Below are 115,343 nucleotides of genomic sequence, written 5' to 3' on the forward strand. Positions count from 1 at the left end.
TAATTAAGCCGAGAAGCCACCCATTGGGTGGCTTTTTTGCGTTGGAGGTTTGAGCAACCCGATGCGGGAACGTTGAATCGCGGACATACCGCAAAGACAGTCAAGTCCTCGCTGAGGGAGAGTCGATGGCCGTTTAAACATTGACAATGACTCCATCAAAATACGCAAACAACCATACAAATAATGGTAAGCAACTGGCAAAAAATGATTTGAAGGCAGTAATTTGAACCGATAACCTTTAACTTTCGATACGGGGGAAGTTCATGTGGATGGATTGTCCCGATGAATAAACTTGTTCGATATAAGATGGCGAGTAATAGCGCACTTATTAGTGTGAAAGAATAGTAGGCTTATCTTAATGATGGGGAGTAGAAATATTAGTTAGATTTATATTATAGTTGCATTAATTATATGAATCTACTTGTAGATATAAAGTCGTAAGCAATAGCTTAATTATTAATTGGGATACTTAATCTTATTTAATAATTTATGTATTACTATTTTTATTAAGATCGGGTTAAAACAATTACTTAACTAAATTTTAATAAAGGGTACTTCTCTAATATTTTCTTTAGCCAAGGCGTAAATTGTTCCGAATTAGTATTAACCTCATGATTTAACTGATGAATATTAATCCAGCGAGTTGCTGCAACTTCATCTGCGTTAGGTTCAAAATCAGCATCATAATAACCGATAAAAAGATGATCATATTCATGTTCAATAAGACCACCACTGACTTTAGCATGATAGATCAATGAGTCAACATGGTTTAGCTCAGTTGTGAAGCCTAGCTCTTCTTGAAGTCTTCTTTGCGCAGCTTTTAATGTATCTTCGTTTGGTTTTGGATGGCTACAACAAGAATTGGCCCATTGTCCTGCGGAGTGATATTTATGAAAAGCACGTTGCTGAATTAATAACTCACCATTTTTATTAAATATAAAGACTGAAAAAGCACGATGTAATTTTCCTAATTGATGTGCGAGTAATTTTTCCATGGTACCAATAGGAACATCATTTTTAGTAACAAGTATTAAATCATCTTCCATAGTCAATTATTCTCATTGTATTATTCTCGAATGAAGATTCTATTATAATTAAAAAAATAAATTTGTAGAATTGAGCTATTAACGTGCTTTAATTCTAATTTATGATTTTTGTTAATTAATGAGATAGAGATCATAGCTATATAATTTGATGGTATAGCTATGATATTCGCTAAACTCATTTTTGTTGTAATACCCACACGGCCGCTTCAACTCTTGATTTTAAGTTTAGTTTCTTGAGCAGATGTTTTACATGTACTTTCACTGTACTTTCTGCGATATCTAATTTACGAGCAATCATTTTATTAGATAGTCCATGAGAAATAAGTTCTAAAATATCAGATTCTCTTGGTGTTAATGCACTGATATTACTATCATCTGTAGCCTGATTATCTCTTAAAGATTCCGCTAGTACGGATGTCAATGTTGGGCTAACAACCATTTTGCCACTTGCGGCTTCTTTAAGCGCAATAATTAATTCTTCAGGTTCCATATCTTTAAGTAAATAACCATCAGCACCTCTTTTTAAGGCATTGACGAGGTCATCACCATAATTTGAGACAGTAAATAGAATGATCCGACCTGACAGTTCTCGTTTTCTTAATTCATCAAGTGTTTCAAAGCCATTCATTCCTGGCATATTAAGATCAAGTAGGATTAAGTCAGGATCTTGTTCTTCAGCTATTTGTATACCTGTTTTTCCATCGCCTGCTTCCCCAATCACCAGCAAAGAAGGCTCTAAGCTTATCAGTTGTTTTACACCACTTCTAAGCATAGGATGATCATCAATGAGTAAAATTGTTGATTTTTCGTTCATTATATTCGTATTTTCCATCAAAGAATTGCTCCAGTAAATTTAAGCATCAGATAAAGGGAAAGTCACCTTAACTTCAGTGCCTCCAAGTTCTCTCGGGGTTACATAACACTGCCCATTAAGGGTTAGGGCTCTTTCTCTCATAATAATTAAGCCATAATGATTAAGTTTGTCAGGAGATGAGTCAATTCCTGCGCCATCATCATTTATTGTTATCGTCACAATACCTGCATTTTGACTTAAAGAAACATCAGCCCAGTTTGCATTTGCATGCTTCAAAATATTGCTGAGGGCCTCTCGGATTATTTGTATTATATGTATTGATTGGTGCGGTGATATACTTTTTGCAGGGATATCATAGTTTAATTTTATATTAAACTTCATTCTTTCGCTGAATTCATTGATAGTGCTTTCAAGAGACGGTAATAACCCCGGCTCAGTAAGTTTTAGCCTAAATGTAGTTAATAATTCACGAAGCTGGCTATACGCAGTATTAATTTCTTGGCGCATCTCACTGAGTAATTGTTGAGGCTTTTCTGGTAGAGGTTCTGGTTGTAATTGTAGATAGCTAATTTGCATTTTTAAACATGATAACGATTGGGCGATAGAATCATGTAGCTCTCTTGCGATAGCGGAACGCTCATCCATGATAAGTAATTGTTGTTGTTGTTCTATTTGATGCTCCATAGCTAACATGCCCGAGATTTGCTTAACTAACATTAAGACCAAATTATTTTGTTCATCAGAAAGTATTTGGGTTTTTTCTATTTCTCCCGTAATTACACCATAACGGTGGATGTTATCTGATAGCTCCCATTGCAATGTTTTAGGGTAAGTAATAATTTCACGTACGCGAAAAGGATTTTTCTCAGCGTCAATAAACTCGGTGGATTCATCATCTAACCCAGTGGAAGCACAGCATATTTCATGAAAATATTCTTCATTGCTATCTTCATATAACCGTAAACTCAGATTTTTTAAAATAGTAATATTTTCGAGTTCGATAAGTACTTTTTGTAATCTTAAATATAGCGGTTCAGATGAGTGAAGCATTTGGTTTGATTGATATAGGTATGATAAAACTCGATTTTTTGTTATCAAATCAGCGGTTTTTTCGGCAACACGCGCTTCAAGTTGATGGTAGCTTTGAGCTAGCTCATCAGACATTTGATTAAGCGTTTCTCCTAATGCATTTAATTCATCTTGTCGATTATTTTTTGGATAACGTTGGCTAAAATCTTTTTGCCTAATGGCGTTGACCATCGTTAGCAACGTCATCCATGGATAATAAATTTTTCGTCTGAGGTGCCACATTGTACCCATTAGCAATAAGAAAACTAAGCTAATAAAAATTAACTGTGTCATCGCAACATAAGCAATTTTTTTCTCAGTTTTTTCATCAATATTATGGACTAGCTCATCAAGCTTATTTACGAATGAAATAACCTCATACCTCGCATCGTTTGCAGTAGATGCTTGCATTAGGGCGGGCCGCAGTTTATTTAGCCAAAATTCATGTAATTCATTAAATTGAGGTGTTAAATTTTCAATTTTTACGACTTGAGTGAGCTCAGGGCTAAGTAAATCACTTTCTAGGTCATTAAGATATTTTTGATTTTGACTATTAAGAGGGACAAGGGATAGTAGCCTATAGCTTTGCATACGTAAGGACCCCGACTTATTTATTGCGTGCGCATTGCCTTGTACACTAATTATCATGCGGTTTGAGATGGTCATTCCAATGATCCCAAGGATCGCAATTAATAGCATTAATCCGATAACTTGGTTGATAATTGAAAATCGACGATACAGTGTCGGCATTTTTTTTCCTTCAAAACAAATCAGGTGATTATTCTTTTTGTCTATCTTACCTACATTGTTAATAAACTAGACTAAATTAAATATACTACTTTAGTATTAATTAAGAGTATTTAATTGTTATCAAAGTGACATGATTTTAGAATTAAATCACATTCAAATACTCTCTTATATGTTGATATTTATACTGTTATATTGTGACGTAACTAGCTAATATTACTATGGTTACGAGTGTTTTAATGTGAAATTAATGTGAACAACTTTTGATTTAGATCACTTTGATCATCAGTAAATTAGCAAAAGCAGTCAACAATTAATGAAAATGAAATAAGAAGGATGAATTATAGGGCGAGATTAACGAATGGCACTTATGTTTATCGGTGAAATAGCTATCGTTATATATTGTTTATTATAGCGAAAGTTATTCACTGATATTTTATTCTTCTTCGGAAATTAAAAGCTAAACGATAAACACACCCTATTTTAAATTAAATGGGGTGTGTTATGTATTTTATTTTTTTACTTTCAATCAGCGTTTGATTCGCTTGATAATTGTCATGAGAGAAACAATAAATAGCCCTACAATTAGGCCAAAAACTAAATTTATTAATGACGGTAAGATAAATTGCATCGTATTACCAATGATTGGTGTAAGAGTTGATAGTAGTGCAAGTTCCTCAATCCATTCATAAATATAATGAATGCCATGGGTAAGTATACCACCACCGACCATAAACATAGCCGCAGTTCCTACGATAGAAAGCGTTTTCATCAGGTAAGGGGTAATATAAATGAGTCCATTACCAAATTTAATTAGTAATTTTGTTGTTTTTTTCTGTAAATAAAACCCTAAGTCATCTAATTTTACGATACCTGCGACTAAACCATAAACCCCGATGGTCATTACAATGGCGATTATAGATAACACGGCAACTTGGTTGATAAAGGTGGTTGAAGAAACTATGCCTAATGTAATTGCAATAATCTCTGCGGATAAAACGAAATCGGTTCGAACTGCTCCTTTGATTTTTCGGCTTTCAAATTCAGCTAATTCTTCCGGAGATAAGGTGCTGTTTTGGGATATCTGTGAATGATTTTTTTCATTAGGGTGAAGGTACTTATGAGCGAGTTTTTCAGCGCCTTCAAAACAAAGATATGCTCCCCCAATCATAAGAAGAGGGGTTATTGCCCAAGGCATAAATGCGCTAATTAATAATGCGAGTGGTACCAAAATGAGTTTATTGATGAAAGAACCTTTAGCTACTGCCCACACGACAGGAAGTTCTCTATCTGCACGCACACCAGTGACTTGCTGAGCATTCAGTGCCAAGTCATCACCGAGAACACCAGAGGTTTTTTTTGCCGCCATTTTTGTCATGACAGAAACATCATCTAAAACTGCTGCAATATCATCGAGTAAGGCGAGTAAACTACTTCCAGCCACAGAGGTATCCTTTATTATTTATTTAAAAAGTATTTAATGTTAATTAGGTTAAATAATCGATAATTAGTTCACTGCCATTTGAACTAAATATTGCATTAAAAAAGCCATAACCTGCAATGATAGTCATATCCGCTAGATTATGATTTTTTTATGAAGATGGAACCAATATAAATTCTTCTTTTCTAATTAATTAGTTTTAATCAGTTATACTGTTAAAGTAGCGTGTTTTTAATCAATAATTAATGCTAAGTAGTTTTGTATTTAAGTAATTTTCATCAGTTGATTTATTTATAGGGTTAATAAATGTCTTCTCAACCAGTCTTGAGCATCGTTGTTGCAGTTTACAATGGCGAAAAATTTCTACCCCATTTTTTTGATAGCTTAATCGCTCAAAAATTAGAAAATTGGGAACTCATTGTTGTTAATGATGGTTCTAATGATAACAGTGAAGATGTCATACGACAGTATGAAGATAAATTCAGTAATATGAAGGTATTATCTCAGGAAAATCAAGGCGTTTCCGTCGCTCGCAATACAGGTATGGTTGAGGCTGCGGGGAAATATATAACATTCCCTGATATTGATGATGAAATTAATCCTAAAATGTATGGGCGCCTGTTAGAGATTGCACTCGCGAGCGATTTAGATGTTGCGACTTGTAATGGGACATATATTTATACGAATGGTGATGCACCAAAAGCGATTTTTCCGCCAAATAAACTGCCCTCAACTGGTGTAATCAGTGGACCTGAATGGTTAGAGCGTGGGTTAAACTCTCGTAAGTTTTTGCATGTGACTTGGTTGAATATCTATCGCCTTGATTTGTTGCGTGAACACAATTTTTACTTCGAACCTAAATTACATCATCAAGATATCCCTTGGACCACCGAGCTTTTATTAGTTTCTAAACGCGTTCAGTTTATTAATGAGCAATACTACAGTTATTTAATCCATAACCAGTCAGTCTCTCATTCGCTCAATGGCGATGAAAGATCTGTGCGTAAGATAAATACTTATCTGAAAATCATTGATATGTTGCTAGCTATTTATAAGCGATATCCAGAGCAAGTGAAACAAGCACCAGCTTGTTTATGGCAGGTGGGTAAAGAAGGTTTAGGTATCACTCAGGCACTGTTAGCTATTCAATCACCTCAAATTCAAAAAGAGATGGTGCAAATATTTTTTGATAAAGGTTATTGGGATATTGTTTGGCAACATGCTACGACGATAAAGCTCAAATGGCGTTTGATTAGACGTTACTCTAAATTGAAAGCAATATTAAAAAACTAAAAATTAGCCTATCATTATGGCGTTATAACATATTGATAGGCCGTCTAATTTACTTGTCTAAGTATTTAAGTGCGTCGATGAACATCGCCCAGAGTTGAGGATTATCGAGTTTTATTGCCACTTGCGTATGGCAATTTTCTGCTGGTGTGGCACGAAAATCAGTGACTGTCATGCCTGTAGTTAATGTGCCTTGTAACTCAATATTTACCGGCGCTATACGAGTTTCTATGAGTGACGGGTTAATCACATAAGCAACAGCGCAGGGGTCGTGTACTGGCGCGTGGTCACTGTAACCATTACGTTTACGATAGCCTTCAGTGTAATAATTCAGCGATTCAATCACAAATTGGCTAATGGGTGTTTTCAGGTTGGCAATATCAGTCATGATTTGATCGTTGGGTTTGGCTTGATGTGTTAAATCTAAACCAATCATCGTGATAGGCCATTTTTCATTGAAAACAATATGTGCCGCTTCTGGATCAATTGCGATATTGAATTCGGCAACTGCAGATTGATTCCCCGTATGATAACCGCCTCCCATCAATACCACTTCTTTAACTAATTCGACAATTTCTGGGGCTTTACGAACGGTAAGGGCAATATTCGTTAGTCCACCTATAGGTACCAGAGTGACTGTTTTGGGTGGGTGTGCCTTAAGCGTATCAATGATGAGATCAACAGCATGGCGCTTATCAAGAGGCATTGTAGGCTCTGGGAGGTGAGTCCCATCAAGACCACTAATACCATGAACTTCTGCGGCATTTTGAATCGCGCGAACTAATGGTCGTGGACAACCTGCGGCAATCGGTATTTGTTTAGCTCCAACCAGTTCAAGAATTGCTTGTGCGTTGTGCGTCACTTTTTCTAAGGTTTGATTGCCAACTACCGTTGTAATGGCGAGTAGCTCAATAGTTGGGGTTCCTAATGCTAATAAAATTGCCATAGCATCATCATGGCCTGGGTCGCAGTCTAAAATGATTTTATGCAAAGACATGACATCTCCTTGTATAGAAATAATAATATTTGTTAACTATCAGAATAGATTAAGAAATAGCGAACATCTTTCCTGTGACTTGCATCTTGTTTAATCATTGTCATCTAAATACTTGGTAACAAAATGTTAATACTTTAGGATGATACTGTGATTTGATTAACATATTAATAACAATAGGTTTGAGCTTATTTGGAAAATATGTTTTTTATATTCTTTAGACTGAAATGAATAATTCGCCTGTAGCTTATTTTTAATAAATTAATGAAATGGAGGCAGAATGGAAAATTATCTGAATAAATTACCCAATGTGATTGATTCTGTTGCAACAAACCAATTTTATCCTAATTTATTATCATGGTTATCTTGCTTTATCAAATTTGATAATGCGATTATTTATTCTTTTGAAAAGGGAACTCCTCCTCGTTTTCTTTCTAAAATTGAACGGCACAATAGTGATAGTGTGAATCGTATTTATCAGCGAGGCGCTTATTTGATGGACCCTTTTTATCAAGAAATTCAAAAAGGTGGCGATTCAAAGGTATTAACATTGAATGAACTAGCACCTAAAGGTTTTTATCATACCGATTACTATCTTAATTTTTATCGTAAAACGGGGTGGCGTGATGAAGCCGGTTTATTACTTGAGATTTCTACCGACAAACAATTAGGTATTTTTTTTGGTAATGAGGAGCAGCCTTTTTTCTCTGGTAAGCATGATGGCTCTGCTTCATTAAAAGAGACTTTTGATATTATTCGTAGTATGGCTCGCTTGCATAAAGATGTTTCACCCAATGCGGTTTCTAGCTATTACCGTTATAACGATATGCAAACGCGATTTGGGTTAACACCTAGAGAGTGTGAAATTGTTGAGCTCATTCTCGAAGGTAAGGGCTCTCCTTTGATCGCTGAATTACTTTTTATTAGCTTAGGGACAGTAAAAAATCATCGTAAAAATATTTATCAAAAGTTAGATATTAATTCTCAAGTTGAATTATTTAGTTTATTTATGAATCGGGCTGAGCAATAACGTAAAAAATCACTGATACTGCTATTGATTATAAATCAATTTATTACAGTAAATCCTTTCTTTATCCTCCTCATATATCTGTAGTCAATTTATTATTACTTTTGTTAATTATTAATATAAAAACAATTTATAACAAATTGATTTAAATCTGAATTTTATTTGATTTTTGCCATTTTATTTACAATGAAATATTGTGCTATGTCACAAATGTTAATGATATGTTTAGAATATCCCTAAAGGGCTATGTAAATGTTAACTAAAGGTTAAGATAATCAAGATTAAAGCAAGAGACTAAATAAGGTGTTCGTTATGAATAACCAAATAGAATCATTAACTTATTATGCGGCTACAAAAAAATATGATCTTCGCTTTCCAACACTGAAAGAAGATCTTGATGTTGATGTTGTTATTATTGGTGGTGGTTTTTCGGGTATTAATACGGCACTTGAATTGTGTGAAAAAGGTATTACCAATATTGCAATTTTAGAAGGTCGACATCTTGGCTACGGCGGTACTGGACGTAATGGCGGGCAAGTGATGGCTGGTATCGGTCATGACTTAGATGCAATAAAAAAGCATGTGGGTTCAGAGGGTTTAGAAACTATTTTTAAACTCAGCAATATGGGCGCAGGGATCATGCGAGAGCGTATTGCAAAGTACAATATTGATGCCGATTTTTGCCATGGCTACGCCTATTTAGGTAGTAATCAGCGCCAAGAAAAAACTTTACGCAGTTGGCTTACTGATTTCAAAGCTGTTGCACCAGATGAAGAAATTGAATTTTATACAGGAAGCGATCTCAAACAAATTATCGGTTCTGATGCTTATACTTGTGGGATTAAGCATATGGGCGGTGGCCACGTTCATTCATTGAATTTGCTATTAGGTGAAGCAAAGGCGGTGACGGAATATGGGGCTAAAATTTTTGAAAATAGCCAAGTATTGAACGTTGAGTATGGTAATACGGTCACGGTTCGTACAGCAATGGGCTCCGTTCGTGCGAAAAAAATGCTTTGGGCTTGTGATTCATTTCTTAATGGTCTTGAACCGACTCTTTATCCAAAAACAATTAATACCTATGCTTATCAATTAATGACAGAGCAATTATCTGATGAACTAATTGAGCGGATTAGCCCAATTCGTGGTGCTTATAGTGATATTCGTCCTGTTATTGATTACTACCGTGTTACTAAAGAAAACAGGCTACTATTTGGTAGTTCAACGCATTTCCTTGAATATATTCCTTCAGATTTAAAGGCTTGGAATCGTCACTTGATGTTAAAAATTTTCCCTTACTTAAAGGATGTGAAAATTGAATTAGCATGGGGTGGACCAATGGCTTGCAGTGCAAATTTATTTCCTCAGATTGGTTCAATACCTGCACATAACAATGTGTTTTATGTGCAAGGTTATTCAGGGTTTGGGGTGACGCCTAGTCAAATTGTTTGCAAAGTACTTGCTGAAGGAATGGTCGAAGGATCGCATCGTTATGACTTAATGAGCTCGATTCCTCATGCCAATATTATGGGTAAGGATAGCCTGCGTAATGTCATTGTATCGATGGCTAAAATATTGCATCAAACATCAGGTTATTGGCAAGGTCGCCGTTAACCTATTGCTTTTTAACGTATTTTATAAACATATCATTTAATCGATTAAAAAGGTGAAAATCATGATCAATCCATTATTGTTAAACCAACCACTTCCTGAGCTGTTAAATATTGGCAGCGTGACTAATTTAGGATCTGTGGTTGTCGAAGGCGATCCTCAAGCAAGTGTTGCGATGATCCATGGTGAACCTACTGATAACTTGAGTTGTGGTATTTTTGCTTGTACCAAAGGTAAATTTAAAATGGTTTATCCATTTGATGAAATGGCAACGGTACATGAAGGTTCGGTGAAATTAACGGATGTTAAAACAGGCGTTACTGTGGAATACCATAAAGGCGATTCTTGGTTTGCTGCTAAAGGCACGGAAGTCTTGTGGGAAATTAACGCTGAACGTTTTGTTAAACACTACCTAGCCTGCGTAAATGCCTAATTAATTTATATCAAGTGGAGTGAAAACGATGAGCGAGTTAACCCTATTACCGAAAGTAAGTGAATTTCTAAAGCGTCAACATGGACATTTTATCGACGGTTTACCTATTGAGGGCAAGGGGACTGCTTTTTTTGATGTCGTTAATCCCGCCACTGAACAGGTTATTGCAACCGTAAAAGAAGCAACGTTAACGGAAGTGGATGCGGCAATGAAAGCTGCGCACGTTGCGCTTAAAGGGATTTGGGCAACGACAACGCCAATGGAGCGAGGTAATTGCCTAAATCGCCTAGCCGATTTGTTGGATGCTAATTTAGAAGAGTTGGCTCAGTTAGAAACCCTTTGCTCAGGGAAAACCATTCAGCTTTCTCGTTTTTTAGAAGTTGGTTCAGCTGCTCAATTTTTGCGTTATTTTGCAGGGTGGGCGACAAAAATCAGCGGTGAGACACTCAATGTGTCCTTGCCATCATTTAATGGTGAAAAATATTCTGCGTTTACGCAGCGTGAGCCAGTTGGTGTCGTTGCAGGGATCATTCCTTGGAACTTCTCCATTATGATTTCCATCTGGAAACTTGCTGCGGCCTTAACTTGTGGTTGTACGATTGTTTTAAAGCCGAGTGAGTATACGCCATTAACTATGCTGAGAGTCGTTGAATTAGCGAAAGAGGCCGGTATTCCTGATGGTGTGATTAATATTATTAATGGTGGTGGCCGAGAAGTTGGACCTGCATTAATCAATCATCCATTATGTTCGAAAGTGACATTTACGGGCTCTGTACCAACAGGACTTGCCGTTGGCCGAACGGCAATGGAAGGCAAACTAACGCGTGTTACCCTTGAGTTGGGTGGAAAAAATGGTGCGGCCTTCTTAGCTGATTTACCCGTTGAAAAAATAGTTAATGGCATCATAGAAGCGGGCTATTTAAATCAAGGTCAAATTTGTGCCGCGGCAGAACGGTTTTATATTCCCTCTAAATTAATTGATGAAGTACTTGGGCTATTAAAAGCGCGTTTATCGATGATGAAAATTGGCTCTCCGCTTGATGAAACAACAGAGATGGGACCGTTAGCCAATAAAGCTCATTATGAAAAAATCTTGGGGTTATTTGAAAAGGCTCGCCAAGATGGCAGTGAAATTATTTATGGTGGTGAGGCTATTGCTGGTGCAGGTTATTTTGTTCCGCCTACGATTATTCGTGCAAATAGCCCTAATGATGTACTAATGAAAGAAGAAACCTTTGGCCCGGTGGGGACATTTTTAAGTTATGACGACGAAGACGAATTAATTGAACTGATGAATAGTACTCCATTTGGTTTAGCGGCAAGTGTTTGGACTAACGATTTAAGCAAAGCAATGCGTATGATTTCACGTATTGAAGCTGGTACGGTATGGGTAAATATGCACACGTTTCTTGATCCTGCGGTTCCGTTTGGCGGTGTTAAATCATCTGGGATAGGGCGTGAATTTGGTAGTGCCTTTATTGAACATTACACTGAATTGAAATCTGTCATGGTGCGCTACTAGTCTTAATTTTTTAATTTATTGGTTAACTATTTCCCGACATTACTGTCGGGATTTTTGTTTTACAAATCATGACAGGGACATTTGAATTATCGGCTCTATTATCGATGCAGCAGGCGGTCGTTAACTTACCTAAAATGAATTATCTTGATGAATGATAAAGCCTGATGAGACTAATTCTGTGCGATTAGAGACGTTAGCCTTGGCGAAGATATTCCTTAAGTGAGTTTTCACGGTAGAGAGCGATACACCGAGCAATAATGCGATGCGCTTGTTGCTAGCACCTTCTCGAACTAAGTGAATAATTTCTTGCTCTTTTGGGGTATAAGAAACTAAAGAGTCAGGTAATACATCAAAAGTCATCAATTCGGCAACGGGGAGGATGGCATTCAATCTCATCACTTCTTGCTGTGTAAACGGGCAATCTCTTAATACTGAAATTCCTGCGATGATTTTATTTTTTCGTCGAATGAAAATTTCTGCCATATCCGTTAAGTTGTTTGGTTGCATGAAATCATGAAAAAAGGCCTGATTTTGTTGTTTCATTTCAGGGCCCATTCTTACCAAGCGTAGATCGTCACCTCGAAAATTATCCGGATGCAATGGATCCAGCTGATGAAAGTATTTTAAATAATCCTGATGCATACGAGGCGGGATACCATAAAGCACATGATTATTTGGTTGCCAGTGTTCATTGACAAGATAATAAACCGACGCCGAAATTGGAATAATATGCGCAATGGTATTTAAGCAACAGTCGATCAATGTTTTTTGATGATGGCTAAATGGGATTGAAATCATTATATGCCCTTGGGTATCGTTATATCACTATCATGCCGCGAATAATCGTTAACATAAAATAAACATGTTAATAACGTGAGCTCGATTACACAATTTGAAACTGGTTATTTTACAGAAAAACCTGTTTCTCTGCGATTAGGTATATTTTGCGGATTATTTATTAATATATTAATGATGTGATTGTTTGTTATATATTGATATCTAATTAATTATTTGTTTTTTGGAATATGTGGTAGGTACTTTTTGTATTGAATTAATAGCTAGTCCCCTCTCTCTGGGTATCGTTCTTTAGGACGATAGCGACATGTTTGTGCTTATTTCTATAGTGAGTAATTAATTACTATATTTTTACAATTAATTTACAATTGTTGCGGTGTTCTGAAAAAGAGAGGGATACAAAATGAATTTATCCTCAAAACTATCATCACATATTGAAAAAGGTAAAGTTGGCTTTCCCACTACATTGGCGAGTTCTGTGGGAGTCATCATGGCCAGCCCTGTTATTTTAACCGTTACCAGTGGTTTTGGTATTGGGGGCGACACCTTTGCTTTAGCCGTATTATTGAGTTTTATTATGATGCAGGCTCAGTTAACGACATTTTCTGAAGCTGCTGCAATTTTACCAACTTCAGGCTCAGTGTATGACTATATCTCATGTGGTATGGGGCGATTTTGGGCAATCACTGGGGCGTTGTCTGCTTATCTCATCGTGCATGTTTTTGCTGGAACGGCAGAAACTATTCTTTCAGGTATTATGGCACTGGTGAATTTTGAGAGCCTTAATACAGTATTGGAAACCAATAATTCGTCTTGGATGGTTGGTGTTGGGTTAGTGATTGCATTTGGGCTGTTAAATGCTTTTGGTATTGAAGCGTTTGGTAAAGTGGAAGTGGTACTGACCTTTGCGATGTGGAGTACCTTGGTTATTTTCAGTCTTTGTGGATTACTGATGCCATTTCATGTTTCTGTGGATGGCTGGTTTGGGCAAGAATTGAATATTTCCGACCCATCTCTCGTATTAAGTTTTATCGGTATGGCGATGTTCATGTTTGTGGGGTGTGAGCTAGTCACTCCAATGGCACCCGAAATTAAAAATTCAGCGAAAGTGATCCCACGAGCGATGACGATAGGATTATTCGGTGTAGCGACCTGTATGTTTTTATTTGGTGCCGCGTTAACCAATCAAGTCGAAAATGTCATTGTAGATCCTCAAAGTCACACGAGTTTGTTGGAAACGCCGATGGCGATACCTGCATTTGCAGGGCAAGTGATGGGCGACTTTGGTAAATATTGGATAGGTATTGCATTATTATTAGCTGGCGGTGCGACGATCAATACGTTAATGGCTGCTGTGCCTCGTATTTTATATGGTATGGCACTTGATGGGGCATTGCCGCGTATCTTTGCTTATCTGCATCCACGTTTTAAAACGCCTGTATTTGGTATTTTAGTAGCAGTGCTGATTCCTTGTTTACATGCATTTGCAATTCAAGGGGATTTGGATCGTATCATTCCTCTTGTTTTAGCGGCGGTTTGTTCTTGGGGAACGGCTTACTTATTGGTAACGATCTCTGTTGTGCTATTACGTATTCGACGCCCTGACTTACACCGTGCATACCGTTCACCCTTCTTTCCATTACCACAAATTATTTCCAGTGTAGGGATTATCATTGCCATTATTTATATCACGCCACCGGGTATGAATAAGTCAGATGTTTATGTGCCTTTTGCGATTATGTTAGGGCTGACAGCGAGTTATGCATTGATTTGGACGGTTTTTGTACAAAAAGTGAATCCATTTAAACCCGTTGATGTTGAATTAGTGCTTTCAAATTCGTTTTCTGATGAAGAATTAGAGGGGGTACAACTTGAACCATTACGCAATCTCGCCTAAATATTCATTTTGGCAAAAAATAGGTTTATTGGGTAAGAAACGTCTACCAATAGGTTATCAAGCAGGTTTAACCTTAAATAAGGTAGAACGAGATGTTTCATCTTACCAATGTGAATTTGCATTGGGAGGGGGAGCGCTAGCGGTGCTTCTCATTAAACCACAAGACGAACTGATTATCGAAGTGACTGAACGTGTCAAAACATTATTTATGGCTTTTATTGTTTATAGTCATTTTACGGTCTCTGGGGCTTGTGATAATACGATTGAAGCGCGTATTAATGTTAAGACGACAGGAAGTATGCGTAAGAAATCGATACGCTATGTTTCCAAACAGGTTGATGGATTAGCGATTATTGATTTACTAAATGAATATCCCATTATTCAACAGACGCTTGAAGAATTGGATTTTAATTATTGTCATATTGAACTTAAAGATGGTTTTTGGCGTTGTGTGATAGAGCCTTTCACCGCCTCTGAAATGGTGAGTCGAATACCGGCAACGCGTCGGTATTTACGATTAACTCAACAGCAACGTCATCGCTTACTCAGTGCATTGCAGCTTGTTAGTCAATTGATGAGAAAAAGATTCCCAACATATTGAATTTAATGTCAAATAATATCGTGAAGCTGAATTTTCACTTTTATGACAATCACCTTCATGATTATCATTTTTATAATAATTATATTTTTATCGACATAAAAGCGTCATCCAACTGTCATTTGGTTCCTTTAGGATGCTTGTCATTATTCGAAGCAGTTACTTCTTTATCTTCTTTTATTGGCAAGGAAACAGTTATGACAGGTAATTTTATGAAATCTATTTTGGCCGTCACTGTAAGTGCATTGATTTTAGGTAGTGTTATTCCTGCGGTTGCTGCCGAAAAAAATGATGCAGTTTCTGAAAACCGCGCAGCACAAGGTGATATTACAAAGTTTGGTGGCGCTCGACGCCTTGCAACAGAACAAACTGACATCATGAAAGCGGCACTTCATAACGGACAAGCAAAAAATGTTATTTTGTTTATTGGTGATGGAATGGGCGACTCAGAAATTACTGTCGCACGTAATTATGCAGAGGGCGCGAGTGGTTTCTTTAAAGGAATCGATGCGTTACCTATTACAGGCCAATATACGCATTATGCGTTAGATAAAAAAACGCAAAAACCTGATTATGTTACAGATTCTGCTGCCTCTGCTACATCATGGTCTTCTGGTGTTAAAACCTATAACGGTGCATTAGGCATTGATGTTTTTGGTAAAGATCACGAAACCTTAATTGAGATTGCTAAGCGTCACGGTAAAGCAACAGGTAACGTGACAACATCTGAAATTCAAGATGCTACACCAGCAGCGCAGTTTTCTCATGTGTCAGGCCGCAAATGTTATGGACCAGAAGAAACAACTGAGAAATGCGCCACGAATGCGTTAGAAAATGGTGGTCGTGGTTCTATCTCTGAACAGTTATTAGTGACACGTGCTGATGTAACTTTAGGCGGCGGTGCTAAAAGTTTTACACAGCAAGCTAAAGCTGGTGATTACAAAGGTAAAACGCTAGAACAGCAAGCTGTCGAGCGTGGATATAACATTGTTCGTGATGCGAAATCGTTGGACGCTATCAAAGAAGCTAACCAAAACAAACCTGTTTTAGGTTTATTTCATGACGGCAATATGACTGTAGCTTGGGAAGGTCCAAAAGCAATTTATCAAGGCAACTTGAAAAATGAACCGTTGGAATGTAAACCAAATCCAAAATTAAACCCTGATGCACCTACATTGGCACAAATGACTGAAAAAGCGATCAATTTGTTAGAAGTCAATCCAAATGGTTTCTTCTTACAAGTAGAAAGTGCTTCTATCGATAAGCAAGATCATAAAGCGAATCCATGCGGTCAAATCGGTGAAACGGTTGCCCTTGATCAAGCTGTACAAGTAGGCTTAGATTTCGCTAAGAAACACGGTGATACATTGGTTATCGTTACAGCTGACCATTCACATTCAAGCCAAATTATTCCTGAAGGAACGAAATCAACAGGTTTGACTCAAGCGCTAATCACTAAAGATGGTTCGGTGATGGTGGTGAACTACGGTAACTCTGAAGAAGATGATTCACAGGAACACACTGGTGCTCAATTGCGAGTTGCTGCATATGGTCCACATGCTGCTAACGTGATGGGTCTAACTGACCAAACAGATTTATTCTTTACCATGCGCGATGCGATGGGATTGAAACAGTAATACCAACCCTGTAGTACATATAGTACAAATTCTCCGTGACAGGATGTTACGGAGAATTTTTTATTTATGGTTTATATTTATTTATAATTTATATAAGTCACCAGTACTTCTTCCTTCTAGTTGCTGGTGTTTTTTTATTGGACACTTTAGCTGCAAATTGAGTGAAATTATTTCAAAAAATTAAGATTGAATTTTGCTAAAAACGAGATATGATTGATAATCATTATCATTTAATAGGTTGAATCGCTATGCCAACTACTCTCTCAAAAGCAACTGGTTTAAGGCGTATAGGCGCAGGTATATGGGGTGTTTTCACCGTAATATTGTTGAGCATTGCATATTTGCTCAGCAGCATCGGGTTAGAAAACCTAAAAATCGTAATGATAGTGATGATGGTTGCAACTGCGGGAATGCTATTTAATCGTGGTTCTCGACGATTACTGATTATTCCTGCTGTTATTTCATTACTGTGCTTTTTAATTGCTTTTGTCTTACAGAGCTCAGCACCCTAGTACATAAACAAAGAGAATTAGGTATTAGAAAGAATATTAGAAATCAAGAATGAATTATCCAATTTTAATGTTAAGAGCTGTATATCGGTAAGAATATATTGGTGCAAAATAGAAACTTGAATTATAGGGTTCTTGCTCACTAGAGTTTGTAGCTTATTGAATCCGTTGTTTTATAACCCTTCAATGATATGTAGTTAAAAACATACTGTTTATTAGTAATCAAATGTCTACAACTTATTTATAAACAAATAAAATGGTATATAAGTATTGCTGTTTACTTATCTCGATGTATTTATCGTAAAAATAATGGCCAGCGTATAAAGCTGACCACTTAAGTATTTAATGATAATTAAAAATGTGTATTGATTAGCGCTTGGTTGATTGGTAAACCTTGAATTTACCTGTTTTAGCTAGTAGTTCATGACCGCCAAAGGCTTTATCTAATAGTTCAGGGTAGGGTAAGAAAGCATTGGCTACAATACGGAAATGGCCACCTTTTTTTAGGTACTTAGGTGCTTGTAAGATCATCGCTTCTACCGCGCTATAGCTCGTATTCAAACCATCATGGAAAGGTGGGTTTGACAATATCCAATCAAATTTATCATCGATATCAGAATACACATCACTGGCGAGCACTTTACCGGTGAGTTTATTTGCTTCAAGAGTTGCAATTGAAGAGGCGATAGCGGATGCACTCACATCACTTAAGGTTAGCGTAACATCTGGGTTTTGTGTCCCAATTACGGCGGCTAATACGCCATTACCACAGGCAATATCGAGTATATTACCGCTCATTGGGTTAGTTAGAGTCGAGAGCAGTAAATCACTACCAATATCGAGTTCTTCATGACTAAATACACCTGGAAGAGCATGAATTTTGACGTTATCAATTTGATAACCGCGCCACCAGCGCTTAATATCAAAAGTAGTCGGCTGTTCTAATTCTCCATGATATAGACCACAGCGCCGAGCAGAGTCAATTTTTTGCAGTGTTGAGATGCCTTCCATGATGGATTCAGCACTTTTAACGCCACTCCGGTTTTCACCGACGACAAAAATTTGGCTACCAGCAGCAAGATGCGTACAAAGGTCATCTAATTGAAAACATGCTTCTTGCTTATTTTTTGGCCAGTAATAGATTAAGGTATCACAAGGCTGGATAAATTCTGCGGGAGTTGTTGCAGAAAAAAGTGCATTATCACCGATTAACGGCTGTAAATTTTTCCAGCGATGGAACTGGTTAGTGAGAACACGTACACTTGCGGCTTCAAGAATAGCGGCAAATTCATCCTGAATGTCACCAGCCAAAATGACATGACGATCGGTAAAATGTTCGAGATGGCGTTGTAAAACTTCGCTGGCAGGTGTCAGTAATGACATATTCTGTCAATCTCCTAAAATGATAAATAATTCACGCTACCTTACCAGAAAATAGAGAAATAGCATTGCTCTGTTGGCGCTATTAATCCCCTTTGATAAGATGTGGTTGTTAATAAATAGCGACTGGAAGAAAAATGACACGACGCGACAAGCTTTTAGAGCAAATGGGGATCACTCAATGGGTGGTGAGAAATCCGACTGTGCTTCGCGGTGAACGTGGTGTAAGGATACCAGAATCGACTAAGCTTATTATTATTACTGATGAGAACCTTGATTTAAATAGCCGTTTGCTAAAAGATATTTTTTTGACAATGAATGTCTCTTCGGCAGATGTGGTTTGTATTAATTCAGAGCAGCTAAACTTAATTCCAACACCAATAACAATTCCTTGTTGGACACTCGGTAGTGAAGCTCAGCCTGAAGGTTCAAAAATCACGTTTATTTCACCTGTTTTGTCTGAGTTGATGGTAAGTCGTGACGCTAAACAGGCACTATGGAAACAAATTTATCAAAATGATGAAAATTTCAACACTAAAACAATCTGATCTTGCGACAGCCTTCTTAATTGAGAAACTAAGCCATGATTTCCCCTGGACTGAGCGTGTTTTTTATGGGAATCAAGGGGAAAAGTATCATAATCTTAAAATTTCTATTAATAATCAAATTGTTGGTTATGCGATAACTCAATATGTTCTAGATGAGGCAACACTATTTAATATTGCTATTCATCCCGATTATCAAGGCAAGGGTTATGGTCGTTTGTTACTTGAGAAGCTCATTAGCGACCTAATTGCAAAGGGTATTCTTACGCTATGGTTAGAAGTCAGAGAGTCTAATGCCTCTGCTTTGCATCTGTATGATAAACTTGGTTTTCATCAAGCTACTGTGCGTAAAGACTATTATCCCGCGAAAAAAGGTCGTGAAGATGCGTTAGTTTTAGCATTGACCTTGTTTGAGGATAACTTATTTAAAGACAACGAATTTACAGATAAATAGTTTAAATATTCGCTATTGATTAATTCCTTTTTTTAAACATGAAACCATGGTGAACTGTGAACGATGCAGTGTCGTGGTTTTTATTACTTATTGATTTATCTTTGTATTTAATATGTATTTATTTCAAAAATGCTATTTAATAACTCATTCAAATTTACATGATGTCAATGTATCTAGAGATTATTTTCAATAAAAACTGCGTAAATTAGCGCTGTTTCTAATACTTCTAAAATAAACAGCATAAACGTCAGAGATTTGATGCCAATTAGGTAAAACGCGGATAAGCTGGTCTGAATGTAGCTAAATATATTCATTTATCCGAGGTTTTCACTATGTCATCGTTCAATATAGCCGTGATTCCTGGCGATGGAATTGGTACTGAAGTTATTCCTGAAGGGTTAAGAGTTTTAGAGGCCGCAGCGCGTAAACATAATATAAAACTTAATTTTACGCATTTTGATTGGTCATGTGAAACTTACCACCGTACAGGACGCATGATGCCTGAAGATGGCTTAGAACAATTGAAAAAATTTGATGCTATTTTCCTTGGCGCTGTCGGATTTCCTGGTGTGCCTGATCATATTTCTTTATGGGGTTTGTTACTGCCGATTCGTCGTGCCTTCAACCAATACGTTAACTTGCGTCCTGTGCGTTTATTTGAAGGAATAAAATCACCTTTAGCTGATAAAAAACCGGGTGATATTGATTTTTATGTCGTGCGCGAAAATGTGGAAGGGGAATATTCAGCGATTGGCGGCATTCAATATGAAGGTACTGAAGATGAAATGGTTTGTCAGCAAAGTATTTTTACCCGTAAAGGCACAGACCGCATTTTAAAATATGCCTTTGAGTTAGCGCGTTCTCGTGACAAAAAACATGTAAGCTCGGCGACAAAATCGAATGGTTTGTTCCACTCAATGCCATATTGGGACAGCCGAGTGGCCGAGATGGCGAAACAATACAGTGATGTGAAAGTTGATCAATTCCATATTGATATTTTCGCGGCAAATCTAGTCAGAATGCCTGAGTATTATGATGTAATTGTTGGGTCTAATTTATTTGGTGATATTTTGTCTGATTTAGGACCCGCTTGTACTGGCACTATTGCTATTGCACCTTCTGCTAATATTAACCCTGAAAAGCAATTTCCATCGATGTTTGAACCCGTTCATGGCTCAGCGCCAGATATCGCAGGTCAAAACATTGCTAATCCAATCGGTACAATTTGGGCCGCAGCCATGATGATGCAGCATTTGGGCTGTCCACAAGTACATGACACTATTATGGCAGCGGTTGAAACTGCCATTAAAGAACGCCGTAATTTAACTCGTGATATGGGCGGAAATGCAAGTACTCAGGCTCTGGGTGAAGAAATTGCTCAGTTGATATTGGCTTGATTTTTTTGATCGCGAATTAAAAATTAGAATCAAGTTACGCTGAATCTAGATATTGTTTTTTTACAGTATCTAGATGCTTTGATTGTTTATAACCCCAAGATCTGCGAAAATATCCGCCAATTACGATTAACAAGACGGATTTGCTAAGCTAAGAGCCAAGTTTTGCCTCGCCTAATGCATGTACAAATCTGTATACAGATGAAAAGACGGTTAAATGACAGATCAGAATTTTCTACATGAAGTGAGCACGCGTAGGACGTTTGCTATTATATCTCACCCCGATGCGGGTAAAACAACTATCACTGAAAAGGTGCTATTGTTTGGAAACGCAATTCAACGTGCGGGGACAGTAAAAGGGCGTGGTTCTAATCAGCATGCAAAATCTGACTGGATGGAAATGGAAAAGCAACGTGGTATTTCAATCACCACATCTGTAATGCAATTTCCATATCATGATTGTCTGGTTAATCTTCTCGATACCCCAGGTCACGAAGACTTCTCTGAAGATACTTATCGTACATTAACGGCGGTTGACTGCTGTTTAATGGTGATTGACTCGGGTAAAGGGGTTGAAGATAGGACGCGTAAGTTGATGGAAGTCACTCGCTTACGTGATACACCAATTTTAACTTTCATGAATAAGCTCGACCGTGATATTCGTGATCCAATGGAATTGCTCGATGAAGTTGAAAACGAGCTAAAAATTGCGTGTTGTCCTATTACTTGGCCTATTGGCTGCGGTAAATTATTTAAAGGGGTTTATCATTTATTACGTGATGAAACCATTTTATATCAAACTGGACAGGGTCATACGATTCAAGAAGTTCGTATTATCAAAGGGCTAAATAATCCCGATCTTGATGTTGCCGTGGGTGATGATCTGGCTAAACAGCTGCGTGATGAACTTGAATTAGTTCAAGGCGCTTCTCATGAATACGATCACGACGCTTTCTTGGAAGGGGAATTAACTCCTGTTTTCTTCGGGACTGCACTTGGTAACTTTGGTGTTGATCATATGCTTGATGGCTTGGTTAAGTGGGCTCCTTCACCGCAACCTCGTCAAACTGATGTGCGTGAAGTGAAAGCAACAGAAGAAAAATTCACTGGGTTTGTATTCAAAATTCAGGCCAATATGGATCCGAAACACCGTGACCGTGTTGCGTTTATGCGCATCGTTTCTGGCACCTATGAAAAAGGCATGAAATTACGCCAAGTTCGCATCAAGAAAGATGTGGTTATTTCCGATGCGTTGACCTTTATGGCTGGTGACCGTTCTCAAGTAGAACATGCCTATGCAGGAGATATTATTGGTCTGCATAATCACGGAACTATTCAAATTGGTGATACCTTCACACAAGGTGAAGATTTGAAATTTACTGGTATTCCTAACTTTGCCCCTGAATTGTTCCGCCGTATTCGTCTACGCGATCCGCTGAAACAAAAACAATTACTTAAAGGTTTGGTCCAACTATCTGAAGAAGGTGCTGTTCAGGTCTTCCGTCCATTGACCAATAATGATCTGATTGTTGGTGCAGTGGGTGTGCTTCAGTTTGATGTTGTTGTATCTCGACTGAAAAGTGAATACAACGTCGAAGCCATTTATGAAACCGTTAACGTTTCAACTGCGCGTTGGGTTGAATGTGATGACGTGAAGAAATTTGAAGAATTTAAGCGTAAAAATGAGCTGAATTTAGCCTTAGATGGCGGTGATAATCTATCGTATATTGCACCAACGATGGTTAATCTTAATTTGACTAGCGAACGTTATCCCGAAGTTAAATTCCGCAAGACTCGTGAACACTAATTATTCGCGGTATCATACATTGCAATAATGCATTTTCGAGTGACCCACTATCAAACAATTCATTGATAGTGGGGATCTAATAGTGATCTCTCCTTATATCAATCATCTAAAAAAGAACTTCTTCCTATTTAAGCTTTAAATTTATCAAGAATATTCTGTCTTTATATTATTTAACTTTATTTTTCGCGTTTTTTTACTTAGGCTATATTATTGGCTAATTAATAACAGAGAAAGGAAGGTACCTATGAAAAAGACAACGCTATTACGCTCACTTGGGGTAATTGGGTTGAGCTGGGCATTGTTTGCTTGTAGCTCATCGTCAGATAGCGCCTTGAAAAAGCAAGCATCCGAAACATGGGATAGCGCCGCTAAAACGGTTGATATGGCGGGCAAAGATACGGGCGAGGCTATTTCAACTGGGGCTAAAAACACCGACCAATATATGGATGACTCTGCTATTACCGCTAATGTGAAAAGTAAACTATTATCCACAAGCGGTATACCAAGCAACAGTGTCTCTGTTAAAACGATTGATAAGGTTGTGTATCTGTCAGGTTTTGTTAAATCAGATGACCAAATCAATAAAATTGTTCAGGCTGTATCGACAATCAAAGGCGTCAAATCTGTTCAAAATGGTTTAGTTGTTGCTAATTAATTACCTTTAGAATGTGATAATGCCTCAAAATGCTGCATACTTATTGTTCAATTTAGTTAAAATGGGCTTTCATTGAAAGCTCATTTTTGTGTAAGTTACGATATAAGTCATCACTTTCATTTGAATCATTTTATTGAATAAATCATAGAAAGTTTCGCATTGTATTTTTAATACAAATGCAATGTAGCGTATTGCCAAAGGGTATTTATGGGAAAGCACGTATCAGTTACACTGGGCACAATTGAGCCTCTGGCGTTTTTTGATGAAATCAATTCAGGGAAAACTGCGCTTATCTGTGAAGGTGGTGGGCAGCGTGGTATTTTTACCGCTGGTGTACTGGACGAGTTTCTTATCGCAGGCTTTAATCCTTTTGATTTGATGATTGGCACTTCTGCGGGAGCACAAAATCTTTCTGCTTATATATGCGGGCAAGCTGGGTATGCGCGTCGTGTGATCACCCGTTATACAACGAACCCTCTATTTTTTAATCCACTGAGATTTATTCGTGGTGGACATCTTATCGACCTTGATTGGTTACTTGATACCATTGCCAAAGAGTTCCCTTTGCAGATGGATATTGGACTTGAAAAGATAAAATCAGGGCGTGAGTTCTATATGGGGACTAGCCGGAGCGATGATTTTTCAGCTGAATTTTTACAACCAGACGCTGATTCATGGCTTGATATTATTCGAGCATCAAGTGCTATTCCCGGTTTTTACCGCGATGGTGTCGAGCTTGCCGGCACGTTATATCATGACGGCGGAATTAGCGCGGCTATCCCAGTAGAGGAAGCTTATCGTCGCGGTGCAGATACGATTGTTGTTGTTAGGACGGTTCCTTCCCAAATGTATTTTACGCCAGAATGGGTAAAAAGAATGACTCGTTGGCTAGAAGGCGATAACAGCAACTTGCAACGTATGGCGGCAATGCTAAAAGTTCATCTGAAAAGTTACCGTAAAACGCAAGAATTTATTGAAAATCCACCAAACGATGTTCAGATATTTGAAATTTATCCACCAACGCCGCTTAAAAGTAGTGCATTGGGGAGTCGAATTGGCTCTTTGAATCAGGATTATCATACAGGAAGGCGCTGTGGGCGTTACTTTATTGCTGCTCTTGGTGCTAGTTTTGATAAACATGATTCTACTAATAATCGTTTCAGTCGGTTCATTGAAAAAAATATTTCTTATGAGCCACTAGATGATATTCCAGAACAAGATGATTTAGTGCCTGCATTAGCCAGAGAAGCAATAGATTCTATTGAGTCACAAGTACTGCAAACAAGTGAACATCGTGATGGATAAGCTTTTAAATATTGCATCTCAAAAATTTATTGATACACATTGTCATTTTGATTTTCCGCCATTTAACCCGTTATGGTCTGATAGTTTGCAGCTCGCCAATCAGGCAGGGGTGAGCGATATCATCATTCCAACCGTTAGTTTAGATAACTTTGAACGAGTCTGGGAATTAGCTCATCAATACTCAGTATTGCATGCTGCAATGGGATTTCATCCGTTATATTTAAATGTGTTTAAAGATGAGCATTTAGATGTGCTCACCGATTTTCTTAATCAAAAAAGTAATAAATGTGTCGCTATTGGTGAAGTGGGTCTTGATCTTTATATGCAAGAACCGCTATTTGAGCGTCAGAAGTTGGTTTTATCGGCACAATTAAGATTGGCCAAACAATTTGATTTACCCGTTATTCTGCATTCGCGTAAAAGTCATGACCAATTGGCCGCCATGCTTCGTCGTTTAGATGTGCCTGCTAAAGGGGTTGTACATGGTTTTGCTGGAAGCCTTTCTCAAGCGCAGGCCTTTGTTAAATTAGGGTATTATATCGGTGTGGGCGGCACGATTACTTATGAGCGTGCAAATAAAACTCGCCAAGTTATGGCTGAATTGCCCCTAACGTCTCTTTTATTGGAAACCGATGCGCCTGATATGCCTGTCTCGGGCTTTCAGGGGGAACCCAATCGACCTGAGCGTATTGCTTTAATTTTTCGTTCTTTGTGCGAACTACGGCACGAATCTCCAGACGAAATTGCGCACCAACTTTATATTAACAGTTTAGCGTTATTTCATCTGAAACAATGAATGGCAATACCGACATATAATTACCATGGTGAATTATTGTTTTGATTGGTTTTTTATGGAATAAGTGAATTTTTTGAATGCTTTAATGATACCAAGTTATTATCATTGATATAGCGAGTTTTGAGCTAAAGAGTACTCATCGTTTGAACATTACCTTATTTAATCCATGTAATAATTGCAGTTTTCTGTTTTATACTCGCTGCAATGGACATCATTTAATCCTTAATTCCTTGTAGAAAGGCATTTGGCCTTCCGCTTTTATTTAATTCAGTTATATTCTTTTTGGGGTTTTATATCCAATTTCAATTTTTCAACTATTCTTAGCTAAGCTAATTAATGATGTAGTAAGGTATCAAAAAGCCATTTGAGAGAATCAAGTTGAAGCTAAATAGCGTATAATGGCGATCTGATTCACACTTTTTATTTTAATAATGTAACGTTCAGTCGATTAATGTGATTTGTAGCACATAAATTAGCGCTGTTCCATGGTCAAATAGAGGCAAGTAAGCTGCTAATGGAACTGCTAGTTCTTAGAGTAACGTTACTCTAGGGTATCGTGCGGTGAGAAGGATCTCAGCTGCTTAGCTCGGAAAGAGTCCGGCTAGCATCTTTATGGAACAAGCCCGCTCGCCAACAAAGAACGTGTCGTTCTGAAGATAAACAACGTTGGAGAGTTATATGACTGATTTAAATGCGGCTGCGCAACGCGCACTGAACCTGATGGATTTAACCACTTTAAATGATGACGATACTGATGCTAAAGTCATTGCATTGTGTCATCAAGCTAAAAGCCCAGCAGGTAATACCGCTGCTATTTGTATTTACCCTCGCTTTATTCCTATTGCTCGTAAAACTTTACGTGAGCAAGGTACACCAGATATTCGCATTGCAACAGTAACCAATTTTCCGCACGGTAATGATGATATTGAAATTGCAGTAGCGGAAACTAAAGCAGCGATTGCTTATGGTGCAGATGATGTTGATGTGGTATTCCCATATCGCGCTCTGATTGCAGGTAATGAAAAAATTGGTTTTGATTTAGTGAAAGCTTGTAAAGAAGTTTGCGCTGCTAACAACGTATTACTGAAAGTTATTATTGAAACAGGCGAGCTAAAAGATGCGGCATTGATCCGTAAAGCGTCAGAAATTTCAATCAAAGCAGGCGCTGATTTTATTAAAACTTCAACAGGAAAAGTGCCTGTAAATGCAACGCTAGAAAGCGCCGAAATCATGATGCAAGTTATTCATGATATGGGTGTGGCTAAAACGGTTGGTTTTAAACCAGCTGGTGGCGTGCGTACTGCTGAAGAAGCTGCACAATACTTAGCATTAGCAGGTAGAATTTTAGGTGATGACTGGGCCGATAGCCGCCATTTCCGTTTTGGGGCATCAAGCTTACTGGCGAGTTTATTAAATACTCTCGGCTTTGATACTAAAAAATCAAGCAGCAGTTATTAATCACCATTGCAATTTTACGCGCGCTATTATTCGCTATTAAAGTTGATAGCCGCGTAGTTATTGCCGATAAATTCTATTTGAATTGAGGAGTATATCGTGTTTTTAGCGCAAGAAATTATTCGTAAAAAACGTGATGGTAAGTCATTAAGTGAAGAAGAAATTCGCTTCTTTATTAATGGCGTGCGTGATAATTCGGTCTCAGAAGGTCAAATCGCTGCATTAGCGATGACGATTTATTTTAATGATATGACTATGCCAGAACGTGTCGCATTGACACTGGCTATGCGTGATTCAGGTACGGTACTGAATTGGAAATCATTAAATCTCAATGGCCCATTGGTTGACAAACATTCAACTGGCGGTGTCGGTGACGTAACTTCGCTTATGTTGGGACCAATGGTGGCGGCTTGTGGCGGTTATGTGCCGATGATTTCGGGGCGTGGACTAGGCCATACAGGTGGTACGCTGGATAAACTTGAAGCTATTCCAGGTTTTGATATTTTCCCTGATGATGCGCGCTTTCGTGACATCATTACCAATGTCGGCGTGGCGATTATTGGTCAGACAAATTCTCTGGCTCCGGCGGATAAACGCTTTTATGCGACGCGCGATATTACCGCAACCGTTGACTCTATTCCTTTAATTACGGCGTCAATCTTAGGTAAAAAACTTGCCGAAGGTCTGGATGCATTAGTTATGGACGTCAAAGTCGGTTCTGGCGCATTTATGCCAACCTACGAAAAATCAGAGCAACTGGCTGAATCTATTGTTCAAGTGGCTAATGGCGCAGGTTGTAAAACAACAGCCTTGTTAACAGACATGAATGAAGTACTGGCCTCAAGCGCAGGTAATGCAGTTGAAGTTCGTGAAGCGGTACAGTTTCTAACAGGTGAATATCGCAACCCACGTTTGTATGAAGTGACCATGGCTCTTTGTGTTGAAATGCTAGTATCAGGTTCACTGGCTGCCAACCGAGAAGAAGCGCGCCAAAAATTACAAGCAGTGCTGGATAACGGTAAAGCAGCTGAGATCTTTGGTCGTATGGTTGCAGCACAAAAAGGTCCAAGTGATTTTGTTGAAAATTACAGCAAATATCTACCAACAGCAGTGCTAAACAAAGCTGTTTATGCGCCAAAAGACGGTATCATCACACAGATGGATACCCGTGCGCTCGGTATGTCTGTTGTAACTTTAGGTGGAGGACGTCGTAAAGCGACAGATCCTATCGATTATAGCGTTGGTTTAAGTGATATCGCGGCTTTAGGCACTAAAGTTGATACGCAAACACCTCTTGCAATTATTCATGCTAACAGTGAAAAAGCATGGGAAGAGGCAGCTAAAGAAGTCCGTGATGCGATGATTATTGGTGATAAAGCGAGTGAAACAACACCAATGGTGTATCGTCAAATCAGCGAATAGACAATTTAGGTTCAAGCAGGTGTAAAGGCTTGCTATACCGCAGGAGAATAAATATGAAACGCACATTTATTATGGTTTTAGATTCCTTTGGGATCGGTGCTGCACATGATGCAGATAAATTCGGCGATGTAGGTGCAAACACACTTGGTCATATTGCAGATGCATGTGCTCGTGGTGAAGCTGATATTGGCCGTAAAGGTCCATTGCATTTACCTAATTTAACTAAACTCGGTTTAGGTAAGGCAGGGGAAGAATCTTGCGGAACATTCCCAGCAGGTCTTGATCCTAACGCAGAAATTATTGGTGCATACGGCTATGCGAGCGAAATTTCTTCAGGTAAAGACACTCCGTCAGGCCACTGGGAAATCGCGGGTGTACCTGTGTTATTCGATTGGGGCTATTTCAGTAATGAAGAAAATAGCTTCCCACAAGAATTGCTTGATACATTAGTTAAAAGAGCAAACCTTCCGGGTTACTTGGGTAACTGTCACTCATCAGGTACCGTTATTCTTGATCAACTGGGTGAAGAGCATATGAAAACCGGCAAACCGATTTTCTATACCTCTGCTGACTCTGTATTCCAGATTGCTTGTCATGAAGAAACGTATGGCTTAGACAAACTGTATGAGCTGTGTGAAATTGCACGTGAAGAGCTTACCAAAGGCGGCTACAACATTGGTCGTGTCATTGCGCGTCCATTTGTTGGCGACAAAGCGGGTAACTTTGCACGTACAGGTAACCGTCATGACTTAGCCGTTGAGCCACCAGCACCAACAATGTTGAAAAAATTAGTTGAAGAGAAACAAGGTGAAGTAGTTTCTGTTGGTAAAATTGCTGATATTTATGCCCATGTTGGCATTACCAAAAAAATCAAAGCAACCGGACTTGATGCGCTGTTTGATGCAACAATTGAAGAAATGAAACTGGCTGGCGATAACACTATTGTTTTCACGAACTTTGTAGATTTCGACTCATCTTATGGTCACCGTCGTGATGTTGCAGGCTATGCTGCGGCGCTCGAATTATTTGACCGTCGTCTACCAGAACTAATGAAACTAGTTAAAGAAGATGACATTCTTATTTTAACTGCTGACCATGGTTGCGACCCAACTTGGCCGGGTACTGATCATACACGTGAGCACATTCCTGTTCTCATTTATGGTCCAAAAGTAAAACCTGGTTCTTTAGGTCATCGTGAAACTTTCGCGGATATTGGTCAGACTGTGGCTAATTATTTTGATTTATCACCAATGGATTATGGTAAATCAATGCTCTAAGCATTTAGATTTTAAATTAAGGTGGGAGACCACCTTAATTATTTTAATTAAATTTATTATTTAAAGGGAATAAAAATGGCTACTCCACATATTAATGCTGAAATGGGTGATTTCGCTGATGTTGTTCTGATGCCAGGCGACCCATTACGTGCGAAGTATATTGCAGAAACCTTCCTTCAAGACGTGCGTCAGGTGAATAACGTACGTGGCATGCTAGGTTTTACTGGTACCTATAAAGGCCGTAAAATTTCTGTCATGGGTCACGGTATGGGTATTCCTTCTTGCTCTATTTACGCGAAAGAACTGATTACTGATTTTGGTGTGAAAGTGATTATTCGTGTTGGTTCATGTGGCGCAGTGATGGATGACGTTAAGCTTCGTGATGTTGTTATCGGTATGGGGGCATGTACTGACTCTAAAGTTAACCGTCTACGTTTTAAAGATCACGACTTTGCCGCTATTGCTGACTATGATTTAGTGCACAATGCAGTAGAAGCTGCAAAAGCGAAAGGTTCTAATGTCCGTGTGGGTAACATTTTCTCTGCGGATCTTTTCTATTCGCCAGATCCTGACTTTTTCAAAGTGATGGAAAAATACGGTATCTTAGGTGTGGAAATGGAAGCTGCGGGTATTTATGGTGTTGCTGCTGAGTTTGGCGCACGTGCACTGACAATTTGTACTGTTTCAGATCATATTAAAACTGGCGAGCAAACTTCATCAGAAGAGCGTCAAACTACATTTAATGAAATGATTGAAATTGCATTAGAATCAGTGCTGTTAGGCGATAAATAATTTTTTATTCGAACCTAAATTATTTTGTAAGAATGCCACGTTAAGCGTGGCATTTTTTATGGCGCAAATAAGATATGATTGAAGTTAGTCCCAAAATGGGATTTAATATTGAGTAAGTCCCATTTCGGGACTAAGCTAGCAAGATGAAAATCATCTCTATAAAAGCGCTAAAAGACTTTTGGGTAAGGTATCCTGAGTCAGAACAACCTCTGAAGGCATGGATAGATGAAGCAATTAAGGCAAATTGGAAAAACCCTTCAGAAATCAAAGGAATGTATCGTAGCGCAAGTATTTTGAAAAATAAGCGAGCGGTATTTAATATAAAAGGAAATTGTTACCGGTTAATTGTGGCTATTGCATATCAGCGTGGATGGATATTTGTTAAGTTCATCGGAACTCATAAACAATATGATAAAGTTGATGCAGAAACGGTGGATTTGGAGTCATGATAATGAAAATTAAACCCATCAGAACAGAACAAGATTATGAAGCGGCTCTGCGAGCGGTTTCTCCGATGTTTGATAATGAGCCAGAGCTAGATACCCCAGAGGGGGATTATTTTGAGGTGATGTGTTTACTCATAGAAGAATATGAAAAGGAGCATCATCCTATTGAGGCGCCAGATCCTATCGAAGCAATAAAATTTCGTATGGAGCAACAAGGGTTGACGGTTAAGGACCTTGAATCTGCGATAGGTAAAGCAAACCGAGTATATGAAATTTTGAATGGAAAACGTAATTTAACGCTTCCAATGATCCGCCGGTTGCATTGCCAATTTGGTATTCCATTACGTAGTTTAGTGGGTCTCTAATATTTCTTAATAATAGTTTTATGCCACACTTAGCGTGGCATTTTTTATGGCTTAAATTTTAAGCTCGTTTCTTGATGCGGCTCATCATGACTGCATCAACATATTGCCCATCACGAAAAGCGTAGTCACGCATTTTCCCTTCAAGCTCAAAGCCGAATTTTTCATAGAGTCCAACACCGCTCTCATTGGTGGCAAAGACTTCTAGTTCGATACGGTGGATGTTCAGCCAATTATCACAGTAATCGACCATCACTTGCATTAGCTGAGAGCCGATACCTTTACCTTGATGCGCTTCACTGACTGTAATGCCAAAAGTCGCGACATGTTTACGTCGAGCTTGACTGGCTTGGTTAATTACTAATAGCCCAACGACCTTATCATCAAGCATGGCAACAAATTGAGTGACGAGCGGATCATTTGCCCCTAATCGCACTTCCCAGGTTTTTTCTGTTGGGTAAGGTAGCTGTAAGGTATTGGCATAGGCCGAATAGTCGGCGTGCATTTGAGTGATAGAGGGAACATCGTTCAAGGTTGCTCTGCGGATGGTTACGTTATTCATTGTATATATCTTATTTATTTTATATGTAAGCATTAATACATCAAGTATTAGCCTTGTCAATGATATGAATTAAATAATATTATTTTCAGCATCAAAAATATGAATATCGCTATTTGATATCACTATTTTATAAGTGTCTATATTATTTTTTTAATAGCTCTTAAATTAAAGGAAATAAAGTATGGGTTTTTATATTAGTAGACATATAACAGAATCTGATACATTACAAATAATGATTAATAAAAAAATTAATAATAAGAAGGTAAAAGATGAAACATTAAATAAAATGGCAAAAAGAATAGAGTTCATTACACAAAAAAATAACAATCTTCCTTTCAAGGATGAGCTTGTTAAGGCTAGTGATGCATTAACTAAGTTTAAATGCGTTCCTGCCAAAATTAAGATACAAAAAATGATTGATGATACCTTAGCTAAAAATGTGAGTAATGGCATATCGTTAGATAATAAAGTAAGCGATTCTATCACTGATTGTATTAATGAATCTTCCAAAGAATTGGATGCTATAATAGATAGTATTCCTACTATAGATAAAAATAAAGATATAAATGGCAAAAATCATTTAATTAAAGAGAGTGATGAAATAAAAGATATTTTCTTTAAAAAAAGATTTAATGATGATATTTCTGCCAAAACATGCAATGAAATTGAAAAAAGAATTGAAATAATTAAAGGTAAAAAAAATAATGATGAAATGATATTTGAAATTAGTACTATAAAGAGTTACTTAATTGAATGTGAATTATCTAGTAATATACATGAAAAAATAAATAAAATATTGGACAAATATTTAGAGTTATTAATGAAAAAACAAAGAAATAATTTAGTAGTTGATAAATTATTAAAAACAGAAGTAATAGACAATATGCCTGAAAATGGCGTAGAGGCAACAGTTACGGAAGACCAATTACCACCGGTAGATGTTTTAGAAGATGTCTTAATCTCAACCTTGAAAAACAGCCATTACTCAGATAAAGCTATAGAAAAAGTCAAATGTCATATAAAGAAAATAAAGGGTAATGAAGGGATTAAAAAAAGAATATATAATATTTTAAAACTTTCAACAGAACCAAGTGATGTTGAAAGTTGGAAGTATAAAGATGAGTTAATTATTTTAAATTTGAAAAAATCAAATGAACTACTTAATTATGAGGTTGGAATTCAGTATGAAAAAAAACTTCATCCTAAATCTAGAACAATATCAACATCAACATCAACATCTGATTTACATAAAATACAGGAAAATAAAAATGTCGATGATATTAGGGATATGGCTTTATTAGCGATTGATAATAAAGGACGCATAAGGGAATTACCTAATTACATTGAAAATAAACTTAATGAAATTAAAAATAAAGATACAATTAATATACTTAAAGATGCTAGAGTTACATTATTAAAAGGAGCCGCATATCAATATGATAAAAATCCTGATATTAGTAAGATATTGGAACTGGCTTGTGCTAAAAATATAATTTCAGAGCATAGAGTTTCTTTCGGTGAGAAAATTACTAATTCATTAAGTGATGTTGGCAACAGAATACGGAAGGTTTTTTTTAATTTTATTTCAGGAGTAAGAAGTATTTGGCATAATCCAACGGAACACTAATTATTCTGTTATTATTTAGCCAACAGTTTGATATTAACTATTGGCTAAATAACATTATATTTTAGTTTCTACGGCGTCATCATAAAGACTTTACTGTTTTGCCCTAAATATTGACGTGCTAAACGGTTAATATCTTCTACTGACAATTGACGGATAATCCCTTGTTCTTGGTTTAACCGTTGATATTGCTTATCATCAGAAGCTATTTGCGTCAGAGCTTCAGTCCAATAACCCGAACTATCTGTGACTTGTGCATTTTCAGTCAGCCAGATATTTTTGGCTTCTGTCAGTTCTTTTTCTGTAATACCTGATTGGCGTATTTGCGAAATAGTTCTCTGTGAAATTTGGATCATCTCATCAGCACGTTCTGGGGAGGTGGTAAAATTCAGGCGAGCAAAATAGTAAGGTTGTGGTTTTTTTGCCAACATCTGTGAAAAACCGAGGGCATAGATACCACTGGCTTTTTCACGTAATTCACCGCGTAAACGTTGACTGACAACAGTATCAAGAAGCTGCATGGCGAGCTGATCTTGCTGTGTCCATTGCGCAGGCGCGGCAAATTGCATACTCACCATACTTTTATCACTGCTACTGATGGGATAGCGTTTATCAAAGCTTGCCATTTTTGGCATGATCCCTTGATCTCGCCAAGTTAATTTTTGGTTACTGGCGGGGATAGATGCAACCCATTGTTCTAATAGTGGTTTTAATTCACGAGTATTGACGGCACCTGTGATCACCAAAGTCATATCTGCGGTTGAAGTCAACAGCTGGCGATTTGCTTGCTGTAATTGCTGCGCAGTGAATTGATTCCAACCACCTTTTGGATTAATTACTAGTAATTCGCCATGGTTGTAGCTTTCCAAATTAATATTATCGAGGAAAGTACGTTCAACCGGTGTTTTTGACAGGTTCAATGCAAAGGATTGTTTTTGTTGCTCCAGTTTTTCACCGCTAAATTGTGGCGCAGTTAGCTTCAAGTGCAACAGTTGTAATGTGGTTTCTAAGTTATCGACTGGCGTTTTACCACGATAACCGTGGGTAAGTAGTTCACTATAAGGACGCAGCGAAATCTGATTTTGTTTTGCCAGTAATGCGAGATCACGGGCACTGTAATTGCCGTAACCACTACTTTCAGGTAATTTCAACGCCCAGTCTGTCAGCCCTGCGGTTTGTGCAGTTTCTAAAGAACGGCCACCCGGAAGTTGTAAATTGAATTGAATGTCTTCTTTGAGATTTTTATCTGCTTTAACAATTACCTGAATACCATTACTTAATGTCCAGTGCTCTGTTTTCGCAACGGGCAGTGAAGACTGTTCAACGATAGACCCTTTTACAACGCTCGGTAATTGCAATTGAATCGCTTGGGAACGCAGGGTAAATGGTCCTGGAGTGCTTTGACGAATGCGCTGCCACTGGGCATTAAACGCGGCATTGTCTATTGCTGCGGCATCAGTATCAGGTCCAATTAACGCCAAACGAGGAGAGGCGATTTGCAGAAATTTAGCGATATGCTGCTGTAAGTCTTGTGGCTTAATGTCTTTCATCAACTGATAGCTATTATCGAGCTGTTGGCGCTTGTTCCACATTGGCATATCGTATTCAAGAGCGGTAGTCACTTGGCCTGCAAGATATTCATTACTGTAGCGCTGTTCAGAAGCGGCTTGCTGACTCAATTTTTTTAACATGGCTTGTTTGACACTATCGAGCTCTTCTTGTGTGACAGGCTCTGTAGCAAGTCGCTGTAATTCAGTAAACAGGATCTCGGTTGCTCCGGTGTAATCATTCCCTTTAGGGTGAATAATCATTAATTGTTGTAGGCGTTGATTATCTAACATTGCCCCTTGTTCATTAATACTGATTGAGGGGATCAAGCCGTTATCAACCATTACTGAGAAACGTTGATTTAAAATGGCGAGCCATAGGTTATCGAGCAAGTCATCAGTTTGACCAAGGCGGGTATTTAATGGTGCGCTGACGTCTTTTTGCAGGGAAAACTGTACGTAGCGAGCGCCTTGCTCTTTATCAAATACTCCCTGAACTAACATATTGGTTGAGCCTGCAAAGGTTTTCCATTGCGGATCGTCTTGTGAGATTTTTTCAGGTTTTGGTAATGCAAATAGGGTATTAACTTCATTGCGTACTGATGATGAATTAAAATCACCAATAACAATCAAAGTCATGCGCTGAGGTTGATACCATGTTTGATAGTAATTTTTGGCTTGTTCAATCGGGGCTTGGCGAACAACATCTAATGAGCCGATAGGGTTGCGATTAACATAGCGACTGCCGTGGTAGCGTAGTTTTTCAAGACTATCATTGATGCGAAATCCCATACCTTGGCGTAGGCGCCATTCTTCAACAATGACAGGGCGCTCTTTCTCAAAAGCCTCTTGATCGAAAGTCATGTTAGATGCCCAATCTGCCATTACCTGTAAACTTGTTGTTACTTGTGCTGGTGTTGCTTCCGGTAATGAAAGCTTATACAGAGTGGTATTTAGACTGGTAATTGCATTAACATGGCTACCCAGTTTTAATCCCTGTTGCTCAAGTTGCTTAAAGCCGGTTGTACCTGGGAAATGTTTAGTACCTTTAAAGGCCATGTGCTCAGTAAAGTGCGCTAAACCGAGCTGTTGCTCATTTTCTTGTATCGAACCGCTATTAACCAATAAACGTAATTCAACACCCGGTTGACTACGTTGCAGCAGGTAAACTTGTAATCCATTATCTAATTGATAATGTTGAATATCGCTACGAACGGGCAAAAGAGTCTGTGAGTTTTTACTGATAGAACTGCTCGCGCAGCCTCCTAGCAGCAGACCAATAAATGTCGCTAACGTGATTTTACGAAGCATATTCTGGTGTTCCTGTTGATAAGTGGGCATTAAATTCAGATAGATCAATTTGCTGTTCAGCCAGTGAGGAAATAAAGCGTTGATGGCTGACTAAAACAATCGCACTTTCATGAAGTTGTGCCTTTAATAAAGCGATTAATTCTAATGCGCTATTTTCATCAAGGGCGGATGTGGTTTCATCTAAAAGTAACAATTTAGGGCGATTGAGTAATAAACGAGCAAACATAATACGTTGTTGCTCACCACCGGAAAGTCGGTTATTCCAATCGGTTTCTAATGTAAGTTGATGATGAAGTTTTTCCAGCCCAACTAAGGTCAGTGCATATTGAAAATCAGCAAGGCTAAATTTAGAAATAGCTTGTGGATAAGCTAATAAACTATCTAAGCGGCTAATAGGTAAATAAAGGCGTTGTGGTATCCACATTACGCTATTGGTTCGTGAAATATCACCAGAGAAAAATGGCCAATGACCACTTAGCGTACGTAACAATGTCGATTTACCGATGCCTGAACGACCTGAAATTAACGTCAATTCACCTTGTTTAGCGATTAAGCTAACATGATTAATTAGTTGTCTATTGTCGGCCGTTGAAACGGTTAAATTGGCGCTTAAAGGTATTGAGTTTTCTTGAATTTTGACTTCAGAATTTTTATCATTTTCCAGTAAAATCACAAAATTATACAGACGTGAAACCGTCGCTTGCCATGCTGCAATTTCTTTATAAGCAAAAATAAACCAACCTAACGACGTTGCCACGCTGCTGAAGGCTTGGCGTAATTGCATCAAGCCACCTAACATAATTTCACCCGCAAGAAATTTAGGAAGTGCTAATAAAACAGGTGCTAATGCTGTAACTTGTTGATATCCCACCGTGTAAAATGACAGATTTCGTTCACAGCTGATTAAGCGATTCCAGTTACCAATGATTTCACTAAAGCGACCCATCAGCTCTTTTCTATCTTGATTTTCACCGCGTTGACCTGCGATAGCATCGCCGTGCTGGCGGCAGTTAATCAATGAACTACGATAGTCTGCTTCGCGACGTTGTTTATCCATATGTAAACGACGCAGTGGAAATCCAATCCATTGAGTTAGTGCAATACCAATAATGGTGTAAATAATACAAGCCCAAAACATATAACCCGGAATGGTCCAATCACTGCCAGAAAAAGTAAATGTCAGACTACCTGATAGTGTCCATAAAATTGCGGCAAAGGATACAAGGGTTAACATGGAATGTAAGAAAGTGACTAATAAATTTAAGGTAGATTCCACTAATAAGCGGATATCTTCTGCAATACGTTGGTCAGGGTTATCAGGCTCTTGGGAAGTGAGCCTGAGCATGTAGTGCTTGCTGTTAGGGGAAAGCCAGCGACCAAGGATGAGTTCAGTCATGCCTTTACGCCAGCGAATAACAAGCATTTGCTTGAGGTAATTTCCCATTACTACTACGAATATAAGCCCACTGACCAATATCACAAAGTATTGCAATAGCCCATATAGCGCTTGTCCATCAAGCTTTTGCAGTGAGTTATAAAAGTCACCATTCCACGCATTCATTTTGACGTTGAACCAAACCGATGTCAGGGTCAGGCCAAGAGAGGCGAAAAGGAGTATCCAGCAGAAAAGGGCAGCACGCTGCCCCCAAAAAGGTTTAACTAAATAGAAAAATTGTTTTAGTGTCTTCATGACGCCTATTTCTTTTTTGTTGTTGCTCACATTGTTATTTTTGTACTGAATTAAAGGTCGTAATTAACCTGTAACCAGAACTGACGGCCTGCATCGTAAGATTTCAAGGTTCTATCTTCGAATACAAAGCGGTCGGCAATATTTTTATTATTCAACACATTATTGACTTCAACAGAGAAACCAAAGCCATAGGCGAAGTCAGGTTTCCAGCCGAGGCGAGTATCCCATGTGTATTTGCTAGCAAAGTTTTGCTTAGTGTATTTACGTATTTGACCCACTTCAGGATCGGAATAGTAAGAGTTGTCATAGCGAACGGCTTGGCTACGTGCTCCCCACCATTGCAGGCGGTTATACCAAGTCACATCATATTCATCCCAGACACTGGTTAACTCTAAATTGAGCTTAATAGGTGAGTTGAAACTGGTTGATGGTAGTTTTGAGGCATCAATAACTTTACCGTCGTACCAGACTTTATTCAGATTAACTTTATTGGCTGGATCGTAAGCAGTATAACCCGCATCTTTCGGTGTGTTACTTTCGCTTTGTTGCCATGTAAAGGACGCGGTCATGACATGAGACGCATCTGCCCATTCCCACGGCTGGGTGTTACTTGTTGATAATGTGACTGTATCGTGTGAACTGCGGCCACCGTTATCAAAGGTACGGATATTTCGTGTATTTGGATCTCGTGGGTTATCGTATTTAGTCCGATTTCTGACTTCGTCATAACCTTCGCGGTGTACGTATTGTAAGCGCCATGTGGTGGATAAAATTTCTTGTTGTAGAGCGAGGGTTAACTCATCGTTATAAGGGGTTTTGAGTGACTCAAGTCCCTCATAATCTTTTTGATTATCCCAGCTATTATTATTTGGATTCATTGAACATGGGTTATCTTCATCACCCCAACAGTTTTGCATGCCACCATTTTGTGCACCATATAGTGCATAAGTGAGCATAGAACGACCATAATAGCGGTTAGCGCCCGCAATTATTTGTGTTTTACTATCACCAAAAACATCATAGACGCCACTTAAACGAGGGGCAATATTGGTGCGGTTAACAAAGTCATCACGGTCAAGGCGAATACCTGGGCGAAGAGTTAATTTGCCATATTGAATGCTATCGTCGAGAAATATTGCGTAGTTAGTGTAATCAGCGGAGTAGGAGCCAGCACGAAAACGATTAATATTACTTAAGTGACCAGTATATACATCGTTTTCATCAAGATCACCGGAGTAGGTGTAACGGAAGTAATCATTATCACGCAGATAGGTGCCTTTAGTATAATTAACTTCAGCACCCATTGTCGGCTGGTGCATTAACCCCAATCCATCTTCTTGCTGATTAAAGCGCATTACAGTTTTAAGGCCATGATTTTTTTGTTTGGATTCTAAATCACCAAGGCCACCGCTATTTCGTTCAATCATCTGCCAGTTTGCATCGAAAGCGCGAACAGTTAGCGCATATTTTTGGTCATTTTTGCGATCATCTTTTAAATCTTGGGTATTGGCGGTAACTTCTAATTGACCAAGATCCAATTGTTGTTTGAATACCGCAGTAAAACCAAGCCCATCATGAGTTGAATCATATCCAGAGTTACTCACGGAAGATGAAAATAGACGGCTGTCGTAAGAGGCATAGTTTGCGGATAAATCTAATGAGCTCTTCTCGGATAAATCAACTGAATATTTTAAGAAGTAGTTATCTGAGGTGCGACGTTGATTTTTCTTACCTGAATCTGAAAAAATGGGTTCGATTGAATTATTTTCAAGGACAAATGCCTCTCCGCCAGTTACCGTCATCGGTATTGTTGAACTACGGCGTGATGCAGAGAAAACTAACCCTGAATTTTCACTCACACCAAGCTCGAACCAACCACCAAAATCACTTTTGTCGAAGCGGTTTTGGAAACGGGCGGGGTTAGCTGTATCATTTTTAGTTGTATCAATGCCTTGAGATGAATCGTGGAATAAATTGTTCCAACCAGAGCGCGTTAAACGATAATAAGCATGGGCACTATTTTCACCCTGCCAGCGGCGGCTATTAACTTCGACCGTTCCGCCCGTAAATCCACCGAATTCGACAGGAATATTATTGTCATATACCGCCATGCTATCAATCAGGCGACTATCAATGTAAATCCCTTGATCTCCACTGCTTAGGCGAGTTGACGTTTCCCCCAGACCACTGTCTGCGGGGTCAAAGTCATTGTTGAAACTGACGCCATCAAGGCGATAGGCATTTTGGTAGCTACTAGAACCATGAATGGAAATACGGGAAGGTTTTATTTCCCCTTGGTTCATAGAGTTACTATCATTATTGGCAAATTGTACGGCTGGGTTTGTCTTCATCAAATCAGTAATATTGCCGTCACCGGTATTTTTCTGACTGATTTCTTCTGAAGTTACGTATTGTGGGGCTGACATCACATCCGTTGTCGGGTGGTTTTGTACCACACCAGAGACTTGTGTTTCAGGAAGAACCAATGTGCCTTGGTTTAAATTCTGAGGACGAATAACGAACACACCATTTTCATTAACCAGTTCTAGCCCGCTACCGATGAGTATTTTTTGTAATGCGGTTTGCGCGGTATAGTTGCCTGATAATGCAGGTGCTCGTAAGCCATTGAGTTGGCTTTTATCATAAAGTAACTGTAACTGTCCTTGAGTACTGATTTGTGAAACCGCAGTGGCTAGCGATTGTTCCGGTAATGAGAAAGACTGTTCTTGCGCAATAGCGGATTGGCAAACTATTGCGCTACTGACAGCCATCGACAGCGCAAGTGGTTTTAACCGACCTTGTGTAAACTGAATAGACATGCGTATCCCTTATTCTTAAGCTGCACAAAAAGTGTGCTGAAAATTGCCAAATAAAATAACAACTGCTTAAGAAGAGGGTGAAATGAGAATTATCCTCACCTGCAAATGAAAATATTTTTCATTTATTTTTTTTGTTCTGGATAATCAATATATTATCTTTATCTTTATAAACGACTTCAACGGGTAATAGCGATGGAAGGGCTTGGAAAAACTTTTCTGGTTGGCGTAAATTGATACGGCCAGAGATTTTACTGTTGGCGAGGGTTGGGGGTGATAGCTCAATATTAGCTGAAGAGTAGGCATGAAGTTCACGTAAAACATCTGCAAGCGGCTTATCAATAAAGACCAATTCACCGAATCGCCATCTGGCAATATTTAACGGCTCGATATTATTGCGAGTAATTTTGCTGTTGATACCTGCGCTAGTGGCGCTTTCGCCAGCTAATAGATAAATTGCTTTTTGATCATTCGCACTTTGAAAGCTCACAATGCCTTGACTGACATTGACGGAGACTTGCTGGCCTTTTTTATCGACTTCAAATTCAGTTCCTACGACTTGAATTCGTCTTTCGTTTGTCTGAATAACAAAAGGGCGATAGGGGTTGGATTTTACTTTGAAGTATACATTTCCTTCATCTAAATAGAGATTTCGGATCTGTGTTTCATAGGCAACTCGAATACGTGTCTGGCGATTAAGAAAAAGCTGCGAGCCATCAGATAACGTCACTTCTTTTGGGGAGTCAGTGGCGACGAGAGTCATATTGTTGAGCAACATGGCGGGCAAATGGCTATAAGGTAAAAACAAAATCGCTGCAATAAAAAAAGCCGCGAGTGTATTTCCAAGGGGACGCCATAAACGAAAAAAATGACGTTTTGGGGATATCAACTCCACAGAAGTAGGACGCGGCATTGCATCAAAGTCACGCCAAATACCTGCGATAGCATCATAGGCTTTGGCGTGTTCAAGAGATGCACTCAGCCACAATTTGAACTGCGTTGACTCTAAGGTGGTTATGCGCTGGCTGTGCATACGAGTAAACCAAAGCGCCGCCTCTTCATCAATACGTTCCGCGTCATCTGACTTTTGCGAAGGGGTCTGTGTCATTAATTATTGTTGCCCTGATTATCAAGGTGTTTTTTACAATGTACTAACGCAGCCGCGATGTGCTTTTCAACCATACTGATTGAAATTTCCATGCGTTCTGCAATCTCACTTTGAGACAATCCATCAAAACGGTAAAGTAAAAAGGCTTCTCTACGACGAGGTGGCAGTAAATCAATGGCTTCGCCAAGTCTTTGTATACGTTGTTGATGTTCTAATATTTCACTGGGATCTTCTTGCGTTTGTTCAAAACTGTGTTCAAAGCCAATATCATCGATAGAGGTTTCTGATTTACTTTGGCGTTGATTACGGCGCCAGTGGTCAATCAAAACATGATTGGCAATTTTGAACAAATACGCACGGCTCTCTTTTATCGGAGATTGCTCTTTACGATTAAGCCATAGTGTAAACACATCCTGTGATAAATCATCTGCATCATTGCTGTTATCTAGCCGATTGCGGAAAAAGCGGACAAGTTGGCTATAAGTTGACTGATATGCACCGCTAATTTTTCGGGCAAGGGATTTATCATTCGTCATTTTGCTGGTGTCAAAATAGTGAAAGAACACAATTAATGTGTCGTTAATAATCTGCTCAGATTACTTTATCTATTAAATCAATAAGTTATTTTAATTATTATAAATGCAGTAATAATAATGAATATCATTTTTGTTTGTATTATGCCTATAATCTACAAAAAATAAAGTCGTGAGGCAAAATATGAGCAGTATTGCGGGCAAGTTAGAAAGCCCGATTTTCCGTCCTTTGGGCGGTTTGTTTTTAAGTATTCTTTTTCATGGAACGCTAGCAGTGATTTTAGTTGGCTGGTTCACGTCAACAATTCCAAAAACAGGGGTATTGCCGCCTGCCATTTCGTTGCAGCTTGGCGTGTACCAACTGGAGCAACATGCAGAACCCGAAGTTAATCATGCACCTAAGCAGCAGATGGTGACTCGTGAAGAAACACTGCCTGAAGTAGTTGAGAAGATAGATAAATTGCCACAGACGCCCCTTGTGGATAATGGTACTTTGACCAAAGTCAGCGAGAAAAAACGCCCACCCAAAAAGAAAATTCCACAGGAAAAAAAGGTTTTTGAAGATGCCCCTGTGACCACTCAAGAGTCGGCGGTTACATCAATGCCTACCTCGGGGAGCGCATCAAGTAATAGTGCTAATTTTTCGAGTAATTCTTCTGCGGCAGTGAGTGGTCAACAAAGTTGGCATAGTGAAGTTCATCAACGATTAGCTAAAGCCAAGCGTTATCCAAGAGCAGCTCTACGTTTTCGTTCAACGGGGGTTTCTCAAGTCAAAGTTACGGTTGATAGTAAAGGCTTAGTGATTAACGCCAGTTTGATGAATTCATCAGGTACTAAAGTGCTTGATAAAGAGGCCTTGGCAACTATCTCACGTGCAGCGCCTTTTCCTATCCCACCAGAAACATTGCTGATCGATGGGAAAGTTGAATTTATCGCGCCTATTGTGTTTGATACCAGCACTATCTAATCAGGGGGCAACCCCCTGTTTAGTCGCTAGAAGATGACGGTTTAGTGGGTTTTGTTTTTGGTGGCGATTTTCTTGGGTTGTAAGGTCTTGGGTCTTTTTTACGTCTTAAATGAGGCGTTCTTTTCGGCGGTGCTTTTTTATCGCCTTGTTCCATATTGTCAGCCTCTTCATCACTTTCTTCATCATTGGCTTCATTACTGACCACTAAAGGTAACGGCAGGCTTTGGCCTTTCTTTTTCTTTAAGCGAAATAGTGTGTTTGCTAAGACAAAACCAATGCAAAGCGCCAATAAAATAAAAATACGTAGGACATTTGTACTGTTATCAGCTTGCTGAATTTCGGCGTTGAGTAGCTCGGTATCAATCGTTAGACGTAAGTGCCCTTTGGGTTCTTTATCTCCAAGAATAGGTACGACTAATTGATACTGAAAATTTTGTAGTGATTGATTACCGTCAATCGCGAGTCTTTCTCGAACAGTGGCAGGTTCTCCGACTTGCGTAATTAAGGTGCCGCTGGCGCTGTAGATACTGGCATCTAAAATGTATTTATCTTTTGCCACGTTATTTAAATTGGCATTAATTCGCTCTAAATTAAAATCTTTGCTGCCGGGAACAATATAATCGGATAAGCTGAAAGCCACCTGCTCTGCTAAAACATGAGTTAACTGCTTGAATTGTTCAACTCTGCTTTGGTTTTGGCTATAACCTAAGTATGAAACGCCATGCATAAGCAAGGTCACTAACGCAATGCAAATAACAATAATCACTGTTTTGTGTCGCTTAAAGGTAAGTTTCATTAGGCATCGCACTCTTTGTTTATTTTCTGGCTCTATGTTGCCAGAGGTTATGCAGATAGAATAGTTTTGTAACACATTTTTATTATAAAAAGTTATGTCGATTACAGGAGCTAATTTTCATGTCAACGAGTTTGACCTATTGTTATTTACCCGATGAAATTCAAAAATGGCCTGGTTTGCCGCTATCCCTCAGTGGCGAAGAGGTAATGCCTTTAGATTATCGCGCAGGTGACAGTGGCTGGTTATTATATGGTCGTGGTTTAGATAAGGCACGTATTAGTAATTTTCAGCAGCGTTTAGGTATTGCGATTGTTATCGTTTCTTCTTGGCGTATTGATGATTATCAAGTCGTTAGAATTGCCGGTAGCATTACGCCTAGGATCAAAAAGCTCGCCGATGAATGTTTATTGGATGTGGTGCCATTAGGTTTAATTCCTCGTTTACGTTCACCAGGTATCTTGTTGATGGACATGGATTCAACGGCAATCCAAATTGAATGTATCGATGAAATTGCACGAATTGCGGGCGTGGGTGAACAAGTTGCAGAAGTGACTGAGCGGGCAATGCTTGGTGAGCTTGATTTCACTGAAAGTTTAAGAGCACGAGTAGGTTTACTGCAAGGTGCAGACGCATCAATCCTTAATCAAGTGCTAGAAACACTGCCTTTAATGCCCGGGCTGACCAGTTTAGTGCGTAAATTACAAGCAATGGATTGGCATATCGCTATAGCCTCAGGTGGTTTTACTTTCTTTGCTGATAATTTACGTCAACAACTTAAACTCGTCGATGCCGTTGCCAATCAACTCGAAATTAAAAATGGTAAATTAACGGGTAAAGTTAAAGGGCCAATTGTTGACGCCAAATTTAAAGCGCAGGTATTGGTAAAGTTGGCAGAACGTTTAAATATTCCAATGGAGCAAACCGTTGCCATAGGCGATGGTGCTAATGACCTGAAAATGTTACGTAAAGCAGGGCTTGGGATCGCTTATCACGCAAAGCCAAAAGTATACGCAAGGGCGAAGGTTGCTATCCGTCATGCAGATCTTATGGGGGTGTTGTGTGTGTTAAGTGGTGGGCTCAAGCACGAGGAACGCTAAAATACTCGTCATAATTCATGCTGTGGCTGTGTTGGCTGCACTCGGCTACTCGGGTCACATACTTGTGTATGCTCCCCGAGCTATCCTCGTTTGCCGCCTTGCCACAACATGAATTATTTAGAGTATTCGTCATACTTTGAGCTGTGGCGTTGTTGGCTGCACTCGGTTACTTGGGTCATATACTTGTGTATGCTCCCCGAGCTATCCTCGTTTGCCGCCTTGCCACAGCATGAATTATTTAGAGTATTATTGTAAATTTATTTAAAAATCAAAAAATTAAGTTTAAGAGTGTAAATGGTTTTCAAGAGGAGTTAGTCGTGGCTAAAGGTGTAAAAAGAGCGTTTGTTTGTAATGACTGTGGGGCGGATTATCCCCGCTGGCAAGGGCAGTGTAGTGCTTGTCAGGCATGGAATACCATTACGGAAGTGCGCCTAGCCTCAAGTAACGCCTCATCCCGAACTGAACGTTTAACGGGATATGCAGGAAATTCAGCTGGTATAAGCAAAGTTCAGAAATTATCTGAAATTAGCTTGGATGAATTGCCGCGTTTTACGACGGGATTTAAAGAATTTGACCGAGTGCTCGGTGGTGGTGTGGTGCCGGGAAGTGCCATCCTAATTGGTGGTAGCCCGGGTGCAGGTAAAAGTACGCTATTATTGCAAACCATGTGCCTGCTTTCGCGTGAAATGAAAACCCTGTATGTCACGGGGGAAGAGTCACTTCAACAAGTTGCTATGCGAGCGCATCGTTTAGGGCTACCAACTGACTCGGTCAATATGCTGTCTGAAACCAGTATTGAACAAATTTGCTTAACAGCGGAGCAAGAGCTGCCTAAATTGATGGTTATCGACTCAATTCAGGTGATGCACATGGCTGATATTCAATCATCGCCAGGAAGTGTTGCACAGGTGAGAGAAACCGCGGCTTATTTAACGCGCTTCGCTAAAACACGCGGTGTGGCAATCATCATGGTCGGTCATGTGACTAAAGATGGTTCATTGGCTGGACCTAAAGTGCTTGAGCACTGTATCGACTGCTCCATTATGCTTGATGGCGATGCAGATAACCGTTTTCGGACACTGCGTAGCCATAAAAATCGTTTTGGTGCGGTGAATGAGCTCGGTGTTTTTGCCATGACTGAGCAAGGGCTGAAAGAGGTGAGTAACCCATCAGCGATTTTTTTGAGTCGTGGCGATGAAGTCACATCAGGTAGCTCTGTGATGGTAGTTTGGGAAGGCACAAGACCATTGCTGGTGGAAATCCAAGCGTTGGTTGATCATTCCATGATGTCGAACCCACGTCGGGTGGCTGTTGGGCTTGAACAAAACCGATTAGCCATTTTACTGGCGGTATTACACCGTCATGGTGGTTTGCAAATGTCAGACCAAGACGTCTTTGTGAATGTGGTCGGTGGGGTTAAAGTGACAGAAACCAGTGCTGATCTCGCCTTATTACTTTCTTTAGTATCGAGTTTTCGCGACCGGCCATTGCCGAGAGATTTAGTGGTCTTTGGTGAGGTAGGGCTGGCAGGTGAAATTCGACCAGTACCAAGCGGACAAGAGCGTATTTCAGAAGCGGCAAAACACGGCTTTAAACGTGCGATAGTACCTCATGCCAATATGCCTAAAAAATTACCGCCAGATATGAAGGTGTATGGGGTGAAGAAGTTAGCAGATGCTTTGACTGTAATGGATGAACTCGATTAATCCTATACTCTACTCGTCAGACTTCGCGCTGTGGCAGTGTTGGCATCATTCGCCTAGCCACAATACGAATTATTTAGAGTGTATCCAAATAGTATTTTTTGAATGTTTATTTTTAGCGTATTGAATTATATTAAATATCTTAGGCTGGTGTGCTTTGAATATAACTGAAATTTGGATTTTTTTTTGAGTAAAAGGAAATTAAATGGCTGATTTTGACTATCTGAAAAATGCAATTAAGCGAGCTGGTTATACATTACAGCAAGTTGCTGATGCGACAGAGATGACCAAAGGCTATCTCAGCCAATTAATCAATGACAAGATAAAAAGTCCTAGCGCGCACAAAATTGATGCACTTCATCGCTTTTTAGGATTGGAATATCCGAATAAACAAAAAACAATTGGTATCGTTGTCGGGAAATTCTATCCTCTGCATACAGGGCATATATATTTGATCCAGCGAGCTTGTAGCCAAGTGGATGAGCTACATGTGATCCTGTGCCATGATGAACCGCGTGATAAAGATTTGTTTGTTAATAGTTCGATGTCACAGCAACCAACTGTGAGCGACCGCCTGCGTTGGCTATTACAAACTTTTAAGTATCAAAAAAATATTCATATTCATTCATTTGATGAGAAAGGGATTGAACCCTATCCACATGGTTGGGAAGTGTGGAGTGATGGCATGAAAGGTTTTTTGAAAAAACATAATATTAATCCAAGTTTTATCTATTCAGGTGAACAGAATGATGTGCCACGTTATAAAAAATATCTGGGTATAGAAACAATTTTAATTGATCCTGAACGCAGTTTTATGAATATCAGCGGTAATCAAATTCGTCAGGCGCCATTTCGCTATTGGGATTATATTCCAACAGAAGTTAAACCATTCTTTGTCCGTAAAGTGGCGATTTTAGGGGGCGAATCTAGTGGTAAATCTACGTTGGTAAATAAATTAGCCAATATTTTTAATACCACCAGTGCGTGGGAATATGGCCGTGATTATGTATTCAGCCACTTAGGTGGTAACGAAATGGCATTGCAATATTCTGACTATGATAAAATTGCATTAGGTCATGCACAATATATTGATTTTTCTGTTAAATATGCCAATAAAGTTGCTTTTATTGATACTGATTTTGTTACCACTCAAGCTTTTTGCCTACGTTATGAAGGCAAAGAACACCCATTTGTTCAAGCATTGATTGATGAATATCGTTTTGACTTGGTTATTGTGCTAGAAAATAATACCCCATGGGTGGCCGATGGTTTACGCAGTTTAGGTAGTGATAACGACAGGCAAGAATTTCAGTCATTACTGATTGAAATGTTAGAGAAAAATAATATTGAATATGTTCGTGTTGAATCGCCTGATTACGATTCACGTTTCTTAACCTGTGTATCATTAGTTCAGCAATTATTAATGCTGGATGATTGAACGAACACATTTAAATTTGAGAAATAGATTAAAGCGGCTTAATTCTAAGGCTTTTGATTATCCAAAATGTCCTGAAATGAATGATAAAGTAATCGAATCTTTATTAATCGCGAATATTATCCGCTTTAACCTAAATCTTTATATTGAATGTATGATCAAATTAAGACCAAGCTTGCTGACGTTGGCGGTGACGCACATATGGTAAAATTGAAACCAATGCTAATACTGCTAATACTGCACCAATCCATAAGCCTGAACGCAAACCATAGCCATTTGTAATCGCTAAACCACCAAAGTAAGATCCTCCCCCTAAGCCAATATTAATGACTGAGGTATGCACCGCATTGACCATCGGACCTGGGTGCGCAACGCTGACAATTCTTGCCATCATTGCAGGGTTCATTGGGACACCAGATAATCCAATTAAGATTATTGAAATAATTGCCACGGTTTTATATTCGGCAAAGATTGCAAAAGCGAACAAGGAAATGCTTAATATGGTGAGCCCGACGAGCATGATCTGAAGGCTGTAATTATGTGCTAATCGACCTGTGATCATATTACCCACGATGTTTGAAAAACCAAATGCCATCAAAATAAAGGGAGCGGCTTGCATACTAAATCCAGAGATATCGACCAAAACGGGGACGAAATAACTAAATGCAGCAAAGCTTGCACCTAAAATCAAGCAACTTGTTACACAGGCTTTCCAGTAAGCTTTATTTTTAAAGGCCTTGAGTTCTTCCTCCATTTTGACTTTCCCACCACCGGATACTTCAGGTAAAAGACGTTCCAGAGCGATGAGGCAAATCAAAACCAACACAGCGACTAAGCCGAAAGTAATACGCCAACCCCACTGTTGGTCAATCATCGTTGCAAGAGGGACACCAAACACATTGGAAATCATAAAGCCACCAATCACGATAGCGGCAGCGCGAGGGCGGTCATAATTTGGCACCATGGCCATACTAGTGGCGAGTGAGAGGCTCAAGCAACCTGCACATAATACGCCCGTGATAAGGCGAATAATGACCAAAAGAGTATAGCTGGAGACAAAGGCGCTTAAGCCTTGGATTACGACATAGAGCGCTAAGAGGATCAGCAAAATTTTTCGATATTGTACTTTATACTTTAGGAAAAAATAGGTGAGTACAGGCCCCCCTAGCATGACCCCAAAAGCATAATATGAAATTAAATGTCCAACGTCACCTACACTGATTCCAAAGGCATCGGATAAAGTCGCAGTCATACCCGCGACCATTAATTCTGCGGTGCCAATTGAGAAAACTGCTAACCCTAAAATATATACTGCTAATGGCATTTTTTTACTACTCTCCTATTTGTTTAATGAACATTACAAAAATAAACGATTCTCATTGTTTAATGATCGTTACAAAATTTAATAGTTCGATTTATTTTATACTGGTGATGGAATTACAAGTTGGCTAAGAGGCCATTAACTACATCTTCCAGAAAGCTTTTATCTGAAATGTTTTTGTTTAGTACACGTAAACCGTAGTAACCCGCTAAAAAACTTCTGGTTATTTCTGGGGCTGAAGCTTTGGTTCGAAATTCCCCATTTGCTTGTCCTTCAACAAATATTGCAAGGAGCGAATTTTCTAGGCGTTGTCGGTATTCATGGTTCAAGCTTGCGACGACTTGATCTTTATCTCCCATTTCTAAAGCAGAAAATAAGACCATGGCTTCGTGCTGTTCTGATTGTGAAAGATCTTCAGCAATCCCCCAAAGTAAAAGGGAGCGTAATCGATCTTTGAGCGGACCTGACTGCGTGAGGATAGATAATTGTGCTGCCATGGTTTGTTCATGACTACGCAATAAAGCTTGCTCATATAAGGCTTGTTTACTACCAAAAGCATTATATAAACTTCCTCGCCCTAAACCGGTACTATCACATAAATTTTGCGCAGAAGTGCCTGCATAACCGTTGGTACTAAAGACCGCAACGGCTGCATCGATGATCTCTTTATCTTCAAATTGCCTAGGACGGCCAGGAGAATTAGATTTTTCATCACTCATAGATAAGCCCGGGAGGGAGTAACTTGGAGGCACATAATAGAAATTATGGAATGGTTTGTCAAATATTATATCAAGTTTTTAACATAGTTAAGAAGTGATTAAAAATCGTTTTATTTCAATGTATTAAAGTTGAAATTAAGTTAGGGGAATATGAGTTTTTCATCGATTTAAATTTGAGATTAAATTTTCAATAAAAAAAACGGCATCGAAATTTATTCAGATGCCGTTTTTTCTGCTCAAAAGACGAGCTATTTAATCATTCTTTTATATTTGATTCTGTGAGGTTGAAGTGCTTCAGCGCCTAAAGTTCGCTTCTTGTAATCTTCATATTCAGAGAAGTTACCTTCGAAGAAGGTAATATTACCCTCATCTTGATAATCAATGATATGAGTTGCAATACGGTCAAGGAACCAACGGTCATGGGAAATAACCATTGCACAGCCCGGGAACTCTAATATGGCATTTTCGAGTGCGCGTAAAGTTTCAATGTCGAGGTCATTGGTTGGTTCATCAAGCAGCAGCATGTTGCCACCGACTTGCAGTAGTTTTGCTAAATGCAAACGACCACGTTCACCACCAGATAACTCACCAACACGTTTACCTTGGTCAATACCTTTAAAGTTAAAGCGGCCAACATATGAACGGCTTGGGATTTCAAAGTTACCGATACGCATAATATCTTGGCCGTTAGAAATTTCTTCCCATACGGTTTTGCTATCGTCCATTGAATCACGGAACTGATCAACCGAAGCAATTTTAACGGTATCACCTAAAGAGATTGAACCTGAATCGGGTTGTTCTTGGCCTGAAATCATACGGAACAGTGTTGATTTACCTGCACCATTAGGACCGATAATACCGACAATCGCCCCTTTAGGGATTGAAAAGCTTAGGTTATCGATAAGGACGCGGTCACCGTAAGATTTGCTTAGGTTCTCGATTTCAAGGACTTTATCACCTAAGCGAGGTCCTGGTGGAATAAACAATTCGCTGGTTTCGTTACGTTTTTGGTAATCAACGCTATTAAGCTCTTCAAAACGAGCCAAACGCGCCTTACCTTTCGATTGGCGACCTTTAGGGTTTTGGCGTATCCACTCAAGTTCTTTCTCGATTGATTTACGGCGGGCAGCTTCACTTGACGCTTCTTGAGCCAGACGTTCATCTTTTTGTTCTAGCCAAGAAGAGTAGTTACCTTCCCAAGGAATACCTTCACCACGGTCAAGCTCAAGGATCCAACCTGCAACGTTATCAAGGAAGTAACGGTCATGGGTGATCGCTACGACAGTGCCTTCATAGTCGTGTAAGAAACGCTCTAACCAAGCAACGGATTCCGCATCCAAGTGGTTGGTTGGTTCATCAAGAAGTAACATATCTGGTTTTTCGAGCAGTAGGCGGCAAATGGCTACACGACGGCGCTCACCACCAGATAGGTTCTCAATTTTTGCATCCCAAGCTGGCAGGCGCAGTGCATCAGCTGCACGCTCTAATTGATTATCAAGGTTATGGCCATCTTGAGCTGAAATGATCGCTTCAAGGATACCTTGTTCTTTAGCTAATTTATCAAAATCAGCATCTGGCTCTGCATAAGCTGCATACACTTCATCCAAGCGTGTTAGTGCATTTTTGACTTCACTAACGGCTTCTTCTACTGCTTCACGCACTGTATGTTCAAGATTCAGTTTAGGCTCTTGTGGCAAATAACCAATTTTAATACCTGGCTGAGGACGAGCTTCCCCCTCAATATCGGTATCAATACCAGCCATGATGCGTAGTAATGTTGATTTACCTGCGCCGTTGAGACCTAAAACACCAATCTTTGCACCCGGAAAGAAGCTAAGAGAGATATTTTTTAATATATGACGTTTCGGTGGAACAATTTTTCCAACCCGATACATAGAGTAGACGTATTGAGCCAATGTATTTTACCTTTTGTTTTATAAAGGGAATTTTAAATTCTTATCTGCTTATTATGTCTAAACCTTAAAATTTCAAAAAGGCTTCGATAAATAGCAATAAATAGTTTGTTATGAACTATACCTGATCGGGTAGGGATTAAAAATAGAGATTCGGCTTTTAGCGTGGATAGAAACAACTTTGAAATGCATTTAGGTAATAAATGACCAAAAATTATGGTGAAATGCGGGGTTTTTAATAAAAGTGCTGAGAAAATCATTGATACTAAGTAAAGGACTGTAAAATCGATAAATTCAAGAAATCTCCGCTGTTGCTACATAAAAACTTTCGGTAGCATGATCCTATTATGCAATTTATTTAATATAAATATTGGTTTTGTTTGAGGTATTGCCTTGAGCAACCATTATACGATGGAGCGAGTCGATATGAAACGTTGGTTGGCGGCAGTCCCAGTTACTATGATGTTAGTATCTACTACGGTATGGGCCGATTCTTTACAAGCGCAACGTGAGCGCTATCAAGCCATTAAATTAGCTTGGGATGCCAATAAAATGGATGAGGTGGAGCGTTTACTGCCCACATTACAGGAATATCCACTATATCCTTATTTGGCTTACCGTGAACTTACTGAAGACCTTGATATTGTCTCTCCTCGCCAAGTGCAGGAGTTTATTGATACTTATCCAACGTTACCAGTCGCAAAAAATTTAAAGACTCGTTTTGTGAATGAGCTTGCTCGTCGTCAAGAGTGGAAGTCATTACTTGCGTTTAGTCCTGAAGCACCAAAACCTATCGAAGCACAGTGTAATTTTTATTTTGCCAATTGGGCTGAAGGCAATAAACAAGTCGCATGGCAGGGTGCAGAAAAAGCTTGGTTAAATGGAAACTCAATGCCAACGGCATGTGACAAACTGTTTAATGAATGGGAAAAGGCGGGTTATCTCACATCAGAAATGATCTTAGAGCGCATTCATCTTGCTATTAAAGAAGGAAATACTTCGATAGCAACTTATTTGGCTAAACGTTTACCTGCAAGCTATAAAAGTATTGGTGACGCGTTAGTCAAATTACAAAATGACCCATCTTCAGTTGTCACTTTTGCCAATACAATCACGCCGACAGACTTTACTCGACAAGCAACGCTTGCCGGTTTTAGCCGTTATGCGCGCCAATCGCCTGATGCAGCTCGTACTGCGTTACGAGGTATTAGTTCAGCACAAAAAATGAATATGGCAGAAAGCCAACAGATGAAAGACAGCATTGCGTGGCAATACATGGGTGATGTCACTCCTGAGCAAGCCACATGGCGCGATGAAACTATCCGTGAAACCAATTCAGCCGCACTTAAAGAACGTCGAGTCCGCTTGGCGTTAGGTCAGGGCGATAAAGCGGGTGTAGCTACATGGCTTAAACAACTACCGGCGGAAGTTAAAAATAAAGAAGAGTGGCAGTATTGGCAGGCAATTACATTAATAGATGAAGGTAAGAAAGCGGAAGGCGAAACGATTTTACGTCAATTAACAACGAACCGGGGTTTTTACCCCATGGTTGCCGCTCAAAAATTGAATATCGAATACCCGATATATGTTAAAGGTGCGGTAAAGCCTGATGAAAGCGTTGGTAAGCTGGCACAAGTGCAGCGTGTACGCGAGCTGATGTATTGGGAAATGGACAATCTTGCTCGTTCTGAATGGGTGAGCTTAGTATCTTCATTACCTGCAAATCAGCAAGAACAATTAGCCCGTTATGCTTTCAATAACAAATGGGCAGATCTCAGCGTTCAAGCGACGATCACGGCAAAATTATGGGATCATCTTGAAGAGCGTTTTCCATTAGCGTGGGAAAAAGAATTTAATCTGTATACAAAAGATAAAAGTATTCAGAAAAGTTATGCAATGGCGATTGCTCGTCAAGAAAGTGCATGGAACCCACAAGTTCGCTCACCAGTAGGCGCGACAGGTTTAATGCAATTGATGCCTGCAACCGCTAAGCATACAGCGCAAAAGCAAGGTATTAGTGATTATGTTAATGTCAGCCAATTAACCAATCCGACTAAAAATATTGAGTTAGGTACAGCATATCTTGATGATGTGTATCAACAGTTTGGTAATAATCGAATTTTAGCCAGTGCGGCCTATAATGCAGGTCCATCAAGGGTAACGCGTTGGTTAGGTAACAGCGCAGGCCGTATTGATGCTGTTGCTTTTGTTGAAAGTATTCCTTTTTCTGAAACACGTGGCTATGTAAAAAATGTCCTTTCTTATGATTTGTTTTATCGACATTTTATGGGTCAAAAGGGGGATGTTTTAGGTGCTAATGAGTGGGGAATGAAGTACTAGCTCCTAGCTCTTGTCCTCGTCATACTTCGCGTTGTGGTGGTGTTGGCTGCGTTCACTAACCCTAGTCACATACTTGTGTATGCTCCTAGGGCTTAGTGTTTTGATATCCTCGTCATTCTTCGCGTTGTGGCGTTGTTGGCTGCGTTCACTAACCCTAGTCACATACTTATGTATGCTCCTAGGGCTTAGTTTCACTTGCCGCCTAGCCACAACACGAATTATTTAGAGGATTGAAGTTTTAAATGAAAAAATTGCTGATTGCTGATTGCTGATTGCTGATTGCTGATTGCTGATTGCTGATTGCTGATTACGAGTTATTGATTATTGAGTGCATAGTTTTTGGGTATTTTTCGTTTGGTGGGTGATTTATCAAAATACTGTGTTATTATTTGTACTAGTTAAATAGTATGGGTGAGTGAGATAATGACGACAGAACACCAGAACGATCCGGCACTGACTGCCGATGAAAATGCTGATTGGCAACGCTTTGTGAATTTATTGCAACTGGCATTTGAACAAAATATTCAACAATCGGTTCTACAACTCTTATTGACTCCTGATGAGCGCACTGCATTAGCAACTCGAGTCAGGATTGTGCAAGAGTTGATGCGTGGCGAAATGAGTCAACGCGAGCTGAAAAATGAGCTTGGAGTAGGGATTGCGACCATTACCCGTGGCTCGAATAGTTTGAAGTCAGCCCCGTTAGGCGTCAAGGTATGGCTCGAATCACAACTTCTCTAAATACTCTTCATACTTCGCGCTGTGGCGTTGTTGGCTACGCTTACTAACCCTAGTCATATGCTCCTAGGGCTTAGTTTCACTTGCCGCCTAGCCACAACTCTTCATACTTCTCGTGGTGGCGTTGTTGGCTACGCTTACTAACCCTAGTCACATACTTATGTATGCTCCTAGGGCTTAGTTTTACTTGCTGTCTAGCCACAGCCCGAATTATTTTGAGTATTATCTATAAGTAAATTATCTATAAGTAAATTATTTTGAGTTTTATTTATAACGATACTGTTTAAAAAGATAAATTACATTGAAGGATGGGGAAAACGAGAGAATAAAAAAAGTATGGCGAACCATACTTTGATCAATCATCGAATCTGGGAAATTTTTTGCCTACATGCATTTTGAATTAATTAGGGTATAATTAATCTTCTATCTGGTTTAGCTCTTTATAAATTTCGTGTTTAATGGGAACCAATGCCAGTATCAAGGCTTGCTGATAAACGCTTGTGCGTGTTAGTACGCCATTGGTGAAAAAGCCAATAGCCCCACCTTGTTGTTTGATATTATCAATCCCTGTTAAGAATGCCATTTCATCGCCAAGTTCGCGACCTTCACGAATTCCAGCGAGAATTTTTTCTGGGATCATAATACTTGCAGAACGGGATTCCCCTCGTATTTGCTTGTGTTCGATAACAATCCAAGCAAATGTCATATCATCTTCAATACCCGCTTCAATCCCAACCCAAAAATCGGCTTCTGGGCGAACTTGTCTTGATGCCATGACGCGCTGTCTTGCACCTGTACGGGTTTCATTATTACCGATAGGTTGTTGTGGAACGCTGCTATCGACATTAATATCTTCAATTTGATAACTGCCAGGCCCAAAAACAGCATCGAAAGCAAGATGAATCGCTTTAATTTTGGCAGGATTAGTCGTTGCAGCTATAACTTGGTACATTAATTATTTTCCTTTGAACACATACTTCGCAAAGTAATAATGGAACACATCTATGTTACAGGTTTATCTTGTTCGCCATGGCGAAACTGAATGGAACGTCGCACGTCGCATACAGGGTCAATCCGATAGCCCTCTGACGGCTACTGGACGTCAACAAGCTACACAAGTAGCTAAAAGAGTTAAGTCGGAAGGTATTACCCATATTATCACTAGTGATATGGGACGCACACTGGAAACTGCACAAATAATTGCTGATGAGTGTGGATGTGAAATTATCACAGAACCGCGTCTGCGTGAACTAAATATGGGTGTTCTTGAACAACGTTCAATAGAATCGCTGACATCAGAGGAAGAATTGTGGCGTAAAAGCCTTATTGATGGCACTCAGGGTGGTCGTATTCCTGAAGGCGAGTCAATGGAAGAACTTTATACTCGCATGTTCGCCGCGCTAGATTGTTGTCGCGATTTACCCAAAGGAAGTCGTCCACTTCTTGTGAGCCATGGTATTGCCCTTAGTACATTAGTAAGCCGAATTCTAGGTGTTCCTGCATATTCAGAACGACGCTTACGTCTTCGTAATTGCTCACTTTCACGAGTGGATTACCAAAATAGCCCTTGGTTGGCGAGTGGATGGATTGTTGAAACGGCAGGAGAAGTGACTCATTTAACACAGCCTTCTTTGGATGAACAACAAGGCTAGTGAGATTAAAAATCGTCAAATAATAATTCAATGAAAAATAAGGAGTTTCAATAATGTTGAAACTCCTTATTATTAGCTCGCTATTTTTATTGGGACATAATAGTCAAAGGCATCAATATGTGATTTCGGATCATCATCTCGGGCTTCATTCATATTTATATCTTTAAGTCTATAATGTTCAATATCATAGCCGGGCCGGCGTGTTAAATTCAATTTCGGCATATAAACGCCATAAATTTGATATAAGAACTCTTGCAGAGCGCCCCGATTTGCCTCACCACGAAACGTAAATTTCACATATTCGCCCGCAGGAATTCTCAGGTGGCTGTATTGTGTCGTGTTGAAACTCGCATCTTCAGGTCTTACTGCTGTGGTATAAAAAACAGTCTGCTCATCTTCTTTTTCTTTGTTATGGATTGCATGATGCAAACCAAAAACTTCAGAAGCCACTTTTGTAGTGTGATCTAAATAATAGTGCCAAAAAGATTGACGCATTTGTGAACAAGCTGTTGACCACTCTTCTAATGCATAAGAACAACTTTGTTCTAAGCCCACTAGTGGTTGTTCAGGCATTTGAACAAACTCGTGATCGACATGTTTATGATTATCTAAAATAATCGGTGGACAAATACCTGTTGCACACCATTCGTCACTACGACGATAAAATGCAGGTGTTAGATTAAATTGTTTCTTGAATGCGCGGGTAAAGGTTTGTTGCGAATCAAAGCGGTACTGAAGAGCAATATCAAGAATAGGGCGGCTTGTGAGGCGTAAAGCGACTGCCGCACGAGAAAGTCTTCTGGCTCGGATATAAGCACCGATAGCTTGATCAGTGATTTCTTTAAACATTCTTTGCAGGTGCCATTTAGAATAACCTGCTTTAGCGGCAACATTATCAAGTGATAATGGTTTATCAAGGTTATCATCGATCCAGCGTAGGAGATCGCGAATAATATTAGTTTGATCCATGTATATCCCCAGCCAATGCTACTCATAAAACTGATATGAGTTATCTATAGGTGGCTATTCTATATCAAGTTACCTTTTTCGTTTATAGTAAAAGAGTTGTATTTGGTATTTTGTTACAAAAGAGAATGATTGCGCCTTTAATTGTTAAGGTATAAAGCGTTTTAAGTTGAAAAGGAAATCCAGTATGCGTTTTTCCATATTAAAAAAAATGAGTCTAAAAAACATTGTATTAGCTTCATTTTTATCCATATTACCCGCCACTGTACTTGCAGAAGAAGTTGGTTCAGTGGATACCGTATTTAAAGTTTTTGGGCCTGATCATAAAATTGTAGTTGAAGCATTTGATGATCCTGATGTTGAGAATGTCACTTGTTACCTTAGCCGCTCTAAAACGGGTGGGATAAAAGGTGGATTGGGTTTAGCGGAAGATACATCGGACGCGGCAATTTCATGTCAACAAGTTGGACCGATTGAGCTGAGCGATCGTGTTAAGCGTTCGCCAAAGAAACCTCACGTTGTTTTTCAAAAACGAACATCTTTAGTATTCAAAAAACTGCAAGTGGTTCGTTTTTACGACCCAAAACGTAATGCATTAATTTACTTAACTTACTCAGATAAAATGATTGATGGTTCTCCTAAAAATGCTATCAGCGCAGTCCCGATTATGCCGTGGTAATATTTACCAAAAAGGATCACCAATATATTTTTTAGTGTTAAATAAAAAAAACCGGCAATTAAGCCGGTTTTTTAAGAAGTTATTAATTACTCGTCTAAATCACCGCAAAAACGGTAACCTTCACCATGAATAGTAGCAATAATTTCTGGGGTATCCGGTGTAGACTCAAAATGCTTACGAATACGACGAATAGTTACGTCGACCGTTCTGTCGTGTGGTTTTAATTCACGGCCAGTCATTTTTTTCAGTAAGTCAGCACGAGTTTGGATTTTTCCAGGATTTTCGCAAAAATGCAGCATCGCACGGAATTCACTACGCGGTAATTTGTAATGTTCACCAGCAGGGCTAACTAAAGAGCGACTATTGATATCTAATTCCCAACCATTGAACTTGTAGCTTTCAACTAGGCGACGCTCTTCTGTACCGCCAGCAAGATTCATAGTACGAGAAAGTAAGTTACGAGCACGAATAGTGAGTTCACGAGGGTTGAATGGTTTGGTGATATAGTCATCAGCACCAATTTCAAGTCCAAGGATTTTATCAACTTCATTGTCGCGGCCAGTTAAGAACATTAAAGCAATGCTTTCCTGCTCGCGTAATTCACGTGCGAGAAGAAGACCATTTTTACCTGGTAAATTGATATCCATGATAACCAAATTGATGTCATGTTCAGATAGAACATTATTCATCTCTTCGCCATCAGTGGCTTCATGAACCACATAGCCTTCAGCTTCAAAGATACTTTTCAGCGTATTGCGTGTGACAATTTCATCTTCAACAATTAAAATGTGTGGGGTCTGCATAGTTGCTACCTAAAGTATTAAAATAGAAATACTGAACTCACAAGCCGTTTTCAGTTAGGTGGTTATTAATATTTTTCTCTGAATAAATACGTTTATGAGTATAAATTTGTCATTAAATTCAACAGCGACTTTATGTTGCCTCTCCGGGCAAATGATTCAAAAAACGAACCAAAATATAAGCACTTTCCCAATATTGGGCTGTTAACAGCAATATAACAGCTAATACTGCATTTACCACCTAAAAAACTAACTTTTGTTGATACATATCAAAATCAATTGTAGCACGTTAACAAAAATTGTTAGGAAGATAATTATATAAATCAACATTGCATTTAGGTATCAGATTATCACTAAAATTATCGCAAGAATTTGGTAGAGGCTTCTACTTCAGGTTGAAAGTAAACGGTTAAGTCACAAAGCGCGTAAATATAGTATTATAAATTATATCGAATTTGTGACTTGGCTCAAATTTTGGCTGATCGTGTTTTTGTAAAGAAAGAGGTTATTTTACAGATTATTGACTTTAAATAGCAATAAATTAGGTCTGATTGGTTTTTTATGATTAATAGTTGGATGGGGTCAGTGTTTTATATTTAAAACTCTTTTTTTTACATTTTTTTAATAACTATTTACTTGAAGTGCTCCCCTTTCTTAGATGATGTAGCGTCCCGCGATTTGAATTATTAGTATTAATTTATTAGTACAACAGTTGGTCTGTGTTTGTGCTTAATAAATAGGCTGATTTTTGAAGCTTTAATCTTTGTTTATTGAATAACTATTTTTGATAATCTTTGCAATAAATGAGGTCTTTTTTTGTGTTTTTTAGACTCTCTTAAAAAAGAGAGATTAAAGAAATAAAAGGATGAATTGTTTGTTTATTAACCAGTGAAGGGTGGCGAAATTCAAATGGACTTATATCTTGTTATTTTTGCATTGATTGAATTTTAACTTCAAATTTTTAATTTATTTTTGTTTTTTATTTTATCGTTAATCATGTTACTAGATGATTCCCCCCTAAGAATACTTGGGTTTCAATGTGATTTGGCGCAAATAAATTTGACATATTGTGGTAATTGCTTTAACCGTATAGGGAGAAACTTAATGAAACAAGAGACAAACAGAATTCATATGCGTAATTTCAGCCTGACTACGATTATTATTACCACCACCGTAACCACAGGAAACGGGGCGGGCTGACGCATCCAAAAAATAAAAATGAAAAAGCCCGCATCCAACAAGATGCGGGCTTTTTTTTGGTGTTAATTCAGGAGAGAAATACCATGCGTGTGCTTAAATTTGGCGGTACCTCAGTTGCGAATGATGAACGGGTACTGAATGTAGCTGACATCGCTGAAAGTAAACTTGCTGATGGACAAGTCGCTCTGGTGCTTTCAGCACCAGCTAAAATTACCAACCATCTCGTTGCTATGATTGAAAAAACAGTTGAAGGTCAGGATGTCATCACGCATGTGAATGATGCAGAAATGATTTTTGCTAACCTCTTGAAAGGACTAAAAGAGAAACAGCCAGGTTTTGATTATGATCGTTTAAAAAAACTCACTGAACAAGAATTCGCACAAATAAAACAAGTACTGCATGGTATTACTCTTCTCGGTCAATGTCCTGATAGCATTAACGCTTCTATTATCTGTCGTGGTGAAAAACTCTCAATTGCTATTATGGAATCTGTGCTGAGTGCTCGTGGACACAAGGTCACGGTCATTAACCCAGTAGAAAGTTTACTGGCTAAGGGACATTATCTTGAATCTACCGTCGATATTAATGAATCAACTAAACGTATTGCTGAATTAAATATCCCTAAAGATCATTTTATTTTAATGGCCGGTTTTACTGCTGGTAATGATAAAGGTGAATTGGTGGTACTTGGACGTAATGGTTCGGATTACTCGGCGGCAGTGCTAGCGGCGTGTTTACGTGCGGATTGCTGTGAAATCTGGACTGATGTTGATGGCGTTTATACTTGCGATCCACGTCTTGTTGCTGATGCCCGATTGTTAAAGGGAATGTCCTATCAAGAAGCGATGGAGCTTTCTTATTTTGGCGCTAAAGTTCTCCACCCTCGTACTATTGCACCGATTGCCCAATTCCAAATTCCTTGCCTCATAAAAAATACCACTAATCTAAGCGCACCAGGCACTTTAATTGGTAATGGCCAAACCGATGACAGTACGCCGGTTAAAGGGATAACTAACCTGAATAATATGGCGATGATTAACGTATCAGGCCCTGGAATGAAAGGCATGGTTGGCATGGCTGCACGTATTTTCTCTGTGATGTCACGCAAAGGAATTTCGGTCGTGCTGATTACCCAATCATCGTCTGAATATAGTATTAGCTTTTGTGTACCACAAAGTGAATTACGTCGCGCACGTGCAGCGCTTGAAGAAGAGTTTTATTTAGAGCTAAAAGATGATGTATTAGAGCCGCTTGATGTGATGGAGCAATTATCGATCATTTCAGTCGTGGGTGATGGAATGCGTACGTTGAAAGGCATTTCTGCGCGTTTCTTTTCTGCATTGACTCGTGGAAATATTAATATTGTTGCAATCGCTCAAGGTTCATCAGAACGTTCTATTTCAGCGGTTATTGCCAATGAATCTGCGACAACAGCGGTACGACTTTGTCACCAAATGCTTTTTAATGCTGAGCAAGTTATTGAAGCATTTATCATCGGGGTTGGTGGCGTAGGTAATGCATTAATTGAGCAAATTCGTCGTCAGCAACAATGGTTGAAGCAAAAACATATTGATTTGCGTGTCTGTGGTATCGCTAATTCAAGAGCGATGCTAACGAATATGCAAGGTATTGATCTTGCTAATTGGAAAGATGAATTAGCGCAAGCCAAAGAACCTTTTAGTTTGAGTCGTTTGATCCGATTGGAACGTGAATATCACTTTTTAAATCCGGTGATCATTGATTGTACCTCGAATCAAGAAATTGCAGAGCAGTATGTTAATTTCTTAAAAGATGGCTTTAACGTCGTCACACCAAACAAAAAAGCCAATACTTTATCAATGGATTATTATCATCAACTACGAGCGGCTTCAGAGAATTCAAAACGTAAATTCTTATATGATACTAACGTAGGGGCTGGATTACCGGTTATTGAAAATCTGCAAAACTTGCTTAATGCGGGTGATGAACTCGTGCATTTTAGCGGTATTCTTTCAGGATCCTTGTCATTTATTTTCGGTAAACTGGATGAAGGAATGTCGTTATCAGACGCAACGACTCTGGCGAAAGAAAAAGGTTTTACAGAGCCAGATCCTCGTGATGATTTATCGGGTATGGATGTGGCGCGTAAGTTGCTCATTCTTGCGCGTGAAGCGGGTTACGATTTAGAGTTGAATGATATTGAAATCGAACCTGTTTTACCTGCTGACTTTAATAGTGAAGGTAATGTGGCTGATTTTATGGCTCGATTACCACAGCTTGATGTTCAGTTTGCTCAGCGTATAAAAGCGGCAGAAGCAGAAGAAAAAGTGTTACGCTATGTCGGTCTTATTGAAGAGGGGCGTTGTCAGGTTAAAATGGTTGCCGTTGATGGTAACGATCCTCTGTTTAAAGTAAAAAATGGCGAAAACGCACTGGCTTTTTATACGCGCTATTACCAACCAATTCCTTTAGTATTAAGGGGCTATGGAGCAGGTAATGATGTTACTGCTGCCGGCGTATTTGCAGATATGTTGCGCACCCTATCGTGGAAATTGGGAGTTTAAGAAGTGATTAAAGTTTATGCACCTGCTTCAATTGGTAATGTGAGTGTTGGGTTTGATGTGCTTGGGGCTGCCGTATCACCAGTTGATGGCTCATTACTAGGTGACTGTGTGAGCGTTGAGGCCGCTGAGGTCTTTTCGTTAACAAATAAAGGTAAATTTGTTTCTAAGCTCCCTAAAAAAAATGAGCACAACATTGTCTATCAGTGCTGGCAGCTATTTTGCGAGTGCCTTGGTAAACAACTTAATGTTGCCATGATCCTTGAAAAAAACATGCCGATTGGTTCAGGATTAGGTTCGAGTGCTTGTTCTGTTGTGGCTGCATTGATGGCACTGAATGAGTTTGCTGATAAGCCGTTCGATCAAACCCAATTACTCGATATGATGGGCGAGTTAGAAGGGCGTATTTCGGGTAGTGTTCATTATGATAATGTAGCCCCTTGTTATTTAGGTGGTTTACAATTAATTATTGAGCAAATGGGCATTATTTCTCAATCTGTTCCTGCTTTTGATAATTGGTACTGGGTGATGGCGTATCCGGGAATTAAGGTGTCAACAGCAGAAGCAAGAGCTATTCTTCCTAATAATTACCCACGTCATGATATTGTTAATCATGGCCGTTACTTATCGGGTTTTATTCATGCTTGCCACACAAAACAGTCATTACTTGCTGCAACCATGATCAAGGATGTTGTCGCAGAGCCTTATCGCACCCAATTGTTGCCGGGCTTTGCTGAAGCTCGCCAAAATGCGAAAGAAATTGGGGCTTTGGCTTGTGGTATTTCAGGGTCGGGACCGACATTATTTGCTATTTGTGATGATAAAGTCATTGCAGAAAAAATGGCTGATTATTTGCAACAACATTACATTCAGAATGATGAAGGCTTTGTGCATATCTGCCATTTGGATCTCGCCGGGGCAAGGACAATAGGGTAAACGATGAAACTGTATAATTTAAAAGACAATAACGAGCAAGTCAGCTTCGCGCAAGCAGTAAAACAAGGGCTTGGAAAGCAGCAAGGACTATTCTTCCCTCAGGATCTTCCTGAATTTAATGAAGCTGAAATTGAAGCTTTGTTGAAATTAGATTTTGTTACGCGTAGTAGCCGTATTTTAAGTGCTTTTATCGGTGATGAAATTCCGCAAGAAGCCCTTGCTGAGCGCGTTAAAAATGCATTTGCATTTCCTGCTCCCGTAAAAAAAGTCGAAGATGATGTAGCCACTCTTGAGTTATATCATGGCCCAACATTAGCTTTTAAAGACTTTGGCGGACGTTTTATGGCCCAAGCGTTGGGTCAAGTTGCTGGTGAGCAGCCTGTGACTATTTTAACTGCAACTTCGGGTGATACTGGTGCGGCAGTGGCTCATGCATTCTATCGATTGAAAAATGTTCAGGTCGTTATTTTGTATCCAGAAGGCAAAATTAGCCCTCTACAAGAAAAATTGTTTTGTACACTAGGTGAAAATATTCACACCGTGGCGATTAAAGATGATTTTGATGCATGTCAGGCATTAGTAAAGCAATCATTTGATGATGAAGAGCTAAAACAGGCTTTATATTTGAACTCAGCAAACTCGATTAATATTAGTCGATTACTGGCTCAAATTTGCTACTACTTTGAAGCGGTTGCTCAAATTCCTGCAGAAAAACGCGATCAATTAGTTATCTCAGTACCAAGTGGTAACTTTGGTGATTTAACGGCCGGACTATTGGCTAAATCAATGGGTTTACCGGTTAAACGCTTTATTGCTGCAACTAACGTCAATGATACTGTTCCGCGTTTTCTTGTTGATGGCAAATGGGTACCAAATAAAACGAAGGCAACTTTATCTAATGCAATGGATGTAAGCCAACCGAATAATTGGCCTCGCATTGAAGAATTATTCCGTCGTAAAGGTTGGTCGCTAAAAGAACTCGGATATGGTGTTGTGAGTGATGATGTGACTAAAGATACGGTTCGTGAATTGGATAAAAAAGGCTATTTATCTGAACCTCATGCTGCTGTTGCATATCGCGTTTTACGTGATCAACTGCAAGATGGTGAGTACGGTTTATTTTTAGGAACAGCTCATCCTGCGAAATTTAAAGAAAGCGTGGAAGAAATTTTAGGTAAAAAAATTCCATTACCAGCAGAATTAGCAGAGCGCGCAGAATTACCATTATTATCTCATTTTTTACCTTCTGATTTTGCTGAATTACGTGCATTTTTAATGAAATTAGCACCTAAACAAAATTAGCACCTAAACAATAAGTATCAATCTTTGAATCAGAATCAAACGGAAGCTTATGCTTCCGTTTTTACTGATAAAACCATCTTCCGAAAAGATGATAATATGATTTCATATTGTGGTATCACTTATCTACTTAGAACTATTACTGGTGTATTAATGTGAACTCACACCATCAATGCCATTTATTCCTCCATTTTCTCCACCTTGACCTCCCTTCCCACCATGGCCTGCTCCTGAAATTGCATTACCACCGTTCCCCCCATTTCCAGAGCCGGAGCCTGCACCACCATGACCTCCATGACCTCCGTTATTTCCACCATCTCCTCCGTTCCCTCCATTTCCATCTACAGATCCATTCCCACCGTTTCCACCGCTTCCTTGACCGTCACCATTTCCGCCATAACCGCCATTTCCCCCATTGATACCACCACTTCCACCATTTCCGCCATTGCCATTACTGCCCGCTTGCGCATGGCCACCATTGCTGCCATGACTGTTGTTAGTACCACTACCACCGTTACCGCCATTACCGCCATTTTGACCGCTTCCCCCATGGCTAGCACTCGTTTTCTGGCTTCGGCCACTTCCACCGTTTCCACCACTTCCACCACTTCCACCGTTTCCACCACTTCCACCGTTTCCACCGTTTCCACCGTTTCCACCGTTTCCACCACTTCCACCGTTTCCACCACTTCCACCACTTTCACCACTTCCACCACTTCCACCACTTCCACCACTTCCACCACTTCCACCATTTTCGCCGTTAGTACCATTAGCTCCGTTACTACCATTGCTACCATTTGTACCATTTGTACCATTTGTACCATTATTGCCATTATTAGATGTTTTTGAATAAAAATGACGATTATTTATTAGTTTGCATAATTTGTTGTTTTTAATTTCATGAATAATAATTTTATTAAATTTGGAACAATTTAATGAGATATTAAAAGAGTGTTGTGAGTAACTAAATGTGGGAGTTAATGCAATGAATAAAATGCTAATTGAAAAGGTTAGTTTATAATTCATAGTTTCTCCATCCCCCTTCTCATTGAAGGGGGAAATATTTAATATTATGATTACCTATTTACCATTACCACCGTTTCCGCCATTACCACCATTGCCTCCATTGGTACCATTACCACCATTTCCTCCATGGCCACCATTACCACCATTACCACCATTTCCGTTATAATTAACGTATTCAATTGGGGTTTGAATTGATGTTAGCTCAGTATATTGAGTGGTAGTTTTATATTGAATAGCTGATGCAGATGCTAATATTGGAAAAAATAAAGTTGCCATGATAATAGATGATTTACGCATATAATTTCCTTTGGTTTTAAGTGAATAAATAAACTGCATGGAAATTGTAATTTAAAGACTGAGATAATCAATGAGTGATTGATGTCAATGGATAATTAAATTTGTATGGAGTTAACTATAAAATAATAATATAAATCATCTATGGGTTTGAACTTAATATGCGTAATTTAAATTTTTCAATTAATGATTTGTTGTGTTTTTTATAATAAGATTATGAATGATTAATATGAAAAGAAGCCATATTGAAAAATAGTATGGCTTTTATAGTGAGATAATTATTTTATTTGTTTTAAATGATTGTTAATATCATTTTTAATAGTTGACGATGCACTATTTTTATTAAAAGTTAACATGACGATAGCTTTTTCATGTTCATTCATATCAGCAAATAATTTTGCCGTTTGTTGTTGATTTTTAGTATAACTAGATGATTTTTTTTGATGATCATTGATCATCTTACTCATAGACGGCGAGGTATTATTTTGTGAAAAACTGAATGAAACGGCAGCTTTTTCATTAATATCAAGCTGTGAAAAAGGCACACCTGAGCTAATGTTATTTTTTACATCGACACCGGCTTGTATTAAATGATTCTTGATTGAATTTTGATTAGAAGCAGAGGTGTTGTTCTCCGTAAAGCTTAATGCGGTAGCTGCATTTTTATGCATCTCTATATTTGATTGTGCATTAGCGATGCTGACAGTACTCATGATTAAACTTAGTGTGAAGATGATCTTTTTCATAATAAACCCTATTAAGTAAAGTAATTTTTGTTGTGACTATAATAAGGGTTAATCTCTGTCTTAATACTGACAGTAAAATGACAAAATTGCCATTTTACTATTTTAATTTATATTAGGAATGAATAAGGTAAATCGCGTTGAATAATCATCAGAAGATACTTTAATAGAGCCTTTATGCGCTAATATGATTGACTTGACAATGGCAAGTCCAATTCCACTGCCTTCATTTTTACGTTGTCTTGATTTATCAACACGATAAAATCGGTCAAAAAGTTTGGGTAGATGTTCCACTGGAATTTTATGGCCCGGATTACTGATAATAATTTCTATACCATTATTAATATTAGTTAGATTAACGCTAATTGTATCCCCTTTAGGAGTATAGCGGATAGCATTAGATAATAAATTTGTTATTGCTCTTCTTAGCATATCTTTATCCGCTAATATGGGTTGAGCATCGCCCATTAATTTTAATTTAATTTCATTATCTTCAGCAAGAAATTCAAAATAATCAAAAATCAGTTCGATTTCTGATTTTATATTAATTAATTTTTTTTCTGGTATTAACATATTATCATCAGCTTGTGCTAAAAAAAGCATATCAGATATCATGCGTGATAGTCGGTTATATTCTTCTAAGTTTGAATAAAGCACTTCAACTAACTCTTCTTTAGTTCGATTTTTATTCAATGAAATTTGTGTTTCAGTCATTAAGTTAGTGATTGGCGTTCGCATTTCATGAGCGATATCGGCAGAAAAATTTGTTTGCCTAACAAAAACATCTTCAATTTTGACTAACATCTCGTTGAATGAAAGTGTTAATTGCTTTAATTCTGCCGGTACTGCTGTCGGATCTAAACGAATACTCAAGTTTTCAGAGGTAACCGTTTTTATTTTATTACTCACGTCTTTAAGGGGTTTTAATCCTTTGATGACTAAAAAATAAACTACGAATATAGTAAACAGGCATAGCAAAATTGCACTGATGATTAAGCTGTTTATTAAAGAATTAAGATAGTCATGATGAAAGTTTAATGAAAGAGCTGTGACTAATCGATATTTTTTTTGGTTATGGTTATCAGCACTTACATCAATAAAAGATTCGGATAACCTGTAGTCTTCTAGATATTCATCCGCATTATCTTTAATTGGGTCATAGTTCTTTAATTGTGTAATAATATCAGTATTAGCAGTTGGAGATATTAACTCATTACCTTCGTTATCAACGAGATATACAATAATATCTTGATGTTCATTAATGATGGTTTTGATTCGAGTAAAGTGTTCACTTTCAGAATCAATACTTTCACTTAGTAAACTACTAATAGTAAGATTCATTTGATTTAGTGTGTATTCATCTTGCTGCTTAAAATGCAAAACAACAGAGTTGATCATGATCCAGCTAAATAGTAATAGCGCGAAGGAAAGAGCAATACTAATCAGAAAAATAAGTCGTGCAGATATTGAAACTGGAGATTTGAATATATTATTCATGTTGTGGGATCTCAAGTAAATAGCCCATGCCCCTAATAGTATGAATCAATTTAGGATCGTAATTAAGATCAATTTTTGATCTCAGACGTTTTACTGCGACATCAATTACATTGGTGTCGCTATCAAAATTCATATCCCAAACTTTGGATGCAATAAGAGATCGAGATAATACTTCACCTTGATGTAATACAAAAAATTCCAATAGTGAAAATTCTTTACTCGTTAGGTTTATTTTTTCATTTGCCCGAGTAACTCGTCTTTTAATTAAATCAACATGTAAATCAGCAATGGTAAATTGTGTTTTTTGGATGTTGTTATTACCTCTGCGTAATAATGTTCTTATACGTGCCAACAGCTCTGAAAAATCAAACGGTTTGACCAAATAATCATCAGCACCAAGTTCCAGACCTTTGACTCTATGCTCAACATTACCTAATGCAGTTAACATTAATATTGGTGTGTTTTTACCTATTACACGTAGGTTTTTAGCAATATCCCAACCATTAATATCTGGCAACATCACATCAAGAATAATTAAATCATATTCTTCTGTAGACGCCATATGAAGGCCTGTGATCCCATTCTCAATAGCATCAACAATAAAGCCAGATTCAGTTAAACCTTTGGAAAGATATTCTCTCGTTTTATGTTCATCTTCGACAATAAGTAATTTCACGGTAGCCTCAAAGCTTAGCCAGTAATATGGACACTCTCATTCTAAGCATTGAACCGATGAAATGTAAAATGACAAATTTGTCATTTTCATGTCACTAATCTAACAGGATGTTCTTTTTACACTAGCGATATACAAATAAGGAATATTCAAATGGCGATACACAAATAAACATTGAGGCGCGGCTATACTATGTATTCTTCCAAAATATTATTAATAGTCAGTTCTCTATTTTTAAGTGGATGTGTTTCACTTGCTCCTGAATATAAACGTCCTGATCTAGGTGTTCCCAATAGCTTAGCACAAGATCAAAATTCATCTGTTGAGAGTTTTGACGTTAAATTATCTATTCCTAGTTGGAAGGATTTTATTGTAGATACCCAACTACAGCAGGTAATTCAGTTAGCGCTTGAAAAAAATAATGATTTGTTTCTAACAGCTTTAGAGGTTGAAGAAGCAAGAGTGCGTTTTGGTATTGCTGAATCTGAACAATATCCACAAATTATGTCCTCTATGAGTGGTGATTATAGTAAAGGTTTGAATAATGGCTCTACATTAGGAAAAAAATACAGTGCAGGTGTTGATATCAGCTACGAATTAGATTTTTTTGGACGTATAAAAAATTTGACGCAAGCAGATAAAGCCAAATTTTTAGCATCAAAAGAAATGAATCGAGCAACGCAAATTATTACGATGAAAACAGTGGCAGAGGCCTATCTTGATGTTATTTATAATCAACAGCTGCTCATTATTTCAGAAGAGACAAAAAAGAACTACTTAAATAGCCAATCTATTGTCATGCAAAAGGTGATTGCAGGTAATGCCAATATTTCTGATTTAGAGCAGGCTAAAGGGCAAGTTCAGGCTATTGATATTACAATTGAAAAAGTTAAGAGTGAGATCCTTAGAAATAAGAATTTAGTTGATTTTTTAACCAATGATTATACGGATAAACTCAACTCACAGACATTAAACTATGTACTTATAACTGTTCCTGAAAATATTCCCTCTGAAATTTTACTCGAACGCCCGGATGTGATGGCCGCAGAGCAAAACATTCTTTCAGAGAATGCCAATATTGGTGTAGCAAGAGCCGCTTTTTTTCCTTCAATCTCATTTAATACTGGGATAGAAAATAGTAACGACTCTTTATCTGGCCTATTTGATTCTTCTAATGGTATTTGGAATTTTATTCCTAAAATCACATTACCGATATTTACCGGTGGTAAAAATACCAAAAACTTAGAATTAGCCAATATTAGAAAAAATAAAGCGATAGTTAATTATGAAAAAAGTATTCAAGTAGCATTTAGAGAAGTTAAAGATGCATTGATATTAAAATCAAGTATGAAAAAACAGCTCATATCACAAATCGATTACGTTAATACGTTGAATAATATTTTAGCTCAAAAGCAAGTAAGCTATCACTACGGTGGTTTAAGCTATCTTAATGTTCTTGAAGCCCAAAGAGATTTATTCACGGGTAAACAAAATTTATTATTGTTAGAAATAGAACAGCAGAAGAATGAAATTAATTTATTCTCTGCACTTGGTGGCGGATTAATAAAATAACAAGGTTTAAAATGAAAAAATTAAATAAGTCTATATTTATAATTTCTATTACATTATTTTCATCAGTATTTTTTACCTCTGTAGGATATTCAAATACACTCGAACATAACCATGGTGTTTATCCTGAAAAAACAGTAGAACCGATTATTCATACAGAAGGTAAATTAGTTTCTATAGATAGAGAAAATAAAAAATTAACAATAAATCATCAGGCTATAGAGAGTATTGGCTGGCCACCGATGACAATGCGATTTACTTATGAAGATGACAGTATGATTGATGGGCTCAGTGATAATGACGAATTAAAATTCTCATTTTCTCAAAAGGGTAATATTTCGTTATTGAAATCCATTGAAAAGAAAAACTAAATAGATAGAGAGATGTTATGTCACTAGTTAATCTGGTTAAGTTACTCTTGGTTGTTATTCTATCAAGTGCAGTTTCAATATTTCTTTATCGTTATTTTTTTGTAGTTGAAAAAAAAGCAGAACAAACAGAAATTAAAGAGCGCACTGTTTTATATTGGTATGACCCGATGTATCCCAATACAAAATTTAATCAGCCGGGAAAATCACCCTTTATGGATATGGATTTAGTTCCTAAGTATGAAGATGAAAATAGTTCATCTATCAATACGAAAGGTATTACGATTAATCCAGCACAAACTCAAAATTTGGGTCTTAAAACTGTTGAGGTAAAGTGGGGAAAATTAAACTATGACTTAACATTTCCTGCTGAAGTTGCATTTAACGACCATCAATATGCTGTTGTTCAGGCAAGGGAAAATGGTTTTGTTGAAAAAATTTATCCAATAGCAATGGGTGAGCGGATTCAACAAGGTGCCCCAATTGCAGATTTAACGATGCCGGCTTGGGTTGAGGCGCAAAGTGAATATCTTGCATTAAACCAAATGGATGCCTCACAAAAAAATCTTAATAGTGTATTAGAACGTCTACGTTTAAATGGTATGCCAGAGGGCGCAATTACACAGTTTATTAAAACGGGGAAAGTACAAACTCGATTTACCATTAAAGCACCGATATCTGGCGTTATCACAGCCCTAAATTTACGACAAGGGATGAATGTAACTAAAGAAGGTGTCATTGCTCAAGTCCAAGGAACTAATCCATTGTGGATTAATGCCTCTATATCTCAATCGGTAGCTGAATTACTGAATAAAGATGTTCAATTTTCAGTTTCAATTCCTGCTTATCCAACTCATAAATTTGTTGTGAATAATTGGGTGATATTACCGAGTGCGGATATTACAAGCCGAACAATTAATATTCGAGCGGAAATTAACGATGAAACTAATTTATTAAAACCGGGTATGACGGCTTATTTAAATCTGATCGCGCAGGGTAGTGAAAGTATGCTAATTCCCTCACAAGCTATTGTGGATTCGGGGACTGAGCAGCATGTCATTGCCATTGGCGAAAATGGCGAATTCATCCCTAAGAAAATTCGCATGATTAATGAATTTAAACAGATGAGCGCTATTTCTGATGGTGTGCAAGTTGGGGAACGTATTGTGACCCAAGGAATATTTCTCATCGATTCTGAAGCGAATATTGCAGGTGCTTTAGAAAGAATGAATGCACAACAAAATGAAGTGGTTCCTGTTAATCATTCATCACATGAAGCTCAGGGGTAGATTATGTTGGAATGGGTTATTAGGCGGTCGGTCGCTAATCGCTTTCTCGTTATGATGGGTGTGGTATTTCTGGTGATAGCGGGGATTTGGAGTATCCGAAATACTCCGGTTGATGCATTGCCTGACTTATCTGATGTACAGGTCATAATCAAAACCACCTATCCGGGACAAGCCCCACAATTAGTTGAAAACCAAGTTACTTATCCGATTACAACGACAATGTTATCAGTGCCTGGTGCTAAAACAGTAAGAGGTTTTTCCGCGTTTGGTGACTCTTATGTATATGTGATTTTTGAAGATAACACCGATTTATATTGGGCGCGCTCACGGGTTCTTGAGTATTTAAATCAGGTGCAATCCAAATTACCTAAAGGTGCGGTGGCATCAATAGGCCCTGATGCTACGGGGGTAGGTTGGATATTTGAATATGCATTAGTTGATAAAACAGGAAAACATAATTTAGCAGAATTACGATCTTTACAAGATTGGTTCCTAAAGTATGAATTAAAAGCATTACCTAATGTATCCGAAGTGGCAACAGTCGGTGGCGTGGTAAAAGCCTATCAAATTATTATTGACCCATTAAAGTTAACGCAATTTTCAGTGACACTTCCTGAGATTAAGCAAGCGGTCGAAATGGCGAACCAAGAAGCGGGAGGCTCATCTATTGAGATAGCTGAAGCGGAATATATGGTAAGAGCCAGTGGCTATCTTCAGTCAATGGATGATTTTAATAAAATTTACCTAAAAACAGCGCAAAGCGGCATACCTATTTATTTACAGGATGTGGCGAGAGTCCAAGAAGGCCCAGAAATGCGTCGAGGGGTTGCTGAGCTCAATGGGGAAGGTGAAGTTGTCGGCGGTATTATTTTATTACGCTCAGGTGAAAATGCACGTAATGTTATTCGAGATGTAAAACAAAAACTTGAAGATTTAAGTGCCAGCTTACCTGAAGGCATTGAAATCGTGACCACCTACGATAGAAGTATTTTGATAGATAATGCAATTGATAATTTAAGCTATAAGTTACTTGAAGAGTTTATTGTGGTCGCATTAGTTTGTGCTATTTTCTTATGGCATTTTCGCTCTGCATTGGTTGCCATAATATCTTTACCATTAGGATTATTTATTGCTTTTATTGTGATGCGCTATCAAGGTATAAATGCAAACATTATGTCGCTTGGCGGGATTGCGATTGCAATCGGTGCCATGGTCGATGCTGCTATTGTAATGATAGAGAATGCGCATAAAAAGTTAGAAAAGTGGCAATATGAAAATGAAGGAAAATCGTTAGATAATGCACAGCGTTGGAAATTAATTACCGACTCCGCAGTTGAAGTGGGGCCTGCATTATTTATTAGTTTACTTATTATCACATTATCTTTTATTCCTATTTTTACCCTTGAAGGTCAAGAAGGACGCTTATTTGGACCATTAGCCTTTACTAAAACCTATGCTATGGCAGGGGCGGCGGCTCTCGCGTTGATTGTTATTCCTATTTTAATGGGATATTGGATACGTGGCAAAATTCCAAATGAAAACAAGAATCCGATTAATCGTTTTTTGATCTCTGCATATAGTCCCATCTTATTGAAAGTATTAGCGTGGCCAAAAACGATATTATTGGTTGCATTTCTTTCACTATTTACCGTGATATGGCCTTTGAAGCATTTAGGTGGTGAGTTTCTTCCATCAATTAATGAAGGTGATTTATTGTATATGCCTTCGACATTACCGGGGGTATCTCCCGCTCAAGCCGCATTTTTGCTACAAAATACAGATAAACTGATAAAAACCATTCCTGAGGTGGATACGGTATTTGGTAAGGCGGGTAAAGCAGAAACGGCGACAGATTCAGCGCCAATGGAAATGATAGAAACCACCATTAGATTAAAGCCACAAGATCAGTGGCGCCCAGGAATGACACTAGACAAAATTATTGATGAGCTCGATGAAACTGTGCGTTTACCCGGTGTAGCAAATCTTTGGGTACCCCCAATTAGAAATCGTATTGATATGTTATCCACAGGGGTGAAAAGTCCAATTGGTATTAAGGTATCAGGCAAAGATCTCAACGAAATCGATGTGTTAGCGCAGGAAATTGAAAAAATAACTAAATCGGTTCCCGGTGTAGTGTCTGTTTTAGCCGAAAGGTTGGTCGGTGGTCGCTATATTGATGTCAAAATCGATAGAGAAAAAGCGGCACGCTATGGAATGAGTATTAGCGATGTACAAGCTTATATTTCAATGGCAACAGGCGGCGAAATGATAGGGGAAACAGTCGAGGGAATTGAGCGTTATCCAATTAGTATTCGTTATCCTCAAGATTATCGAAATAGTGTTTCTGCTTTACGTTTGCTCCCTATTTTGACACCAAATAAGCAACAGATTGTCTTAGGTGATGTAGCCGAAGTTATTGTACAAATGGGCGCACCAATGCTTAAAACTGAAAATGCACGCCCTACAAGCTGGATTTATATTGATGCGCGTGGTCGGGATATGGTTTCAGTAATTTCAGATATTGATGCTGCGATTAAATCAAATATTCAAATGAAAGCCGGATTGAGTTATTCATTTACGGGGCAATTTGAATTATTAGAGCGCGCTAATCAAAAACTTATGTTAATGGTTCCTGCAACTATTATGATTATTTTTGTACTGCTCTATTTAGCCTTTAGACGCTTTAGTGAAGCATTGCTTATTTTATTAAGTTTACCTTTTGCTCTGGTTGGTGGTGTTTGGTTTTTATATTGGATGAACTTTCATTTATCTGTTGCAACCGGAACGGGATTTATTGCATTAGCGGGTGTCGCCGCTGAATTTGGTGTGGTGATGTTGATTTATTTAAGACACGCGATAGAAGATAAACAACAAGCTATGAATATTAATCATTTATCAAATAAAGAATTAGATAATGCGTTATATGAAGGGGCTGTTTTAAGGGTGAGACCAAAGGCGATGACGGTTGCGGTAATTATTGCAGGTCTATTACCTATATTATTAGGTACAGGTGTTGGTTCCGAGGTTATGAGTCGAATTGCAGCGCCAATGGTTGGCGGAATGATAACTGCACCATTGCTCTCACTATTTATTATTCCAGCTGCCTATAAACTAATTTGCCAGTCTAGAAATAAAAAATAACATTTTAATGGGGATAATCCCTTTATTATTGAATAAGGTTAAATAGTAATGAAAAAGATAATTTTAAGCGGAATACTGCTATTGTCATTCTCAGCATATTCACAAGCCAGTACCGTGCAATTATATAAAGATGCAAACTGTGGCTGTTGCCAATTATGGGGCGAAGGCATTCAAAAGGCAGGCTACAATGTAGTCGTTAATGAAATTAGCTATGAAGAATTAAATAAGCTCAATGATGAATTAAAGGTTCCCAATAATTTACGTAGCTGCCACATAGCAAAATATAAAGGCAAAATTATGGTCGGGCATGTGCCAGCAAGTAGCCTAACATCAATAGAATTCCTGCCAAAAGAGATTACAGGGATATCTGTACCAGGTATGCCTGCGGGGAGTTTAGGCATGGAGCAGGTTAGTGGGTTTAAGCAGAGTTATTCTGTCGTAACGTTCTAACCCGTCATACTTCGAGTTGTAGGGGTGTTGGCTTCACTCAGCCCCTTGGGTCACATACTGGTGTATGCTCCCCAAGATGTCTTCATTTGCCGCCTAGCTACAACTCGAATTATTTAGGGTCTAACCCGTCATACTTCGTGTTGTAGGTGGCACTTATTTGGAATTTAAATCGTATCTTCTAGAATTAGCTCAATTGCTTTGAGTTCTTCTTGGCTAAATTCACGATTTTTTATGATACCCATAGCATCATCGATTTGACTGATGCGGCTTGCGCCAATGAGAACAGATGTAATTCGGTCATGGCGCAGTATCCATGCTAATGACATTTGACTGAGCTTTTGACCACGATTTAAGGCTAATTCATTAAGTTTTTTGACTTTGGATAAAACTGCTGATGTCAGCCTTTCGGGAGGCAATGCGGGATTAGCCGCAGCTCTTGAGTCAGCAGGAATTCCATTGAGGTAACGATCGGTCAAAATACCCCCCGCAAGCGGTGAATACGCGATGGAACCCACGCCTTCTTCTTCCAGTAAATCGAGTAGTCCTTCTTCTGGAGTACGCTCTAACATGGAATATTTAGGTTGGTGGATTAGGCAAGGGGTGCCTAACTGATTCAGAATGCTAATAGCATCTTTCGCAATATCGGCTGGATAATTAGATATTCCGACATAGAGCGCTTTACCTTGGCGTACAATTAAATCGAGCGCACCCATTGTTTCTTCTAAAGGTGTATTAGGATCGGGTCTATGGTGATAAAAAATATCCACATAGTCGAGCCCCATTCTTTTTAGGCTTTGATTAAGGCTAGCGATTAAATATTTTTTGCTTCCCCAATCACCATAAGGTCCGTCCCACATGGTATAGCCAGCTTTAGATGAAATGATCATTTCATCGCGATAAGGAAGAAAGTCTTGTTGTAAAACTTGGCCAAATTTACTTTCAGCGGATCCAGGTGGGGGGCCGTAGTTATTGGCGAGATCAAAATGGGTGATCCCTAAATCAAAGGCGTGTCTAAGCATAGCTCGACAATTATCGATAGGCTTATTATCGCCAAAATTATGCCATAGTCCTAATGAGATGAGAGGTAGTCGCAATCCACTGCGCCCGCACAGACGATATTCCATATCAGTATAACGATGAGATGATGCGACGTAAGGCATATTTCACCCCTTAAATTATTGATAGAAAACTTTAGCTATGTTGTTACCAAAATATTGTGATTAAAACAAGGCTATAAAGATCTCAACTATATTGTCATAAGCACAAGAAATCAGCTGAGGAATCAATGCTAATTTTTCATTAAATAGATACGTCATCATTAATGTGTGAGTTGTGATGGAAAAATCATGAGAACGCTTGTAACGGCTGGGTATCCATATGTCTGAATACCCATACTTCAAATGAATCGAAATTTTAAATTTGTTCGGTACGAGTAAAAACTAACTCATTTCCTTTAGATTGGCTTTCATCAAATTGATAACCTTCTAAATTAAAATCAGAGAGCTGTTCTGTTTTGGTGAGTTTATTTTGAATAATAAAACGACTCATTAAGCCGCGTGCTTTTTTTGCATAAAAACTGATGACTTTATATTTACCATTTTTTTCATCGAGAAATACGGGTTTAATTATCGTACCATCGAGCTTTTTATTATTGATGGATTTAAAATATTCATCAGATGCAAGATTCACTAAAATTTGGTCACCTTGATCTGCAAGTGATTGGTTTAATTGGTTAGTAATGATATCGCCCCAAAATTCATATAAGTCTTTGCCTCGCGTGTTTTTAAGGCGAATTCCCATTTCTAAACGGTAGGGTTGCATTAAGTCTAGTGGGCGTAATAGCCCATATAGTCCAGAAAGGATACGTAAATGCTTTTGGGCAAAATCGAAATCTGCAACAGAAAAAGTTTCTGCTTGCATGCCAGTATAAACATCACCCTTAAAAGCTAGAATAGCTTGGCGCGCATTTTCTGGGGTAAAGTTTGTCTGCCATTCTCCAAATCGAGCGGCATTGAGTCCAGCAAGCTTATCACTAATTTTCATTAGGCTAGCAATATCTGCGGGAGCTAGTTTGCGGCAGACTTTAATCAGCTGTTCTGATTCGGTTAGTAATTCAGGCTGAGTAAATTTATGGGTCGCAAGAGGGCTTTCGTAGTCTAATGTTTTAGCCGGTGAAAGAGTAATAAGCATGACTTTAGCCTTATAAAATAATTATTTTCTTTACTGTAGCAAAAATTCATCTGAAATAGCTAATTGATGCAATAAGTAGAATCAATTTCTTTTATTTGCTTTACTAACATCAAGATAACCATTTTGCTTAATGGATTCAGTTTTAAATCAGGGTGCGAAACCGATTGCCAATCAAATAGTTGCCTTTGACTGTATTTCCTCACTTGCAGCAACCTAGATGCGTGATATTATCATTGAACGGTGCGGCGTTAGCCTCAATTCCTTTATATACACCGAGTAGTTCGAGTTATAGGGTCAGTAATGAAGAGGCATGATGCCAATAGGCTAATGCTAAACCAGTACACTTACAGCTTGAAGCATGACGGGTATAACAACGAGATTAAAGAAATGACCGATAAACTAACCTCCTTACGTAAAATAACAACAGTTGTTGCTGACACTGGCGACATTGAAGCGATGAAGCTGTATAAGCCACAAGATGCGACAACTAACCCTTCGCTTATCTTGAATGCGGCGCAAATTCCAGAATACCGTAAATTGATTGATGAAGCGGTAGAATGGGCGCGTAAGCAAAGCAATAATCGTGAACAACAAGTTGTTGACGCTTGTGACAAACTGGCAGTTAACATCGGTTTGGAAATTCTTAAATTAGTTCCAGGCCGTATTTCAACTGAAGTTGATGCACGTCTTTCATATGATGAAGAAGCTTGTATTGCAAAAGCACGTCATTTGATCAAACTGTACAATGAAGCGGGTATCAGCAATGATCGTATCTTGATCAAACTGGCGTCGACTTGGCAGGGGATCCGTGCTGCTGAGAAGCTAGAAAAAGAAGGTATCAACTGTAACCTAACACTATTATTCTCTTTTGCTCAAGCGCGTGCTTGTGCTGAAGCTGGCGTTTACCTGATTTCTCCATTTGTTGGTCGTATTCTTGATTGGTATAAAGCAAACACAGATAAAAAAGAGTTTGCACCACAAGAAGATCCGGGTGTTGTTTCAGTCACTGAAATCTATAACTATTACAAAGCGCACGGTTACAAAACTGTGGTCATGGGCGCAAGCTTCCGTAATGTTGGTGAGATTATTGAACTGGCCGGTTGCGACCGTCTAACAATTTCGCCAAACTTACTGAAAGAACTGTCTGAATCACAAGGTGAAATTGTTCGTAAACTCACTGATGCAGGTCAAACTTCAGCACCAGAAGCTAAGTTAACGGAATCTGAATTCTATTGGCAGCATAATCAAGATCCAATGGCTGTTGATAAACTGGCTGACGGTATCCGCAAATTTGCTGTTGACCAAGAAAAACTTGAGAAAATGATCGCAGCTCTGCTGTAATTTTGTCATCTTTTCTTTAAAACCCAGTTCAACGTGACTGGGTTTTTTTATGTTTTTTTTATTAAATTAGCGATATTGATTAAGTTCTCAATTCAAATATTTAAGCAATGCCACACTGTAACCGAGCCCTCATCATGCTATGATATGACACCCGTTTATTCATAATTCCATCTCATATAGCGACAACATAAACGGCTTCTGATGATTAATTTTTTGAGGTTTGTATGAATGAACTGCGCATAGGTCTGGTTTCGGTTTCTGATCGTGCTTCAAGTGGTATTTATGAAGATAAAGGCATTCCTGCTTTGGAAGAATGGTTAGCAAAAACGCTGACAACACCTTTTCGTATTGAAACTCGCCTAATTCCTGATGAGCAAATTTTGATAGAGCAAACATTGTGTGAGTTAGTTGACGAGTTTGCCTGCCATTTAGTCTTAACGACGGGGGGAACGGGTCCTGCACGCCGCGATGTGACACCTGATGCAACACTGGCTATCGCTGATCGTGAAATGCCAGGTTTCGGTGAACAGATGCGTCAAATTAGCTTAAAATTTGTGCCAACAGCGATTTTATCTCGCCAAGTGGGTGTTATTCGTAATCAAGCATTGATTTTGAATCTACCGGGACAACCAAAAGCCATCGCAGAAACGTTAGAAGGTTTAAAAGACAAAGAAGGTAATGTGGTCGTTTCAGGCATTTTTGCTAGTGTGCCTTATTGTATTCAATTACTTGATGGTCCATATATTGAAACTGACCCATCGATAGTTAAAGCTTTCAGACCAAAATCGGCAATTCGGGATGTTGAATAACATACTAAACATTAAAGTTGCAGGTCAATGGTTTGTCACCGCTAGCCTGCAACTCGAATGATATTATTTAGTCAGATAATTAACTGCGCTGACCAATTGGCAGGATAGTTTTGCCGTATTGTTCATTTAATATTTCAGCCATTGCTAAATAGAATGCGCTGGCACCACAGATAATCCCTTCAAAGCCTGCAATTTTTAATAACATCGCATTACCGGTTAAATTACCGATAGCTAATAGTGCAAATAGCACGGTTAAACTGCCAAAGACAAATTGCAGTACAAAGTTAGCTTTGAAAGTACCTAGGAACATAAAGAAGGTGAAAATGCCCCAAACGATTAAGTAAATACCCAAGAACGCAGGATCGGTGGCTTCAGCTAATCCCATAGTAGGTAAAAATAGTAGACCCACTAAGGATAGCCAAAACATACTGTAAGAGGTAAACGCCGTTGCACCAAATGTATTTCCTTTCTTATATTCAATAAGTCCAGCAATAAATTGAGCAATACCACCATAAAAAATTCCCATACTTAAAATAACTGATGAGAGAGGGAAAAAGCCTGCATTATGAATGTTCAGCAGGATTGTCGTCATACCAAAACCCAATAAACCAAGTGGACCTGGATTTGCAAGAGAGCTGGAGTGCATATAACCTCTGGTAAAATATATAAAATTCAAATAGATATAAAATGTTAATTCCACCAAATTGGGGGTGGCGGCGAATCATACGCAGTTTTGGCTGCTTAAACAATGATCGAGAGGTAGGTTTTTTGGCAATAAATGCAAATTTTTTTTAATCATCCCCTTGATGAATGAATTTGTGGCCCCATCTTTAAGACATCAGCCGATTTCAATCTGAATTATTGCGTAAAGTAAAAAAAAGTTAGGCTCAGAGTGAAGACTCCCTTGAAAATGAAATATTGAGCCTCATATAGATTGATATCGAAATTATATTGAAACAAATTCCTTTGGAGGCGTATTAGATGGGTAAAATTATTGGTATCGACTTGGGTACAACAAACTCATGCGTTGCAATTATGGATGGTACTACTGCGCGTGTTCTTGAGAACAGCGAAGGTGATAGAACTACTCCTTCCATCATCGCATACACTCAAGATGGTGAAATTTTGGTAGGCCAGCCAGCAAAACGTCAGGCTGTGACAAATCCAGAAAATACATTATTTGCAATTAAACGTTTGATTGGTCGTCGTTTCCAAGACGAAGAAGTTCAACGCGACGTTTCTATCATGCCATATAAAATTATAGCGGCTGATAATGGCGATGCTTGGTTGGATGTTAAAGGTCAAAAAATGGCTCCACCACAAATTTCTGCTGAAGTTCTGAAAAAAATGAAGAAAACAGCAGAAGATTACTTAGGTGAGCCTGTAACTGAAGCTGTTATTACTGTTCCTGCATACTTTAATGATGCGCAGCGTCAAGCAACAAAAGATGCTGGCCGTATCGCAGGTTTAGAAGTTAAGCGTATTATCAACGAACCAACAGCTGCTGCATTGGCTTATGGTTTAGATAAAGAAATTGGTAACCGTACTATCGCGGTTTATGACTTAGGTGGTGGTACATTCGACTTATCAATTATTGAAATTGATGAAGTTGATGGCGAAAAAACCTATGAAGTTCTTGCTACCAATGGTGATACCCACTTAGGTGGTGAAGACTTCGATAACCGCTTAATTAATTATTTAGTAGAAGAATTCAAGAAAGACCAAGGTGTTGATCTGCGTAACGATCCACTGGCAATGCAACGTCTGAAAGAATCTGCTGAAAAAGCGAAAATTGAGTTGTCTTCAGCTCAACAAACTGACGTGAATCTGCCATATATTACCGCAGATGCGACAGGTCCTAAACACATGAATATCAAAGTGACTCGTGCAAAACTTGAGTCACTGGTAGAAGATTTAGTAAAACGCACTATGGAGCCAGTTAAAGTTGCTCTACAGGATGCGGGCTTAAGTGTAAGCGACATCAACGACGTTATTTTAGTTGGTGGTCAAATCCGTATGCCTATGGTGCAAAAAGTGGTCACTGACTTCTTCGGAAAAGAGCCACGTAAAGATGTGAATCCAGATGAAGCAGTAGCAATCGGTGCGGCTGTACAAGGCGGCGTATTGGCGGGTGATGTTAAAGACGTTCTGTTACTTGACGTAACACCTCTGTCTTTAGGTATCGAAACCATGGGTGGCGTAATGACTTCGTTAATCGCGAAGAACACTACTATCCCAACAAAACATAGCCAAGTGTTCTCTACAGCGGAAGATAACCAAGCGGCCGTAACAATTCATGTGCTGCAAGGTGAACGTAAACGTGCCGGTGATAATAAATCATTGGGTCAGTTTAACTTAGATGGCATCCAACCTTCTCCACGTGGTATGCCACAAATCGAAGTTACTTTCGATATCGATGCTGATGGTATTTTGCATGTTTCTGCAAAAGATAAAAACAGTGGTCGTGAGCAAAACATTACCATTAAAGCTTCTTCAGGTTTGAATGATGAAGAAATCGAAAAAATGGTACGTGATGCCGAAGCGAATGCTGAAGCTGACCGTAAATTTGAAGAGTTAGTTCAGACTCGTAACCAAGCTGACCAGCTGATCCACGGCACTCGTAAACAAATCGAAGAAGCAGGTGAGCAATTACCAGCAGAAGATAAAGCGAGCATTGAAACAGCAGTATCTGAGCTAGAAGCTGCACTGAAAGGTGAAGACAAAGCGGATATCGAAGCGAAAATTCAAGCTTTAGTAACTGCATCAGCTAAACTTCTGGAAATCGCACAGCAACAAGCTCAAGCAGGCGCTGCTGGTGCTGGTGCTGGTGCAGAAGCGAAGAAAGATGATGATGTTGTTGACGCTGAATTCGAAGAAGTTAACGATAAAGACAAAAAATAATGCCCTTAGCGGGCGCAGTAACTATAGCTAATAGTTGTTAATGGTTGCTGATACCGGACACGGGCGTCGAGGAAACTCTGCGCCCGTGTCCGCATGTTAAGGGTAAAATAAATGGCAAAAAGAGACTTTTATCAGGTCCTAGAACTTGAAAAAAACGCTTCAGAAAAAGACATCAAAAGAGCGTATAAGCGCTTAGCAATGAAATTCCATCCTGATCGTAATCAGGATAACAAAGATGAGTCTGAAGCCAAATTTAAAGAAATTAAAGAAGCTTACGAAGTGCTTTCCGACGAGCAAAAACGTGCAGCTTACGACCAATATGGCCATGCTGCGTTTGAGCAAGGTGGAATGGGCGGCGGCGGTGGTTTTGGCGGTGGTGCTGACTTTAGTGATGTTTTTGGTGACGTCTTCGGTGATATTTTTGGAGGCGGCCGCAGACAGCAGCGCCCAAGCCGTGGTTCTGATTTACAGTACAACATGGAACTGACTCTTGAAGAGGCTGTCCGTGGAGTGACCAAAGAGATCCGTATTCCAACATTAGAAACTTGTGATGTATGCCATGGTAATGGCGCAAAACCAGGTACGAGTGCGGATACTTGTTCTACTTGTCATGGTATGGGGCAAGTGCATATGCGTCAGGGATTCTTCTCTGTACAGCAAGCTTGTCCAACCTGTCATGGTCGCGGAAAAGTCATCAAAGACCCTTGCAATAAATGTCATGGTCATGGACGTGTTGAAAGATATAAAACATTGTCGGTGAAAATTCCAGCGGGCGTAGACACTGGCGACCGTGTTCGCTTATCTGGTGAAGGGGAAGCTGGAGAGAAAGGTGCACCAGCAGGCGATTTATTCGTACAGGTTCATGTATTACCTCACAATATCTTTGAACGTGATGGTAATAACCTGCATTGCGAGGTTCCTATTAATTTTGCCATTGCAGCACTTGGTGGTGAAATTGAAGTTCCAACCCTTGATGGGCGTGTGAAACTGAAAATTCCTGCAGAAACACAAACGGGTAAGGTTTTCCGCATGAAGAGCAAAGGCGTGAAATCAGTTCGTGGTGGCTTGCAAGGTGATTTAATGTGCCATATCGTGGTTGAAACTCCAGTTAAACTTAATGAGAAACAAAAAGAGTTGCTCAAAGAGTTTGGTGAATCTCTAGGCGGCACTAGTGGTGAGAAAAATAGCCCTCGTTCAAAAAGCTTCTTAGATGGCGTGAAAAAATTCTTTGATGATTTAACTAGTAAGTAGTTGAAATTATTTTAGTTTAAGAAAAATGGCTGACCAATATTTCGTTGAGTCAGCCATTTTTTTGTTTTTACTTAACGGCTTCACCACTTGCAATTACAGTTTCACGTACTTGTTTAGCAAATGCTTGAGCTTCTTGGATAATTTCTTTTTCATCAACGGTTTGAAGTTTACGGTCTTCCATCAAAATTTTACCATCGACAATGGTATGGCGTACGTTGGCGCCGTTTGCTCCATAAACCAGAGCGGCAAATGGGCTATACATCGGCACCATATTTGGTGATTTAGTATCGACGACAATGATGTCAGCGAGCTTACCTACTTCAAGTGAGCCGAGTTTATCTTCCATATGCAATGCTTTTGCTGATCCCATTGTTGCCATTTCGACAACCGTGATTGGCGGCATGGCAGCTCTGTCCTTGTTGGCAAGCTTATGGACTTTACCGACGAGCCCCAATTCGTTCATTGTGGTCAATGTATTACTCGACATTGGGCCATCAGTTCCTAATCCGACTCGAATACCTTTTGCTAGCATTGCCGTAACCGGTGCAACACCCTTAGCTGATTTTGTATTTGCACTGATATTATGTGCCACCCCAACATCATATTGCTTGAGTAAGTCTAAATCTTTTTCATCCACCATGATGGCATGAGCCGCAATCACTTTATTGTTTAGTGCACCGATATCAGCCATATATTGAACTGGGCTTTTACCGCCGGTGCGTTTAGCGATTTCTTCTTGTTCTCTATCTGTTTCTGCTAGGTGGATCATGACAGGAACATCAAGTTCTTGTGATAACTTGGCAATCTTTTGTAAATGCTCAGTTGTATTGGTATAAGGTGCATGAGGGGCAAAAGCCGGTGTTATTCGTGGATGGTCTTTGTATTCATTGATAAAATTGACTGCATAAGTAATGCCTTCATCAGCATTTTTCGCATCTGCTACCGGAAATTGAATGACGGATTCACCAAGCACAGCTCTAAGACCAATTTTATCAACAGTTTTTGCCACTTCATCTTCAAAGTAATACATATCAACATAGGTTGTAACACCACCCTTGACCATTTCTGCATTGGCTAAATTTGCACCAATACGTACCATATCCCGAGAAACCATTTTACTTTCTAATGGAAAAATATAGCGATGTAAGCGGTCAGGTACATCATCTGCGAGCGAGCGAAAGACGGTCATCGAAGCATGGGTATGTGTGTTTATCAGGCCTGGCATGACAATATCACCATCAACATCTAATACTTTGGCTGCTTGATATTGTTTTGCTAACTCAGGGCCGCCAACAGCGATGATTTTATTTTTATCGATGACGACGGTGCCTTGTTCTATGATTTTATTTTGTGCATCCATGGTGAGTACTGTGCCATCTACGATCATCATATCCGCAGGTTTTACTGCATAGCTAGCCATAGAAGCCGTTATGATGGATAAAGCAAGTAGGGACTTTGACAGTGACATAATGACCTCATTTCTGGTGAAATATTAAATATTCTTAATATGAAAATTATATGTTTTAGTTTATGAACGATAAAATTGTACTAAGTTTCGCAAAGAAAAATTAACGACATCCATTAATGTTTCTCTTGATGCACCATCTCGAGCTTGTACTGATAACCCATGAAGAATTAAAGAAAAATATTGGCCAAGAAGTTGAGGGTTAGCATCTTCAGATAACTGTTTTTCTGTTTTAGCTTGTTCGAAGCGCGTGATAATACCTTTACCGCGTTCAATTCGTTGTGTTGTCATCCATTCAAGTAGTGAATGATTTTCTTCGCTGAGGGCATTGGCTGATGAAACCACCATGCAACCCATGGCATGTTCTTTACGGGTATATAGATTTACCGCTTCAGTAAGCATCTGTGTTATGGCCGTCATAATATCTTTTTCGTGCAAAGCGATAAGCGCAAATCCACCTTCATTGGTTTCATAGTGAATAACGGCCTCACGAAATAATGCTTCTTTAGAGCCGAACGCTTTATAAATTCGAGCAGATGCGATGCCGAGTACATTAACTAGATCTGAGATAGAAGTGCCTTCATACCCATGTTGCCAGAAGAAATTTCGCGCTTTAATTAGTGCTTCATCTCGATCAAATTCCCGAGGTCTGCCAGCCATTGTCTATTCCTTATTCGGTATGTACGATTTTTATTATCCGTTGAAAATATTTTTTCTACAAATAAATCAATCATATTGATTGAAAATAGTCAGTACTCATCAATTTTTTTAAAAAAAAGAGTTGTGTTTATTATACAAGATCTCTATTGTTTGTCGATCGACAAACAATAGAGTAATTAAGATGCAAACAATTAAAGGCCCAAGTATTCATTTAGCACAATTTAGTGATGATGTTTTTCCTTTCAATAGCTTAGAAAATATTGCGCAATGGGCGTCCGATAATGGGTTTAAAGCAGTACAGCTACCCGCATGGGATAGCCGCTTGTTTAATGTAAATAAAGCCGCAGAAAGCCAAGATTATTGTGATGAGATCCAAGCTATTTTAAATCGACATGGCTTGGTTATTAGTGAGTTGACGACGCATATTTTTGGACAATTAATGGCGGTACATCCTGCTTATGATGCGCTATGCGATAGTTTCGCACCACCTGAATTACGCGGTAATACCGTTGCAAGAGGTGAGTGGGCTCACCAACAATTACTAGCCTCAATAAAAGCTTCTGCACGCTTAGGTTTGACCGATATGGGCACTTTTTCGGGTGCACTGGCTTGGCCATATGTATTTCCATTTCCACAGCGCCCGGCAGGATTAGTAGAAACGGCATTTGATGAATTAGCGCGTCGTTGGATGCCAATTCTAGATGCCTGTGAGGAACACAATATCAATTTATGCTATGAAATTCATCCGGGTGAAGACCTGCATGATGGGATCAGTTTTGAAATGTTTTATGCACGAACAGGAAATCATCCTCGCTGTAAAATTCTATTTGACCCGAGCCATTTTATCTTACAACAGCTTAATTATGTTGAATATTTAGATATCTATAAAGATTTTATTCGTATGTTCCATGTCAAAGATGCGGAATTTAATCCTACAGGCCGTCAAGGTATGTATGGTGGCTATCAAAATTGGGCTGATAGAGCAGGACGTTTTCGCTCAACAGGAGATGGGCAAGTTGATTTTACAACGATTTTTTCTAAATTAACCCAAAATGGTTATCAAGGATGGGCATCTTTAGAGTGGGAATGTTGTTTAAAAAATAAAGATGATGGGGCGAGTGAAGGTGCTGAATTTATCAAGCAACATATTATTCGTGTCACAGATAAGGTTTTTGATGATTTTGCTGCGGCACCTGTGAGCCAGTCTCAGTTGAATGAATTATTAGGAATAACACCAAGAGGGAGCAAACAATGATGCTAGATATTACTACAAATGGGTATTTTTTGAATGCTGTTGAGCACCATTATACAGTGATTGAAGGCAATAAATTACATTATGTAACTTTAGGTGAAGGCCCCGCTGTACTGTTGCTCCCCGGCTGGCCACAGACATGGTATGCATGGCGAAATACAATGGAAGCATTGGCTGAAAACGGTTATCAAGCCATTGCTATTGATCCGCCGGGAACTGGGTATTCAGCTTCATTAACAGGAAGTTATGACACAGGCCGGATTGCTGGATTATTAGCAAAGTTAATGGACTCATTGGGTCATACAGATTATCCAGTCATTGGACACGACATTGGTATGTGGGTTGCTTATGCACTCGCTACTGATTATCCCGAAAACGTTTCTCGTTTAGTGGTGACGGAAGCGGTGATCCCTGGTCTTGCGCCGTCTCCTCCTGTTTTTGTTGCACCAAATGAGAACATTTTTTTATGGCACTTCATGTTCAATCAAGTGGCAGATTTGCCTGAAGCACTTATTGCCGGACGTGAAGATATCTATTTGAATTATATTTTTGATAAATGGTCGTGGCATCGTGACAAGGTTGCTGCTGAAATTTATGTTCAAAGTTATCGTGTACCGGGAAGATTAAGCGCAGGCTTCAATTATTATCGTTCAATCCCAGAAACAATTCGGCAGAACATAATACGAGAGCAACAACCCTTAACTATTCCTGTATTGGCGATTGGTGCAGAGCATGCAACCAAAGATGCGCCTTATGAAACCATGAAGAAAGTCGCATCAAACTTGACTAGCGCAATAGTGGCAGACTGTGGACATTTTATTATGGAAGAACAGCCAAAAGAATTTAATGCACTTATCATTAATTTTCTACAGCAAGGTGAATAACATGGCATTACGGACTGAGATTGCGAATTGGTTGAGTTTGAGAGAGCTCAATCAGCCAGCAAATAGTCTTGAACAATTAAGAATAAATGTTGATCAAGATATTATTGAACAGCAAGGCATCCAAATGGATGCTTGCTATCAAAACTCATTTTTAGTGACCACTGAGGATCAAGCGCAAATCGAAGTGCGTACATATAGTCCTTATGGGTTAGAACAGGATAAATTACGACCAGCATTGGTTTTCGCTCATGGTGGTGGTTGGTGCTTAGGGAGTTTATCTGCTTGGGATAGAACATGTCGATTATTGGCTGAATCAACACAGCAGGTTGTTTTTTCAGTGGATTATCGTTTATCCCCTGAATTTAAATTTCCAGTTCCATTGACTGATTATTTTACTGCACTTACTTATATTTATAAAAATGCGAATTTGCTTAATATTGATAAGCAACGAATATCTGTTGCTGGTGATAGTGCAGGGGCAAATTTAGCAGCAGCGGCTTGTTTATTAGCAAGGCAAGTGCCGGACATGACGATTAGTCATCAGCTACTCTTTTATCCAGCTTTGGATGCTTTGATGAGCAGTGAGTCTTATCAAATTTATGGGGAAGGTTACGACCTTACTGCGGCTACGATGGAATATTGCTGGAATCAGTATCTTACTGATCCTGCCGAACGTTTGAATGAACTTGCAAATCCATTAATGGCTTCATCTTTAGTAGGTTTGCCTGCCGCAACTATTTTTGTTTGTGAATATGACCCTGTTCGTGGTGATGGGGAACGTTATAAAGAGCGTTTATTAGAGGCTGGTGTTAATGTTGATTTCCACCTCTTGTCAGGCATGATCCACGGTGCTATCCATATGAATACTATTTGTAATGATATTTCTGATATCTATAAAAAAATAGTTTTATAACCATAATTTAGAGGATTAGGGAATCTCTTAATCCTTTTTATTTATCAAGTGCTTAGCTTGGCTAATAGTACGCCAAATAGAATAATTACGCAGGCTGTTACACGCATTAGGTTGAATTTCTCTTTTAAAAACACAATAGATAAAAACATCGCAAATAAAACGCTAGTTTCTCTAATTGCAGCCACAATGACGATAGGAGCTTGGCTCATTGCCCATATGACGATGCCATAGCTTAATAGCTGCATCAATCCACCAAATAATCCTGAACGCCAATATTGCTGTATACCTTGAAAGAGTGTATTGCGGTATTTTATGATTCCAGGAACCATTAATACGATACCATTTAACAGGAATAGCCAAAGGGTATAGACGATAGGATCTTCACTGGCTCTTGAACCATACCCATCAGATAGGGTATAGCAGGCGGTAAAAAATGCAGTGCATAAGGCAAAAGCTAATGCTTTTCCTTTGATATTTAAAGTGAACTTTTTTCCTGCAAAAGCAATGATAACTACCCCAGAAATAATTAATAGAATACCAATTAAGCCCATGAAAGAGATAAGATCATTAAAAAGGACTGCACTGAGTATTGCCGTAATTAAAGGTGCTGAACCCCTTGAAATGGGGTAAATTTGACTTAAGTCACCATGGGTATAGGCCTGACTTAAAAAATAGGTATAACCAATATGAAAAATGACCGACAAAATAAGCCAACGGATAGCATTAGGGGAGGGAAGTCCGAACCAAAACAAGGCTGGAATAGTTAAGATCCCTGCAAAAAATGAAATCATGACTAAACCAAAAAAACGGTCATTACCAAATTTAACTAAGGCATTCCAACTTGCATGACAAAGTGCAGCGACTAGAACAGCAAGTAAAACATAAGTAGTCATAATAAAAACGTATTGCTAAACGGTGAGGTTAGTATTGCTGATCCCCATTGTTTTGTGAAGCGCTTGGCAGCATTATTCGGAGATAGTGTTTGGAATCGAAAAATTTTGCGAAACGGTATGTAGATTTAAAATCGTTTATGGTTACAAACTCACTTAACCGTGTATTTTTAATGAGAAGTCAGAATAATAAATGGCTTAAATCGCAATAATATTAAAATAATTAATTTATTGTTTATTTTTACAAAAGTTGTCTATAGTAAAATTAACTAATTGTTATCATTTCTAGTGATCTTTAACACGAATAAATCGAAAATAACGAATTATTATGGATAAATAAACGACTTTTTACGAATTGATAATTAGCATATTATTAACATATCAAAAATATTTTGAGGTTAAATATATGACAGCAATTATTCGTAAGTTTTTAAGGTTAGAAGCAGCAGGAGGATTACTCCTGATTATTGCTGCCATAGTCGCATTGATGATGGCTAATTCGCCACTTCAAGGGGCTTATCAGCAATTTTTAGATATACCTGTATCGATCAAAATATCCACTTTTGGTTTGGATAAGCCATTGATTCTCTGGATTAATGACTTCCTAATGGCAATTTTTTTCCTTGTTGTTGGTCTTGAAGTTAAACGTGAGTTATTGGAAGGATCGTTAGCAGGGCGTGATAAAGCTATATTTCCAGCAGTTGCTGCACTGGGTGGCATGATTGCACCAGCTTTGATTTACCTATTATTTAATGGGGCAGATGAGATAACAAAGCAGGGGTGGGCAATTCCTGCGGCAACGGATATTGCATTTGCATTGGGCGTGATGGCGTTATTAGGTAAACGTGTACCAACAGAGCTTAAAGTATTTTTATTAGCATTAGCAATTATTGATGACCTTGGCGTTATTGTCATTATCGCCTTTTTCTATACAAGCTCTGTATCGGTTATCGCTCTTGGGCTTGCGGCGTTATGTATTGCAGCACTGTGTGCAATGAACTGGCGACGAGTTGAAAATACAGCAGCATATTTGGTTATTGGATTAATATTATGGGTATGTATTCTTAAATCAGGCGTTCATGCAACTTTAGCGGGGGTCATCGTTGGTTTCTTAATTCCATTACGTGGCACTAATGATACTAAGCCATCTGAAGAGCTAGAGCATGTATTACATCCGTGGGTTGTTTATTTAATTTTACCTATTTTTGCTTTTGCAAACTCAGGGGTATCATTAAATGGGATAACTTTAGACGGTTTAATGAGCCCATTACCATTAGGTGTTGCCGCAGGTCTTTTGTTAGGTAAACCAATTGGGATCTTTTTGTTTAGTTGGGTTTCGATAAAACTTGGGTTGGCAAAATTACCAGCATCAATTAACCTGAAACAAGTTTTTGCTGTTTCGGTACTGTGTGGGATCGGTTTTACTATGTCTATTTTTATAACAGGCCTCGCATTCGATGGACTTGATGAAGTGTATAGTACCTACTCAAGACTGGGGATTTTAATTGGTTCGACTGTGGCTGCCTTTTTAGGATATTTCATGTTAAGGGTAGTGTTACCGAAACAAAATAGAGAGTAATTAGTTGTAAAATTAGTATTTTTACAGAATTTATTAGTAAGAATTTCCGAACTAATCGACTATGATGTACCCGCAGTATGTGTTTTGCATACTGCGGGTTTTTAAATATCACTCCTGAAAAAAGGAGCGCAGGTAAAATCGTATGGTCAATAGTTGTTATACTGGTTATTGGTGATACAAAAGGAATCGATATGCGGGTTTCACATCTTAATTATAATCACCTTTACTACTTTTGGCATGTGTGTAAAGAAGGTTCTGTTGTCGGAGCAGCTGAAGCACTTTATCTGACTCCTCAGACGATTACAGGGCAAATTAAAGCACTTGAAGAGCGCTTAGGCGGTAAGTTATTTAAACGCCAAGGGCGAGGTTTAGTGCCTTCAGAGCTTGGGCAACTCATTTTTCGCTATGCAGATAAAATGTTTATGCTTAGTCAGGAAATGTTAGATATCGTTAACTACAGTCGAGAATCAAATCTTTTATTTGATGTTGGTGTTGCTGACGCATTATCTAAACGTTTAGTTAGTCGAGTATTAGAAACAGCTGTTGTCGAGCATGAACAAATTCATTTACGTTGTTTTGAATCAACGCATGAATTATTACTTGAGCAGCTTAGTCAGCACAAATTGGATATGATTTTATCGGATTGTCCTGTGGATTCATCGCAACAAGAAGGGCTATTCTCTGTTAAATTAGGAGAGTGTAGCGTAAGCTTTTTTTGTCGACAGCCCGTACCTAAAAAACCATTTCCAGAATGTCTTGAAGAGCGCCGCTTATTGATCCCGGGCCGTCGTTCAATGTTAGGGCGTCATTTATTAACCTGGATACGTAATAAAAATTTACAAGTTGAAGTGTTAGGGGAATTTGATGATGCAGCACTGATGAAAGCATTTGGCATGTACCATAATGCAATATTTGTGGCGCCATCTTTATATGCTCTCGATATTTTTGCAGATAATGAAGTGCAAGAGATTGGGCGATTAGATAGTGTAAAAGAAGAGTATTATGTTATTTTTGCTGAGAGAATGATCCAACATCCAGCAGTACAACGTGTCTGTAATAAAGATTTTTCTGATTTGTTTTCAGCACCATTCGATAACTTAGAACAAAAAATTTAGCAGACAAAAAAACCGGCAGAAGCCGGTTTTTTTAGCTAATCAAGAAGCGATATTACATTGCTTTGATTTGAGCAACTAAGTTAGCTTTATGACGTGCTGCTTTATTTTTGTGGATCAGGCCTTTAGTAGCATGGCGATCAACAATAGGTTGCATGTCATTGAATGCTTTCTGAGCAGCTTCTTTATCGCCAGCAGCGATAGCTACGTAAACTTTCTTGATAAAAGTACGTACCATAGAGCGACGGCTAGCGTTATGCTGGCGACGTTTCTCTGATTGAATGGCACGTTTCTTAGCTGATTTGATATTAGCCAAGTTCCAACTCCCAAATGTATTCTACTGAGGACAATTCAAAGGTCGAGGAATATGCCCTCTCGGCCTTCATTTGTCAATGGATTTGTGCAAATAAACATCGTGTACTTCGATATTTATATCGCTGTGAATGGTGCAAGATTCTATCAGTAAAGACAAGAAGAATACAGATCTTAGCGTGAAAAAAAGCGCAATTGTTTGCAGAAAATGGAAAACATTTTAGATAAAAAATATTTTCTAGCGAGATAGCCTCAGTATTTATGCGGTGGCTGTATGAAAACAATACATTTATTGCGTGAATCATAAACAGATAATGTATTTAGTAAATAGCCACAGTAAGAAAAAAAGAAAAAATTAATATTTTTAGAGACCTCAGCGTAAATTTGTTGTATTGATAATCCATTGGTTATCCCAACATTTTTGAGATCCGTATACTATCAGGTAATATTAGATGAGTTTGAGTAGCATAACTGTTTACAATCGAGGTAAAATCTGTTGGTAAATAGTGTGGAGATCAAAAAAATAGGGTTTAATGAAACCTTTTACGAACTTAGGTTAACCTTATGCGTCGTACAGGGTATAATCCTGCAATTTCCTCGGTATTGAGCCTGTTATGGAGCTAATTCGCGGTATACAAAATATCCGGGCGCACCATCGTGGTTGCGTACTGACTATTGGTAATTTTGATGGTGTCCATCGAGGTCACCAGGTATTGCTTCAAAATTTGAAGTTGAAGAGTGCGCAGTTGGGGCTACCCACTGTTGTGATGATTTTTGAGCCACAGCCTCTTGAATTCTTTATTGGAGATAAAGCACCTGCTCGACTGACACGTCTACGAGATAAAGTAAAATACCTTGCAGATAGTGGTGTTGATTATCTGTTATGTGTTGAATTTAATCAGCATTTTGCTTCGCTGACACCAAATGAGTTTGTGTCGGACTTATTGGTTAATAAACTAGGCGTAAAATACCTTGCGATTGGCGATGATTTCCGTTTTGGAAAAAATCGGATGGGCGATTTTACTTTCCTACAGCAAGCGGGTGAGCAATTTGGCTTTGAAGTGGCAAATACTGAAAGCTTTTGCGATTCAGGGCTACGTATAAGCAGTACGGCAATACGCAAAGCGATTCAAGAAAATGACCTCGCATTAGCGGAAAGTTTACTGGGTCATCCTTATCGGATTAGTGGGCGTGTTGTACATGGTAATCAGCTTGGGCGAACTATAGGTTTTCCGACAGCAAACCTACCATTAAAACGTTTAGTCACACCAGTCACAGGTGTGTATGCTGTAGAGGTTCACGGTTTAGGTGATAACCCTCTACCGGGTGTGGCGAATATCGGCACACGACCGACAGTTTCTGGAAAAGGAACACAGTTAGAAGTACATCTGATTGATACCAACCTTGATTTATATGGGCGTCATATTGATGTAGTGCTACGTAAAAAATTACGTGATGAGCAGCGGTTTGCTTCGTTGGAAGCGCTGAAGGAGCAAATTGCTAATGATGTCATTGCAGCAAGAGAATACCTCTGTGCAATAGGAATCAAATAATTTAGCGGAAAATTGGAACTGAGAATCGATGAGTGACTATAAAAATACCCTGAATCTACCAGAAACCGGGTTCCCAATGCGTGGCGATCTCGCCAAACGCGAACCACAGATGTTAGAACGCTGGTACAAAGAAAACTTGTATCAGGCAATCCGTAAAGCAAAATTGGGCAAAAAAACCTTTATTCTGCATGATGGCCCTCCATATGCTAACGGTAGTATTCATATTGGTCACTCAGTTAACAAAATTCTCAAAGATATTATTATTAAATCCAAAGGGCTAGCGGGATTTGATTCCCCATACATCCCAGGTTGGGATTGCCATGGCTTACCGATTGAACATAAAGTTGAACAAATCGTTGGTAAACCAGGTGAAAAAGTCTCCGCCGCTGAATTTCGTGCACAGTGCCGCCAATATGCTAAAGAGCAAATTGAAGGGCAAAAAGCGGACTTTATGCGCTTAGGTGTGTTAGGCGAGTGGGATAAACCTTACCTGACCATGGATTTTAAAACAGAAGCTCATATCATCCGAGCATTGGCTAAAACCATTGCGAATGGTCATCTTATTAAAGGTGCTAAGCCTGTTCATTGGTGTACAGCTTGTGGCTCTTCATTGGCTGAAGCGGAAGTTGAATATTACGATAAAACATCCCCATCTATTTATGTTCGCTTCCCTGCGGTAGATAGCAAAGCGGTATGTGAAAAATTTGGCGTAATGACTGATAAAGTACCGTCGTTGGTTATTTGGACTACAACGCCTTGGACTTTGCCTGCTAACCGCGCAATTTCATTAAATCCTGCATTTCAATATAGTTTGATTGAAGCGAATGGTGAGTTACTGATCCTTGCGACTGATCTTATCGAAGACGTCATGAAAACGGTCGGTATTACATCATGGACTGTTCTCGGTGAATGTGAGGGTAGTGCTCTTGAATTATTACGTTTCCAACATCCATTTATGGGCTTTGATATCCCTGCGATTTTAGGTGACCACGTTACTTTAGATGCAGGTACAGGGGCTGTGCATACAGCACCGGGCCATGGTCCAGAAGACTACGTGGTTGGTCAAAAATACGGTTTGGAAACTGCGAATCCAGTCGGACCAAATGGTTGTTTTTTACCTGACACCTATCCGACCCTTGATGGCCTATTTGTATTTAAAGCTAATGACGTGATTGTCGAGCTATTAAATGAAAAGGGAGCTTTGCTGTTTAAGCAAGCGATTTCCCACAGCTATCCGTGCTGTTGGCGCCATAAAACGCCAGTTATTTTCCGTGCAACACCACAATGGTTCATTGGCATGGATAAAAACGGCTTACGTGAGCAATCACTGAAAGAAATTGATATGGTTCAATGGATCCCTGGTTGGGGTCGCGCACGTATTGAATCAATGGTTGAAAACCGCCCAGACTGGTGTATCTCTCGTCAACGTACTTGGGGTACTCCAATGTCGTTGTTTGTCCATAAAGAGACGGAAGAGTTACATCCTCGTACTTTAGAGTTGATGGAAGAAGTCGCTAAACGTGTCGAAGTTGATGGCATTCAAGCATGGTGGGATCTCGACGCAGCTGAGCTATTAGGTGATGACGCTGAAACGTATCGTAAAGTGCCGGATACGCTGGATGTTTGGTTTGACTCTGGTTCAACACATTTTGCTGTCGTAGACGCTCGTCCAGAGTTTCATGGTAATTCTGCGGATATGTACCTAGAAGGTTCAGATCAGCACCGTGGCTGGTTTATGTCTTCACTGATGTTATCGACTGCGATGAAAGGTAAAGCGCCTTATCGCCAAGTATTGACCCACGGTTTTACCGTTGATGGTCAAGGTCGTAAAATGTCCAAGTCATTAGGCAATACTGTTAGCCCGCAAGATGTAATGAATAAGCTAGGTGCAGATATCCTACGCTTATGGGTCGCATCGACAGACTATACTGGCGAAATTGCTGTTTCTGATGAAATCTTGAAACGTGCAGCCGACTCTTATCGTCGTATTCGTAATACTGCACGATTCTTCTTAGCTAATCTAAATGGCTTTAATCCTGAAACCGATATGGTGAAGGCAGAAGATATGGTGGTTTTAGATAGATGGGCGGTGGGTCGTGCATTAGAAGCTCAAAAAGAGATCACGAAAGCGTATGAAGCCTGCGATTTCCTCTCTGTTATTCAACGTTTAATGCATTTTTGCTCTATTGAAATGGGTTCTTTCTATCTGGACATCATTAAAGATCGCCAGTATACAGCGAAAGGTGATAGCCTCGCGCGCCGTAGCTGTCAAACTGCGTTATACCATATCATTGAAGCTCTTGTTCGTTGGGTTGCACCTGTACTTTCATTTACTTCAGATGAGATTTGGAATGAATTACCGGGTAAACGTTCACAATTTGTATTAACTGAAGAATGGTATGACAAATTATTCGGTTTAGATGCATCAGAAGAAATGAATGATAGCTTCTGGGCTGAACTATTAGTTATTCGAAGTGAAGTTAATAAAGTATTGGAACAAGCGCGTACAGATAAGCAAATTGGTGGGTCGTTAGAGGCTGCAGTTACACTGTATGCAGATAAAGAGTTGAGTGAAAAGCTTAATAGTTTAGGCGATGAGCTGCGCTTTGTTTTACTGACATCTCAAGCGGTTGTTGCAGATATTGCAACTGCGCCAACGGACGCGCAAGACAGTGAACTAGACGGTTTGAAAATTGCCTTTAGTAAAGCAGCTGGTGATAAATGTCCTCGTTGCTGGCACTATGCTAGCGATATTGGTTCTGCCGCTGATCAGCCAGAGTTATGTGGCCGTTGTGCGACTAACGTAGCCGGTGACGGCGAAGTACGTAAGTTTGCTTAATGAAGACACCTATTTGTTCTACCGGTTTGCGTTGGTTATGGTTAACCATTGTGATTATCGTTGCGGATTTAGGTATTAAACAACTCGTTTTGAGTGACCTTAATTTATACGAACCACATCCGATTACACCATTTTTTAACTTGATGTATGCCCAAAATTTTGGTGCCGCATTTAGTTTCCTCGCTAATGAAGGGGGCTGGCAACGTTGGTTCTTTGCAGGTATTGCGATTGGTATCTCTATCATCTTAATGGTGATGATGTATCGTCAAAGTGCACAAAAACGCCTAACAAACATTGCTTATGCACTAATTATTGGTGGCGCAATTGGTAACCTATGTGATCGTTTAGTGCATGGTTTTGTTGTCGATTATCTTGATTTTTACGTCGGCAACTGGCATTACCCTACTTTTAACCTTGCTGATATGGCAATTTGTATCGGTGCTGGTTTAGTTATCATTGAAGGCTTTTTGCCTGATAGAGATAAAACTAAACAGAGCACGGCCAAGCAGGATAACGTAAAGTAAGCTAAATAACCGAATGCGATAAAAGACAATAGGTTATAACATGATTACTCACAGCCCGGATGATACCGGGCTGATTTTTATGACAGAAAATAGGTTTGATTTATGTCTACTCAAATACAGGCGCAGAGCTCTGTTCTACTGCATTTCACTCTGAAATTGGAAGATGGCTCGACAGCAGATTCTTCACACGCACAAGGAAAGCCTGCGTTGTTTGTCTTAGGGAATGATTCTTTATCTCCTGAACTTGAAACCCAGCTTTTAGGGCTCAATGAGGGGGAAAAGAAAAGTTTTTCATTACCTGGTGATGCTGTTTTTGGGAAGCATAATCCTGATTTAGTTCAATATTTCTCATTACGTGATTTTATTGAAACAGGTATACCTGAAATTGGCACTATTATGTTATTTTCGGCCATGAATGGTAGTGAAATGCCCGGAGTTGTAAAATCAATTGAAGGTGAGTCAATTACCGTTGATTTTAATCATCCTCTCGCAGAGCAGCAAATCAGTTTTGATATTGAAGTACTAGAAGTCGACCCGCAATTGGAGAGTCAAAATGCAAATATTAATGGCTAATCCTCGTGGATTCTGTGCTGGTGTAGACCGCGCAATTAGTATTGTAGAAAGAGCATTGGAATTATATGGCGCGCCAATTTATGTTCGACATGAAGTGGTTCATAACCGTTATGTTGTTGATGATTTACGTCAACGTGGCGCTATCTTTATTGAAGAAATCGCTGAAGTTCCTGATGGTTCAATTCTGATATTTTCAGCTCATGGGGTTTCTCAAGCTATTCGCCAAGAAGCACGCTCACGCGATTTAACGATGTTATTTGATGCAACCTGCCCATTGGTGACTAAAGTTCATATGGAAGTTGCTAGAGCAAGTAGAAAAGGGAAAGAAGCTATACTGATTGGTCATGCAGGCCATCCTGAAGTAGAAGGAACTATGGGACAATATAGCAACCCAGAGGGGGGAATGTACCTTGTCGAGAGTCCTGAAGATGTTTGGAAGCTAAAAGTTAAAGATGAAAATAATCTACGCTTTATGACGCAAACAACACTTTCAGTTGATGATACCTCTGATGTAATTGATGCTCTAACGGCCCGTTTCCCGAGTATTGTAGGACCACGTAAAGATGATATCTGTTATGCGACGACAAACCGACAAGAAGCCGCGAGAGAGCTCGCAGAGCGCGCAGATATTGTCCTTGTTGTTGGTTCTAAAAACTCCTCAAACTCAAATCGTTTAGCAGAACTTGCTTCAAGAATGCAAAAGCCTGCGTATTTAATTGATGGTGCAGAAGATATTAAAACTGAATGGTTAGCAGATAAAGAAATTATCGGTTTAACTGCTGGAGCATCGGCTCCTGATATTTTAGTTCAACAAGTTATTGATAGATTAAAGGAACTTGGTGCTGATTCTGTGGTTGAATTAGAAGGCCGCGAAGAAAATATTGTGTTTGAAGTGCCAAAAGAATTACGTGTGGAAGTAAAAGAAATTAACTAATTTGCTGTTCAATCTTATTGGTGGCCATTTTGCAAAAGCGAAATGGCTTTTTATTGCCTATTGAACCACCCATCATCACAACTTTTTCTGATAATTTCTCCTCTTTGTACGGTTTTGTTAATAACTTAAGATTAGTACTAGCGCAATAATGCCATGATGGTTAATCTGTCTATTCGTTATATCTCACCTCAGCTGTATTAGCATCGTTTATGGCTTTCTAGTGGCTTTAGGTATAACAACAAATTTTAAGTAAATATAAAGTTTTGATTATCTTAACTGGTTAGTCATTATTTATATTTATAGGGTTTGGTCATAATTTTCGCATCAATAATTATTAAAGGATTGCAAATGACAGATTCAACGGTACGTGTTGCGATTGTCGGTGCTGGTGGTCGTATGGGACGCCAATTAATTCAAGCAGCACAAGAGCAAGAAGGCATTCGATTAGGCGCGGCGATAGAGCGTGAAGGTTCTTCTCTTGTTGGTGTTGATGCCGGCGAGTTAGCGGGTATTGGGCATTTAGGTGTTGTGATTGTTGATTCTCTCGATAAAGTCGTTAATGACTTTGATGTGGTCATTGATTTTACTCGCCCTGAAGGCACTTTGCTCTATCTCGCTTTTTGCCAAGCACACCAAAAATCGATGGTAATTGGTACGACTGGATTTGATGAATCAGGTAAACAGGCTATTGCAGATGCCGCTAAAGTGATCCCCATCGTATTTGCTGCTAATTTCAGTGTTGGTGTTAATGTTGTTCTAAAATTACTCGAAAAAGCAGCCAAGGTAATGGGTGATTATACTGACATTGAAATTATTGAAGCTCATCACCGCCATAAAGTGGATGCACCGTCAGGGACTGCGCTTGCAATGGGGGAATCTATTGCGAGTGCATTAGGTAAAGATCTTAATAGTTGTGCGGTGTATGCGAGAGAAGGCTACACAGGTGAGCGTGAAGCGGGCACAATTGGCTTTGCTACAGTGAGAGCGGGAGATATTGTCGGTGAGCACACCGTGATGTTTGCAGATATAGGTGAGCGCGTTGAGATAAGCCACAAAGCTTCTAGCCGTATGACCTTTGCAAAAGGGGCAATTCGAGCATCTGGGTGGGTAAGCTCTAAAAAAAGTGGTTTATATGACATGAAAGATGTCTTGAGTCTTGATGATTTGTAATTTTTAATTATATATAATCACATTAAAATCAGGCTAATGAGTTATCATTGGCTTGATAACGCTGTCTTGTAATGTATTTATTGTCATAACCTGTATTTTATAAAGATATCTCTATTTTTCCCCTTCGGTTTACTCATTAATTGCACTTTATTCTAACTTTAAGCTAGGTTATCATTAATTATTCAATTATCTTATATCGCAACCGTTTACCTATTCACTATGAGTGCTAGTTTTAATGCTCATGTAACTAAAAAATAGGTAAACAAGCAAAAAGATAAGATAGAATTGTAAAAAATGCATTTTTTTCTAGACAAGACCTCAACACATCATTAGAATTCGCGCAATTTGCCAAAAATATGATTAAAAACTCATTTTGGCATTGATTTAGATCGCAAAATCTGAATTAATATGCAGTAATTATGATTTATTATTCTCTGGAGGGTGTTTTGATAAAGTCAGCTATATTGGTTCTGGAAGACGGAACCCAATTCCACGGGCGCGCCATCGGTGCTGAAGGGGCCGCTATTGGAGAAGTCGTTTTCAATACATCAATGACCGGTTACCAAGAAATAATTACTGACCCTTCCTATTCCCGCCAAATTGTTACTCTCACTTATCCCCATATTGGTAATGTCGGCACCAACGCTGATGACGAAGAATCTTCAAATGTACATGCTCAAGGTTTGATAATTCGTGACTTACCATTAGTTTATAGTAACTTTCGTGGTCAGGAAGGCCTGTCGGAATATCTGAAGCGTCATAATGTTGTTGCCATTGCTGATATCGATACCCGCAAACTGACACGTTTGTTGAGAGAGAAAGGGGCGCAAAACGGTTGTATTATCGCAGGGGATAATCCGGATGTTGCACTTGCACTTGAGAAAGCGCGCGGATTTTCAGGTCTCAATGGATTAGATTTAGCCAAAGAGGTGTGTACCAAAGAAATTTATACTTGGACGCAGAACTCTTGGAACCTTGAAGATGGGCAGCTGGCCGCTAAGAAAGTTGAAGATTTACCTCTACATGTAGTGGCTTATGATTTTGGTGCAAAACGTAACATTCTACGTATGTTGGTTGACCGTGGTTGCCGCTTAACTGTTGTGCCTGCTACAACACCCGCAGAAACAGTATTAGCAATGAATCCAGATGGGATCTTTTTATCCAACGGACCTGGCGACCCAGCGCCTTGTGACTATGCGATTAATGCAATTAGGCAATTTCTTGAAACAGAAATTCCTGTATTTGGTATTTGCTTAGGGCATCAGTTATTAGCACTCGCAAGTGGTGCTGACACTATCAAAATGAAATTTGGACATCACGGTGCTAACCACCCCGTTAAAGATTTAGATAGAAATGTTGTGATGATTACGGCTCAAAACCATGGTTTTGCTGTTGATGAAACAACGCTACCCGATACGTTGCGTGTGACACATAAATCATTGTTTGATGGAACGCTACAAGGTATTCACCGCACAGATAAACCTGCATTTAGTTTCCAAGGTCACCCAGAAGCAAGCTCAGGTCCACATGATGCAGAGAATTTATTTGATCACTTCATTGATTTGATAAACGAATATCGTAAGAACACATCAGGCCAAAACGCACAATAATTGGGAGCAAGAAAGTGGGAAAACGTACAGATATAAAAAGCATTCTGATTTTAGGTGCAGGCCCAATTGTTATCGGCCAAGCATGTGAATTCGACTATTCAGGAGCCCAAGCGTGTAAAGCACTACGCGAAGAAGGTTATCGAGTTATCTTAGTTAACTCAAATCCTGCGACAATCATGACTGATCCTGAAATGGCTGATGCGACTTATATCGAGCCAATCCATTGGGAAGTGGTACGTAAAATCATTGAAAAAGAACGTCCAGATGCGGTTTTACCCACAATGGGCGGACAAACTGCACTCAATTGTGCGCTTGAGCTTGAGCGTAAAGGTGTGCTTGCTGAGTTTGGCGTAACGATGATTGGCGCCACCGCAGATGCGATTGATAAAGCAGAAGATCGCCAGCGCTTTGATAAAGCGATGAAAAAAATTGGTCTGGGAACTGCACGTTCGGGCTTTGCTCATAATATGGAAGAAGCTTACGCCGTCGCTGATGATGTTGGATTTCCTTGTATCATTCGACCTTCGTTTACAATGGGCGGTTCAGGTGGTGGTATCGCTTATAACCGTGAAGAGTTTGAAGAAATTTGTACTCGTGGTCTTGATCTCTCACCAACTAATGAATTGCTAATTGATGAATCATTGATTGGTTGGAAAGAATACGAGATGGAAGTTGTTCGTGATAAAAACGACAACTGCATTATTGTCTGCTCGATTGAAAACTTTGATGCCATGGGGATCCATACCGGTGACTCAATTACCGTTGCCCCCGCTCAAACACTAACAGACAAAGAATACCAAATCATGCGTGATGCCTCGATGGCAGTGTTACGCGAAATTGGTGTAGAAACAGGTGGCTCTAACGTTCAATTCTCAGTTAACCCAAAAGATGGGCGCTTAATTGTGATTGAGATGAATCCACGTGTATCCCGCTCATCTGCTTTAGCTTCTAAAGCCACAGGCTTCCCAATTGCGAAAATTGCCGCAAAATTGGCAGTAGGTTACACCCTTGATGAGCTAATGAATGATATTACAGGTGGTCGTACGCCTGCATCATTTGAGCCTTCAATTGACTATGTTGTGACCAAAATCCCACGGTTTAATTTTGAGAAATTTGCGGGTACAAATGACCGTTTAACGACGCAGATGAAATCAGTCGGTGAAGTTATGGCGATTGGCCGTACATTCCAGGAATCAATGCAAAAAGCATTACGTGGACTAGAAGTTGGTGCAACAGGTTTTGATCCGAAAGTTAGCTTAGATGACCCAGAAGCATTAACACGTATCCGTCGTGAGCTAAAAGAAGCTGGCGCTGAGCGTATTTGGTATGTGGCTGATGCATTCCGTGCAGGCTTATCTGTCGATGGCATTTTCAATTTAACAAATATAGACCGCTGGTTCTTAGTTCAAATTGAAGAGCTTGTTCGCCTTGAAGAGCAAGTGGCAGAAGAAGGTATTAACGGGCTGACAAAAGAGTTTTTACGTGGCTTGAAGCGCAAAGGTTTCGCTGATGAACGTCTGGCTAAATTAGTCGGTGTTTCTGAGGCAGAATTGCGTAAACTTCGTCAAAGTTATGACTTGCATCCAGTTTATAAGCGAGTTGATACCTGTGCTGCGGAATTTTCTACTGATACCGCTTACATGTATTCAACTTATGAAGAAGAGTGCGAATCTAACCCAAACAATGATAAACCTAAAATAATGGTGCTTGGGGGTGGTCCAAACCGTATTGGTCAAGGGATTGAATTTGATTACTGCTGTGTTCACGCTTCGCTTGCATTACGTGAAGATGGTTATGAAACCATCATGGTTAACTGTAACCCTGAAACGGTTTCAACAGACTACGACACTTCAGACCGTCTCTATTTCGAATCAGTAACCCTTGAAGATGTATTAGAAATAGTACGTATTGAGCAGCCAAAAGGGGTAATCGTGCAATATGGTGGACAAACGCCACTGAAATTAGCACGTGCACTCGAAGCGGCCGGTGTACCAATTATTGGTACGAGCCCTGATGCGATAGACCGCGCAGAAGACCGTGAACGTTTCCAGCAAGCCGTAAATCGCTTAAATCTGAAACAACCACAAAATGCAACGGTTGCGACTATCGAACAAGCGGTTGAAAAAGCCGTTGGAATAGGCTATCCACTAGTCGTTCGCCCTTCTTATGTTCTTGGCGGTCGTGCAATGGAAATTGTGTACGATGAGATTGATTTACGTCGTTATTTCCAAAATGCGGTGAGTGTATCGAATGATGCACCAGTCTTACTTGACCGTTTCTTAGATGATGCGGTTGAAGTTGACGTCGACGCAATTTGTGACGGTGAAATGGTGCTTATCGGCGGTATTATGGAGCATATTGAGCAAGCAGGGGTTCACTCTGGCGACTCAGCATGTTCATTACCCGCTTACACATTAAGTCAAGAAATTCAGGATGTAATGCGTGAACAAGTGCGTAATCTTGCATTTGAGTTACGTGTTCGTGGGCTGATGAATGTTCAATTTGCAGTCAAAAATAACGAAGTATATTTGATTGAAGTTAACCCTCGTGCAGCTAGAACGGTGCCATTTGTGTCTAAAGCAACAGGAGTACCTTTAGCAAAAGTAGCAGCGCGTGTCATGGTCGGCCAAACATTGGCACAGCAAGGTGTCACTAAAGAAATTATTCCACCTTACTATTCAGTCAAAGAAGTGGTGTTACCATTCAATAAATTCCAAGGTGTAGACCCAATTCTTGGTCCTGAAATGCGCTCGACCGGTGAAGTGATGGGTGTGGGGCGTACTTTTGCAGAAGCATTTGCTAAAGCGATGTTAGGTAGCAGTTCTACGATGAAGAAATCGGGTCGCGCACTGTTATCAGTACGTGAAGGCGATAAAACTCGCGTGGTTGATTTAGCGGCTAAATTGTTGAAACATGGCTTTGAATTAGATGCGACGCATGGAACGGCGATTGTGCTGGGTGAGGCTGGTATTAACCCGCGCTTAGTTAACAAAGTTCATGAAGGTCGTCCGCATATTCAAGACAGGATCAAAAATGGTGAGTACGATTACATTGTTAACACCACCGCAGGTCGTCAAGCTATTGAAGATTCTAAATTGATCCGCCGTAGTGCGCTGCAATATAAAGTGCATTATGACACCACGTTAAATGGTGGTTTTGCGACAACGATGTCTTTAAGTGCAGACCCAACCGAAAAAGTGATTTCCGTACAAGAGATGCACGCATTAATTAAATAATTACTGTGATGCTGATGATAGCCTCAGTTGTTGAAAAACAACTGAGGTTTTTTTATGTACGATCGGGATATAAAAAATAGTAGACAGCTAATTTTTGATTAGCTTTCTTTTTTATTGAGTGCTTTGCGATGTTTCCAGTACATGACTATCGAACCAATTAACCCTGCGAGTAGTAACACGACGGGGATAATCATTAATGCACTAATAACGATTTGTTCATGTTGTTTTACAAATGGAATTTGATTTAAGGCATAGCCTAGCGTGACAATAATACCGACCCACAATAAACCACTTAACCAATTGAATAATTGGAAACGGCGGTGACTTAAGTCGGAAAGGCCCGCAAGTACAGGTAATAGTGTACGAACAAAAGCTAAAAATCGCCCAATAAGTAGTGCGTAAAGCCCTTGTTTATTAAACATATTATTTGCTTTCGCATGGTATTCTTCCGGTATTTGAGATAACCAGCGCTTGACCGTTTTAGTGTCACTTAGCCATCTTCCCTGTAGAAAACCAAGCCAGCAGCCAAGGCTTGCCGCCGTTGCTAGCAATAAAACAGTGGGGATAAAGTGTAGAACACCTTTTGCAATTAATGCGCCAGAAAGAATAAGTAGAGTATCACCGGGAAGAAAAGCGGCAGGAAGAACGCCATTTTCTAAAACAATGACAACAAAAAGTACGGTATAAATAACCCAAAGGACTTCAGGGTTGGATAGTTTAAGGAAATCGTGGTGCCAAAGTGCCTGTACGATTTCGCGTAGGACTTCCATAATTGTTCCTGTTTTTACATAAAAGCCAATTCTTAAACTATCTTACAGGAAAAAAATATCGTGGGTTTGATTTGTTTGGGTTATTAGGTTATTTGAAGATAAATATGTTATTGGATATTACACACTATCATTGATAAATTGTTGTCAACAATAGTGTGAATAAACGCATTGATATTTTTAATGGTTAGAGTCGTTCAAATGCCAATTGTAAATCATCAATCAAGTCTTGTGGATGTTCAAGGCCAACGTGAATACGGAAAAATGTACCGTCATTGGGTTTGAAATCATATTGACGCATACTCAATAAATCTTCTTTTTGATAACCTAAAATAAGCGATTCATAGCCTCCCCATGAATAACCCATTTTAAAATGGGTGAAATTATCTAAAAATGCACTGAATTGTTCTGTTGATAAACGATCTTTTAGTTGAAAAGAAAAGAGCCCATTACAGCCAGCAAAATCACGGGCAAAGAATTCGTGCCCTGGTGAAGTTGGCAATGCAGGGTGAAAAACTTGTTCAACTTTGGAGTGCTTAGCAAGCCAATTAGCAACGATTAAACTATTCGTTTCATGTTGTTTTAAGCGAGTGGCTAATGTGTGGAGTCCTCTTCCTGCCATATAAACCGTATCAGGATCAGCGGTTTGACCTAAAAGGTAAGAGTTTTCACGCAATGCTTCGAGGCAACGTTCATTTGCGACCGCGACCCCTAACATGCCATCGGAGTGGCCATTAATATATTTAGTCGCAGACTGAATAGAAATATCGACACCTAATAATAACGGTTTAAGTAATACACCCGCAGCCCAAGTATTATCAATCATAATAATGATTTCAGGCGATTTATCACGAATGGCCTTAACAATAGCGGGAATGTCATGAACTTCCATGGTGATAGAACCTGGCGATTCCAAAAAGACAATGCGAGTATTAGGGCGAATAAGACTGGTGATGTTAGCGCCAATTAAAGGATCAAAGTAGGTTGTTTCAATATTGAGTTTTGTGAGCATTTTGTCACAAAAATTTTGTGTAGGATCGTATGCAGAACCCGTCACTAAGATGTGATCGCCCGTTGAGATAAATGATAAAATGGCATTAGTAATTGCTGCTGCGCCAGAAGGATAAAGCGCACTCCCCGCACCACACTCCAGCTCAGCCATTGCTTCTTGGAAAGCAAAATGTGTTTGGGTACCACGGCGACCATAAAAAAGTACCCCATCAGCACGATGGCGAGTCGCATGTCGTTTTTCTTCTAGAGAGCTAAAAATAACAGAAGAGGTTCTTTGGATAATAGGATTAACCCCTTTTTGAGTATATTTAGGGTTTCTACCCAGATTAACTAATTGCGTTTCAGGTCTAATTTTTGCCATGTAATATACCTTCCTTTATCCTAAATTGTTTTAGAGGTGGCTATTTAATATATTGAAGTTAAATGATTTGCTTAGATGAGTGCAAGGGTTATGTCGCAACTTGATTATTCTTCATACTTATACTCTTCATACTTATACTCTTCATACTTCAACCTGTAGGGTTGTTGGCAGCGCTCAGTTACTCGGGTCACATACTTGTGTATGCTCCTCGAGGTGTGCCTACCTACAGATTGAATTATTTAGAATAAATATATAATCAGGTGGTATGTAAGATAAAATGTTTAAAGAATGATTAGTTTTGTCTATTTTGAATGTGTTAGGTAATAACTCAAATAACCTCATCATCGGCGAGGGCTTATTTGTTGGAAAGCAACAAATAGTAAAAAAATCGCGAATACTAATGATAATTACTATCAATTCGCGCTATGTTTGATATCATCTGCTCGTCTTTTTAAAAGAGATATATATCGCGAATCAAATTTCGCTTTTAAAGGTTAGTCGATGAATGGCACAATCATCGATATGAATTTTTTTATACAACACTAAAGAAGAGAGTAAAGGCCAACTGATGCGTAAACTAACAGCTTCTATTCTATTGGCGATTGGCTTGATGGGAACGGCAGTCGCTGAAACTGCCCCAGCAACAGCAACAGCACCTGCTGCAGCTCAGAATACACCGTCAACATCGCCTTCTAATAATTCGGCTACACCCACTTCCACACCAACAACTTCACCAAATGCTGAGATTGCACCTGCACCTTCAATAGCTCCTAATTCAGGTGCGGTAGAGAGCAATACTGTTGTTAGTGAAAGTATTGAAATTGCGACAGAAAATCAACTTGGTGGGTTTGATAAAGACTTATCAGTTTGGGGTATGTACCAAAACGCAGATAACGTTGTTAAAACAGTGATGATTGGTTTAGTTATCGCATCTGTGATTACTTGGGCTCTGTTCTTCTCTAAAGGTATTGAAATTTTAATTGCTCGTCGCCGTTTGAAAGACGAGACCAAAGCTATCGCACAAGTTAAATCACTCGATGAAGCAGTGAGTATTGCCGATGGTTTTAAAGCGAATAGTATTACTCGTATGCTATTAAACGAAGCCGTATCTGAAAGAACACTTTCAGTAAATAGTACTGATTTATCAGGTACTAAAGAGCGTACAGCATTTAGACTTGAAAGAGCTGTAGCGGCGATTAGCCGTTATATGGGGCGCGGTAATGGTTATTTAGCAACAATAGGTGCAATCTCTCCATTTGTGGGGTTATTTGGTACTGTCTGGGGGATCATGAATAGCTTTATTGGGATTGCTCATTCACAGACAACTAACCTTGCTGTTGTTGCTCCGGGTATTGCCGAGGCTTTATTGGCAACTGCAATTGGACTTATCGCTGCTATTCCTGCGGTTGTTATTTACAATATTTTTGCCCGAATGATTAATAACTACCGTGGTCAAGTTGGTGATACCGCTGCACAAGCCGCATTATTACTTGGTCGCGATCTCGATCTGGCCAATAGCAAAGCAAGGTAACGATTATGGCAATGCGTTTAGGTGACGAGCAAGATGACAGTGGTGAAATGCATGAAATCAACGTAACACCTTTTATTGATGTTATGTTAGTTTTGCTGATTATCTTTATGGTTGCAGCGCCTTTGGCGACGGTCGATATTAAAGTTGATTTGCCAGCCTCGACGGCGAAACCACAACCGCGTCCAGAGAAACCTGTATTTCTGACAGTTAAAGCTGATAATCAGTTATTTATTGGTGATCAAGCGGTATCAAAAGAGCAGCTTTCTGCAATGCTAGACCAAGCAACAAATACCAATAAAGAAACAACAATCTTTTTCCAAGCGGATAAGAGCGTTGATTATGAAACAATGATGGATGTGATGAATGCATTGCGTCAATCAGGCTACCTTAAGATTGGTTTGGTTGGTATGGAAGCGGTTTCTTCTAAATAAGTCATAGCACCGTAGTTATAGTATGACAAATAGAATTATATTTTTTATTGCGCGTCTTGTTTCTAAATTTTAGTGTATTTTTCACTTAAAATGATAGATATAAGGCGCGTTTTATTTTTAGTTAATAACGAGTTAGTTTATTCCTGTTTTTTCCAATCCTGAGTTCAAATCCCATTAGGTTAGAAGAACGAAAGAGACCATTCACTAGTAAGGCTGCTATTTTTTTATTGTTTTGTTAAATCTGCAATGCTTCCTTGTATTTTAATAACTTATAGTGGGCACTAAAAGATAGTTCAATATAAAAGTTATTGAATTCCGTACTCTTTATTTGGGTATTTGAAGTGGTGGTATCAAGAAAATAATTTGTATTATTAAACTTAATAATGAAAAATGAAATTTCGAGTCTATTACTAATATTAAACTGAAATCCAAGTCATTATATTTTAATGTATTTATTGTTAAATTATTAAAAATTTCTAATCCCTATTTGTTATTTCTTTGTTTTATAATTAGCGTTATGAGAGATTTAAATGCTATCGATGCCTATATTATTGGTTTGATTGTATGGAAAGTGATAATGAAAAATAAACCATTTAATAAGTAAGGGTATGTGTTAGCACGACAACTTATAAGTATTAATACTCGGTCAAATAAAATAAATCATCTGTATAGATAGTCTAAAAATGTTTGATTTTTATAAGAATAAAATAAATTTAATATTATTCTTTATGAAAAAGCAGAAAGAAGATACGGTATTAACTAAGTAAAAATCCATTTAAAGGGTAAGTTTAATTTATGCTTATTAATATAATTTTGAAAATCAAAGAAGCAGGTGACATTATTTTCAAACTCTACTTAACATAAATTATTTTAATTGAAAAATTAATTTATTACTCAATATAATTTTTTAGTTAAAATTATATTAATGACTATAATTATTTTAAATAAATGATTTACTCGATTGCTTAGTTTATATTTCATTGATTTTTATCATTTTTAATTTTGTTTCTAGTGGTTTTGGGTGATTTTAAAAAACACTTGCGCAACATAATTGTTGCGTTATAATGCAATCAATAACATTTAGAAACACTTTTTAATACTTGCTAATATTGAAATGTTTATTTTTGAAATTTACTTATGCTAGGGAATGAATAAAGTCTTAATGTAATTTAAATGGGACTTTATATTAAAATAGATAATTTTGCTCAATTTATGTATCGAGCTGTATTTCAAATAAAGCATAGTACTTATTAAGTTAAATGTTATTACTGGGGTCAATGGGCTGACTTCAGACTACGCATAGCAAGCAATGCCGTAAAACGGCAGTTTCATATTATACTCCTCTATAAATAAAATAAGACTACATTTCCAGCGTTATCTAAAAGATAACGCTTTTTTTTGCAAAAAAATCGTGATTAACGATATTTTCTATTACCATTATATTTTTGTAATTTATTCTCTTTTTATAATCGAGATCAATATCAGTGAAGGCGATTTTCTCATTAGTTATGTTAGTTTGAACTCAAAATACTAACAGTATGTGAGTAAAAATGAATGAAGTGATTGGCAATCTTTGATGTACATCCAATTGAGCAATATTTTTAAACACTTTGTGATATTTATTCTTCACGAAATTACTAATCGGAGTATGATGTGCACCTCTTCGCTGTGGGGGTGTTATGTAACACATTTATACAACAGCGAAATTCTTTGCCAGGTTCTGGTATGAATGAATTGGAAGTTACAATGACTTGGTCTGAGTTCAAATCTCGCTATCTCATCGCTTTTTGGAAACCCCTTCCTGCTGTTATTGCCGCAGGTATTTTGTCTACTTATTATTTTGGACTTACTGGCACTTTCTGGGCTGTTACGGGTGAATTCACACGTTGGGGTGGACACGTTCTTCAACTATTCGGTGCTGAGCCACAAAACTGGGGCTATTTTAAAGTTATTGGTTTTGAAGGAAGCCCGCTAGATCGAATTGATGGTGTGATGATCATCGGTATGTTTGCAGGATGTATTGCGGCAGCGCTATGGGCGAATAACGTTAAATTGCGTATGCCTCAACATCGAATTAGGATTTTTCAGGCGATTATTGGTGGAATTATTGCAGGCTTTGGTGCACGCCTAGCAATGGGGTGTAATTTAGCGGCATTTTTTACTGGGATCCCTCAGTTTTCTTTGCATGCGTGGTATTTTGCAGTGGCTACTGCGGCAGGTTCTTATTTTGGTGCAAAATTTACATTAATGCCCATGTTTAGAATTCCCGTTAAGCTGCAAAAAGTTAGCGCAGCGTCACCTTTGACGCAAAGACAGGATGTTGCTAAAAGACGTTTCAGATTAGGCATGATTGTTTTCACTTTATCAATGGCGTGGGGTCTTTATACTTTATTCGACGCGCCTGTAATGGGCTTTGCGATATTATGTGGAATTGGTTTTGGTCTATTGATTGAACGCGCTCAAATTTGTTTTACTTCTGCTTTCCGTGATTTATGGATTACTGGACGTACGCATATGGCAAAAGCCATTATTATCGGCATGGCGGTTAGTGCCATTGGTATTTTTAGCTACGTACAATTAGGTGCGACGCCAAAAATACTTTGGGCAGGTCCGAATGCGGTTATTGGTGGATTGCTGTTTGGGTTTGGTATCGTGCTGGCTGGGGGTTGTGAAACTGGCTGGATGTATCGTGCCGTTGAAGGTCAAGTTCATTACTGGTGGGTCGGTTTTGGTAATATCATTGGCGCAACAATCCTGGCTTATTATTGGGATGATTTGGCGCCTTGGTTGGCAACAGACTTTGATAAGGTCAATTTACTTGAAACATTTGGTCCCGAAGGCGGTTTAATCGTGACTTACTTATTATTAGCCATCGCTTTCGCCTTGATGTTGCTGTGGGAAAAACACTTTTTCCGTAAGCGTGCTCAAAAATCGGTTAACACATCAGTGGAGGCATTATGAATAAGAAAGATATAGTTCCAGATTATCGCTTGGATATGGTTGGTGAACCTTGTCCTTATCCTGCCGTGGCAACACTTGAAGCGATGCCATCGCTTAAGTCTGGGGAAATATTGGAGGTGGTGAGTGATTGCCCACAATCAATTAATAATATTCCGCTAGATGCTAAAAACTATGGTTATACCGTGCTGGATATTCAACAAGATGGGCCAACAATTCGCTATTTAATTCAAAAATAGTGATTGTGAGTCAAAATGGCGAGCATTAATACTCGCCATTTTAATTTTGTATTTATTAAACTTTTGGTTTATTTACCGCTTTTCCAACTAACAATATCGAGTACCAGTTCACATTCATCATCAACATAGTTGCCTGTTGGTATGAATCCTAATTTTTTATAAAATTCAAATGGGCTTTCTTCGCCTTCTCCGCAGCTATTATACAGACGTGGATACCCTTTATTTTTCAAATAACTGATCACTTGAATTAACGCTTCACGGCCAAAACCGAGTTTTTGATAAGGCTCTGCAATCATAAAGCGCCAGAGCATGATGCCGTTATATTCGAGCTCATCGTCATCTAAACCTGAATGCAGCATAATGAATCCAACGGGCGTATCATCGGCGTATATACCGCGGTACCAAGCACAATTTGAAAATTGGGCTTCAACCATTGAATAGGCATTATCAGCTACCATGTTGCGTTGTGCTTCACTTAGTGTATGACTTAACAGGCAAATTTCAGAAAAATTGTCTGCTGTTACTTTTTGCAGGGTGACAAGGGAATTTTCATCCACCTCAGGCTCAATGAGTTCTTTCATAATATTTCCTTCGATTGAATATTGACCACAACTCCAATGATGGAGAAATTTATTTATTATTTTTTTGAATAAAAACATTGCGATGAAGTTGCTATATGTAGACAACATAATTCGAAACGATATAGGCAACAGCTCTATATTTAGTATCAGATGAATATAGCGATAATTCAATCAACCAGAGATTGCACTGCCAGTCAATGACTTCCTTATGGCTATGCAGGTTGTGTCTAAAAAGTAATGGCAACTTACGTTTAAGGTAAGTTGCCATTGTGAGATGAGTTCGATGGGCGAAAATGGAGCGATAGATAATTGGCACCACAAAAGTCTGGTACGATAAAACTAGTGCTCGGCTTCGCCACCAAGGGCATCGATTAAGCGAGCAATCAATGCACTCAATTCACCAGTCATTAAGATATAATCAGCATCAAATTTTTGCGCATAATCTTCTTTGCCAATATCGTCATTTTGTTCTTTTAAGGTATCGCTGAATTTTAATCTTTTTAGAGAACCATCTTCAGATAACATAAATTGAATTCTTTCTTCCCAATCTATGGCTAATTTAGTGACGAGTTTACCCGCTTCAATATGGGTCGCAATTTCATCTG

The 115,343-nt window shown here is 38.9% G+C and carries 96 protein-coding genes, 1 pseudogene and 1 other annotated feature (1 of these 98 running past the window's edge); of the genes and pseudogenes, 61 read left to right on the plus strand and 36 right to left on the minus strand.

Annotation, left to right across the window (positions count from 1 at the left end):
• Positions 1-530 precede the first annotated feature (530 nt).
• The 4 genes from idi to DD649_RS14465 form a co-directional block, all read right to left on the minus strand.
• Complete coding sequence (gene idi / locus DD649_RS14450; RefSeq protein ID WP_294108107.1) at positions 531-1,046, minus strand: isopentenyl-diphosphate Delta-isomerase; 516 nt, start codon at positions 1,044-1,046, stop codon at positions 531-533.
• Positions 1,047-1,221: 175 nt separating this feature from the next.
• The gene (gene narL / locus DD649_RS14455) at positions 1,222-1,878 is read right to left on the minus strand and encodes a two-component system response regulator NarL (protein WP_336430876.1); all 657 of its coding nucleotides are present in this window, start codon (positions 1,876-1,878) and stop codon (positions 1,222-1,224) included.
• Between the two features lie 21 nt (positions 1,879-1,899).
• Positions 1,900-3,678 (minus strand): nitrate/nitrite two-component system sensor histidine kinase NarX, encoded by a 1,779-nt coding sequence (gene narX, locus DD649_RS14460; protein ID WP_294108110.1) that lies wholly within the window; start codon positions 3,676-3,678, stop codon positions 1,900-1,902.
• Positions 3,679-4,204: 526 nt separating this feature from the next.
• Complete coding sequence (locus DD649_RS14465) at positions 4,205-5,119, minus strand: DUF808 domain-containing protein (RefSeq protein ID WP_336430877.1); 915 nt, start codon at positions 5,117-5,119, stop codon at positions 4,205-4,207.
• A 303-nt stretch (positions 5,120-5,422) separates the two neighbouring features.
• On the opposite strand from DD649_RS14465, the gene DD649_RS14470 reads away from it, so the two are divergent.
• Positions 5,423-6,409 (plus strand): glycosyltransferase, encoded by a 987-nt coding sequence (locus DD649_RS14470; protein WP_294108112.1) that lies wholly within the window; start codon positions 5,423-5,425, stop codon positions 6,407-6,409.
• 49 nt (positions 6,410-6,458) lie between these two features.
• Here the strand turns inward: DD649_RS14470 and DD649_RS14475 are convergent, their stop codons facing one another.
• The gene (locus tag DD649_RS14475) at positions 6,459-7,403 is read right to left on the minus strand and encodes a nucleoside hydrolase (protein ID WP_294108113.1); all 945 of its coding nucleotides are present in this window, start codon (positions 7,401-7,403) and stop codon (positions 6,459-6,461) included.
• A 277-nt stretch (positions 7,404-7,680) separates the two neighbouring features.
• Here DD649_RS14475 and DD649_RS14480 point away from each other — a divergent pair, with 277 nt between their 5' ends.
• The 4 genes from DD649_RS14480 to DD649_RS14495 all read left to right on the plus strand — a co-directional run bounded on the left by DD649_RS14480 (position 7,681) and on the right by DD649_RS14495 (position 11,993).
• Entirely contained in the window at positions 7,681-8,430 is a 750-nt protein-coding gene (locus DD649_RS14480) for a helix-turn-helix transcriptional regulator (RefSeq protein WP_294108115.1), read from the plus strand.
• A 309-nt stretch (positions 8,431-8,739) separates the two neighbouring features.
• Complete coding sequence (locus DD649_RS14485; protein ID WP_294108117.1) at positions 8,740-10,041, plus strand: FAD-binding oxidoreductase; 1,302 nt, start codon at positions 8,740-8,742, stop codon at positions 10,039-10,041.
• Between the two features lie 61 nt (positions 10,042-10,102).
• A complete protein-coding gene (locus DD649_RS14490) occupies positions 10,103-10,471 on the plus strand; it encodes a cupin domain-containing protein (protein ID WP_294108118.1) in 369 nt (122 codons plus the stop codon).
• A gap of 28 nt (positions 10,472-10,499) precedes the next feature.
• Positions 10,500-11,993, plus strand: a complete 1,494-nt coding sequence (locus DD649_RS14495) for an aldehyde dehydrogenase family protein (RefSeq protein WP_294108120.1) — start codon at positions 10,500-10,502, stop codon at positions 11,991-11,993.
• Between the two features lie 129 nt (positions 11,994-12,122).
• On the opposite strand, the gene DD649_RS14500 is transcribed toward DD649_RS14495, so the two are convergent.
• Positions 12,123-12,791: a LuxR C-terminal-related transcriptional regulator gene (locus tag DD649_RS14500; RefSeq protein WP_294108122.1), complete on the minus strand. Its 669-nt coding sequence runs from the start codon at positions 12,789-12,791 to the stop codon at positions 12,123-12,125.
• A 400-nt stretch (positions 12,792-13,191) separates the two neighbouring features.
• Here DD649_RS14500 and DD649_RS14505 point away from each other — a divergent pair, with 400 nt between their 5' ends.
• From DD649_RS14505 to DD649_RS14520, 4 genes are all read left to right on the plus strand, one after another.
• A complete protein-coding gene (locus DD649_RS14505) occupies positions 13,192-14,685 on the plus strand; it encodes an APC family permease (protein ID WP_294108123.1) in 1,494 nt (497 codons plus the stop codon).
• Entirely contained in the window at positions 14,660-15,286 is a 627-nt protein-coding gene (locus tag DD649_RS14510; RefSeq protein WP_336430879.1) for a DUF3156 family protein, read from the plus strand. Before DD649_RS14505 ends, DD649_RS14510 begins: the two co-directional genes overlap by 26 nt.
• Positions 15,287-15,480: 194 nt before the next feature.
• Positions 15,481-16,920: an alkaline phosphatase gene (gene phoA / locus DD649_RS14515; RefSeq protein ID WP_294108126.1), complete on the plus strand. Its 1,440-nt coding sequence runs from the start codon at positions 15,481-15,483 to the stop codon at positions 16,918-16,920.
• A gap of 248 nt (positions 16,921-17,168) precedes the next feature.
• Entirely contained in the window at positions 17,169-17,432 is a 264-nt protein-coding gene (locus DD649_RS14520; protein WP_294108128.1) for a DUF1435 family protein, read from the plus strand.
• 366 nt (positions 17,433-17,798) lie between these two features.
• Here the strand turns inward: DD649_RS14520 and rsmC are convergent, their stop codons facing one another.
• A complete protein-coding gene (gene rsmC, locus DD649_RS14525; RefSeq protein ID WP_294108129.1) occupies positions 17,799-18,812 on the minus strand; it encodes a 16S rRNA (guanine(1207)-N(2))-methyltransferase RsmC in 1,014 nt (337 codons plus the stop codon).
• Between the two features lie 134 nt (positions 18,813-18,946).
• On the opposite strand from rsmC, the gene DD649_RS14530 reads away from it, so the two are divergent.
• The 13 genes from DD649_RS14530 to DD649_RS14590 all read left to right on the plus strand — a co-directional run bounded on the left by DD649_RS14530 (position 18,947) and on the right by DD649_RS14590 (position 31,522).
• The gene (locus tag DD649_RS14530) at positions 18,947-19,357 is read left to right on the plus strand and encodes a DNA polymerase III subunit psi (RefSeq protein WP_336430882.1); all 411 of its coding nucleotides are present in this window, start codon (positions 18,947-18,949) and stop codon (positions 19,355-19,357) included.
• Positions 19,326-19,808, plus strand: a complete 483-nt coding sequence (gene rimI / locus DD649_RS14535) for a ribosomal protein S18-alanine N-acetyltransferase (RefSeq protein WP_336430883.1) — start codon at positions 19,326-19,328, stop codon at positions 19,806-19,808. Before DD649_RS14530 ends, rimI begins: the two co-directional genes overlap by 32 nt.
• Before the next feature lie 332 nt (positions 19,809-20,140).
• Positions 20,141-21,205, plus strand: coding sequence for a tartrate dehydrogenase (locus DD649_RS14540; protein ID WP_336430885.1), 1,065 nt, complete (start codon positions 20,141-20,143; stop codon positions 21,203-21,205).
• A gap of 214 nt (positions 21,206-21,419) precedes the next feature.
• A complete protein-coding gene (gene prfC / locus DD649_RS14545; RefSeq protein ID WP_294108132.1) occupies positions 21,420-23,009 on the plus strand; it encodes a peptide chain release factor 3 in 1,590 nt (529 codons plus the stop codon).
• Positions 23,010-23,253: 244 nt separating this feature from the next.
• Complete coding sequence (locus DD649_RS14550) at positions 23,254-23,664, plus strand: BON domain-containing protein (RefSeq protein WP_294108133.1); 411 nt, start codon at positions 23,254-23,256, stop codon at positions 23,662-23,664.
• A 207-nt stretch (positions 23,665-23,871) separates the two neighbouring features.
• A complete protein-coding gene (locus tag DD649_RS14555) occupies positions 23,872-24,969 on the plus strand; it encodes a patatin-like phospholipase family protein (protein WP_294108135.1) in 1,098 nt (365 codons plus the stop codon).
• Positions 24,962-25,765 (plus strand): TatD family hydrolase, encoded by an 804-nt coding sequence (locus tag DD649_RS14560; RefSeq protein ID WP_336430886.1) that lies wholly within the window; start codon positions 24,962-24,964, stop codon positions 25,763-25,765. Before DD649_RS14555 ends, DD649_RS14560 begins: the two co-directional genes overlap by 8 nt.
• Positions 25,766-26,443: 678 nt before the next feature.
• On the plus strand, positions 26,444-27,223 hold the full coding sequence (deoC, locus tag DD649_RS14565) for a deoxyribose-phosphate aldolase (RefSeq protein WP_294108139.1): 780 nt from the start codon (positions 26,444-26,446) through the stop codon (positions 27,221-27,223).
• Positions 27,224-27,319: 96 nt separating this feature from the next.
• Positions 27,320-28,642 carry a thymidine phosphorylase gene (gene deoA, locus DD649_RS14570; protein ID WP_294108141.1) on the plus strand — a complete coding sequence of 441 codons (1,323 nt, stop codon included), beginning with the start codon at positions 27,320-27,322 and terminating at the stop codon, positions 28,640-28,642.
• Positions 28,643-28,695: 53 nt separating this feature from the next.
• A complete protein-coding gene (gene deoB / locus DD649_RS14575; RefSeq protein WP_294108143.1) occupies positions 28,696-29,919 on the plus strand; it encodes a phosphopentomutase in 1,224 nt (407 codons plus the stop codon).
• A gap of 75 nt (positions 29,920-29,994) precedes the next feature.
• Positions 29,995-30,711 (plus strand): purine-nucleoside phosphorylase, encoded by a 717-nt coding sequence (gene deoD, locus DD649_RS14580; RefSeq protein ID WP_294108145.1) that lies wholly within the window; start codon positions 29,995-29,997, stop codon positions 30,709-30,711.
• 143 nt (positions 30,712-30,854) lie between these two features.
• Complete coding sequence (locus DD649_RS14585) at positions 30,855-31,160, plus strand: type II toxin-antitoxin system HigB family toxin (RefSeq protein ID WP_336430887.1); 306 nt, start codon at positions 30,855-30,857, stop codon at positions 31,158-31,160.
• A 2-nt stretch (positions 31,161-31,162) separates the two neighbouring features.
• Positions 31,163-31,522 carry a helix-turn-helix domain-containing protein gene (locus DD649_RS14590; RefSeq protein ID WP_294108149.1) on the plus strand — a complete coding sequence of 120 codons (360 nt, stop codon included), beginning with the start codon at positions 31,163-31,165 and terminating at the stop codon, positions 31,520-31,522.
• 58 nt (positions 31,523-31,580) lie between these two features.
• Here DD649_RS14590 and DD649_RS14595 read toward each other — a convergent pair whose 3' ends face one another.
• Entirely contained in the window at positions 31,581-32,081 is a 501-nt protein-coding gene (locus DD649_RS14595; protein ID WP_294108151.1) for a GNAT family N-acetyltransferase, read from the minus strand.
• A gap of 181 nt (positions 32,082-32,262) precedes the next feature.
• Between DD649_RS14595 and DD649_RS14600 the strand changes: the two genes are divergently transcribed.
• Entirely contained in the window at positions 32,263-33,708 is a 1,446-nt protein-coding gene (locus tag DD649_RS14600; protein WP_294108153.1) for a hypothetical protein, read from the plus strand.
• 68 nt (positions 33,709-33,776) lie between these two features.
• Here the strand turns inward: DD649_RS14600 and DD649_RS14605 are convergent, their stop codons facing one another.
• The 5 genes from DD649_RS14605 to DD649_RS14625 form a co-directional block, all read right to left on the minus strand.
• On the minus strand, positions 33,777-36,563 hold the full coding sequence (locus DD649_RS14605; protein ID WP_294108155.1) for an insulinase family protein: 2,787 nt from the start codon (positions 36,561-36,563) through the stop codon (positions 33,777-33,779).
• A complete protein-coding gene (locus DD649_RS14610; protein ID WP_294108156.1) occupies positions 36,553-38,253 on the minus strand; it encodes an ABC transporter ATP-binding protein/permease in 1,701 nt (566 codons plus the stop codon). Before DD649_RS14610 ends, DD649_RS14605 begins: the two co-directional genes overlap by 11 nt.
• 50 nt (positions 38,254-38,303) lie before the next feature.
• Positions 38,304-41,072 carry a secretin and TonB N-terminal domain-containing protein gene (locus DD649_RS14615; protein WP_294108157.1) on the minus strand — a complete coding sequence of 923 codons (2,769 nt, stop codon included), beginning with the start codon at positions 41,070-41,072 and terminating at the stop codon, positions 38,304-38,306.
• Between the two features lie 118 nt (positions 41,073-41,190).
• Positions 41,191-42,177 carry a FecR domain-containing protein gene (locus DD649_RS14620; protein ID WP_336430888.1) on the minus strand — a complete coding sequence of 329 codons (987 nt, stop codon included), beginning with the start codon at positions 42,175-42,177 and terminating at the stop codon, positions 41,191-41,193.
• Positions 42,177-42,713, minus strand: coding sequence for an RNA polymerase sigma factor (locus DD649_RS14625; protein WP_294108161.1), 537 nt, complete (start codon positions 42,711-42,713; stop codon positions 42,177-42,179). The genes DD649_RS14620 and DD649_RS14625 overlap by 1 nt, the downstream gene beginning before the upstream one ends.
• Before the next feature lie 181 nt (positions 42,714-42,894).
• On the opposite strand from DD649_RS14625, the gene DD649_RS14630 reads away from it, so the two are divergent.
• The gene (locus DD649_RS14630; protein ID WP_294108163.1) at positions 42,895-43,677 is read left to right on the plus strand and encodes an energy transducer TonB; all 783 of its coding nucleotides are present in this window, start codon (positions 42,895-42,897) and stop codon (positions 43,675-43,677) included.
• Positions 43,678-43,696: 19 nt separating this feature from the next.
• Here the strand turns inward: DD649_RS14630 and DD649_RS14635 are convergent, their stop codons facing one another.
• Positions 43,697-44,473, minus strand: coding sequence for an AhpA/YtjB family protein (locus DD649_RS14635; RefSeq protein WP_294108165.1), 777 nt, complete (start codon positions 44,471-44,473; stop codon positions 43,697-43,699).
• 119 nt (positions 44,474-44,592) lie between these two features.
• Here DD649_RS14635 and serB point away from each other — a divergent pair, with 119 nt between their 5' ends.
• From serB to DD649_RS14655, 4 genes and pseudogenes are all read left to right on the plus strand, one after another.
• Entirely contained in the window at positions 44,593-45,570 is a 978-nt protein-coding gene (gene serB / locus DD649_RS14640; RefSeq protein ID WP_294108167.1) for a phosphoserine phosphatase, read from the plus strand.
• 317 nt (positions 45,571-45,887) lie between these two features.
• Positions 45,888-47,276 carry a DNA repair protein RadA gene (gene radA / locus DD649_RS14645; protein WP_294108169.1) on the plus strand — a complete coding sequence of 463 codons (1,389 nt, stop codon included), beginning with the start codon at positions 45,888-45,890 and terminating at the stop codon, positions 47,274-47,276.
• A gap of 202 nt (positions 47,277-47,478) precedes the next feature.
• Positions 47,479-48,711, plus strand: a complete 1,233-nt coding sequence (gene nadR / locus DD649_RS14650; RefSeq protein WP_336430890.1) for a multifunctional transcriptional regulator/nicotinamide-nucleotide adenylyltransferase/ribosylnicotinamide kinase NadR — start codon at positions 47,479-47,481, stop codon at positions 48,709-48,711.
• Positions 48,707-48,840 (plus strand): annotated as a pseudogene (locus DD649_RS14655) (IS1 family transposase); the annotation flags it as partial. The gene nadR and the pseudogene DD649_RS14655, both read left to right, overlap by 5 nt.
• 31 nt (positions 48,841-48,871) lie before the next feature.
• On the opposite strand, the gene DD649_RS14660 reads toward DD649_RS14655, so the two are convergent.
• The 3 genes from DD649_RS14660 to ettA form a co-directional block, all read right to left on the minus strand.
• A complete protein-coding gene (locus DD649_RS14660; RefSeq protein WP_294108173.1) occupies positions 48,872-50,032 on the minus strand; it encodes an MFS transporter in 1,161 nt (386 codons plus the stop codon).
• 113 nt (positions 50,033-50,145) lie between these two features.
• Positions 50,146-50,748: a TetR/AcrR family transcriptional regulator gene (locus DD649_RS14665; RefSeq protein WP_294108175.1), complete on the minus strand. Its 603-nt coding sequence runs from the start codon at positions 50,746-50,748 to the stop codon at positions 50,146-50,148.
• 248 nt (positions 50,749-50,996) lie between these two features.
• Positions 50,997-52,664 (minus strand): energy-dependent translational throttle protein EttA, encoded by a 1,668-nt coding sequence (gene ettA / locus DD649_RS14670; protein ID WP_294108177.1) that lies wholly within the window; start codon positions 52,662-52,664, stop codon positions 50,997-50,999.
• 423 nt (positions 52,665-53,087) lie between these two features.
• Here ettA and sltY point away from each other — a divergent pair, with 423 nt between their 5' ends.
• Together sltY and trpR are read left to right on the plus strand one after the other, a co-directional pair.
• Positions 53,088-55,001 (plus strand): murein transglycosylase, encoded by a 1,914-nt coding sequence (gene sltY / locus DD649_RS14675; protein ID WP_294109021.1) that lies wholly within the window; start codon positions 53,088-53,090, stop codon positions 54,999-55,001.
• Positions 55,002-55,424: 423 nt separating this feature from the next.
• Positions 55,425-55,742 (plus strand): trp operon repressor, encoded by a 318-nt coding sequence (gene trpR / locus DD649_RS14680; RefSeq protein WP_294108179.1) that lies wholly within the window; start codon positions 55,425-55,427, stop codon positions 55,740-55,742.
• A 412-nt stretch (positions 55,743-56,154) separates the two neighbouring features.
• Here the strand turns inward: trpR and yjjX are convergent, their stop codons facing one another.
• A complete protein-coding gene (gene yjjX, locus DD649_RS14685; RefSeq protein WP_294108180.1) occupies positions 56,155-56,691 on the minus strand; it encodes an inosine/xanthosine triphosphatase in 537 nt (178 codons plus the stop codon).
• 52 nt (positions 56,692-56,743) lie between these two features.
• Between yjjX and gpmB the strand changes: the two genes are divergently transcribed.
• Positions 56,744-57,391: a 2,3-diphosphoglycerate-dependent phosphoglycerate mutase GpmB gene (gpmB, locus tag DD649_RS14690; protein WP_294108182.1), complete on the plus strand. Its 648-nt coding sequence runs from the start codon at positions 56,744-56,746 to the stop codon at positions 57,389-57,391.
• Between the two features lie 72 nt (positions 57,392-57,463).
• Here gpmB and robA read toward each other — a convergent pair whose 3' ends face one another.
• Positions 57,464-58,360 (minus strand): MDR efflux pump AcrAB transcriptional activator RobA, encoded by an 897-nt coding sequence (gene robA / locus DD649_RS14695; RefSeq protein WP_294108184.1) that lies wholly within the window; start codon positions 58,358-58,360, stop codon positions 57,464-57,466.
• A gap of 184 nt (positions 58,361-58,544) precedes the next feature.
• Between robA and creA the strand changes: the two genes are divergently transcribed.
• Complete coding sequence (gene creA / locus DD649_RS14700) at positions 58,545-59,036, plus strand: protein CreA (protein WP_294108186.1); 492 nt, start codon at positions 58,545-58,547, stop codon at positions 59,034-59,036.
• Positions 59,037-59,122: 86 nt separating this feature from the next.
• Here the strand turns inward: creA and arcA are convergent, their stop codons facing one another.
• Complete coding sequence (gene arcA / locus DD649_RS14705; protein WP_004905684.1) at positions 59,123-59,839, minus strand: two-component system response regulator ArcA; 717 nt, start codon at positions 59,837-59,839, stop codon at positions 59,123-59,125.
• 1,135 nt (positions 59,840-60,974) lie between these two features.
• Positions 60,975-61,095: a sequence feature (Thr leader region), on the plus strand.
• 24 nt (positions 61,096-61,119) lie between these two features.
• Here arcA and thrA point away from each other — a divergent pair.
• The 3 genes from thrA to thrC are packed head-to-tail and all read left to right on the plus strand — an operon-like array spanning position 61,120 to position 65,814.
• The gene (thrA, locus tag DD649_RS14715; RefSeq protein WP_294108271.1) at positions 61,120-63,579 is read left to right on the plus strand and encodes a bifunctional aspartate kinase/homoserine dehydrogenase I; all 2,460 of its coding nucleotides are present in this window, start codon (positions 61,120-61,122) and stop codon (positions 63,577-63,579) included.
• A gap of 3 nt (positions 63,580-63,582) precedes the next feature.
• Entirely contained in the window at positions 63,583-64,512 is a 930-nt protein-coding gene (thrB, locus tag DD649_RS14720) for a homoserine kinase (protein ID WP_294108273.1), read from the plus strand.
• Between the two features lie 3 nt (positions 64,513-64,515).
• A complete protein-coding gene (gene thrC / locus DD649_RS14725; protein ID WP_294108274.1) occupies positions 64,516-65,814 on the plus strand; it encodes a threonine synthase in 1,299 nt (432 codons plus the stop codon).
• A 147-nt stretch (positions 65,815-65,961) separates the two neighbouring features.
• On the opposite strand, the gene DD649_RS14730 is transcribed toward thrC, so the two are convergent.
• The 5 genes from DD649_RS14730 to DD649_RS14750 form a co-directional block, all read right to left on the minus strand.
• A complete protein-coding gene (locus DD649_RS14730) occupies positions 65,962-66,837 on the minus strand; it encodes a hypothetical protein (protein ID WP_294108275.1) in 876 nt (291 codons plus the stop codon).
• 54 nt (positions 66,838-66,891) lie between these two features.
• The gene (locus DD649_RS14735) at positions 66,892-67,134 is read right to left on the minus strand and encodes a hypothetical protein (RefSeq protein WP_294108277.1); all 243 of its coding nucleotides are present in this window, start codon (positions 67,132-67,134) and stop codon (positions 66,892-66,894) included.
• A 275-nt stretch (positions 67,135-67,409) separates the two neighbouring features.
• The gene (locus tag DD649_RS14740; protein WP_294108279.1) at positions 67,410-67,877 is read right to left on the minus strand and encodes a hypothetical protein; all 468 of its coding nucleotides are present in this window, start codon (positions 67,875-67,877) and stop codon (positions 67,410-67,412) included.
• 102 nt (positions 67,878-67,979) lie between these two features.
• Complete coding sequence (locus DD649_RS14745; RefSeq protein ID WP_294108280.1) at positions 67,980-69,371, minus strand: Cu(+)/Ag(+) sensor histidine kinase; 1,392 nt, start codon at positions 69,369-69,371, stop codon at positions 67,980-67,982.
• A complete protein-coding gene (locus DD649_RS14750; protein WP_294108281.1) occupies positions 69,364-70,047 on the minus strand; it encodes a heavy metal response regulator transcription factor in 684 nt (227 codons plus the stop codon). The genes DD649_RS14745 and DD649_RS14750 overlap by 8 nt, the downstream gene beginning before the upstream one ends.
• Positions 70,048-70,236: 189 nt before the next feature.
• Between DD649_RS14750 and DD649_RS14755 the strand changes: the two genes are divergently transcribed.
• The 5 genes from DD649_RS14755 to DD649_RS14775 are packed head-to-tail and all read left to right on the plus strand — an operon-like array spanning position 70,237 to position 76,861.
• Entirely contained in the window at positions 70,237-71,616 is a 1,380-nt protein-coding gene (locus DD649_RS14755; protein ID WP_294108282.1) for an efflux transporter outer membrane subunit, read from the plus strand.
• Positions 71,617-71,627: 11 nt separating this feature from the next.
• Entirely contained in the window at positions 71,628-71,984 is a 357-nt protein-coding gene (locus DD649_RS14760) for a copper-binding protein (RefSeq protein WP_294108284.1), read from the plus strand.
• A gap of 17 nt (positions 71,985-72,001) precedes the next feature.
• Positions 72,002-73,270, plus strand: a complete 1,269-nt coding sequence (locus tag DD649_RS14765; RefSeq protein WP_294108286.1) for an efflux RND transporter periplasmic adaptor subunit — start codon at positions 72,002-72,004, stop codon at positions 73,268-73,270.
• A gap of 3 nt (positions 73,271-73,273) precedes the next feature.
• Positions 73,274-76,411: a CusA/CzcA family heavy metal efflux RND transporter gene (locus DD649_RS14770; protein ID WP_294108288.1), complete on the plus strand. Its 3,138-nt coding sequence runs from the start codon at positions 73,274-73,276 to the stop codon at positions 76,409-76,411.
• A gap of 48 nt (positions 76,412-76,459) precedes the next feature.
• Positions 76,460-76,861: a DUF411 domain-containing protein gene (locus tag DD649_RS14775; RefSeq protein ID WP_294108290.1), complete on the plus strand. Its 402-nt coding sequence runs from the start codon at positions 76,460-76,462 to the stop codon at positions 76,859-76,861.
• Between the two features lie 164 nt (positions 76,862-77,025).
• Here the strand turns inward: DD649_RS14775 and DD649_RS14780 are convergent, their stop codons facing one another.
• Positions 77,026-78,021, minus strand: coding sequence for an aldo/keto reductase (locus DD649_RS14780; protein ID WP_294108292.1), 996 nt, complete (start codon positions 78,019-78,021; stop codon positions 77,026-77,028).
• A 253-nt stretch (positions 78,022-78,274) separates the two neighbouring features.
• Positions 78,275-79,051: a peroxide stress protein YaaA gene (yaaA, locus tag DD649_RS14785; protein WP_294108294.1), complete on the minus strand. Its 777-nt coding sequence runs from the start codon at positions 79,049-79,051 to the stop codon at positions 78,275-78,277.
• A gap of 387 nt (positions 79,052-79,438) precedes the next feature.
• Here yaaA and tal point away from each other — a divergent pair, with 387 nt between their 5' ends.
• Positions 79,439-80,392 carry a transaldolase gene (gene tal / locus DD649_RS14790; RefSeq protein WP_294108296.1) on the plus strand — a complete coding sequence of 318 codons (954 nt, stop codon included), beginning with the start codon at positions 79,439-79,441 and terminating at the stop codon, positions 80,390-80,392.
• A gap of 224 nt (positions 80,393-80,616) precedes the next feature.
• Positions 80,617-81,201, plus strand: coding sequence for a molybdopterin adenylyltransferase (gene mog, locus DD649_RS14795; RefSeq protein ID WP_294108298.1), 585 nt, complete (start codon positions 80,617-80,619; stop codon positions 81,199-81,201).
• A gap of 79 nt (positions 81,202-81,280) precedes the next feature.
• Here mog and satP read toward each other — a convergent pair whose 3' ends face one another.
• Positions 81,281-81,847: an acetate uptake transporter gene (satP, locus tag DD649_RS14800; protein WP_294108300.1), complete on the minus strand. Its 567-nt coding sequence runs from the start codon at positions 81,845-81,847 to the stop codon at positions 81,281-81,283.
• A gap of 335 nt (positions 81,848-82,182) precedes the next feature.
• On the opposite strand from satP, the gene dnaK reads away from it, so the two are divergent.
• Together dnaK and dnaJ are read left to right on the plus strand one after the other, a co-directional pair.
• Positions 82,183-84,102, plus strand: coding sequence for a molecular chaperone DnaK (gene dnaK, locus DD649_RS14805; protein WP_294108302.1), 1,920 nt, complete (start codon positions 82,183-82,185; stop codon positions 84,100-84,102).
• 111 nt (positions 84,103-84,213) lie between these two features.
• Positions 84,214-85,353, plus strand: a complete 1,140-nt coding sequence (gene dnaJ, locus DD649_RS14810) for a molecular chaperone DnaJ (RefSeq protein WP_294108304.1) — start codon at positions 84,214-84,216, stop codon at positions 85,351-85,353.
• 67 nt (positions 85,354-85,420) lie between these two features.
• On the opposite strand, the gene DD649_RS14815 is transcribed toward dnaJ, so the two are convergent.
• Positions 85,421-86,821 carry an amidohydrolase gene (locus DD649_RS14815; protein WP_294108306.1) on the minus strand — a complete coding sequence of 467 codons (1,401 nt, stop codon included), beginning with the start codon at positions 86,819-86,821 and terminating at the stop codon, positions 85,421-85,423.
• A 60-nt stretch (positions 86,822-86,881) separates the two neighbouring features.
• Complete coding sequence (locus DD649_RS14820; RefSeq protein ID WP_294108308.1) at positions 86,882-87,478, minus strand: TetR/AcrR family transcriptional regulator; 597 nt, start codon at positions 87,476-87,478, stop codon at positions 86,882-86,884.
• Between the two features lie 181 nt (positions 87,479-87,659).
• Here DD649_RS14820 and DD649_RS14825 point away from each other — a divergent pair, with 181 nt between their 5' ends.
• From DD649_RS14825 to DD649_RS14835, 3 genes are read left to right on the plus strand one after another with little or no spacing between them, the layout of a single operon-like run.
• Complete coding sequence (locus DD649_RS14825; protein WP_336430897.1) at positions 87,660-88,733, plus strand: sugar phosphate isomerase/epimerase family protein; 1,074 nt, start codon at positions 87,660-87,662, stop codon at positions 88,731-88,733.
• Complete coding sequence (locus tag DD649_RS14830; protein WP_294108312.1) at positions 88,730-89,614, plus strand: alpha/beta hydrolase; 885 nt, start codon at positions 88,730-88,732, stop codon at positions 89,612-89,614. The genes DD649_RS14825 and DD649_RS14830 overlap by 4 nt, the downstream gene beginning before the upstream one ends.
• Before the next feature lies 1 nt (position 89,615).
• Positions 89,616-90,527, plus strand: coding sequence for an alpha/beta hydrolase (locus DD649_RS14835; protein ID WP_294108314.1), 912 nt, complete (start codon positions 89,616-89,618; stop codon positions 90,525-90,527).
• A gap of 44 nt (positions 90,528-90,571) precedes the next feature.
• Here DD649_RS14835 and DD649_RS14840 read toward each other — a convergent pair whose 3' ends face one another.
• The gene (locus DD649_RS14840) at positions 90,572-91,420 is read right to left on the minus strand and encodes an EamA family transporter (protein ID WP_336430898.1); all 849 of its coding nucleotides are present in this window, start codon (positions 91,418-91,420) and stop codon (positions 90,572-90,574) included.
• Positions 91,421-91,823: 403 nt separating this feature from the next.
• Here DD649_RS14840 and nhaA point away from each other — a divergent pair, with 403 nt between their 5' ends.
• A complete protein-coding gene (gene nhaA, locus DD649_RS14845; protein ID WP_294108317.1) occupies positions 91,824-92,996 on the plus strand; it encodes a Na+/H+ antiporter NhaA in 1,173 nt (390 codons plus the stop codon).
• 191 nt (positions 92,997-93,187) lie between these two features.
• Positions 93,188-94,111, plus strand: a complete 924-nt coding sequence (gene nhaR / locus DD649_RS14850) for a transcriptional activator NhaR (protein ID WP_294108319.1) — start codon at positions 93,188-93,190, stop codon at positions 94,109-94,111.
• Positions 94,112-94,163: 52 nt separating this feature from the next.
• Here the strand turns inward: nhaR and rpsT are convergent, their stop codons facing one another.
• A complete protein-coding gene (gene rpsT, locus DD649_RS14855; RefSeq protein ID WP_294108320.1) occupies positions 94,164-94,424 on the minus strand; it encodes a 30S ribosomal protein S20 in 261 nt (86 codons plus the stop codon).
• A gap of 610 nt (positions 94,425-95,034) precedes the next feature.
• On the opposite strand from rpsT, the gene ribF reads away from it, so the two are divergent.
• The 8 genes from ribF (at position 95,035) to carB (ending at position 106,859) form a co-directional block, all read left to right on the plus strand.
• Positions 95,035-95,973, plus strand: coding sequence for a bifunctional riboflavin kinase/FAD synthetase (ribF, locus tag DD649_RS14860; RefSeq protein ID WP_294108321.1), 939 nt, complete (start codon positions 95,035-95,037; stop codon positions 95,971-95,973).
• A 28-nt stretch (positions 95,974-96,001) separates the two neighbouring features.
• Positions 96,002-98,812: an isoleucine--tRNA ligase gene (ileS, locus tag DD649_RS14865; protein WP_294108322.1), complete on the plus strand. Its 2,811-nt coding sequence runs from the start codon at positions 96,002-96,004 to the stop codon at positions 98,810-98,812.
• The gene (gene lspA / locus DD649_RS14870; protein WP_294108324.1) at positions 98,812-99,336 is read left to right on the plus strand and encodes a signal peptidase II; all 525 of its coding nucleotides are present in this window, start codon (positions 98,812-98,814) and stop codon (positions 99,334-99,336) included. The genes ileS and lspA overlap by 1 nt, the downstream gene beginning before the upstream one ends.
• A gap of 102 nt (positions 99,337-99,438) precedes the next feature.
• Positions 99,439-99,909 carry an FKBP-type peptidyl-prolyl cis-trans isomerase gene (fkpB, locus tag DD649_RS14875; protein WP_294108326.1) on the plus strand — a complete coding sequence of 157 codons (471 nt, stop codon included), beginning with the start codon at positions 99,439-99,441 and terminating at the stop codon, positions 99,907-99,909.
• A complete protein-coding gene (ispH, locus tag DD649_RS14880) occupies positions 99,890-100,843 on the plus strand; it encodes a 4-hydroxy-3-methylbut-2-enyl diphosphate reductase (protein ID WP_294108328.1) in 954 nt (317 codons plus the stop codon). Before fkpB ends, ispH begins: the two co-directional genes overlap by 20 nt.
• Positions 100,844-101,191: 348 nt before the next feature.
• Positions 101,192-102,013, plus strand: coding sequence for a 4-hydroxy-tetrahydrodipicolinate reductase (dapB, locus tag DD649_RS14885; RefSeq protein WP_294108330.1), 822 nt, complete (start codon positions 101,192-101,194; stop codon positions 102,011-102,013).
• A gap of 446 nt (positions 102,014-102,459) precedes the next feature.
• On the plus strand, positions 102,460-103,623 hold the full coding sequence (gene carA, locus DD649_RS14890; RefSeq protein WP_294108332.1) for a glutamine-hydrolyzing carbamoyl-phosphate synthase small subunit: 1,164 nt from the start codon (positions 102,460-102,462) through the stop codon (positions 103,621-103,623).
• Between the two features lie 14 nt (positions 103,624-103,637).
• On the plus strand, positions 103,638-106,859 hold the full coding sequence (gene carB, locus DD649_RS14895) for a carbamoyl-phosphate synthase large subunit (RefSeq protein WP_294108334.1): 3,222 nt from the start codon (positions 103,638-103,640) through the stop codon (positions 106,857-106,859).
• Positions 106,860-106,957: 98 nt separating this feature from the next.
• On the opposite strand, the gene DD649_RS14900 is transcribed toward carB, so the two are convergent.
• Together DD649_RS14900 and metC are read right to left on the minus strand one after the other, a co-directional pair.
• Positions 106,958-107,629 carry a DedA family protein gene (locus DD649_RS14900; protein WP_294108336.1) on the minus strand — a complete coding sequence of 224 codons (672 nt, stop codon included), beginning with the start codon at positions 107,627-107,629 and terminating at the stop codon, positions 106,958-106,960.
• Between the two features lie 184 nt (positions 107,630-107,813).
• The gene (metC, locus tag DD649_RS14905; RefSeq protein ID WP_294108338.1) at positions 107,814-108,998 is read right to left on the minus strand and encodes a cystathionine beta-lyase; all 1,185 of its coding nucleotides are present in this window, start codon (positions 108,996-108,998) and stop codon (positions 107,814-107,816) included.
• Between the two features lie 568 nt (positions 108,999-109,566).
• Between metC and exbB the strand changes: the two genes are divergently transcribed.
• From exbB to yedF, 4 genes are all read left to right on the plus strand, one after another.
• Positions 109,567-110,529, plus strand: a complete 963-nt coding sequence (gene exbB, locus DD649_RS14910; RefSeq protein ID WP_294108340.1) for a tonB-system energizer ExbB — start codon at positions 109,567-109,569, stop codon at positions 110,527-110,529.
• A 5-nt stretch (positions 110,530-110,534) separates the two neighbouring features.
• The gene (gene exbD / locus DD649_RS14915) at positions 110,535-110,960 is read left to right on the plus strand and encodes a TonB system transport protein ExbD (protein ID WP_294108344.1); all 426 of its coding nucleotides are present in this window, start codon (positions 110,535-110,537) and stop codon (positions 110,958-110,960) included.
• Between the two features lie 1,746 nt (positions 110,961-112,706).
• Complete coding sequence (gene yedE, locus DD649_RS14920; protein ID WP_336430965.1) at positions 112,707-113,921, plus strand: selenium metabolism membrane protein YedE/FdhT; 1,215 nt, start codon at positions 112,707-112,709, stop codon at positions 113,919-113,921.
• On the plus strand, positions 113,918-114,157 hold the full coding sequence (gene yedF / locus DD649_RS14925) for a sulfurtransferase-like selenium metabolism protein YedF (protein ID WP_294108346.1): 240 nt from the start codon (positions 113,918-113,920) through the stop codon (positions 114,155-114,157). The genes yedE and yedF overlap by 4 nt, the downstream gene beginning before the upstream one ends.
• A gap of 68 nt (positions 114,158-114,225) precedes the next feature.
• Here the strand turns inward: yedF and DD649_RS14930 are convergent, their stop codons facing one another.
• Both DD649_RS14930 and rdgC read right to left on the minus strand, forming a co-directional pair.
• Positions 114,226-114,738 carry a GNAT family N-acetyltransferase gene (locus DD649_RS14930; protein ID WP_294108348.1) on the minus strand — a complete coding sequence of 171 codons (513 nt, stop codon included), beginning with the start codon at positions 114,736-114,738 and terminating at the stop codon, positions 114,226-114,228.
• A gap of 339 nt (positions 114,739-115,077) precedes the next feature.
• On the minus strand, positions 115,078-115,343 hold the end of the coding sequence (rdgC, locus tag DD649_RS14935; RefSeq protein ID WP_294108351.1) for a recombination-associated protein RdgC. 640 nt of this gene lie beyond the right edge of the window; 266 of the gene's 906 nt are visible here — the last part of the coding sequence; its start codon lies off the right edge, out of view — the gene reads right to left on this strand; its stop codon occupies positions 115,078-115,080.

Source organism: Providencia sp. (assembly GCF_003533305.1).
Classification (GTDB): Bacteria; Pseudomonadota; Gammaproteobacteria; order Enterobacterales; family Enterobacteriaceae; genus Providencia.

Coding starts and splice junctions, on each gene's coding strand:
- idi (WP_294108107.1), bottom strand. CDS start 1,046: ATGGAAGATGATTTAATACTTGTTACTAAAAATGATGTTCCTATTGGT.
- narL (WP_336430876.1), bottom strand. CDS start 1,878: ATGGAAAATACGAATATAATGAACGAAAAATCAACAATTTTACTCATT.
- narX (WP_294108110.1), bottom strand. CDS start 3,678: ATGCCGACACTGTATCGTCGATTTTCAATTATCAACCAAGTTATCGGA.
- DD649_RS14470 (WP_294108112.1), top strand. CDS start 5,423: ATGTCTTCTCAACCAGTCTTGAGCATCGTTGTTGCAGTTTACAATGGC.
- DD649_RS14475 (WP_294108113.1), bottom strand. CDS start 7,403: ATGTCTTTGCATAAAATCATTTTAGACTGCGACCCAGGCCATGATGAT.
- DD649_RS14480 (WP_294108115.1), top strand. CDS start 7,681: ATGGAAAATTATCTGAATAAATTACCCAATGTGATTGATTCTGTTGCA.
- DD649_RS14485 (WP_294108117.1), top strand. CDS start 8,740: ATGAATAACCAAATAGAATCATTAACTTATTATGCGGCTACAAAAAAA.
- DD649_RS14490 (WP_294108118.1), top strand. CDS start 10,103: ATGATCAATCCATTATTGTTAAACCAACCACTTCCTGAGCTGTTAAAT.
- DD649_RS14495 (WP_294108120.1), top strand. CDS start 10,500: ATGAGCGAGTTAACCCTATTACCGAAAGTAAGTGAATTTCTAAAGCGT.
- DD649_RS14500 (WP_294108122.1), bottom strand. CDS start 12,791: ATGATTTCAATCCCATTTAGCCATCATCAAAAAACATTGATCGACTGT.
- DD649_RS14505 (WP_294108123.1), top strand. CDS start 13,192: ATGAATTTATCCTCAAAACTATCATCACATATTGAAAAAGGTAAAGTT.
- phoA (WP_294108126.1), top strand. CDS start 15,481: ATGACAGGTAATTTTATGAAATCTATTTTGGCCGTCACTGTAAGTGCA.
- DD649_RS14520 (WP_294108128.1), top strand. CDS start 17,169: ATGCCAACTACTCTCTCAAAAGCAACTGGTTTAAGGCGTATAGGCGCA.
- rsmC (WP_294108129.1), bottom strand. CDS start 18,812: ATGTCATTACTGACACCTGCCAGCGAAGTTTTACAACGCCATCTCGAA.
- DD649_RS14530 (WP_336430882.1), top strand. CDS start 18,947: ATGACACGACGCGACAAGCTTTTAGAGCAAATGGGGATCACTCAATGG.
- rimI (WP_336430883.1), top strand. CDS start 19,326: ATGATGAAAATTTCAACACTAAAACAATCTGATCTTGCGACAGCCTTC.
- DD649_RS14540 (WP_336430885.1), top strand. CDS start 20,141: ATGTCATCGTTCAATATAGCCGTGATTCCTGGCGATGGAATTGGTACT.
- prfC (WP_294108132.1), top strand. CDS start 21,420: ATGACAGATCAGAATTTTCTACATGAAGTGAGCACGCGTAGGACGTTT.
- DD649_RS14550 (WP_294108133.1), top strand. CDS start 23,254: ATGAAAAAGACAACGCTATTACGCTCACTTGGGGTAATTGGGTTGAGC.
- DD649_RS14555 (WP_294108135.1), top strand. CDS start 23,872: ATGGGAAAGCACGTATCAGTTACACTGGGCACAATTGAGCCTCTGGCG.
- DD649_RS14560 (WP_336430886.1), top strand. CDS start 24,962: ATGGATAAGCTTTTAAATATTGCATCTCAAAAATTTATTGATACACAT.
- deoC (WP_294108139.1), top strand. CDS start 26,444: ATGACTGATTTAAATGCGGCTGCGCAACGCGCACTGAACCTGATGGAT.
- deoB (WP_294108143.1), top strand. CDS start 28,696: ATGAAACGCACATTTATTATGGTTTTAGATTCCTTTGGGATCGGTGCT.
- deoD (WP_294108145.1), top strand. CDS start 29,995: ATGGCTACTCCACATATTAATGCTGAAATGGGTGATTTCGCTGATGTT.
- DD649_RS14585 (WP_336430887.1), top strand. CDS start 30,855: ATGAAAATCATCTCTATAAAAGCGCTAAAAGACTTTTGGGTAAGGTAT.
- DD649_RS14590 (WP_294108149.1), top strand. CDS start 31,163: ATGAAAATTAAACCCATCAGAACAGAACAAGATTATGAAGCGGCTCTG.
- DD649_RS14595 (WP_294108151.1), bottom strand. CDS start 32,081: ATGAATAACGTAACCATCCGCAGAGCAACCTTGAACGATGTTCCCTCT.
- DD649_RS14600 (WP_294108153.1), top strand. CDS start 32,263: ATGGGTTTTTATATTAGTAGACATATAACAGAATCTGATACATTACAA.
- DD649_RS14605 (WP_294108155.1), bottom strand. CDS start 36,563: ATGCTTCGTAAAATCACGTTAGCGACATTTATTGGTCTGCTGCTAGGA.
- DD649_RS14610 (WP_294108156.1), bottom strand. CDS start 38,253: ATGAAGACACTAAAACAATTTTTCTATTTAGTTAAACCTTTTTGGGGG.
- DD649_RS14615 (WP_294108157.1), bottom strand. CDS start 41,072: ATGTCTATTCAGTTTACACAAGGTCGGTTAAAACCACTTGCGCTGTCG.
- DD649_RS14620 (WP_336430888.1), bottom strand. CDS start 42,177: ATGACACAGACCCCTTCGCAAAAGTCAGATGACGCGGAACGTATTGAT.
- DD649_RS14625 (WP_294108161.1), bottom strand. CDS start 42,713: ATGACGAATGATAAATCCCTTGCCCGAAAAATTAGCGGTGCATATCAG.
- DD649_RS14630 (WP_294108163.1), top strand. CDS start 42,895: ATGAGCAGTATTGCGGGCAAGTTAGAAAGCCCGATTTTCCGTCCTTTG.
- DD649_RS14635 (WP_294108165.1), bottom strand. CDS start 44,473: ATGAAACTTACCTTTAAGCGACACAAAACAGTGATTATTGTTATTTGC.
- serB (WP_294108167.1), top strand. CDS start 44,593: ATGTCAACGAGTTTGACCTATTGTTATTTACCCGATGAAATTCAAAAA.
- nadR (WP_336430890.1), top strand. CDS start 47,479: ATGGCTGATTTTGACTATCTGAAAAATGCAATTAAGCGAGCTGGTTAT.
- DD649_RS14660 (WP_294108173.1), bottom strand. CDS start 50,032: ATGCCATTAGCAGTATATATTTTAGGGTTAGCAGTTTTCTCAATTGGC.
- DD649_RS14665 (WP_294108175.1), bottom strand. CDS start 50,748: ATGAGTGATGAAAAATCTAATTCTCCTGGCCGTCCTAGGCAATTTGAA.
- sltY (WP_294109021.1), top strand. CDS start 53,088: ATGAAACGTTGGTTGGCGGCAGTCCCAGTTACTATGATGTTAGTATCT.
- trpR (WP_294108179.1), top strand. CDS start 55,425: ATGACGACAGAACACCAGAACGATCCGGCACTGACTGCCGATGAAAAT.
- yjjX (WP_294108180.1), bottom strand. CDS start 56,691: ATGTACCAAGTTATAGCTGCAACGACTAATCCTGCCAAAATTAAAGCG.
- gpmB (WP_294108182.1), top strand. CDS start 56,744: ATGTTACAGGTTTATCTTGTTCGCCATGGCGAAACTGAATGGAACGTC.
- robA (WP_294108184.1), bottom strand. CDS start 58,360: ATGGATCAAACTAATATTATTCGCGATCTCCTACGCTGGATCGATGAT.
- creA (WP_294108186.1), top strand. CDS start 58,545: ATGCGTTTTTCCATATTAAAAAAAATGAGTCTAAAAAACATTGTATTA.
- arcA (WP_004905684.1), bottom strand. CDS start 59,839: ATGCAGACCCCACACATTTTAATTGTTGAAGATGAAATTGTCACACGC.
- thrA (WP_294108271.1), top strand. CDS start 61,120: ATGCGTGTGCTTAAATTTGGCGGTACCTCAGTTGCGAATGATGAACGG.
- thrC (WP_294108274.1), top strand. CDS start 64,516: ATGAAACTGTATAATTTAAAAGACAATAACGAGCAAGTCAGCTTCGCG.
- DD649_RS14730 (WP_294108275.1), bottom strand. CDS start 66,837: ATGAATTATAAACTAACCTTTTCAATTAGCATTTTATTCATTGCATTA.
- DD649_RS14735 (WP_294108277.1), bottom strand. CDS start 67,134: ATGCGTAAATCATCTATTATCATGGCAACTTTATTTTTTCCAATATTA.
- DD649_RS14740 (WP_294108279.1), bottom strand. CDS start 67,877: ATGAAAAAGATCATCTTCACACTAAGTTTAATCATGAGTACTGTCAGC.
- DD649_RS14745 (WP_294108280.1), bottom strand. CDS start 69,371: ATGAATAATATATTCAAATCTCCAGTTTCAATATCTGCACGACTTATT.
- DD649_RS14755 (WP_294108282.1), top strand. CDS start 70,237: ATGTATTCTTCCAAAATATTATTAATAGTCAGTTCTCTATTTTTAAGT.
- DD649_RS14760 (WP_294108284.1), top strand. CDS start 71,628: ATGAAAAAATTAAATAAGTCTATATTTATAATTTCTATTACATTATTT.
- DD649_RS14765 (WP_294108286.1), top strand. CDS start 72,002: ATGTCACTAGTTAATCTGGTTAAGTTACTCTTGGTTGTTATTCTATCA.
- DD649_RS14770 (WP_294108288.1), top strand. CDS start 73,274: ATGTTGGAATGGGTTATTAGGCGGTCGGTCGCTAATCGCTTTCTCGTT.
- DD649_RS14775 (WP_294108290.1), top strand. CDS start 76,460: ATGAAAAAGATAATTTTAAGCGGAATACTGCTATTGTCATTCTCAGCA.
- DD649_RS14780 (WP_294108292.1), bottom strand. CDS start 78,021: ATGCCTTACGTCGCATCATCTCATCGTTATACTGATATGGAATATCGT.
- yaaA (WP_294108294.1), bottom strand. CDS start 79,051: ATGCTTATTACTCTTTCACCGGCTAAAACATTAGACTACGAAAGCCCT.
- tal (WP_294108296.1), top strand. CDS start 79,439: ATGACCGATAAACTAACCTCCTTACGTAAAATAACAACAGTTGTTGCT.
- mog (WP_294108298.1), top strand. CDS start 80,617: ATGAATGAACTGCGCATAGGTCTGGTTTCGGTTTCTGATCGTGCTTCA.
- satP (WP_294108300.1), bottom strand. CDS start 81,847: ATGCACTCCAGCTCTCTTGCAAATCCAGGTCCACTTGGTTTATTGGGT.
- dnaK (WP_294108302.1), top strand. CDS start 82,183: ATGGGTAAAATTATTGGTATCGACTTGGGTACAACAAACTCATGCGTT.
- dnaJ (WP_294108304.1), top strand. CDS start 84,214: ATGGCAAAAAGAGACTTTTATCAGGTCCTAGAACTTGAAAAAAACGCT.
- DD649_RS14815 (WP_294108306.1), bottom strand. CDS start 86,821: ATGTCACTGTCAAAGTCCCTACTTGCTTTATCCATCATAACGGCTTCT.
- DD649_RS14820 (WP_294108308.1), bottom strand. CDS start 87,478: ATGGCTGGCAGACCTCGGGAATTTGATCGAGATGAAGCACTAATTAAA.
- DD649_RS14825 (WP_336430897.1), top strand. CDS start 87,660: ATGCAAACAATTAAAGGCCCAAGTATTCATTTAGCACAATTTAGTGAT.
- DD649_RS14830 (WP_294108312.1), top strand. CDS start 88,730: ATGATGCTAGATATTACTACAAATGGGTATTTTTTGAATGCTGTTGAG.
- DD649_RS14835 (WP_294108314.1), top strand. CDS start 89,616: ATGGCATTACGGACTGAGATTGCGAATTGGTTGAGTTTGAGAGAGCTC.
- DD649_RS14840 (WP_336430898.1), bottom strand. CDS start 91,420: ATGACTACTTATGTTTTACTTGCTGTTCTAGTCGCTGCACTTTGTCAT.
- nhaA (WP_294108317.1), top strand. CDS start 91,824: ATGACAGCAATTATTCGTAAGTTTTTAAGGTTAGAAGCAGCAGGAGGA.
- nhaR (WP_294108319.1), top strand. CDS start 93,188: ATGCGGGTTTCACATCTTAATTATAATCACCTTTACTACTTTTGGCAT.
- ribF (WP_294108321.1), top strand. CDS start 95,035: ATGGAGCTAATTCGCGGTATACAAAATATCCGGGCGCACCATCGTGGT.
- ileS (WP_294108322.1), top strand. CDS start 96,002: ATGAGTGACTATAAAAATACCCTGAATCTACCAGAAACCGGGTTCCCA.
- lspA (WP_294108324.1), top strand. CDS start 98,812: ATGAAGACACCTATTTGTTCTACCGGTTTGCGTTGGTTATGGTTAACC.
- fkpB (WP_294108326.1), top strand. CDS start 99,439: ATGTCTACTCAAATACAGGCGCAGAGCTCTGTTCTACTGCATTTCACT.
- ispH (WP_294108328.1), top strand. CDS start 99,890: ATGCAAATATTAATGGCTAATCCTCGTGGATTCTGTGCTGGTGTAGAC.
- dapB (WP_294108330.1), top strand. CDS start 101,192: ATGACAGATTCAACGGTACGTGTTGCGATTGTCGGTGCTGGTGGTCGT.
- DD649_RS14900 (WP_294108336.1), bottom strand. CDS start 107,629: ATGGAAGTCCTACGCGAAATCGTACAGGCACTTTGGCACCACGATTTC.
- metC (WP_294108338.1), bottom strand. CDS start 108,998: ATGGCAAAAATTAGACCTGAAACGCAATTAGTTAATCTGGGTAGAAAC.
- exbB (WP_294108340.1), top strand. CDS start 109,567: ATGCGTAAACTAACAGCTTCTATTCTATTGGCGATTGGCTTGATGGGA.
- exbD (WP_294108344.1), top strand. CDS start 110,535: ATGGCAATGCGTTTAGGTGACGAGCAAGATGACAGTGGTGAAATGCAT.
- yedE (WP_336430965.1), top strand. CDS start 112,707: ATGACTTGGTCTGAGTTCAAATCTCGCTATCTCATCGCTTTTTGGAAA.
- yedF (WP_294108346.1), top strand. CDS start 113,918: ATGAATAAGAAAGATATAGTTCCAGATTATCGCTTGGATATGGTTGGT.
- DD649_RS14930 (WP_294108348.1), bottom strand. CDS start 114,738: ATGAAAGAACTCATTGAGCCTGAGGTGGATGAAAATTCCCTTGTCACC.